Source organism: candidate division WOR-3 bacterium (assembly GCA_039804025.1).
In the GTDB taxonomy this organism is placed as follows: domain Bacteria; phylum Hydrothermota; class Hydrothermia; order Hydrothermales; family JAJRUZ01; genus JBCNVI01.
In genome coordinates this window covers 1-115343 of sequence record JBDRZP010000001.1, presented here as the reverse complement: position 1 = coordinate 115343, position 115343 = coordinate 1, and the positions used below count along the sequence as shown (strand labels likewise).

Sequence of the window (115343 nt, the reverse complement as noted above, 5' to 3'; positions counted from 1 at the left end):
AAACACCGAGTATTTCTTTTACCTCCTCCGGATCAGCAATTCTTACAGTAGAGTTTAAAATTGAAGATAACTTTCCAATATGCAATTCATAGTCACCTCTAACAGCAGCAAGTATTGGCTTTTCTTCTTTCATTACAAGAATACTTTTTATTATACCTTCAAGGGGAATTGAAAGGAATTCTGAAACTTCTTGAGCACTTTTTATCTTTGGTGTATAAACTTTTTCCTTTTTCTTATTACCTTTAAAACTTTTTATTTTAGGCTTTGATTTTGCCACTTCCTTATTTGCTTTATATCCGCATTTTGGACATATAACCAGTTTATCTTCTCCATAGAGACTTTCCACCATAAATTCACCTGATTCTTTTCCACCCATAATTCCAGAAGAAGCCTGAACAAAATGAAATTTTAAACCGCATTTTAAAAAAATTTTTTCATAGGCTTTTTTATGTTTTTCATAAGATTCGTCTAAACCTTCCCATGTAGCATCAAAAGAGTAAGAATCTTTCATTGAAAATTCTCTGCATCTTAAAAGGCCACCCCTTGGTCTTGGCTCATCTCTAAATTTTGTTTGAATCTGATACCATATCTGTGGCAAATCCCTGAAGGATTTTATTTCATTTTTCGCAAGATATGTAACTATTTCTTCATGGGTTGGAGAGAGGGCAAATTCTGAACCTTTTCTATCTCTTAATCTGAACATATCATCACCAAAAGATTCCCATCTGCCTGATTCTTCCCATATAGATTTAGGGGATAAAGCAGGCATTAGCATTTCCTGGGCCCCGATACTATTCATTTCTTCCCTTACAATATTCTCTATTTTTTTTATACTTTTAAAACCTAAAGGCAAAAAAACAAAAACTCCAGCAGCAAGTTTTCTTACATAGCCAGCCCTCAATAAAAGGGCATAAGCTGGATTATCCGCTTCTCTTGGTACTTCCCTGAGAGTAGGAATAAAAGACCTTTCAAATTTCATACTATAATTATAAGAAATTAGCTTTTAAAAAGTGAAACATAAAAATTTCCTATTTTTTCCCAGTCATAATTCTGTGCTAAGTTTATTCCTTCCTTTATAAATTTTTCTCTTAATTTTTCATTTTCAATTATGGTTATAATAGCTTTTTTAAGAGATTCAACATCTCCTGGTGGTACAATTAACCCATTTACGCTATTTTCTATTACATCTCTTATTCCACCTACATCACTTGCTATAACAGGAACACCTGCACCCATTGCTTCTAATATAACTGTTGGAAGTCCTTCTGTATCACCTTCCTCTGTAATAATTGAAGGAACTACAAGAAGATCAGATTCACTTAAAATTTCAGGGATTCTCTCTCTTTCAACCCATCCTAAAAAATTTACATAATTTTCTAAATTTAGTTCTTTTACTAAATTTTTTAACTCTATTTCTAAAGGACCGGTCCCTCCGAGATTTAGGGTTACATTTTTATGAACATTGATTACTTTTTGTAATGCATAAAGGAGATATTTAATTCCTTTTTTTTCAACAAATCTTCCTAAAAATAAAATGTTAAATTTTTCCTTTTTAATTTTTTTATCTTTAACAAATGGAATTTTCATTCCCATAGGCTTTACAAAAATTTTTTCTTTTTCTGAAGCCCCCTTTTTATTTAAAATTTTTAAAATTTTTTCTCTTAATATGTTACTTACACAAATTATGTAATCAGAGTTATTGTAAATAAATTCTGCTAAAATTTTTCTAAAAGGAAGTTTTTCTATTGTATAAACATCAATAGCATGTGCAGTTGTTATATGTTTTACTTTAAGAAACTTTTTGAAAAAAGAACCTATTAAACCACTCGGAATTATCCAATGGGAATGAATGATATTTATTTTTAATTTTTTTATTAATCTGTAGGTAAAATAAAAGTAAGAGATAAAAAAAAGGGGAACCTGTAATTTTGCAAGAAAGCTTTTTCTGATATTTCTCATAATTCCACCATCATAACATAGCTTCTGTAAATTTAATGGAAAAAAATAAGGAAATCTATAAACTTTTACACCATCTAATTCTTCAAAAAACTTTGAATTTTTATGATGGGGGGCTAAAACTATAACTTCAAAGCCTTTATTTTTTATTTCTTTTGATAATTCAAATACAAAGGAAGGTGTAGTATCATTTTTATACCTTGGAAAAGTTGTTGTTAAAACAAGAACTTTCATTAATTTAATTATTAAATTTCTTCTGTTTCCTCCTTTTTTTCTCTATCAAAATAATAAATTTTTTCTTTATTTAAAGAAGATCCCCTCCTTCTAAGGATTGCAGGTTCTTCATCATTTCCGTTTTCATCAAATTTTGTGAAATTCAAGTCCTTAAAAGGATGAAAATTAGGTTCTCTTTTTTCCGAAGTATCTGAAATTCCCGAAGCAATTAATGTAATTTCTATCTTACCCTCCATTTCCTCACTGTAATCAAGACCTGTTATAATTTCCGTGTTCTCTGAATCTACTTCATTCATTACAAAGTCCATAACTTCGTTAATCTCTCTGATTGTTAAATCGTTTCCTCCAACTATATTTAAAAGAACTCCCTTTGCGTGTTTAATTCCCTCTGTATCAATGAGAGGAGAAAAAATTGCCTCTCTTGTAGCATTTTTGGCTCTGTTTTCTCCTTCAGCAATACCAATTCCCATGACTGCTTTACCTCCATATTTTAAAACAGTTCTTATATCAGCAAAGTCAACATTTACATACTGTGGCTTCTGAATAACATTGACTATTCCTTTAACAGCTTGAAAAAGGACTTCGTCAACCTTTTTAAAGGCTTCTTTCAAAGGCAGGTTTTCGTTTCCATTTTTTAATAATCTCTCATTTGGGATTACAATATAGGAATTAACATAATTTTTAAGTTCATTTAAAGCTTGTAGAGCCTTTCTTTGTCTCAGTGGACCTTCCATTAAAAAGGGTAGAGTAACAACTGCTGAGGTGAGAACATTAAGTTCTTCTTTACAGAGTTTTGCTATTACAGGGATTCCTCCGCTACCTGTTCCTCCTCCAAGACCTGCTGCAAGGAATATCATATCTGCATCCTTAAGTATGTTTCTGATTTCTTCAATGGATTCTTCTGCTGCTTTTTTTCCTATCTCAGGATCACCACCAGCTCCTTGTCCTTTGGTTATATTTTTCCCCAGCTGAATTTTTATATTTACAGGTACTCTATTTAAAGCCTGAACATCTGTATTGGCAACTATAAGTTCCACATTTTCAACTCCTTTTTCAGACATATATCTCACAGCATTGGATCCACCGCCACCTATACCTAAAACTTTTATTCTTATTGGCTTTATTGAGCTTTCATTTAATTTTATCATTCCTTGCTCCTTATTTTTAAAAGGGATTAGAACCCTTATCAAAAGTTTTCAAAAAAGTACTTTATATTCCTGAAAATTTGCGAAATTGAAAATCCTTTTTTTATTTTCCTGGAAAGCGAACTATAACCAGATGTCCTTAACATGTAGCCCACTTTCAAGGCACCTAAAGCTGCTGTATATGAAGGATCCGATATTATATCAGTTGAAAGTCCTTTAAAATTTTTTGGTTTACCTACTATGCAGGGAACGTTGAAAAAATTCTCTGCAACTTCAGTTATCCCTTTTAATTTTGCAATTCCACCTACAAGCACAATTCCTGCTGGTAATTTTTCTATTTCAATTACTTTTTCAACATACCATTTTACCCTTTCAAATATTTCTTCAAGCCTTGCAAAAATTGTTTCTTTAACAAATGCAGCTTTAATTTTCTTAGAAGGTCTTTCCCCAATCCCCTCAACTTCTATTTCCATGTTATTATCATTTTCCTCATAGGTGGTACTGAAAAGTTCAAGTAATTCTTTTGCCTTTTTACTTGTTATTCGTAAAATTTTTATAAGGTCATTGATAATGTATTTACCACCTATTGGAAAAGAGTCAGCATAAATTAAAGAACCCTTATTCCATACTGCAATATCCACAGTCCCCATTCCAATATCCATCAAAAGAACACCTTGATTTATTTCCTCTTCTTCAAGAACTGCATAGGAAGAAGCAATTGGTGAAAAAACAAAATTTTCTATTTCAAAATTTGACTTCCATGCCACCTTTCTTAATGTATCAAGTATATTTTTCTTTGCTTTTAAAATAAATGTTTCTACCTCAAGTTTTGTTCCCATCATTCCTACTGGTTCTTTTATTCCTTTTTGGTCATCAATAGTATATTCATTAGGATGAACATAAATAATTGATTTTTCTGAAGTATTTGATCTTTGAACTGCTGTATTTATTACCCTTATTCTATCATTTTCGTCAATTTCACCATCAGGATCTTTGACAGGGACAAATCCCTTTACAATTTCACTTTCAATATAGCTTCCGTTTATAGTTAAAATTATTTTTGTTCTCTTCTTTGGAACATCACCTTTTAATCTAAAAGCCTGTTCAACTGCTTCTTTTAATGAGTTAGAAACTTTTTCAATATTCTGAATCACGCCTGATTCAATTCCCCGAGAATCTATTTTGGGTGAATAACCCTCTATTTTTATACTTCCATTTTCAGGGCTTCCAAATACAGAGATAACCTTTGAAGTCCCTAAATCGACACTAACAATTCTCTTTCCCTCCATTTATTTGCCTCCTTCTAAAAAAGATAAAATTTCAAGGTTTAAGGAATCTTTAAATTCCTTTAAATTTTTTAAATAGTTGATTTTTTTAGCAAATCTTCCAAGACCGAATCGAATAATTTTTTTATCTTTGGTATAAATTGTAAGGCTCATAGGATCTACATACTCTATCTTTCTATAAAATTGAGGATTCATCTCTTTTATTTTTTTTAAAAGTTCTGAAGAAGGATAAAGAAAAGAGTTAAATTTAAGACTATCTGGTTCTATTTTTATATTTAAATTTAAAATTTGTGGTAATGAATCTACAATTTCTTTATCCTTTATCTTTAAAAGAAATCCAGTAGATGTTAAAAAGCTTTCTCTTCCATACTTTGCAATTATTTCTCCATAATAGTTTGAATTAACTTTATTTGCCTTTTTAAATCCAAATAAAAATAAAAGGAGAATGAAAAATTTCCTTTTACCTCTCATTTAAAATTTCCTCTGCATATATAAGTTCTCTTTTTAGTTTTATTCCAAATTTTTCGTAAACTTTTTCTTGCACAATTTTTATAATTTCCTTTATATCGGAAGATTTAGCATTGTTTACATTTATGATAAAGTTAGCATGTTTTCTTGAAACTTCAGCGCCTCCAATTCTTAAACCCTTTAAACCTGCAAGCTCAATCAATTTTCCAGCAGGTTGTTCCTTTGATGGATTCTTGAAAACACATCCTGCTGAAGGATATTCAAGAGGTTGAGTTTCCCTCTTTCTATTTAAAATTGATATAATTTCTTCTTTTATTACTTTTTTATCTTTTTTTTCCAGTTTGAAATAAGCACTTATTATAATTCCCTTTGTATAACCTTTCCTGTAAGAAAATTCAATTTCTTCTCTTTTTAATTTTTTTAAAAATCCATTTTCATAAACAAATATTTCTTTTAAATATTGTGATATTTCCTTTCCCATGCTTCCTAAGTTCATATAAATTGCTCCTCCGACAGTAGCAGGTATTCCTGCTGTAAATTCAAGTCCACCTAATCCTTTTTCCGATAGACTTTTGATTAGTTCTGAAAACTTAACCCCTGCATCAGCAATTACTCCATCATCAGTATATATAAATTCTTTTAAACTGGAAGTGGAAATAACGAGGACATCGAACACACCGTCAGGTAGTAGAATATTTGAGCCTCCTCCAATAAAGAGAGTTTTTAATCCTCTTTTTTCAGCAAATTCAAGAGCATCAAAAATTTCATCTACATTCCGTGGTTCAGCATAAAAAGATGCTGTTGAGCTAATCCTTAAAGTATTTTTGTTTTTTAAATTTATATTTCTTTTTATAAAGTTTTTATTAGTTAATACTATCATATATCTCCTCCACGATTTTGTAAACATTGCCTGCACCAACAGAACATATAAGATCACCTTCTTTTACTATATTTAAAATTTTTTCTTTTAGATTTTTTTCTCCATCATAAACAGAATTTGAATATTTTTTAAGTTCCCTAAGTATGAGTTTATGAGTTACTCCTTTTATTTTCTTTTCACCTGCGGGATAAATGGGTAAAACTATTACAATATCTGAAAGACTTAAACTTTCTGCAATTCCCTTCCATAATATTTTTGTTCTTGTGTATCTATGGGGCTGAAAGACTACCAGAATTCTTCCATTTTTCCAGAAGTTTTTTGCTGTTTTTAAAAATTCTTTTATTTCTGTTGGATGATGTGCATAATCGTCTATAAGTCCAATTCCCTTTTTTATACCTTTAAATTCAAATCTCCTTTTTACGCCTTTAAATTCCATTAGAGTTTTTTTTGTTATATAAAAAGGAATTTTAAGTAAGTAGGAAACACCAATTGCTGCAAGAGAGTTTAAAATGTTGTGCATTCCAGGTATATTAAGCTCAAATTTTCCAATATTTTCTCCTTTTACCTTTACTTCAAATTCACTTTTCGTTTCCTTTAAATTTATGTTGTAAGCATAGATATCATTAAATTTGTTAAAACCATAACTTATTTTTTTTCTTTCTACTTCCTCTGCAATTTTTCTTAAGTTTTTGTCATCACCACAATAAACTACACCACCATAAAAGGGGACTTTTAACATAAATTCTTTAAAGGCTTCCTTTAAAGCTTTCATTGTTTTATAGGTATCAAGATGTTCCTTATCAATATTTGTTATCACACCTATACTGGGAAAGAGATGAAGAAATGACCTGTCAGATTCATCTGCTTCTGTTACAAGAAATTGTCCCCATCCAAATATTCCACCCGTATCCATACCTCTTATTATTCCTCCAACTATTGTTGTTGGTTCAAGACCTGCATTTTTAAGTAGATTAGAGATCATTGTTGTTGTAGTTGATTTTCCATGTGCTCCTGTTATACATATTGAGAATTTGATTTTTGTAAGTTCAGCAAGCATCTCCGCTCTTCTTATTACAGGAATTCCTCTTTTTTTAGCTTCCTTAATTTCAATATTATCCATAGAAATTGCACTGGAATAAACAACGAGATCCTGATCCTTTATATTTTCCTTACTGTGTTTGTAAAATACTTTTATTCCGAGAACTTCAAGTCTCTTTGTAGTTTCACTTTTTCTTATATCACTTCCTGTTATTTCAAAACCCATATGTTTTAAAATTTCAGCCATCCCTGACATCCCTGAGCCACCTATTCCAACGAAATGTATCTTTTTTATTCCTGTATGCACGAATAACATGACTTTATCTCCCTTTTTAAAATTTTTCTCCAGTCAGGTAATTCTTTAAAGTTTTCTTTTTCTTTAAAAATTTCATCTATTTCCTTTTTTAAAATAAAAGGATCCACTTTTTCTTCAATAAGGATTTTAAATGTTCCGTATCTTTTAGCAAAAAGGGCGTTATAATGCTGGTGATTATCTGCAGCATATGGGAATGGAATAAAAATTGCTTTTTTCTTTATTTTTAAAATTTCAAAAACTGCTCCGGCTCCTGATCTTGATACTACAACATCACAGGCAGAATAAAAGTTTTCCATATCATTTCTAAAAGGAAAAAGATAAAAATTTTCTCTTTTTAATTTTTCTTTATATTCTTCATAAAATTTACCAGCAAGAGTGAGTATAGTATCGTCTGTGATTTCAGAATATTTGTGAGATAATTCAATAAGTTTTTTAGCACCTTGACTCCCTCCTAAAAAGAGTATGGTTCTTTTATCAAGGGGAATATTAAGTATCCTCCTTGCTTCTTCCCTTGGTATTAATTTTAAATTTCTAACAGGATTAGAAAGTAAAATACATTTTTTTCTTAAGAATTTTTCTGTTTCCTTAAAACTCACAAAAATTTTATTGGAAAATTTACTGAAAATTTTTGTAACAACTCCAGGTATTGAATTCTGTTCAAAAACAAATATTTTTTTTCTCATTAGAAGTGAAGGAATAAAAAAAGGAAAGGAAGCATAACTTCCGAAAATAAATATCATATGAGGGTTAATTTTTAAAATAAACAAAAAGCTCTGAAAAGTTCCCTTTAAAATCTTAAAAATGTTTAAAAAGATTTTTTTAAAGTTTTGACCTTTAAAAGGTGCTGAATCAAATTTAAAGTCAAAATTTATATTAAAATCTGTATCATCTTTCAAGGAAGCTAATAAATAAGTTTTAAAATTCAAACTTTCAAGGAATTTTTTTACTTCCAGTGCAGGAAAAATGTGACCACCGGTTCCACCTGTTATTATGAATATCTTGACCATAATAATTCTATTTTCTCCTCTCTTAAAATTTCCCTATTTGCAATGATATTATAGCAGGAGCCAAATAAAAAAGAATAAGTTATTCCCGAGGAACCCCCATAGGAAATAAGAGGTAGTGGTACACCTGTAACAGGAAGAATTCCCAGATTTACAGAAATATGAACAAAAACATTAAAAAATGTAAAAATAGCAGTCCCGAGCACATAAGTTTTAAAAAATTCATCTTCTATTAAAAGAGCACTATCAATTAAACTTTTAATTAAAATCAAATAAATAAAAATTAAAATAGAGATACCAACAAGTCCTGTTTCTTCTGCAATCAGAGAAAATATAAAGTCCTTTGATAGATCTGGTAAAAATTTATATTTAATTTTTCCTTTACCGATACCTACCCCGAAAATTCCCCCTCTTGATATTGCTATTTTTGCTTGTTTTACTTGGTATACTACTTCCCCACTCCTATAACTTTTTATTCTACTCATTACATAACTTTTTTTTATAAATATAAGGGAAAGAAGTAAAAGAGGTAATATAATAAATGCTATTAGAAAGTATTTGAATTTTATACCTTTAAGGAAAATAAGAGTTCCTGTTACAAATATTATAGAAACTATCATTGAAAAGTGAGGTATAAGGTAAAGAAAGATAAGGGCAAGTAAAAGATAAGTTAAAAAACCTAATACTCTCAGAGGATTTTGAGGCTCACTTAAAAAATTGGAAATCTGAAGTAAAAATCCAATTTTAAATATTTCTGAAGGTTGTATTGTGAAATCATAAAATGTAATCCATCTGTAGGTGTTTTTTATTGAGATATCTAAAATAATGGGAACTAAAAGGAAAAATAAAAGTGACCAACTTATTAAAAATCTTGTACTTTTAAGAAAAGATAATGGAATAATAATTCCCATAAAGAAGGAAACCACATTTAAGATATTTCTTGAAAGAATTTTTAAAAGCGTATCAAGAAAAACTTCCTCACCTTTAAATATCCAGGAGTAAAAATTAGAGGAGAAAAGAAAGATAAAGGATAAAAGAGATAGTATAAAAACCGATAAAATTAAATTTCTTTCACCCATCTTTTAAAATCCTCACCACGTTCTGCATAATTTTTATACTGATCAAAACTTGCAAGTCCTGGGGAGAAAAGAACAATGTCTCCCTTATCAGAACTTCTTTTTGCTTCATAAACAGCATCTTTTACGGTTTTAACTCTTTTTATCTCTTTTAAGCCACTTAAATTATTTTCAAGAAATTCACCAGCTTCTCCATAAAGAATTATTTTTTTAACCTTCTTTTTAACTTCTTCTTTTATTGAATCAAAGGAAATATTTTTGTTTTTCCCGCCGAGTATAAGAATTATATTTTTGCTATTAAAAGATTTTAAAGCATAAAGGACGGAATGAGGGTTTGTGGATTTTGAATCATTAATCCATAAAATATCCTTTTCCTTTTTAACAATTTCAAGGCGATGAGGTAGTGGTTTTAATTTTTTTAAAATTAGAACAATTTTTTCCTTATTTATACCCATAAGATAACTTACTAAAATGGAAAAAGCTAAATTATACTTATTTCCAGGACCTATAAAATTTTCAAACTCATCTTCTATTATTTCTCTTTTATCAAAAAGATTAATTATAAATTTTCCCTGTGAGTAATAAATTCCATTTACTTTTTCTCTTAAAGATACATAAAGGATATTGATATTATTATTTTTTATATTCTTTAAATTTTCATCCTCATAATTCAAAATTAGATAATCACCTTTTCCCATATTTTTGAAAATCTTTAATTTTGACTCTCTATATTCTTCAAAGGAATTATGGGAATCAAGATGATCTTCTGAAATATTTAAAATACAGGCGATATCAGGTTTAAATCTTTTTATAAATTGAAGCTGAAAACTTGAAACTTCAAGAACAAAAATACCTTCTCTGTAGTAAAGGTCAGTAAGTGGTTTTCCTATATTACCTCCAAGAAAAACCCTTTTATTTTTTAGATTTTCTTTTAAGATATTATAAATAAGGTGTGTTGTTGTGGTTTTACCATTTGTTCCTGTTATTGCAATTATTTTTCCATTTATTAAATTAAAACCAAATTCGAGTTCTGGTATTATGGTTTTACTGTTCTTTATCAAGTTTCTGAATTGATGATGATTTAAAGCTATTCCCGGTGATAATATAATTCTATCAAATAAAGGTAAAAGATGCTCATTCTGAAATTTTTTATCTATTACAAAAGGTTTTAATCCTTCTTTTAACATAAAGGAAAAAACAGATTTTCCAGAAGAACCGAATCCCCAGATTGCATTCTTCATCTGATTTTTAAAGTGCTTACTGCTATAAGAGAAAAAATTAAGGATGTTATCCAGAATCTTACCACAATTTTTGGTTCAGAAAATCCTTTTTTTTCAAAATGGTGATGGAGAGGTGCAATTAGAAATACTCTTTTCCCGAATCTTCTATAAGAAAATACCTGTATCATAACACTTAAAGCTTCTATAACAAAAACAAATCCAGCAATTGGGAGAAGGAGCTCATGTTTAATAAGAGCAGCCATTGATGCAATTCCTCCTCCAATTGCGTGAGAGCCTGTATCCCCCATAAAAATTTCAGCAGGGTATGAATTGAACCATAAAAAACCAATTGTTGAACCGAGAAGAGCAGAGCCGAATACAGATATTTCCCAGGATTTTGGTATAAAGAGAACATTTAAATAGTTTGCTATTTTGAAGTGCCCACCCACATAAGCAAAAACTGTGAAAGCAAAAATAACAGGAGCTGCAACACCAGCTGCAAGACCGTCAAGTCCGTCGGTTAAGTTAACTGAGTTTATTGTACCAAGATACATGAAAAATATTAAAAAGGGGTAAAGAAAATCAAGGGAGAGAAGTATATTTTTGAAAAAGAGCATCTGTGTTTTAAACCTGATTTCAGGGCTGTAAATAAAGAAATAAAAGGAAATAAAAATTAAGGTAACAATAACTTGTAATAAAAATTTAGGAACCTGGTTAAGTCCCTTTCTGTTTTTAGTTTTTCTTATATCATCAAGAAATCCTACAAAAGAAAAACCCAAGAAGGGAAGAAGGGCAGCATAAATAAAGGGATTTTTAAGATCAGCCCAAAGCAAAAGGGAAATTATTACACTTATAACAATTATTAATCCTCCTGATGTGGGTGTCCCCTCCTTTTTTTTATGATGTTCAGGAACATCTTCCTTTATTTTTTCTCTTAAGTTGAATTTTTTGGAAAGCTTTAAATAGTAGGGCATTATAATAATAGTCAGTAAGAAGGAAGTAACAGCAGCATAGAGAGCTCTGAATGTGACATATCCAAATAAATTAAAGGGAGTCCATAAACTTTTAAGAGGATATAAAAATTCAAGGAACATTTATTACACCCTCCAAAATTTTTTCCATTTCCATTTTTCTTGAACCTTTTATTACAATTAGAACGTTTCTCTCTAAGATCTCTTTTAATTTTTCTTTCATTTTATTTTTGTCAGTATAATGTGAAGAAAAAAGACCCAGTTTTTCACTTTCTTCTGAAGTAAATCTTGAATATTCTCCTAAGGTAAAAACAGCATTATAATTTTTTGCTTTTAAAATTCTTGCTATTTCCCTGTGATAAAACTCTGAATATTCACCAAGTTCTAACATATCTCCCATAAAAAGGAATTTTTCCTTTTTATTGAAAAAGGTTCCAGTTTTTATTGCATCTTCCATGGAAAGAGGATTTGCATTATAGGCATCAAGAATTATTATTGCATCCTTGTAATTTATTAACTGCATTCTGAGTTCAGGGAATTTAAAATCATCAAATATATCTTCACTTATGTTGAGTTTAAGTAGAAAAGATGTCTTTAAAGCCGAGAGTGCATTTTCTACCATACCAAAACTTGGAACATTTATTCTGAAATTGAAATCATTTTTATAGATGAAATATTTACCATCCCATTTTAAATTTTTTTCTTTAACCTCATAATATACTATGTTTGCTTTTGTTTTTATTAGATGAATGTAAGGTGAATTTTTATTAACAACTAAAAAACCATCAGGTGGTAATTTTTCAAAAAGTTTTGATTTTTCTTCTACAACTTTTTCAATACTTTTAAGTCCTTCAAGATGTCCTGGCCCTATTTTTGTTAAAATTCCTAAATCGGGTTTTATAATTTCACGAAGTTCCTCCATTTCACCTTCTTTATTTATCCCTGCTTCCATTATTATATAATCAGTTTCAGGAGGTGCATTTAAAAGTGTTAAGGAAGCACCGATAAAGTTGTTATAGCTTTTTGGAGATGGAAAATTTTTCTTATTATTTTTATTCATTATGTGTGATAACATGAACTTTAAAGTGGTTTTTCCAACAGTTCCTGTAATTGCAATAATTTTCCCCTTTAAATTTTTCCTTCTTTCTTTTGCAAGTTCAATTAAAAATTTGAGGGTATCTTCAACAAAAATTATTTTCTCATTTTTGAATTTGTTTTCAAATTCTTTTGGTAAAATTGCAAGTTTAGCTCCCCTTTTTAGTGCATCCTCTACAAAATAAGCACCATGAGTTTTCTCTCCTCTCAAAGCAAAAAATATATCACCTTCTTTAATTTCCCGAGAGTCAATTTTTACAGATTTTAAATCTTTTAAAATTTTTTCAACTAATTCTTTCATGATTTCCCTCAAGTATTTCCATAACAACATCCTTGTCTTTAAAGGGAATTTTTTCTCCCTTTATTTCCATGTAGTCCTCATGACCTTTACCTGCAATTAAAATAATATCACCTTTTTCAGCAAGTTCTACCCCCTTTTTTATTGCTTTTCTTCTATCCGGTTCAATTATTACTTTATCAAGTTCACCCTCAGGAATTCCTGATTTAATATCCTCTATGATTTTGATCGGATCTTCAAATCTTGGATTATCATTGGTAAGAATCAGTATATCAGCATACTCTGAAGCAATTCTTCCCATCATAGGTCTTTTTTCCTTGTCTCTGTTGCCTCCTGCTCCAAAAATAGTGATAAGTTTTTTAGGATGTAAACTTTTTAATGTTTCAAGAGATGCATTTAAAGCATCAGGGGTATGGGCATAATCTATGTATATATAGAATCCCTTTTTAGAAGAAATTTTTTCAAGCCTTCCTTCAATTCCTTCAAATTCAGTTAAGGGTTTTAAAAAATCTTCTTCTTTAAATCCGAGTTCTTTAAGCATTGCAAAAACAGCACATATGTTATAGGCATTAAATTTACCTATAAGTTTTGTTTCAAAATCTATTTCTCTTTTATTATACTCAATTTTCAATCCCATACCTTGAGAAGATATGTATTTGATAAAAATCCTGTAATCTAATTCTTCAAGATAAAATCCATAACTTTTTTTATTTTTATTATCAATTTCTTCAAAGATTCTTTTTCCGTATGGATTTTCAACATTGATAAGAGATGGTGCATTTTTACTTAAAAGATAAAAAGCCTTTTTCTTTGCTTGGTAATAATTTTCCATTGTTTTATGGAAATCAAGATGGTCTCTTGTTATTCCAGTATATATAAGTCCCTCTAAGGTAATGTCATAAATTCTCTTTTGCTCAAGACCATGGGATGTAACTTCCATAAAAAGGTAATCTATTTTTTCTTTCTCCATCTCCTTAAAAATTCTGTAAAGATAAGTTGCAGGAGGTGTTGTGTAACCTTTGAAAATTATTTTATCTTTTACTCTTGAACTTAATGTTCCTATTACCCCATTTTTAATTCCGAGTTTATCAAAAACAAAAGAAAGGTAATTGGTTATTGTTGATTTTCCATTTGTTCCTGTAACACCTATGATTTTAAATTTAGGCTTTGAATAAAACCTTTGCAGAATCTTATGCATTGTCCCATAAACATCTTCTGTAATGAACTGAGGCACTTTAATTTCATTTATTTTTTCATCTGTTACAATACAAATTGCCCCCCTTTCTATTGCTTCTTTTATAAAATTTTTTCCGCTTGTTTTTGTTCCCTTTAAAGTAATAAACACATAATTTTTTTCTACTTCTTTTGAATTTTCTGATATACCTTTTACTTCTTCATTTTTGAAATTTATAAACTCCCCCTTTAAATTTTTGAATAAATCTTTAAGGTTCATATAGAGCTATTTCTTTTATAAGTAAAATTTCTTCAACAATTTTTTTGAACATTTCTGGTATAATTTCAGAGGAAAACCTTACATTCTGTGGTTCATCAAGACCGAGATATATTAAATATTCTGGATTTTCTTCCGGAAAAAAACCAACAAAACTCATTACAGAAAGTTCGTTTGAATATTTTCCATTGATTACCTTCTGTGAAGTTCCGGTCTTGCCGCAAATACTTAAACCTTCAATTTTTGCTTTTTTACCGCTACCTTCTTCAACAACTTTTCTTAAAAAATTTTTTATTATCAAACATTCCTCTTTATCAAAGATTTTTCTTGTTATGATTTTGCTATTAAATTCTCTAAAGTTTTTTTCATCCTTGATTCCCTTAACAAGCACAGGGTGAAGCAAATACCCGTTATTTGCTATTGCAGAATAAAAGAGAGCAATCTGGATTGGACTTACAAGTAATCCCTGGCCAAAGGAAAAAGTTAATAAATCGACCTTTGTTAATTTTTTCTTTTTTTCAATCAACCCACTACTTTCTCCTGGGAATAAAATACCTGTTGGGTTCCCAAAACCGCATCTATATGCAAAATTTATAAGTTCCTCCATTTTTAATCTTTCTGCTACTTTTGAAATCCCTATATTTGAAGAATTAACAATTATTTCCTCAAGGGTGAAGTAATTTTTTTTCTTCTTTTCAATTTCTGGGTCATTGATAATAACATCTTTTATTATTATTGGTTTGGAAACGTCAAATAACTCATTTAGTTTTACTTTTGAATTTTTTATTGCATATATAGCTGTAAGTGGTTTAAAGACTGACCCCGGTTCAAAGAGGTACTGGATATTATTATTTCGGAAGCTTTCCTCCTTAAATTTATAATAATTTTCTGGGTCGAAAAAAGGATAAGAGGATAAGGCAAGAATTTCACCATTTGATGGATTTATAACGCAAGCCCAACCTTTTTTAGCATTGTACTTTTCGGCGTAATCTTTAAGAATTTTTGAGCAGATTTTTTGTATTCTTATGTCAATTGTTAAAATAATATCCTTTCCATTTTCAGGTAAGATTATTTTGCTTTCAGGAAGTTTGCTATATTTACCGTCTGCTGTTCTAAAAAGTTCAATCATTCCGTCTTTTCCTTTAAGGATGTTATCAAATTCAAATTCAATACCTTCTAACCCTCTATCTTCTGAATTAACAAATCCAATTAAGTTAGATGTAATAAAGCCAAAGGGATATTTTCTTGTCCATTCATCATCCTTTATTATTGAAATGGCAAGTGGTATAAGATTTCTATCATAAATATCACCTCTTTTTGCTTTGATTTTTTTAATTCTTATAAATTCCTTTTCTCCTTCTTCTTCATAAATTCTTCCCTGGGGTAAGAGCTGAAAGTTTATAGCCTTATAAAAAATTAAAAAGAATGAGATTAAAATTATATTTTTAAAAATTTTAATCCTGAAAGTTTCTTTATTTTTCAACATAGTATTTTTCCTTTTCTGAATCAAAGAATAAGGCTTTTAAAAATTCCATTTTGTTATTAATTGCTCTATATTCAAGCTCAAGAAGTTCTTTTTCCCTTTTATATACTTCCTTAGATTTTTCTATAACTTTACCTCTTATGAAAAGTAAAAGGAAAAGGTAAAGGAATAATATTAAAATTAATGCTTTTCTTTTAATCTTTTTTTTCATATTCTTTCTCCTGCCCTTAGTTTGCATGAATTGCAATTTGGTTTTTCTTTTATTTCTTTTTCTGAAGGTGTAATTGGTTTTTTAGTAATAACTTTAAAAGAATTAGTTTTTAAAAAGTTTTTTATTATTCTATCTTCAAGAGAGTGATATGTAAGAAATACAGCTATTCCACCTGATTCCATTATTTGAGGTAAAAAGGAAAGAGTTTTTTTAATGTTTTCAATTTCTTTATTTATCCATATTCTAAAAGCCTGGTATACTTTTTGCAATATTTTTTCTTTATTGTATTTTATATTTTTTAAAATTATTTCATTAAATTCATCAGTGTATTTTATTTCTTTTTCCTTTATTCCTTTATAAATGTTAAGGGAAGTTTTTTTATAATTTTTTAATTCACCGTATTCTTTAAGGATAAATTCAATTTCTTTAAGAGTGAGTTTTTTCAATTTTTTATAAAGTTCTTCATTTTCGTATGGATTATATCTCATATCAAGGATTTCCTTTCTTTTGAAGGTAAATCCCCTGTTTGAGGAAGATATATGGTAGAAGGATAGACCAAAATCAAATATTATTCCATCAATTTTATTGATTCCCTCTTTTCCTAAAACTTCCGGTATTTCTGTGAAGCTGTTATTAAAGATTTTGAAATTTTTGAAATTTTCAAAAGTTTTTTTTCCCTTTTCATAGAGGAAGGGGTCTTTTTCAAAGGCGAAGAGTTTTCCTTTTGTTTTTTTAAGTATATGAATAGAATGTCCTCCTGTTCCAAAGGTGGCATCAACAATAATTTTTTTATTTTCTGGTTTTAAAATTTCAATAACTTCCTTTATCATACAGGAAGGGTGTATTTTTATTTCAGAATTTGAAATTACCGAAGTATTGATCATAGTCTATTTCCTCCTTTACTTTTTCAATGGTTTCTTCATATCTTGCAGGATCCCATATTTCAATCCATGCGAACATTCTTACAAATCTGCATTCCCTTTTTATTCCAGCGTATTCAGCAAGATGCCCTGGTATAAGGATTCTTCCATGGTTATCAAATTCTGTTTCAACTGCATCACCAAGTAAAAGCCTCATAAGGCTTCTGTTTTTAAAATCTCCTACACCTTTTTCCCTGAAGGCATTTTCAAAATTTTTCCATTCCCTTTCCGAAAAGACCCATATACATTTCTCAGGTCCTCTTGTTAAAATTATTTTTCCATTTCCATCAGGGGAGAGCACCTTACGCAAATCATGTGGGAAGGAAACTCTCCCTTTTTCATCAACCGGATTAATTCGGTTATTTCTTCCCACTTTTTCCCACTTTTTGACACCAAAGATTATAAGATAATGTTATGAAATTGTCAAGGATTTGTGGAAAATTATGTGGAAAACTTAAAAGTTTGAATGCTTTTTTGTAAAAAATTGCTCTCTTAGAATTTGTTTTTAAAATAAGAACTTTTTTGATTTTTTTTTCGTCTAATTAATATGAGAAAAAACAAAATTTTTCTTTTGATTTTTTTTATTTCAGAATTTATTTATGCAGAGGAAAAAGTTCAAAAATTCTTCCCGGTTTTTAAGGGAAATGCTAAAATAAAAGGTTTTGTTATTGATGGAAGGACTAAAGAATCTCTTCCCTATGCTACCTGTACTCTTCATAGAGAGGGAGAAGATAAAGTTTTAAAGGGGACTCTTGCTGATGATAAAGGATTTTTCCTTTTAAAGGAAATTCCCCCTGGAAAATATTCTTTAAAAGTAGATTTTGTTGGATATAAACTAAAAGTTTTATCAAGTATAAATATAAAACCAGGGGATACTCTTATAGAACTTGGTAAAATTGAACTTGAACCTGCTTTTTTTGAAACTGAAGCTGTTGAAGTGACAAAAAGTCCCCTTCCAGTTAAATTTGAAATTGATAAAAAAGTTATTAATTTAAGTGAAGAACCTGTTTATAAATCAGGAACTGCACTTGAAGTCTTAAAAAACATACCATCAATAAATGTCGATATAAGCGGAAATGTGAGTTTAAGAGGAAGTGAAAATTTCCAGGTTTTTATAGACGGCAAAAAAACAGGAATTGACCCAAATATAATTTTAAGTCAAATCCCTGCTTCCTCCATAGATAAGATTGAAATTATAACAAACCCTTCTGCTAAATATGACCCTGAAGGAACAAGTGGAATATTAAACATAATATTAAAAAAGGGTGAGGAAAAAGGATTAAGTCTAATTTCAAACTTAAATATTGGAATGTATGATAATTACGGTGGAGACGGAATTTTTGCATTCAAAAAAAATAATTTAAAAGCATTAATAGGTTTTAATTATAACAAAAGGAGATTTCCCAATTTGGTAGAACTTTCAAGGAATATAGAAGGAAATTCTTTATTCTCAAAAGGTGAATATACAAGGGGTTCAACACCTTACGGTTTAAGATCAGAAATTGAATATAATTTCAAGGAAAAAAACACACTTTTCTTTTCGGCAAATTTAGGAGAATGGAGCATGCTTTTTGATTCAAGGACAGAGTATTTAGACCAAAATAAAACTTCTCTTCTTTTTTTGACAGAGAGTCACTTTAATAGAAAAAGTCCTTACATTGATCTAAATTTCAGTGAAAAAACAGAATTTGATAGAGATCATGAGTTTTCCTTTGATTTTATTTACAGCATAAGAAGAGGAGATGAGTATAACCTTACTTATACAAAAGATCCGAGAGATAGTATTCTTTCTGGTTCTAAAAGTGAAGAAAAGGGACCATCAAAAAGGATAAATTCAAGAATAAATTATATCTATCCACTTTTCAAAAACTTTAGGTTTGAGGTAGGAGGTGAGGGAGAGTTTTCAAGAAGTGAAGATGAAGTTTTTTATTATGAATATGATTCAATTAAAAAGGATTTTATATTAAATGAGAATTTTAACAAGGAAATTCTTTATAAGGATGACCGCTATGCACCTTATTTACTTTTAAAGGGAAATGTATCTAAATTCAGTATTCAATCAGGTTTGAGGATGGAATTAACAGATAGAAAAATAAGCTTCAGAGACACAAATTTTGATTACATATTAAGGAGATGGGACTATTTTCCTTCTCTTCATTTCTCTTTAACTTTAAAAGAAGGTACTGAGATTAAATCAAGTTATACAAGAAGGATAAAAAGACCAAGACCTTTTATGCTTGAACCTTTTGTTACCTATATGGATGCATATAATGTTAGAAAAGGTAATCCTGATTTAAAGCCTGAATATATGGATAGCTATGAGTTTTCTTTGATTTTCCCTTTTTTAAAGGGAACTCTTATATTAGAGACTTATTTAAGGGAAGTTTACAATGCTATTGAAATGGTGAGAGTGCCTTATAATGATTCTGTTTTAATGATGACAAATGAAAATGTAGGAACATCTTATACTGGAGGTTTAGAGATAACTTATAATTTTTCACCTTTTAAATTTATGTCACTGAATTTTTTGGGTGATTTCTACTATTACAGGTTAAAGGGTAATTTATTGAACGAAAGTTTTGAAAAAGAAAATTCAAGTTATAATTTAAGGTTGAACATTAATTCTTTTCTACCCAAATCACTAAGAATACAGACAATTTTAAATTATGAAGGAGAAAGAGAGACCTCCCAGGGTAAAAGGGGAAAAGTTTATTATGTGGATTTTTCGCTTCAGAAATTTTTTCTTGGTAGAAATTTAGTTTTAAATCTTCAGGTAAGGGATATTTTTGGAACTTCAGGACACTTATATGAAGGTAAAGGTGTTAACTACTATTTTGTCCAGAGTTTTAATCCTAAAACCCCTCTTTTAGTTTTTACAGCTACTTACAATTTTAATAATTTTAAATATGAAAAGGGAAAAAAGAGAGAAGGTGAAGAAAGGGAGCCTGTAGAGGAAATGGAGTTTTAAAAAGAAATTTATCCTTTAATTTTTTTATAATTAATCTATGGTAATTATTCTTTTTACTTTACTTTTTCCTGAAAGAATAATATCACCTGAGGCTATTATGGGTTCTCATATTTCAAGTTTTAACTCACCCTTATCTATCTTTTATCAACCTGCACTTATCCCTGATAGATTTTCCCTTGCCTTTTCCTACACAAAACCCTATGAAGGTTTACCTATTAATTCCTTTGAATCCGCCTTTTCATTCCCCCTTTTTAAATTTCAAGGAGCTCTTGGATTTTCCTATTTTGGTGAGGATATATATAAGGAAAACTCTTTGCTTTTAGCTATAAATTACAAAAATTCTCTTTTCTCTATTGGAACGAGTTTTAAATTACTTTCCCTTAATATTCCTGAAGTTATAACTTTCAATGAACCTACTTTTGATTTAGGAACTGTTTTTTATTTTCCCTTTGATATAAAAATTGGTGCTTTTACAAGAAATGTTTATAGGAGTAAAAAATATAAAGAGGATATACCATCTCTATTTGCTCTTTCCTTCGGTGTAACCCATGAAGCACTCTCCTTTTTCTTTGACCTTATTTCAGAGGAAAATCATCCCTTTACTTACAGTATAGGTTTTAAAATACCTTTAATATCTTCTTTTTACTTAAGAGGTGGATTAAGAAGCGGAGAGAAGACCTTTGGTGCAGGATTTGGTGTAAGTTTAAAGTTTTTAAACTTAGAGGGAATTTATAGGGTTCACCCATTTTTAGGTTATTCCTTTGCCCTATCCCTTTCCCTTTATAAAGGATAAATTTGAAAAAAGTTTTAGATTTTACTAATTTTTTAGAAAATTCAATTTTTAAAAATACCTTTGAATATTTTTTAAAAAAAGAAATAGACTTTTATATAGTCGGTGGAGCCATAAGAGATTTCCTTTTAGGTAAAAAGGAAATTAAAGATCTTGATATACTGATTTCATTCAATCCTGCTGATATTATAAACGAGCTTTCAAGAAAAATTGAAGGTTTTCCTTTTTTACTTGATAAAGAAAGAAAGGAATGGAGAATTGTAATTAAAAATAACTTTACCCTTGATATAGGTGAAATTGAAGAAAATATTGAAACTGACCTATCAAACAGGGATTTTACAATAAATTCTATAGCGATTAAATACCCAGAGATAGTTTTAATAGATAAATTCAAAGGTATTTTTGATATAAAAAAGAAAATAGTAAGAGCCATTAAAAAAGAAAATTTAATAAAAGACCCATTAAGAATGCTAAGAGCTTTCAGGTTTATGGCAACGTTTAAATTTGAAATAGAGGAAGATACTTTAAACTTTATAAGTGAAAACAAAGAAAAAATTCTTGAATCAGCAAGAGAAAGAATAATGAAAGAACTTTATATAATTTTTTCTGAGGGTGAGAAAATTTACGAAACTATTTTAAAAATGAAGGAATCCGGTTTACTTTTTGTTTTAGTGCCGGAACTAAAAAATATGGAAGGCTGTTTACAGGTTTATAAAGATAAATCTCTTGATGTGCTTTTTCATACATTAAACTGTGTTTATTATCTTGAAAGATTTTATAAAAATTATAAGAGAACTTTCTTTAAAAAATATGAAAAAGAGTTAAAGGAAATTTTTGAACCTGAAAACAGGGTTTTACTTTTTCTTTCTATAATTTTTCATGATATAGGAAAACCTTTAACAAGAACCTTTGAAGATAATAGAACAAGATTCATAGGTCATGATAAAGTTGGAGCAAATATTGCTTACAGATGGGCTAAACATTTTAGATTTTCTGAAAAATTTTCTAAAAAATTAAAAAGTATGGTTTATTTTCATATGTATCCCCATTTACTGGGAAAGGAAGAAGAAATAACGAAAAGGGCAATTTTCAGATATTTAAAAAAGACAGGGGATTTATGGTTTTTTCTTTTTGTTCACGCTTATGCTGATTTTAGAGCAACCCCACCAGGAAAAAATCCAGGATATTTAAAAAATTTATTGAAGAAAGTTTATGATTTTAAATTAGAGAGTGAAAAAGAAAGACCTTTACCCCTTATTAATGGTTACGATTTAATAAATCTTGGACTTACGCCTGGTCCAATTTTTAGAAGGATATTAAATGAAGTTGAAGAATTAAGGGCAGAAGGAGTTTTAAAAACAAAAGAAGAAGCACTTATTTATATTAGAAAAAACTATCTTGGAGAAAAAGAAATTACCTAAAAAAAGATTTTATAATTAAATTTAAGGTTCAATCCCTTTTAAAATTCTTTTAAAAAATGGAATACAAATTTTTGAAAATTGAGGATAAAGTTAAATATGTAGTAGTATTTCTTTCAAGACCTCCTGTTAATGCTTTATCACCTGAACTTCTCTCTGAACTTGAGGATGCTGTTTTAAAAATTTCAAAGGATAAAAATAAAAGGGCAATAATTATAGCAGGTGAGGGAAAATCCTTCTGTGCAGGTGCTGATATAAAAGTTATGAAGGATTTTAATTCAATTGAAGCAAGAGAATTTGCAAAAAGAGGACAGAAAGTTTTGCAAAATATTGAAAATTCAGAATTGCCAATTATTGCAGCAATACATGGTTATGCTCTTGGAGGAGGTTGTGAGCTTGCTCTTGCCTGTGATTTGAGAGTTGTTACAAAATCAGCTCAGATAGGGCAACCAGAAGTAAAACTGGGTCTTATTCCAGGTTTTGCAGGTACCCAGAGGTTATCGCGTTTAATAGGTATTGGAAGAGCAAAATGGATGATTTATTCAGGAGAACCAATTTCAGGTGAAAAGGCTTATGAATGGGGGTTTGCTGAAGTTCTCGCAGAGGAAGGGAAACATCTTGAGGAAGCTGAAAACCTTGTTAAAAAAATTCTTGAAATGGGTCCTTCTGCAATAAGATTTGTAAAAACAGTTATAAACAGGGGAATTGATTCAACCTTTACCACTGCTACAAGTTATGAAGCAGAAAGTTTTGGTCTTGTTTTTTCAACAGGAGAACCAAAGGAAGGTATAGAAGCATTTCTTGAAAAGAGGAAAGCAAAATGGCAAGAAGAAGGTTAATTTTAATTACAGTTTTAGGAATTATTTTTCTTGTTTTACTTTTTTATTATATAAAGCCTGGAACCGCTCCACATATTATAAAAGAAGAAGAAATTGAAAAGATACCAACAGAAGAGGTTTTATTTGGAGAAAAAGTAGAAGAGTTATGGATGGGTGTTTATGTTGGGGATAAAAAGGTAGGCTATGCTTATACAAAACTAAATAGAAAAGATAAAAAAAGAGAAATATACCAGAAAATGTATTTAAAAGTTATTCAACTTGGACAGGTTCAGGAATTGTTTGCCACCACAATTGTTAATGCCGATGAAAATTATGTTCCAAGGGATTTTGACTTTATTCTTGAATCACTGCAACAGAAGATGAAGGTAAAGGGGGTCTTTAAAGGTGATAAGCTATTTCTAAAAGTTGAAACTCCTGAATTTAAAAGAGATTTATCCTTAGAAATTCAGGGTCTTTCCCAGCTTCCCCTTACCCTTGAAAAACTTATTGAGGAAAATAAAGTAGAAAAGAAAATGGAGTTCAGTTATTTTGACCCGACAACTTTTAAAATGGAAAAGGGTTATGTGGAAAATCTTGGTGAAGTTCAGGTTGATTATAAGGGTAAAACTGTTAAAGCAAGACAGTATAGGATAGTGGCAGGAGGTTTAAATACTTTTGTATGGGTTGATGATAAGGGAATTTTAAAGGAAGAAACCCAGCCTGAAATGGTTTTTTTAAGAGAAACTCCTGAAGAAGCAATGAAGTTAGAGGGTAAACCTTTAAATATTTTATTAAAATTTGCGGTTAAACCTGAAGGAAAAGAAATTGATGAATTAAAAAGGGAAAATTACAAAAGGGTAGTTTATCGTCTTTCTAACATTGATTTATCACTTCTTGATCTTGAATTTGGAACTCAAAAAATTTTAGATAAGGGAGAGAATTATGCTGTTATAGAGGTTTTAAAATCAAGTGTTAATGAGGTAAAAAAAATTGATACAACAAGTCTATCAAGATATTTAAAACCTTCTGCATTTATACAATCAGATGACCCCCTTATTATAGATTTTGCAAAAAGGGGTGCAGGAAATTTTGATGATTTATCAAAAGTTGCAAAAAGTTTAACACTTTATGTTTACAATTACCTTGAAAAATCTGCTGTTGTTTCCTTTCCCTCAGCCCTTGATGTTTTAAAGATGAAAAAAGGTGATTGTAATGAGCATTCAGTTCTTTTTGCTGCAGCAGCGAGAGCTTTAAAAATTCCCTCTGAAATTGCTGTAGGTCTTGTTTTTACTGATGGTTATTTTTATTATCATGCCTGGAATGCTATTTATCTTAACAAATGGGTTTTTGTTGATCCTACATTCGGTCAATTTCCTGCTGATCCGCTTCATATTATGCTTAAACTTGGGGGGGTTGAAAAACAGGCTGATGTTATGGCAGTTGTGGGAAAAATAAAGATAGAGGTTCTTGATATTGAATAGAAAGCTTCTTTTAAAACTTAAAAAAATTGTTAAAAAGTTTGAAAGTTTTACTCTTGGTCCCCTTGATTTAGAACTCAAGGAAGGAGAAATTTATGGTCTTATAGGTCCGAATGGTTCTGGAAAAACTACAACATTAAAAATCATAACAGGTCTTTTAATCCCGGATGAAGGCGAAATTTATTTTAAAAATAAAAAGATAACTGATAGGTTTGATAGTTTTAAAAGGTATATAGGTTATATTCCTGATAATCCCTTTGTTTATCCCTATCTTTCAGGTTATGAGCATCTTCTTTATACAGGTAAACTTTATAAATTAGGTGATAAATTTATAAAAGAGAGAATAGATTTTTATTCAAAACTTTTTGAAATGGGAGATTATATAGATACACAATCAAGATTTTACTCTCACGGTATGAGACAGAAAATTTCAATAACTTCTGCACTTATTCATAATCCTGATCTAATTATAATAGATGAACCTCTTGTTGCCCTTGATCCTGTTTCAGCTTTCAGATTTAAAAAACATTTAAAAGAATTAAGGGGAAAAGGAAAATCAATTTTAGTTGCCACTCATTCTTTATTTTTTGCCGAGGAAATGTGTGACAGAGTAGGAATTATTTTTAAGGGTAAAATTTTTAAAGAGGATACACCCTCAAATATTAAAAAGGAAACAGAATCAGAAAATCTTGAAGAAGCCTTTATAAAAATAGTAGGTTAAAATATCAGGGGGAGAAACTATTGCCCCCCTTAACTTTAATTTATTTTCAGTATGATACGGGTGTTCCGTTATATGAGACAGTATAACTATCGCAATTGAATGTTACTTCTAAATAATTTGTTCCATCAGTTATTTTCACTGTTCCACTGTCAGGATATTCACAACCAGAAGTTTCATTATAATGGACATTTTGAGCTATAATCTGGAATGAGTAATTTACACCACCATACTTTACAGAATAATTCCCATTGAAGTTAATTGTGCCACCTTCCCAGGGTTTATTTTGGTCATCAGGAATGTATGAAAAATCAAAAGATGTTGACCATATAATGTTGTCCATATAATTAAAGGAAAAATCAATATGACCACCCCACTGATCCCCGGTATGATTTATATCGTAAGTAGCATTTAATTTCCAGGATGTTGTTTGTCCCTGGGTAGTGAGTGTGTAAACGATGTCAGTAAACTTTAAATAAAAACCTGATGTGGGGTCATTATCATCTTTATCCCTTATTTCTGCTGTTCCTGTAAGTGAAAAAGAATAAGTAGGGTCCTGATAATGACAATCAAATGTAGCGGTTGCATTTTTAAGGTATCCATCCTGGTCAAAATCACTTGTATCACCAGCGACTTTAACACATGGACTTTGTTTTATTCCAAGTTTTCCGAAAGCTATTGGTGAGGTTCCTTCAGGATCAAACATCCCAAGAACCATAATCTGGATTCCTGTGGCTACTGAAGGTGCAATTCCTTGAGCAGTTTGTCTATCAAGATTTTGCTGTGGCTTAGGCTCAGTTGTCTTTTTCTTACAGGAGGTTATGATTAGGAGGGAGAATATAATTACCACCAGTTTTATAAAATTTCTCATAATTCTTTTAATTTTTAATCCGACTTGAACGGTAATTCTTATTATAAATTTTTTTTTAAAAAAAATCAAGAAAAAGTTTAAATATTATTTTTAGAGATTAATTTTAAAAAAGAAATTAAAAGGATACCTGAAATAAAATAAAGAAAGGAATTTATAGATTTTTTTAAATTTGTCTCATTATGAAGTTCTGGAATTAAATCAGAGGCTGAAATATAAAAGAAGTTTCCAGCAACAAAAGGTAATATATAAAGAATTAGATTTTCACTTCTTAAGAAAAAATAACCTGCTATACCCCCGATAAAACTTGTTAATCCTGTTATAAAATTAAAGATTAGTGCCTTTATTTTACCCATTCCTCCATAAATAAGTATTGCATAATCTGAAAGTTCCTGAGGAAGTTCGTGTGCCAGAACAATTAAAGTTGTTATTATTCCAAAATGAAAATTAATGAGAAAACTTGAAGCAATAACTACTCCATCAATAAAATTATGAATACTATCCCCTATTAAACTTAAGTAGGTTACAGGATGGATAGGACAATCAAATTCATGACAGTGCCTCCATCTTAAAATTCTTTCCAATAAAAAAAAACTCACAAACCCTAAAATAAAAATCCAGAAAGAAGAAAGAGGTTCAATTTTTTCAAGAGAGTGAGGCATAAGATGTAAAAGAGAACCACCTATAAGAGCTCCGGCTGCAAGAGAAATTAAAAAGAACAATAGTTTTTCAAATATATCCTTAGAGATAATTAAAAAAATTATTCCGATAAGGGAGATAAGACTCACTATAATTGTGGAAATAATTATGTTTAATAATATCATTTTTATATTATAATATAAAGTTTATGAAAAAACCAGCAATTTTAGGTTCAGAACCTGCTTTTAAATTTCAAGTACCTATATATAAACCTTTTTGCCCGGATATTAAAGATATTAAAAATGAATTAAAAGAAATTTTTTCAACAGGTCAGATTACAAATAGTAAATATGTAAGGGAATTTGAGGAAAAAATTTCTGAATATTTAAATGTTCCTTATGCTATTTGTGTATCAAGTTGTACCCTTGGACTTGTTTTAACTATAAAATCTCTTGAAATTGAAAAGGGTAATTTCATTTTACCCTCTTTTACTTTTCCAGCTACTTCTTGTGCCCTTTTGTGGAACAATATTGAATTAAAATTTGTTGATATTGAACCTGAAACTTTAAATATCTCAACTGAGGAAATTGAAAAAAATATAGATGAAAATACAAAAGGAATTCTTGCCGTTCATGTATATGGAACCCCCTGTGATGTCCAAAAAATTGAGGAAATTGCAAAAAAACATAATCTTTATTTGATATTTGATGCAGCCCATGCCTTTGGTGCTAAATTTAAAGATAAATTTATAGGAAATTTTGGAGATGCTGAAGTTTTTAGTTTAAGTCCAACAAAAACTCTTGTAGCAGGTGAAGGTGGAGTCATAACAACAAATAATAAGGAACTGGCTGAAAAATTGAAAATTTTGAGAAATTACGGTGACCCTGGAACAAATGATTTTGAATATATAGGTTTAAACTCAAGGATGAGTGAATTACATGCAATTCTTGGATTATTTTCATTAAAAAGAGTGGAGGAGGAAATAAAAAGAAGAAATGAAATTGCAGAAATTTATATTGAAAATTTAAAGGATTTACCTGGTATTTCTTTTCAAAAGGTAAATGAGGATTTAAGATCAACTTTTAAAGATTTTTCCATTATAATAGATGAGGAAAAATTCGGTCTTGAAAGAGATTTAATAAAGCTTTCACTTGAAAAAGAAAATATACAGGTAAAGAGATACTTTTATCCACCATGTCATCTCCAGAAAATGTTTAAAGGGAAATATAGTAATTTGAATCTAAAAATTACTGAGAAAATTTCAAAAAGAGTTATAAGTTTACCCATTTATTCACTTCTAAAAGACAAAGATATTAAAAAAATATGTGAATGTATTAAGAGAATTTATGATTTCAGAAAGGAAATAAAAAATTATTTTTCCTTTAGAGAATGAAAGTTGCTATAAATTTTGTCATAAAAATTTTTTATTTCCCCTCTATTGAAGGCTTCTTTTATCTCTTTTACTGCATAATTTATATCATATTTGGTATCAAAGTTTAAAATTTCTTTGATTTTTTTAAAGGAAACATTATAGTTTCTATTGTCTTCTTTTTCTTTTAAAAATACTATCTCAGCTTCAGGAATACTTTCTTTTATTTCTTTTGCAACTTCAAGAATACTTTTATTCATTTTATCTGAACCTACATTTAAAATTTGGCCACTTAATTTTTCTTCTGCTTCTATTACCTTTATTATTGCTCTTGAAATATCTTTTATATGAATAAAAGGTCTTATCTGTTTTCCGTCTCCGTATACTGTGATCCTTTTTTCCTTAATAGCCTTTGCTATGAGTAAATTTACAACAAGATCAAAACGCATTCTCGGTGAATATCCAAAGGCTGTTGCAAATCTTAAAATAATTGGTGAAAATCCATTATCTTTTAATTCAAGAAGTGCTTTTTCGGAAAGTAATTTTGTTTCAGCATATAAGGATAAAGGGTTAGGTTCTGTTTCTTCATTACAGATTGTTTTTTTATAACCGTATACACTGCATGATGAGGCAAAAATAAATTTTCTTACTCCAAGATATTTAGCAATTTCACCGATAGTTTTTGTTGAAAAATAATTTATTTCAAGTGTTTCTCTTGGTTTTATTTTACTTGCAGGGTCTCCTACAATTGCTCCGAGATGAATAATGGTATCTATGTCTTTAATTGCTTCCACTATATCACTTATATTTGTTATATCACCTTTTAAAAATTGAAAATTTTTACTTTTTATTCCTCTTAAACCAATGTCACCATACAACAGATTATCAAAAACTTTTACAAAATATCCCTTTTTTAATAACATTCTTGTAAGAACCGAACCTATATAACCAGCTCCTCCTATAACAAGAATTTTTTTTGTTTTTTTATATCTTTTTTTGATTAAATCAAAAGAAAATTTCTTTTCAGGTTCTATTCCTATAACTTTTTTGATTTTGCCTTCTTTTGATATAACAGGAATTAGTAATGTTTTTAATTTTGGAATTTTGTTTTCTTTCTTTAATTTTTCAATACTTTCAATTATTTTTTTTCTATCCCAGTAATCGTAAAATTTAATTGGATTTTTATTCATAACTTTTTCAATCCTATCATTTATACTTAGTCCATTTAAAAGAGCTCTCCTTATATCACCATCACTAATAACACCTTTTAGTCTTTTCTTATCATCAACTACAAATGCAAATCCAAAACCACTTTCATTTATTTGATTTATTGCTTCTCGTAAAGTTATAGATTGATTTATCAAAGGAATATCTTTCATTCTTCAACTTTAACCTCACCCATTGGTGATAATTCTTTTATTTTTAAACCTTCAAAAATATAAACTTCTGTTTCCTTTTTTTTCCAGTCATTAGGATTAATACCTGCTTTTAAACAGGTTTCAGATAGAAATCTTTCCTCATCAAATCCGTATTCCACTGCAACTTGTGGAAGAAGTAATCCCTTCCATAAACCCTTTCTTACCATTAACCCTGTTTTTCCAATTTTTATATGTTTTTTATATTCCTCTGGGGGGACTTTCAAAAGTTCTGGTTCTGTTAAAATTGTTATTTCGACTATTAATTTTGAAAGTTCTCCTTCATCTTTAAGAGGTAAAAATCGCGGATCCTCAAAAGCTGCTTCTATTGAACTTATAACTACATTTTCCCAGATAGGATTTGTTGGATAAGGGTTACCTATACATCCTCTTAAAAATTTTTCTGGATAGGTGTATAGAGTAGTAAAAACTCCCATTTTTTCTGAAAACTTTTCTTTTAATTCTTCCTCCACTTTTAATTCTTCACCTTTTAGATGACTTTTAATAGCATTTCTTGCAAGGTCTATGAGTTTTTTAGCATCTTCTTTACTTATTTTCAGATCTTTCAAGGTTTTCATAATACTTTAAAATAACTTCCTTGTAAGGTGATACTAAATTTTTATTCTTTAATATTTCTTTTTTCCCCTCAAGAATTTTTAAATATTCACTTATATCAATTTTTTTTGGACTTAATACTTCATAAGGTTTAGGTCTCTCAGCATACCTTCTTTTAATAAATTCCCTTTTTCTTATACTTCTCTGTGCTTGAAGTAATCTTGACATTATTCTTTCCTGAATATCTTTTAATCTTTCAGTTAACTCCTCTTTTCTTAATTTTTCCTCTGATTCCTTCATATCTTTTTCTGCTCCTTCTAAAGCTCCTTTAATTCCTGATTTTTCACCTTTTTCTTCCAGTTCTTTAATAAGTTTTGAAATTTCCTCTGCCAATTCGCCTTGTTCCCTTGCAAGTTGAGCTAAGAGTTCTTTTTCTTCTGGCGAAAGTTGTGAGGGCTGTGGAAGGGGTAAGAGAGATAAAGTAGCACTGTTAATATCACCTTGTTTCTTTATCATTTCTGAAATTTTTTGCATCATATTTTCAAACAATTCACTTTCACTACCTCCTGAACTTGAAATTTTGTCAGAGAACTGAAGGAGAAAATATGCTGCTTTTGATAGAGAACTCCTTAAATCTTTTAAATTCTTTTGTGCCTGATTTAATTCATTATTTTCTTTTTTATTTATATATTCATCCATTAAAAATTCTGAAATCTTAATTTCCCTTAAAGCCTCTCTCGGAAAGAGTAGAGTATTTCTTGCATTTAAAATTATGTCACTAACAAAGTTTTTATAGGCTATTAAAAAATCCCTATCAAGGCTTTCACTTTCTTTTATAAATCCCATAACTCCCCAGAAGGCTTTTTCAAGTAATTTCATTGAAAACTCTAAATTACTTTTCATAAATTCTTCCATTGCTTTTTCAAGATTTTCCCTCATTTCACTCGTATTTTTAAAGCTGCCTTTTAAATTATTTTCCTTTAATTCCTTTAGAGCCATTTCCCCTTTTTTCTCAGCACTTTCAATCTTTGACTTTATATTTTCCTCATAATTTTCTTTTATTTTCTCCATTTCCCTAATAATATCTTCAAGCTTTTTTTGACTTTCTTCCATATTCTTTCCTTCTTTATTTTTCATAATTTCAAAAAATTCTTTTTCAATATCCTTTGCCTTTTCTACAAGTTTCTTTAAATCATATTCCTTTTTGATCTTTTCAAGAAGAGAAATGGTTCTTTCAAGATTTTCTTTCCATATTTCCTTTTCCTTCATTAATTCCTTTAATCTTTTTTCTATTTCCTCTTTATTTCCCTTTTCTACTGCCTCTTCAAGTTTTTTATAAAGTTCTCTCAATTCTTCACTAAAAAGTTCCTTAACAAGTTCAGTTAGCCTTGAAAGTTTTTCATTTATTTCAGGATCTATCGAAACAATATTTTCTTCAAGATTTTTCATTTTTCTTTCTACTTCTTCAAGTTTTTTTGTTAATTCTTCAGAAATTTTCTGAATTTCCTCTGTTTCCTTTTTTAATTCTTTTTTGGTTAAACTTTCCCTTATTTTTTCTTTAACTTCCTTTATTTTTTCTATTAAATCTTTTGCTTCACTCCTTATAGGTTTTAATTCCTCTTCAAATTTTTCACTTCCTCTTTTAACTTCTTCATACAATTCTTCAAAAGTTGGCATATGAACCAAAATTTTTCTTGAATTAGAAAATTTTTTTACTTCATCTTTATCATAAACACGGAAAAAAACATAAAAGTTATCACCGGGTTTTGGATTCAAGGGATCAAAATCTAAATCAAAGGTAAAAGTATCATTTTTTGTATTAACATATTTTTTGATTATCTTTTCAAGAATAGTTTTACCATCTTTTTCAACATAAACCTTGACTCTATCAAGCCCAACATCATCACTCACATATAAAGTAAAGGGAATTTTCATCTCATCAGGAATATTAACATCAAAGTCAGGGAATAGAATCTGGATAATGGGTTTTAATTCCCTGATTATACTTACTAAAACTGTCTGCGGATCCTGAAAACTATCATTATTTACAAAATGAATGAATTTAATTTTTGAATTATTTTTAAAAATATTTGAGAAGTTGTAATCTTTTACATTTTTTAAAACTATTTTTCTTTCTACCAAAATTATCTTTTCTGAATCCACAGGATCTGATAAATTTATAAAGAAATCAAGTTTTTTATTTTCTTTTATTTTGACCATGGGGAGGTTAAGTAATTTATTGTCCTCAAATACCTCAATTTTTATAATTCTTGGTGGCTCTATAAATTTTGTTTTTAAAAAAGGTGTTTCATCATTTTTTGTTTTGAATTTAAACTCAAATAAACCTGGTTCAGGTTTAAAGGTAAAAACAATTGAATTTTTGTAAACATTTATTTTTTCTTTTTTAATTTTTCCTTTAAATTTATATATTACATAGGCATCTTTAATATCCTTTCCTAAAATTTTAACAGTATATACAAAGGGTTGTGTAATGTAATGAAGCTCAGGTGGATTTTTATAAATAATCTTTTCTTTTATTTCAGGTATGTTAAAGAAAAATTTTACAAATTTATCTGGAAAGAGAAGATAAGAAAAGATTAAAATAAAAAAGGAGAGTATAAAAATTTTTATTTCTCTTTTATAGTTTCTATTTAAAACTTTATCTATTTCGATTTGGTTTAGTTTATCAAAGATATATTCTGAATAACTTCTTTCAAACTTATTTTCACTTTTTGAATACAAAAGGGCAGAAATTATTTTTCCTTCGAACCCTTCTATTAATTTTTCAAGTTTTAAAGCATAAAAGGCATCTTTTCTTGTAATGATTTTTAAGGGAAAATAAAGTGCTAAAAGTGGTAATATAATTAAAAATTTTAAACCTGATAAAAAAAGAAGAGATATTAAAAAAAACAAGATTGAAATAAAAATTATAAAAAATTTTGTTAACTCATACAGAATAAACTTTTTTTTAAATTCTTTAAATTTTTTCATTCAACAAGTCTTACATCAGAATGGTCCCCAAGAATAAATCTATGTATTCTTGGTCTTGAATGGTCCTGAAAAATTTTTACTTCTTTTCCAATGATACTCATTTCAATTCTACCTTTCACATCTTTTATTTCACTTTTTTCCATTATTATTGAATCTTCAATTTCTGTATTTTCAATATAACAATTTTCCTGTATTGATGTAAATGGACCTATATAACTTTTAATAATCTTTGTTCCCCTTTTTATAACAACAGGTCCTCTAATTGTGCTTTCAATTACTTTTGTTTCCTCTTCTAATTTGATCCTTCCGATTATCTTTGAGTCAATTATTTCTCCTTTTATATCAGGTTCAATATCCTCAAGAACAAATCTATTTGCTTCAATTAAATCTTCAGGTTTTCCCGTATCCTTCCACCATCCCTTTATTAAAAGAGCATCCACCTTTAATTTGTGATCAATAAGCCATTGAATGGCATCTGTTATTTCCAGTTCATTTCTCCATGAGGGTTTTATTTCCTCACAGGCCTTAAAAATGTTTTTATCAAAGAAATAAACTCCAACAAGGGCAAGGTCAGAAGGTGGTTTTTTGGGTTTTTCAACAAGTTTTATAAGTTTTCCATCCCTGAGCTCTGCAACTCCAAAATCCTGGGGATTTGGCACTTTAGAGAGAAGAATAAGTGAATTAATGCTATTGCTTTCAAAATATTCACGAAATTTCTTTAAATCATCCTTTATAAGGTTATCACCAAGAAACATTATAAATTTTTCATCACCCAGAAAATCCCTTGAAATTTTTACAGCGTGTGCTAAACCAAGTGGTTCTGGTTGAAAAATGTAAGTAATCTTTACGCCAAATTTACTTCCGTCTCCCACTGCATTTTTAATCTCTTCACCAGTTTCTCCTATAACAATTCCTATATCCTCTATACCAGCTTTTTTAATCGCTTCAATACCATAGAAAAGTATGGGTTTACCACCAACAGGTATAAGTTGTTTTGCCGATGTATGGGTAAGAGGCCTTAATCTTGTTCCCCTTCCGCCACTTAAAATTAAAGCCTTCATTTTATTTCCCTTTCAAGAGTTTTTAAATTTTCTTTATCAATAATTTTTTCCTTTAAAATGTTGAATACTTTTATTTTATCTTCCTTAAAATGAAATTCATTTAAAATTTTTTTTGCTTGATTTACAGTAAGATTTCTATTTTTTGTTTTTTTCTCAAGTATTTTTAATGCATCTTCAACAACAGGGTTTTTATTTATTTCTTCTATTATATTAGAAAGTTCATTTTCTGTCAGTTCTCCTTTTAATTCTTCAGGGTAAAGAATATTTTTTATTTCCTGAATAAGGATATTTATTGAATCCTTTTTTGGAGAGGGAAGAGAATAGGCAATTTTTTCAATTTTTTCCAGTTTTTTTATAATCTCTTTTTTATCTATTTCCTGAATATTTAAAAGCAAAAAGAGAATAATAACTTTCATACCTATATTATAATAAATTTCATTTAAAAGTTGAAATTTGATACTTATTTTATTTATATAAATAGTATGACAATAAAACACTTATACCATTCTTATCCAGTAATTCCTTGTATAATAATTGTAAAGTATAATGAGAGGATAAATGGTATGTCTGTAGCCTGGCACTCACCTCTTTCTTTTAATCCTCCTCTTTATGGAGTTCTTGTATCACCGAAAAGATTTACTTATGAACTACTTGTAAAAGCGAAAGATTTTACTCTAAATTTTGTTGATTTTGAAAATGCTAAAATATACGCAATAATGGGTAGAATTAGTGGAAGATCAAGGGATAAAATTAAGGAGTTTAATATTGAACTTAATGAGTCTTCAAAAATTTCTTCCCCATTTTTGAAAAAAGCCTATGCTTCCTATGAATGTATTAAAACAAGACAGGTAATTACAGGAGATCATATTCTCTTCATAGGAGAAATTGTTGAAGTCCATGAAAAAGAGGGAACTTTTGATGAAAATGGTCTTCCTGATTTAAAAAACCTTAAACCTGCTTTTTACCTTGGAAGAGACGCATATTTTACTTTTAAAGAAATTGAAGAGCCAAAAGTAATTTTACCTGAATAGAATTTTTGAAATTTTTACTCAATTTTAATTTTCAATATTTTGTCATCACCTTCTTTTATTTTTCCTCTACCATCCCTGTTACTTGTTAAAACATATAAATATCCATTGTGATAAACCACATCTCTTAATCTGCCGTATTTACCATTAAAGTAATCTTCTGCAAATAATCTTTCAATATTTATTACTTTGAAACTATCCTCAATTTTTTTAATTTCTATTTTTATAAGGGCTTCACTTCTGAGTGTGGCAATAAAAAGGAAATTTTTATAAAAACACATACCAGCTGGTGGAGTTGTCCTTTTCCATAAAATTAAAGGATCGATATACCCCTTTTTACTTAACTTTCCAACAAATAAAGGCCACCCATAATTTCCTCCTTTGTAAATTATATTTACTTCATCATGAGCGTAAACTCCATCTTCACCTGAAGGACCATGTTCTGAAGCAAATAATTCTCCTGATTCAGGATAAAAGGCAAGACCTTGTGGATTTCTGTGCCCGTAGGAATAAATTGGAGAATTTTTAAAAGGATTATCTGGAGGAATTTCTCCTTCAGGTGTTAATCTCAATATTTTACCACCTAAATTTTTTAAATCTTGTGCAATCTCTCTTTTAAAGGTTTCACCTGTTGTTATGTATAGCATTTTATCAGGCCCAAATTTTAATCTTCCGCCATTGTGAAATTTTCCACCCGGAATTTCATCTATTATAACCTTGTCAAAATTTAATGAATCCTTATAAAAAATAAATCTCACAACTTTATTCTTAATCTCACCCTTTTCTCTGTAAGTATACATTGCATAGATATAAGGTTTCTCTGTAAAATCTGGATGTTTTTCAAGACCCATTAAACCTCCTTCACCTGAATGATGAACCTCTTTAATTACTTTAATGGGTTTATCTTTTAAAATTCCCTTTTCAATCAATCTTATTCTGCCAGGTCTTTCGCTAACAAGTGCCTTTTCATCCTCAAGAAAAATAAGTGACCATGGAATTTCGAGGTTTTTTACCCATATTTCTACTTTTAAATTAGGCTCAGGAATAAATTTATCCTGAACATTCTGTGGGACTTCACCGATTTCAATTTTTAAAAAAATTAAAATATTTAAAATTAAGTTCATTTTCTAAAATAGTAAAATTCTCTTTCCTTTATTCTTTCTACTTTTAAATTACCCTTTTTAATTTCAGAATAAAGTTTATTTTTGAGCTCTTCATCCTCTAAACCAGTTAATTTTTTAATCTCATTAAATTCATAGGGTCTTCTCTTTATGGATTCTAAAATATCTTCAAAACTCATCAATTTTTCCTTTTTTCTTTCAGGTGGAAGATATATTACCTCAGCTTTTGAACTTATTTTTTTAGCAAATTCTAAAGCCTTTTCATAGGCCGGTAATTTTACCCATTTCTCAGCTGGTGGTCTTACAGGGGTATTAATATAAATTTTATCAGGGTTTAATTTTTTAACAAATTCATTTAGTCCTTTTATATCCTCTTCTGTATCGTTTAAATTTTCAATATACATAATTTCAAGTTCAAATCTTCCTTTAAAAACTTCTCTCATTTTTAAAAGACCTTCTTTTATATCCTCAAATTTAATTTCAGGGTGGGGTCTTGCTATTTTTAAAAAAGTTTTTTCAGTTCCAGCGTCAAGAGAGGGACAAAAAATGTCAATATTTAAAATTTCTTCCCTTACATTTTTATTATTTAAAAAAGGTGAATGAGTTAAAAGTGCCAATTTTATTCCAGGAAAAAGCACTTTTAATTTATCAATCATTTCACCTATTCTTGAATATAAAAGAGGTTCCCCTGAACCTGAAAAGGTTAAAACTTCTGGAGAAAATTTTTTAACACCTTCTTTTATTTCTTCTATAACTTCATCAAAGGGAACATATTCTTTTCTTTCGTTAACAAGTTTTTCAGTTTTGCCAAGCTGACAGAAAACACAGTTAAAATTACATGTTTTTAAAGGTAAAAGGTCTATACCGAGGGATTTTCCCAATCTCCTTGAATTAACAGGACCATAAATGTATTTAAATTTCATATTAAAAATTTTTTGGATATCCCACAGGGATTATATAAAGGGGATCAAAATCTATTTCAAGTAGTTTTTTTATTTTTTCGTCATCAAAGGCTCCTACAGGACATGCACCGAGACCTAAATATGTGGCACATAAAAGTAAATTCTGTGCAGCATGACCCAAATCTATATACACATACCTTTCCCCCCTTTTTCCATATCTTGAAGTTGTTCTTTTAAAATCAGCAGCTATAACAAAAACTGTTGGCGCATCCTTTATAAAATCTTGCTCATAAGCATAATGAGATAATTTTTCCCGTATATCAATATCCTTTACTTTTAAAATTGAATTTTCCTCAGGAATATATCTAAAAACACCTTCCTTATTACAGAAAAATATCTCAAGCGGGTACCTTGCTCCTGCTGAGGGTGCAGTTTTAAGCCCGTAATTTTTATCTGTTATACCATAAGTAGCCCATAAGAGCGTCGATATTTCTTTTAAAGTGATTTCTTTATCTGGGTCAAACTCTCTTACAGTTCTTCTTTTTTCAAGAACTTTTATAAAATCTATTTGATTAATAATCCTCTCTTGTAATTTTAATTTTTTCATTATATTAATATAAAATTTAAGATGATAAAATTTCTAATTTTTCTCTTTTTTGACCTAAAAGGGTTTTCTTCAGGTTATGCCTTAACAGGGTATTCCTATCCATTTTCCCTTCTCTTTGAAGGAGAAATGTATAGACCTTACTTTTCCTTTAATTTTCACCAGTTTAAAAAGGGCACAATTTTTAAGGATAGTTATTACTCCTTTGCCTTTGGTTATAATGTTGATTCTCTTTATTCCCTCCGTTCTACTCTCTCTTCTGAATTTTCAAAAGGAAAAAATTATTTAAATGACTTTTCACTTTTAACAGGCAAAAAGTTTTCTTCTTCCCTTTCTGGCTTTTTAGGTTTTTATGGGATAATTGAAGAGGACTTGAAAATCATATCAGGATTTAAACTTTTTCTTTTAAATCCTTTTAATCCAGGATTTTTTGAAACATCTATTATAGGTCCTGGAATAAAAAAGTTTGATTTTAAATTTTTAACAAGAGTAGTTTTAAATAATATTGAGACTTTTAAAAAGGTAAATGTTAAAAATTTAGGTTTTTCCTTTGGAAAATTTGAAGATTATTTTGGTGGATTTGCTCTTGAATTTATTTTGTTTGAAAGATTATTTCCCGGAATTGGTGTATTTTGGAAAGAAGGTATGGCACCTTACCCTTCTTTATTTGTATCTTATTATACGAGCTTTGTAGAAAAAACAGATTATCTTTTACAGTTTTCCATTCATTTTCTTCCTGAAAATGATACAAGATACTCTTTATCTTTTAATATTCTTACAGGTGACGATAAATGGAAAGAAAAAGAGAGAGAAAGAAAAAGGAAAGAAAGAGAAAATTTAGCAAGATTACTTTCAGAATCAGAAAGAAAATATAAGGAAGCAGAAAAGCTCTATGCTGAGGTTAATAAATTAAATGAAGAAATTGAGAAAAAAAGAAGGGAAGTAGATTCTTTAAGAAACATTGTTGAAAAGGAAAAAGAAGAAGTTAGAAAGATGAGAGAAGAAGCTTTTGAAGCTCTTAAAAAAATTGAAGGTATAAAGATTCAAGAAGAAAAAGAGTTTATTAAAATTACCGCTACTGAGAAGGCTGTTCACTTTGAAATCGGTGGAACAGGTTTACAAGTAGAAAGTATTTTGACCCTTAAAAATATAGCTAATTTTTTGAGAACTTATCCAAGATATAAGGTAAAGGTATATGGTCATACTGATAATATACCTATTGGTCCTTTATTAAAATCAAAGTATAAGGATAACTTTGAGCTTTCAAAAGCAAGAGCAAAAGCAGTTGTTGATTATTTTATAAAAGTTGAAAATCTCTCAAATTTAGAATTTGAATATGAGGGTTTTGGAGATAGAGAGCCCATTGCTTCCAATGACACAGAGGAAGGTAGAGCTCAAAATAGAAGAGTTGAAATAATAATAGAAAAGAAATGAAATCACTATTTAAACTTTTTTTAAAGTGGAAAAAAAAATTTTTTTGGGGTATTTTAGCTTTATTAATTGTTGATGCAGCACAACTTATTTTACCACTTGTTATAAGGGAAGTCATCTCAGCAATAGAGAAAGAAAAAGAATTTTTAGCTTTTTTAAAGTATTCTTTATTCATTCTCCTTTTATCCCTTTTTGTTCTTATTTTTAGATTTTTCTGGAGGTATTTTATACTGGGAGCAGGTAGAGAAATAGAGGCTTTTTTAAGAAAAAAGCTTTACGATCATCTTTTAACTCTACATCCTTTCTATTTTTATAAAACCGGTACAGGAAATTTAATGGCACATATAACAAATGACCTTGAAGCTATAAGAATGGCTTCAGGGATTGGAATAGTTGCTTTTTTTGATTTTCTTATAATGGTGACATTTTCCTTTGTTATTATGTTTTCAATATCCTTTAAATTGACTCTTTATGTTTTAATTCCTTTTCCTTTGCTTTCAGTTTCAATGATTTTTTTAGGTCCCAAAATTCATAACTTTTTTAGAAGAGTTCAGGAAAGGTTTTCTGATTTAACTGAAAGTTCCAAGGAAATCATAAGTTCAATAAAAATAATAAAATCCTTTGTTCAGGAAGAAGGAAAATTTAAAGAATTTTATAAGGAAAATGAAAAATATTTAAGGGAGAATATAAATCTTGCTTATGTATATGGTATTTTCCAATCAATGATAATTCTGATTTCAGGTTTTTCAGTCCTTTTTTTAATAATTTTTGGAGGAAAAAATGCTATTTTAGGAGAGCTTTCTCTTGGTGATTTTGTTGCTTTTATTTCCTATCTTGATTTACTTATATGGCCAGTTATGGCTCTTGGTTGGTCCCTAAATATCTTTCAAAGAGGTTCTGCTTCCCTGTTAAGAATAGAACTTATCTTAAAAGAAAAAAATGATATGAAGGATGGGAATGTTAGAATTGATGATAAATTTAAAGGGCACATTAAAGTAAGGAATCTAAATTATAGTTTCAATGGTCATTATAATGTATTAAAAAATATTAACTTAGAAATAAAACCAGGAAGGTTTATTGGATTTACAGGTAAACCAGGTTCAGGTAAATCAACCCTTTTATATTTAATTTCGAGAATTTATGACCCACCTGATGGAACAATTTTCATTGATGATATAGATATAAAACATTACAGGATAAGTGATTTAAGGGAAAATATAATTTTGCTTGAACAGGAACCATTTATATTTTCAGCCACCATAAAAGAAAATGTGCTTTTAGGTTCTAAAAATGGAGTAAGGGAAGATGAGATTGAAAAAGCACTAAATTTATCCCGTTTTATAAAAGATATTGATAATTTTAAAGAAGGGATTTTTACAATTGTTGGTGAAAGGGGTGTCACTCTTTCTGGAGGACAAAGAGAAAGGTTGAGTTTAGCGAGAATATTTTTGAGAAAACCAAAAATTCTTTTAATTGATGATGCCCTATCTTCTCTTGATTTTAAAACTGAAAAAGAAGTTTTTGAAAATATTTTCAGGGAATTTGAAAATATAACTCTTATTGTAGTTTCTACAAGAATACCTGTTTTAATGAGATGTGATGAAATTTATGTATTTGAAAAAGGTGAGATTGTTGAAATGGGAACTCATGAGGAACTTGTAAACAGAAAAGGGTTTTATAATAGTCTTTATGAGCTTCAGACTGCTCTTATAAAAGAGGAGATAAAGGGATAATGGAAGATATAAGACTTTTTAAATATATTTTGAAATTTTTAAGACCCTATATTTTAATTTTATTTTTGACTTTCTTGATGCTTTTGATAACAACAGCTTCAGACATGATTTCACCAATTGTTCTTAAAAATGCAATAGATAAAGGTATTGTTCCCTTTGTAAAGAAAGGTAATTTTAAAGTTCTCTATATGTATTCAATTTATTATCTTATTTTAATATTAATTTCAACTATTTCAACTTATCTTTTCATTTTACTTGTTACCTATGCTGGAAACAGGGCAATGATGGATATGAGAAATTCTTTAATGAAAAAAGTTCTTTCTTTGAAAATAAGTTATTTTGATAAAAATCCAGTGGGCAGAATTGTGACAAGATTAACCAATGATGTTCAGGCTTTAAATGAATTCTTTTCCTCTGTTCTAATTTATCTTTTAAAGGATATTTTTCTCCTTTTTGGAATTTTCTTTTTTATGTTTAAGATGAATAAAATGTTAACATTATCTATCTTGATACTTACACCTTCACTTTTTTTTATTTCTAATATTTTCAGAGAATCAGTTAGAAAGGCATACAGAGATATAAGAAAATATCTTGCTGAGATTAATGCTTTTGTTCAGGAAAGCTTATCTGGTATAAAGGTGATAAATATTTTTAAGAAAGAGAATTTTTTTAAAGAAAAGTTCAATATAATTAATGAAAATCTTTTTAAAAGTAATATTTCTCAGGTTAAAAGTTTTGCTATTTTCAGACCCCTTGTTGATTTTCACGAATTTCTTGCAATTGCTATAATTATTCTTATTTCTTCTCCTATGATTATAAAAGGAAATTTTACAATAGGTTCTCTTGTTGCTTTTATTTCCTATGTAAGGATGGCTTTTAGGCCTATAATGGATCTTTCAGAAAAATACAACATTTTTCAATCAGCTATGGCTGCTCTTGAAAGAATTGACAGTGTTTTTAAAGAAGAGTCAGAAATTAAAACTGGTATAATAAAGGATAAAATAGAAGGGAATATTGTTTTTGATAATGTTTATTTTTCCTATAATAATGAGGACTGGGTTTTAAAAGGGGTGAGCTTTGAAATTAAAAAAGGAGAAAAAGTTGCTCTTGTTGGTCCAACTGGTTCAGGTAAAACTTCAATAATTAACTTACTCCTCGGATTTTACCCATTTCAGAAAGGGAGGATTCTTATAGATGGAATTGACATAAGGGAATATAATTTAGAATTTTTAAGAAAAAATATCGGAATAGTTTTACAGGAAAATTTTATATTTGACGATACGATATTGAATAATATAAAACTTTTTGATAACATTCCTGAAGAAAGAGTAATGGAAGCTGTTAAAAGAAGCTTTCTGAGTGAACTTATAGATAAATTTAAAGACGGTATAATGACAAGGGTAAGTCCTGATTCTCTTTCTGTTGGTGAAAAACAACTTATAGCAATTGCAAGAATTTTTGCCTATGATAAAAAATTAGTTATTCTTGATGAAGCAACGAGCCATATTGATTCATATACAGAACATTTAATTCACAAAGCCCTTCTTGAACTTCTTAAAGATAGAACAAGTATAATAATTGCCCATAGACTTTCAACAATTAAAAATTGTGATAAAATAATTGTAATTTTTAAGGGAAAAATTATAGAAATGGGAACTCATTATGAACTTATTGAAAAAGATGGATTTTACAGCAAACTCTGGAAGGTTGGTAGAGTAGATGCACTTCTCTAATGGCTCTTTCTGATTTATTTTTTCTTTCTTTTTCTCTTATTTCTGCTTCTTTTATATCAATGATTCTTATTTATATGAATCTTTTTAATGAAAATTCCTTTTTCCCAATGACCTTTATTGGTTCTTTAATTTTTTTTAACTTAGGTTTAAAAGGAGTATTAGCACTTTTATTTTTTGTCTTTTCTTCTCTTTTCTGGGGCAGTTTTAGAAAGAATAAACACAAACCAAGAGATTTTAAACAGGTTCTTGCAAATGGTTTTGTACCTACACTTTTATCCTTTTTTGATTATCATCTTTTCCTTTCATCTCTATGTGCTGTTTTATCTGATACATGGTCAAGTGAAGCTGGAATTTCTTTTTCAAAAAGTGCTTATAGTCTTAAAGGTTTTAAAAAAGTATACCCTGGAACAAGTGGTGCTGTATCTGTGGTAGGAACTTTAATGGGTTTAATAGGTGCATTAATTTTTTCTTTTTTTTCTCTTAAAGTTAAATACATAATACCTGTTTTTATATCAGGTTTTATAGGAAATATAATAGATTCCTTTTTGGGTGCTTTTTTTGAAAATAAATTTAATTTTTTTACTTCTGATTTTATAAACTTTTTAATAACAATAGTTTCGCCCCTTATTTTTCTGTTATTTAGATTCTTACAAATCTAAAACATACTCATAACCATCTTCTTTATACCCATAGTATCCTTTTAATAGACGATTTCTCTTAAAACCAAATTTTTCATAAAATTTAATAGCCCTTTCATTTGATACCCTTACCTCAAGAAAAATAAATCTTTTATTTTCTTTTTTTGCCTTTTCTATTAAATTATTTAAAAGAAATTTCCCATAGCCTTTTCCCTGATATTCTTTTTTTATAGCTATATTTTTTAAATGATAACTTTCCTCATATTCACCGGCAATTATATAGCCTATAACTTCATTTTCAATTTCAATGACATAAAAATAATTATCTGGATTTTTTAATTCAAATAAAAAAGAATAAAAAGACCACGGATCAGGAAAAACCTCCTTTTCAATTTTTAAAATTTCAGGAATATCCTTTAATTTTGCCCTTCTCAATAAGGGATTTTTCATAGGGCAAAAAAGAATACAAAAGTTTTATTTTATCATAATCAATTGTTTCCTCAAGCTTTTCTTTATTTTCAATATAATATTCATACATCATTAAAGGATCAATCATTATAATATTATATTCGAAATCTATTTTGACTGGCTCAAAAGTAAAGAGGGGTAAATTATCCTTTATTTCTTTTACAACATAAATTTTATCATCACCTTTTTTTCTGTATAAAAAACCTTCGCCTCCCTTTTTCAAAAAAATTCCAAAATCAGAAAATTTTTTAGATAGTTTATTTTCAACAATATCAAAAGTGTTTAAAGGGATAATCTTTATTTTTCTTGGAATTGCTAAACCAAGAGCAAAGGAAAGACCAACCCTAAGTGATGTGAATCTTCCTGGTCCAATAGTAATTAATATCCTTTTAACTTCGTCAAGATTAAATTCTTTTATAACATCAAAGAAAAAAGTGGAATGGTTCCCTTCTTTTCCTGAGTAATAAATTTTAAAAATTTTATTTTTTTTTAATCCTATTGAAGGAAACCTGGTAGCACTTTCAATAATTATTTCTGACATAAGAGAATATATAAGCCATTCTGTGAAACAATATAAAAATACGGGTAATTTATGTAGCCTGATTCTATGTTTGAGAGATAGTAAATATTTGAATAAAGGTGGATTTCTGAAATATTAGGATATGTTATTAATGCTGAATTTTTTAAAAATATGCCAAAAAGTCTGTTTTCATTTTTTATAATTTTTATGTTTTCTGATAAAGATAGTTGATGAATAAAAATAGGAGCAAGAAGTGGATCACTTATGTAATATAAAAGTAAATAGTAGTTTGAGCCGATTAAAATGTATCTGTTTTTTATTTTTATATTATTTATACCTGAAAAACCTGTCTGAGTTCTGTATAAAAATGAGGGATTTTCAGGCGGATTTAAGGAATATGTTTCAATAAAGGATTCCCCCACTAAATATAGGTTATTAAAACCAATATCAGCATCAAGCACCTGAAAATTCGTTGTTCCTGAATTTAAAATTTCAAAGGAATCTGAATTAATTTTTAAAATCTTAAATCCGTTAAGCAAAATAACGAAAATATAGTTATCATAAAAAAGGACTTCATTAATTGATCCTGAATTCAGGGAAAATTCATCAAGTAAAATCAGATTTGAATTTTGTATTTTAAATAACCCCAGTTTTCTTGGCCCTATATTACCATACGTAACAAAAAGATAAGGTTTCCTGTAATATATTCTGTATGAAAAACTGGGTAGAGTAAAATTATTTATGAAAATTAAATTTCCTGAATTATTGTAATAAACTTCCAGTTGATTCGGAACTTTAATTAAAAATAAAGTGTCATAATAAACATCTATATCCTTATACCAGAACCCACTCATTGAATAAATTAGGTTTAAATTTTCTCTTTTAACATTAAATTTCCACAAATTAGAAATAGATGAATCACCCTTTTTATCGTAAGCGGTAACACGCCAGAAATACTTTACTCCTGAAATTAATGGATTAATAATGTTATAAAAAGTATCAGGTGTTAATATATTAATAATTGGCTTTGAAAAGATAAAGCTTGTATCCAGTTTTACCCTGAAATAAATTGAATCACCATCTGGGTCAAAAGAATGGTATTTTAAAACTGGAGTATGACTTACATCAGTAGCACCATCAGGAGGGTAAGGGTTTGAAGGTGGAAGGGGTTTCTGGTTTAAAGGTGGAGTTAAAAAGTAAAAGATTTTTGAAGTATCCTTAAGTCCAAGTAAATCTCTAACCACTACCTGCCAGTAATATTTTTTGTTATAAAGTAAATTTGATAATGTATATGTAGTATCTTTAAGGTCTTTTACAACAGGTTCTTTGAAGATTGGATAGGGAATTGTATCAAGATAAATTGAGTAAAAAAGGGTATCAAAGGCATCTTTATCCTTTCCCTTAAAAATAAAAGTAACTTGATTGGAGGCAAGAATTGAACCTGAGTCAGGAGAAATTAATTTTATTGAAGGTGGGTGATTACTTGAATATATAAAAAATTTAACATCCTTTGATCTTCCTATATTTCCTGCGAAATCAATTGCTTTTGCATAAACTGTATGCTGAGAAGAATCAGGTGCTGAAGTTCCATCCCATTTAAAGGTGGCAAAATTTCTCTGTGCTCTTCCAAGTAAAATTCCATCAACAAATACCTCTATGTAATCTATACCCTCGTTATCTTCTGCTTTTACTTTAATTTCAATTGTATCTGGGAAAAAGGATTCATTATCTAAGGGAGAAATTATTGATACTCTTGGTGGCTCTTCATCTTTTTTCTTGCAAAATATAATTAATGAAAGTAATATTAAGAAATAAAATCTTTTCATATATTTAATTTTAAATCAGGATAAAGAAGTTTGTAAACCATATAATCAGATAAAACATTTAAAAGATAATTTCTTGTTTCTCTGTAAGGTATATCAAAGAAAATTGAAATTTCATTTTTAGGTATAATTTTCATCCACTCTTTTACTGCATTTTCTCCTGCATTGTAAGCACAAATTCCATAATAAAGTCCAAAAGAGTCAATAAGACTTCTTAAATATTTTACTCCTATTTCTATATTATCTTTAGTTTTAAATAAATTGATATCATTTTTATAAATTTTTTTTGCAGTTTCCTCCATAATCTGCATTAATCCTTTTGCTCCTTTGGGTGAAATTGCTGAAGTATCAAAAAAAGATTCTCTTCTCATAACAGCATATATAAGGGCTGGTTCCAAATTATACTTCTTTGAAACTTCCATAACCTTTTCTCTGTAGGGTGTAGGGAATAAGATTTTTAAAAAGTCTTCATCAAAGCAGGTTTTGTCTTTTTCCCTTAAAAAATTGTAATACTTTCTTGCAAGATTTGTTGAAAAATAATAATTTTTGTTTTCCTTTAAAAATTTTGAAATCTTTAAAATAATTTTGCTATCTTTAATGTTTTTAATTCTTTCATTGATGTCATCTATTAAGTTTAAATCAAGTAAAAGTTTCAATGTGTCAAAAAATGAAGGAAAAATAGTATCGGAAAGTATTCTTTTTATCTCATCATCAGTAATGGTGCATAACCCATAATGAAGGAGAGAAAAATAGGAAAGGGGATTTTCCTTATGGATTTCTCTTATTATTGTGGAATCGTTTTTAATTATGTATTCAATATATTTTGCTCTTATATCTTTTTTATTTAATTTATCTAAACACTCAATTAATTTTTCATAATTTTTTGTATCGTAATAAAAATAAATTATTTCCTCATTGAGTTCATTTTCAATTTCTTTAAAGAGTTCCTCAATTTTCTCTTGGAATTTTTTATTTTTTAAATAAATTAATCTCATTTCCCTTAAAGCCGGTTCTAAAAATTTTGAACTTGAATATAAGTTTCTGTTAAAAGAATTAATAGCTCTTAAGGTATCACCCACATAAAGGTAACATAACCCTTTATAAAAGTTTACTTCATCTTCTTTTTTGTAACCACTTAAAATTGAGTATTTAAAAAATTCAAGAGCTTCTTTGTATTTTTTAAGTTTAAAATAAGCATAGCCTTTATAAAAGTATATCTCAGGATTTTTAGTTTCTATATTTTTAGTTTTTTCAATAATTTCATCCCATCTTTGGTGATTATATAGAACTTTTATTATGTCAAGAAGAGGTTTTTTTCTTTTCATTGCTATTTCAAGTGCTTCTTTACTTTTCCTATATTTTTTAATTATCGTTTTTTCAATCTGTTCTTTTTTATTTAAATCTCCTAATTTTTCATAAAATTTTGATTTTAAATATAAAATTTTTATTTCCCTTTTTAATAAAAATTTTTTATTCTTTTTCTCAAGGATTTTGAAAAATGAATCTGGTTTTTCTATTTTTTCAATTAATCTCATAAAGGCTTCCTCATATAGAGGAGAATTCGGAAATTCTGTTATAATCTTTTCATAATCTCCTTTTAAAAAAAATTCTTTCTCAGGAAAACTTAAAGAATTAAGAATAAAAATTATAAATACTATAATTTTTTTCCTTTCAGTTTATTTAAAAATTTTTCTGCTGAAACTTCGCCTCTTTCCTTTGTAAGATAATTTAAAGCAACAGCCTCCACAAGAACAGAAATGTGTTTCCCAGGATTTAAAGGTAATTCCACATATGGAATATTTATACCAAGGATATTTACCTTTTTTTCCTTAATACCAATTCTTTCAATATCAAGGGTTTCACTCCAGTCTATTAGTCTAATGATAATATCTATTTTAGTTCTTTCAAGACAGGAACTCGGTCCGAAAAGAGAAATTATATCAAGAATTCCTATACCTCTTATTTCAAGAAAAGTTCTCACCTCTCCTTTAAAAGCTTCTCCTATCAAAAAATTTTCAGGATGTTTTATAATTTTCACAAGGTCATCTCCAACAAGTTTATGTCCTCTTTCAACAAGCTCAAGTGAGCATTCCGATTTTCCTATACCACTTCTTCCTATAAATAAAATACCTACATTATAAACATTAACAATGTTTCCATGTAAAACTGTATAGGGAGATAAAAGAAGGGAAAGGATAAAAAAGATTTCTCTCATAAAAAGTGTAGTTGGCTCAGAAACAGAAAAAAGTGGAACTTTGTTTTTTTTAGCTTCTTCTAAAATATCCTCTGGTGGTTTAAATCCCTTTGTAACAAAAATAGCTGGAATTGGATATGAGAAAAATCTTTTTATAGCTTTTTCTCTTTCTTTTTTGTTTAAAGATTTCAAAACAAGGAGTTCAGTTTCACCTATTATTTGAATTCTATCATATAGAAAGATCTCTTCAAAACCTTTAAAAAGAAGTGCAGGTCTATTTAAATCAGCCTGCTGAATGATTGTATTAAAGTTTAATTCCGGTGTATGATTGAGAATATTAAACCTTTCTTTAAGGATTTTTATTAAATTTTTTAATCTTACTTCATTGAAATATACTTTTAAATTTTCAAATTCTTTCACTTTCCCTTTAGCTTTTGCTCGTATTTTTTTAGCTGATTAATTATTTTGTCTTTCAGTTCATCAACAACTGTAAAAAAATCTGAATTAATTGCCTTTGCTTTTAATATTCCCTTTTTTGTAACCTCAATTATGATCTCACCTGAATACTGGCCTCTCTGCTCTTCAAAGATCAAATTTGATTTTATTATGTGGTTTGAAAATCTCTCTATTTTTGATAATCTTTTTTCAATATAATTTTTCATATCTTCCCTTAATTCAAAATTCCTTGCGGTAATGTTTAAATTTATCATGATTAAATTTTTAATTTAAAGGGAATTGAACCCTATTAATTTTAATATAAGATAAGACTTTATTCAATAAAATATAATTTTGCTTCCCTGTGATCAAGTTTTTTAAAATCTTCCACTCCTCCTATAAATCTTACTTTTTTATCATAAAGCCATATAATTTTTGTTGCAACACTCCTTGTAAAATTAAAATCGTGGGTAACAGCAAGCGAGGTTATCTTTTTTTCTTCCCATAGTTTTTTAGTTAATTTTGTTATTTTATCAGCTGTTTCAGGGTCAAGCCCTGTAGTTGGTTCATCATAGAAAATATATTGAGGCTGGTGGACAATGGCTCTTGCAATTGCCCCTCTTTTTTTCATACCCCCTGATAACTCTGAGGGGTAAAGATTTTCATATCCTCTTAGATCGACTGATTCGAGAGCTTCAAGTACTTTAAACTCAATTTCCTTTTTTGTTAACTTATAATGTTCTCTCAAAGGTAGGGCAACATTATCAAAAAGGGTCATTGAATCAAATAAAGCACTTCCTTGAAAAACAAATCCTATTTTTTTTCTCAATTCTGTTAAACCATTTTCATTTATTTTTGTAATTTCTAAATCGTCATAAAATACTGACCCCCTTTCAGGTTTTAAAAGACCAACCATAATTTTAAAGAGAACCGATTTACCAGCTCCACTTTTCCCAAGTATTATTACAAATTCATTATTTTCAACTTCAAAAGTTATATCCTCTAAAACCCAATCAGAGAATTTTTTATAAACATTCTTTACTCTTATCATCCGAATATTAAAATACCAAGTATATAGTCAAGAACAAGAATTAATATTGAGGATAGGACAACAGCTTTTGTTGTTGCTTTTCCAACACCTTCTGCTCCTTTTTCAGAGGAAAGTCCAGCAATTGCACCTGATAGAGTTAAAGCATACCCAAAAAACATTGATTTTAAAAGACCCCCAAATAAATCCTTTGGGAGAAAAAACATCTTTGCTCCTCTTGAAAATTCAAAATAATTTGCAACACCAGTTACATTTGCTATAAACATACCTGAAAAGATGGCAATTGCAACCGATATTGAAGTTAAAAGTGGTAATGAGATTATACCACCTACAATTCTTGGCATTACAAGAAATCTATAAGGATTTATACCCATTACATTTAAGGCATCAATCTGTTCTGTTACAACCATTGTTCCAAGTTCAGCAGCAATCCCCGAACTTATTCTTCCTGCCACTACAAGACCTGTTATTACAGGTCCAAGTTCTATCATAACAGCTTTTGCAACTCCTGAACCTATGTAAATAACAGGAACATAATCTTTAATTTGGTAGGCTGTTTGTATTGTTGCAACCATTCCGACAAAACTGGATGTAAAGATAACAAGCATCAATGAATTATGTCCTATCTCATAAATTTCATAAACAATTTCTCTAAAATATTTTTTAACATATTTAAGTGAAGAAAAAAAGTATAAAGTGGTATAGGATATTTCACTTAATATTTCTAAAAAAGAAAGAATAAATCCTTTAAAAGGGAATACCACTTTCACTTTCTTCAATAGATATAAATTCTCTTCCAGGATTTTCAAATTTCATAAATTCCTTTGTAAAAGTAAGAACAAATCCTCCTACGGGTCCATTTCTATTTTTGGCAACATGGAAGTTAATTAAATTTTCTGAATAGGGTTCAGATGGTTCAAAAACTTCATATTCTTCCCTTTTTTTATATAGGAATAAAACCATATCTGCATCCTGCTCAAGAGCACCTGATTCCCTTAGGTCAGAGAGTTTTGGTGGAGTATCCTCTTCTTTTCTTTCTTCTACTTTTCTTGATAATTGTGAAAGAGCAACCACGGGTATATTTAATTCCCTTGCAAGTTTTTTCAGAGAGTCGGAAATGTAAGCAAGTTCTCTCTGTCTTGTCTCAAATCTGGGACCATGGACAAGCTGAATGTAGTCAATAAATATAATTTTCACTTTGTGTTCCAAAACAGCTCTTCTTGCTTTTGCTCTTAGTTCCTGTATTGAAATGGATGGGGTATCATCAATAAAAATGGGTAAATTTTCTATTCTGCTTGCAGCATCGAGTAATCTTCTTATTTCACTATCCGTTAAGGAATTTAAATTTCTGAATTTCATACTATCTATTTCCGATTCAAGAATTAAAAATCTCATTGCAATTTGTAATTTAGACATTTCAACACTGAAAAGAGCAGAGGGAATATTAAAATTTTTGGCAAGCCTATGCATTATGTTAATAATAAAACTTGTTTTCCCAACAGAAGGTCTTGATGCAACAACTATAAATTCCCCTGGATGAAAACCGCCTGTAATTTCATCAAATTTTGTATATCCTGTTAAAATACCCCTTACACCTTCACCTTCCCTACCTTTTATTTCTGAAATGAAATCTTTAAGTATATCACTTATAGGCAAAAGTCCTTCTCTTATTTTGATCTGTGCAATATCAAAAATTTTTTTGTCAAGATCGTATAATATTTCCTCTGCTTGCTCTTCACCTTTTTCACATCTTTTTATTGTTTCATAAGAGAGTTCTATTGTTTTTCTAAGTATGTATTTTTCAGTCAAAGATTTTATGTAATCATCTATATAAGCAGGATTGATTGCATAATCTTCAAGTTCTGTTAGATACTCAATTCCTCCTATCTTGTCAAGAACATTTTCTTTATCAAGAATCTCAGCTACATTTATTGGATTAATTTTTTTTCTTGAATCAACTACTTTTAAAATTGCACGATAAATGTCTTTATGAGATGGTTCATAGAACATATCCTCTTTTACCTGTTCAAAAGCTTTGTGAGCAGCTTCTTCAGAAATAAAAATTGCTCCAAGAACAGCTTTTTCTATTTCTATATCAAAAGGAATTCTAATTTTTTCCTCTTTCATTAAAAAATTTTACTGTTTCCTTAAGACCTTCTTCAAGAGTCCATTCAGGTTTAAAATTCAATACTTTTTTAGCCTTTTCAATATCAAGAGCAATCCTTTTTATTTCACCTTCTCTTAAAGGTTTATATATAGGGTCTTTTTTATAGTAGGTTAATTCCTTCAATTTTTTAAATATTTCATTTATATTAGTTTCTATTCCTGTTCCAATATTAAATATTCCTGATTTTCCCTTTAAAACATATTCAGTTGCTAAGTAATTTGATTTTATTACATCACTTATATAAATAAAATCTCTTGTTTGAAATCCATCTCCGTAAATATAAACTTCTCTGTTGCTTAACATTCTTTCTGTAAATATTGCAATCACACCTGCCTCACCAAAAGGATCCTGTCTTGGGCCGAAAACATTGCTATATCTCAATGAAACAAAAGGTAATTTTTTTGAATAAAACATTCCATACATTTCACATGTTTTCTTTGAAATTCCATAAGGACTTAAAGGAAAGGAGGAATATTCTTCTTTTACTGGTAATATTTCTGGTTCACCGTAAACTGTTCCACCTGAGCTTGCAAATATAAATCCTTTTACATTATATTCTACTGATTTTTTAAGGAGTATAAGTGTTCCTTTTATATTTACTTCCATATCCTTTAATGGATTTTTTACTGATTCAATAACAGAAGACTGAGCTGCGTGGTGATTTACAATTTCAGGTTCAAATTTCTTAAAAATTTTTTCAATTCTTTCTTCATCCTCTATTGAAACATTTTCAAAATCTGCTTTTTCGGGAATATTTTCCTTTTTTCCTGTGGAGAGATTATCAATAATCAAAACTTTATAACCCATATTAAGGTAGAGTTCAGAAATGTAAGAACCTATAAAACCTGCTCCACCGGTTACAATTACACGCATTTTATTTTAATTTAATTAGTTTAAACTTGTGATATTTTTTATTTTTATCCTTGACTAAAATGAAAATATTGCCTCTTTTTAAATTTAAAATGTTTATTCTATTCTCTTCTTTTAAAATATCAAAATCTATTTTTCTACCTGTTATGTCAAAAATTTTAATTTCCTCTATTTTTTCAGAAGGTGAAAGGATTAATTTATTTTTACTGATGAAGGCTCTTATTTCGTCTGTAATAGAGGTTAAATTTTTTTCTTTTATTTTTGTAAATGATCCACCTATTAACTTCCATCCTGAGAGAGGATTGTTATAAAAATCAAATATAAAATTATCAAGAAAATAAACTGTGTCTCCGGGTCTTACAGATGGTTTACCTCCTTCTTGTGAAAAGAAAACAAAAATATATTTATCATAAACTAAAATATTTCCTATCTCTCCAAAACCTGAAAGCCAGGAATGATTTTTAGATAGTTTGAAAACACTGTTAATGTTAAATTTATTTATTTGATGGAGTGTAAAAATGTTCTCTGAAAAGTAAAAGGCAATAAAATCATCATAATCAATTGAGGTATCTGGATAGGAATTATCATAGGCAAGGATACTATCACATACAGGATTTTTTAAGTCAAAACTTCCTTCAATTTTAGCTTTCCCGTAGGCAATATTACCTTTTATATCAAAAATTCTATACCCTTTTACAAATATAGTATCATAGGTATAGATCTTTGAATCAGAACCTGTAAAAACAAACACAAGGGTTTCAGGAGTTAACCAACTTGTATAAAAATAATTACCAAAGTTTCCGTTGATTTTAAAACCAAAGAAAGAATCGACATTTGAAAAATTGATATTAGGTCTATTTGTAGGTTCATTAAAAATTAAAATTAAAGAATCTCCATTTTCTATTCCATCACCAAGAACATTTCCTTCTTTTGCAATGGCTTTAATAAGTTTTGGTCCCTTTACATCATCAAAACTTCCTGTTATTACTACTTTTGATTTTTTCCAGAAACCAAATCTATCCTCCATTTTTGTAAGAACAGTGTCTCCAATAGATACAGTAGGATAATTATTTCCTGAATAGGCAAGGTAAATTCTGAGAGTTTCTCCATTTAAAGACCATAAAGCCCCTCCAAAATCTCCATAGGAATTTAACCAGGAGTGATTATTGGATAATTTAAAGAGTGTATCTACATTATACTTATTTACCTCTAACTTTGATGTTGGTTCATTGAATATGAAAATTACATGGTCATCAGGGTCTTTTCCATCCTGCTGAAAGGTTCCGTCATTTGCTTCTGCTTTTAAAACTTTTGGACCTACTGTGTCTTCTTCATAATAAATTTTTATATAATCTATGTAAGGTGAAAATTCTGGATTTGATGTAAATAGTTCTAATTTATATTGAATGAAAGTATCAAGGGGATTTATGTAAATATAATTTGAAAGTGAGGATGTATCTGAAAATAGTGGTGGTATTGCTGAAAAAGGAACTGTATCATTAACATTATTGAAACTTCTGAATCTAACACTGAAACTTCCCACTGGATTACCTTTTATTTTATATCCCTTAATATGAACCGGTCCATTTCTTCCCTTTATTTTTATAAAATTTGAAGTTAAAGTGCCTTTTCTCTGATATTTTGATTTAAATAACCTTGGTTTATAAGATGTTCCGATAAGGATTTCATTTTTTTTATATCCAATCCCTGTATTTGGAATTAGACTTCCAAGATTTGAGTAATGGTCAAGGGTTTCAATAAGATTCCATTTTACTCCATCATAGGAGGCATAGATTCTTCTCTTAGGATTTGTATTTTCACCATAAGTTAAAAGATAGATAATTCCACTTTTTGATTTAAATATATCAAAAATTGTTAAATCTGAATTCTGGAATGTAACATAATAATTATTATTTTTTATCAAATAACAGGCAGTAGGAAGATTACAGGCAAGGATAAGATTATTATTTTTCTCTGATAAGACTCCGCCTATTACACTTTTGGATGGTAAAAGTGGTGATATTGGATAAAAATTCACATCATCCAGAGTTTCATATACAACTGTTCCTGTTCCATCACCTTTAATAACAGCAATTCCAAGACCATTTTTTGTTTTAAATAGAGTTCTGGCATCAGGTTCCTGACCCGGAACTGAAGGGAACTGATATACACTCTCCCATACATTCTGGGCTTTTATATACCTGAAAATCCTTCCTCTATTAGTGGAGCAATACATTTTAAAAGGTGAAAATATTAAAAAATCAGAGAAGTCGTGTCCTGCAACATAGGGTGTGTTACTTGTCCAGGAAAAATTTTGGGGTGGTAGATTTTTTAATTCATTAGAATAAAGAATCCATCCTGCACTTGATTTTGAACCAACCCATAGATTGTTGCCATAGTCTTTTGTAAAGTAAAATCTTCTAATTAAATTAAAATTAGTATAAGGTGAATAAAAAATCCTCCCTGATGAAAAACTGAGGGAGTCAAGGGTATAAAAAACTTTTAAATTTGCCTGAGTGGATGCATAATCAAAAATACCCACAAAAACTGTATCTTCTGATTTTATTCCGATTCCCTTTACTTCATCTCCTCCAATATCAAAAATTGTAGAACTATTTATAAGAATTAATGAATCTTTTGAAATAAAAAGAGAATCTCCTGATACAAAAGGATCTATCTGAAAGCCGTTTAAAAAAGTTTTTAAAGTATCATTATTGATTATTGAGGTATCTCTTCCGCCTTCCCATGTATCCTGAATAATAAAAGATAGGGAAATTAAAATATTTATTATCAACTTTTTATTTTCTTAATTTCTTCGGTTAAGGCTGGAACTATTTCAAATAGGTCTCCTATAATTCCATAATCAGCAATTTGAAAAATAGGTGCATTTGGATCTTTATTAATAGCCACTATAACTTTACTTGTTCTCATTCCTGCGAGATGCTGAAGTGCTCCTGAAATTCCACAGGCAATATACAAATTAGGTGAAACTGTCTTACCTGTTTGACCTACCTGATGGGAATGATCTATCCATCCAGCATCAACAGCAGCTCTTGAAGCACCTACTGCTGCTCCAAGAACTTTAGCAAGCTCTTTTAATGGTTTAAAACCTTCTGGACCTCCAACCCCTCTTCCTCCTGAAACAATTATTTCAGCCTCTGCAACATCTATCTCTTCTTCCTGTTTTTCTTTGATTTCAACTATTTTAATTTTTTCTTCTGCATTTGTTATTACCTTTTCAAATCTCCCAGTTTTTGGATTTTCTGAAATCTGAGCTACATTAGGTCTTACTGAAATTACAAATTTTTCTCCTATAACCTTTTCCCAGACAAAAGCTTTTCCAGCTAAAACTGGTCTTTTAAAAATTAAATTTCCGTTTTCTTTTTTAACTTCAACAATATCCTGAATAAGAGGTAAATCTAAAAGAGCAGATATACCTGCAGCAATTATTCTCCCGGTATTTGAAGCTGGAAAAATAAGCACTTTAAAATCTTTATCTTTTAAAAATTCATAGAGAGAATTTATTATACCTTCTTCTGATTCAATTTTATTTTTATTTGATATCAGATAAAGAAAATCAACTCCATATTTGAAAGCTTCCTCTTTTTCCACATTATCACCTATTGTAAAGGCAATTATTTCTCCTTCAAAATTTTTCACTCCAAAGTTTATAAGTTCAAGGGAATGTTTTTTTATTTTTCCCTCCTTATTTTCAAGATAAATTCCTATCATTTTAAAACCTCCTTTTATAAAATTTTTGCTTCTTCTTTTAAAAGTCTAACAAGTTCCTTAACATTATCTGGGAAAGGTAAATTTATAATTTTACCAGTTTTTTTAGTTGGAGGAGCTTCATATCCGAGTGTTTCTATTTTTTTATCAGTTAAATTTTGAGGGAATATTTCCTCTATATTTTTTTTCTTTGCCATCATAATACCTCTTAAAGAAGGATACCTTGGTTCAAACTGACACTTATCAAATATAATAAATGAAGAAAGGGGAAGTTCAAAAATTGCAAGACCCTTTTCTGTTTCCTTTGTAACTTTTAAATTACCATTTGAGAGTTCTATGTTTACTGCCCCATATATATAAGGTTTTTGGAGTTTTGTTGCAATATAAATATGGACATAGTTTCTTTCATCATCAACTGCTTTTTTTCCGCAAAAAATTGTATCAGGATTTTCTTTTTTTATTTCTTCAATCAATAAATTTGCAATCTGAATTGGGTCAAGTTCTGAAGGATCATTAACCTTTATAAGTTTTGCTCTATCAGCTCCCATTGCAAGACCATGCCTCAATGTTTCTTTATATTCTTCATTACCCAGAGATAAAAGAACAACTTCCCCCTCCCCTTTTTTCTCTTTAATTCTTAAAGCAGCTTCTAAAGCATATTCATCGTAAGGATTCATAACAAAGGGAATATTTGAAAGTTCAAGCCCACTTCCATCTGATTTAACTTTTATTGGGACTCCTGTGTCAGGGACTCTTTTTGTTAAAACTAAAATTTTCATAATCCCTCCTTAATTAATAAGGGAATGTAACCCTTCATATTACAATTTTAGAAAGATTTCCATATTTTTTAAAAACTTCCCATACTCTTTTTAGTAGATTGAGCCTATTTTCTCTTATTTCTTTATTATCAGTCATAACAAATACATTGTCAAAAAATTTATCAATTGGATCTCTTAATTTTAAAAGTTCTCGAAAGGCATCTTCAAAATTTTCTCTTTCAAGATTTTTTATAAAAAGAGGTTCTATTTCCCTTAAAGTATTATAGAGTACTTTTTCTTCTTCCTTTTCAAATAGATTTTCTTTTACTCTTCCATTTGTTTTTTCATTCTTTATAATGTTAAATACCCTTTTTTGTCCTATTATTACCTTTTCAAAAGTTTCCCATTCCTTTTCAAGGAATTCCTTCAGTACAGAGGCTTTTTTATAAATTATATAAAGATCCTTTGTATCACTCTCTATTATTGCGTCAACTATATCGTATCTTATACCTTTAAACTCTTCAAGGAAATTTTCAAATCTTTTTAGAATTTCTAAAGTTATTTCTTCTTTATTTGATTTTATTCTAATTTTTTGATTTTCAAAAAGGTTTAATGAAAACTCAACTATTTTTTCAAGGTCAAACTTGATTTGCTTTTCTGTAATAAGATAAAAAATAGAATAAAGATTTCTTTTTAAACCCATTGGATCTTTTGACCCCTTTATTTTATAACCACTTACAAATAAAGCACAAGCTGTATCAATCTTATCTGAGAGAGAAATCAAAATCCCCTCATTTGTTTCTGGTAATTCATCCTTGTAAAATCTTGGTAATCTATATTCTCTAAGAATTTTTATAGTTTTTTCATCCTTTTTCTGGATTCTTGCATATTCTGATGCTATAATACCTTCAAGTTCTGTAAATTCTTTTCCATCCCTTACCATTTCAGTAGTAAGGTCAGTTCTTAAAAGTTCTATAATTTTTTCAAGGAATTCTTTATTCTCAGAAATTTTAATATTTGAATTATTGATAAAATAATTAAAAAGTGATTTTACCCTTAAATTTTTATCATAAATACTTCCCAATCCCTTAATCCAAACTATTTCTTTAAGCAAATTTATCCTTTCTTCAAGGAGAATTTCGTTATCTCTTTCTATATAAAACTTAGCATCTTCCAGTCTTGCAATAAGAACATCTATTAATCCCTTTTTAATTATATTTTCTTTTTCTTCCTTATTATTTATAACAGCTATAAAGTAAGGTAAGATTCTTTTATCTTTTGATGTAAGGGGAATATATCTTTGATGGGATTTCATAGCAGTAAAGATTACTTCTTTTGGAATTTCTAAATATTTTTCAGGAAATTCACATAATATTACACCAGGATATTCCACAAGACCTGTAAGTTCTTCTAAGTGATTATCATCAATTACGGGTTCTGCATTTAATTTTTCGCATATTTTATTTATTTTCTCAAGAATTATTTTTTTTCTTTCCTCAAAAGAAGGCACTACTCCCTCTTTTTTTAAAGCTTCCTCATATTCATCTATATAATTTATTTCAATAATTTTATTACCATATAATCTGTTTCCCCTTGTTTTATTAGAGGTTTTAACAGGGAGAGAAAGTTCAAGAATTTCCTTATTCCATAAAGATAATATCCATCTTATCGGTCTTGCAAAGGTAAGGTTTTCACTATTCCATTTCATCTTTTTAGGAAAGGGAATTTTCTTTATAATCTCAACTATGTTCTCTTTTATTATATCCCTTGTATCTCTTCCTCCCCTTTTTACTTTAATAAATACATATTTTTTTCCTTCTATTTCTTTTATAAAAATTGATTTTTCATCACTTTTATTACTTTTGAGAAATTTTTTTAATACTTCACTTTTTTCTCCTTTTTCATTAAAGGCAATATTTATTGGTGGACCTTTTATTTCTTCTTCGTATTCTTTCTGTTTTTCTGATATTTTTTCAATGAGTATAGCAAGCCTCCTCGGTGAGCCAAAAACTTTTATATTTTTAAATTCAATTTTTTCTTCTTTAAATAAATTTTCAAATTCTTCTTTAATTTTTAAAACAGCAGGTTTTATTGAAAAAGGTGGTAATTCTTCTGTTCCGATTTCAAGAAGATAATCAGCCATTTTTTTCTATATACTTTTTGGCTACAGTGTTAGCAAGTCTTCTTATTCTTTGAATCATCATCTGTCTTTCAGCAGGTGATATAACACCTCTTGCATCCAGGATATTGAAAGCATGGGAAATTTTAATAACTCCATCATAAGCAGGCATAATGAGGTCCTTTTCAATTAATTTTTCAGTTTCCCTGTACATTTCTTCAAAAAAGTTTTTCCATAAATCTGGATTTGCTATATGATAATAATATTCAGAGAATTCCCTTTCATTTTGGAGGTAAATATCTCCCCATTTAATATTCTCATTCCAATCTATATCAAAAATAGACTTTTTGTTCTGTAAAAACATTGCAATTCTCTCAAGTCCGTAAGTAATTTCACAGGTAATAGGGTCAAGGTCTATTCCTCCTATTTGCTGGAAGTAAGTAAATTGTGTGATTTCGAGTCCATCAAGCCATACTTCCCATCCAATTCCCCAAGCTCCGAGAGTTTCTGATTCCCAGTCATCCTCAACAAATCTTACATCATGTTCTTCAATTTTAATTCCCAGTGTCCTTAAAGAATTAAGATAAATTTCCTGAACATCTTCTGGAGGGGGTTTTAGAACTACTTGGTACTGGAAATACTGCAAAACTCTATTGGGGTTATCTCCGTATCTACCGTCCTTTGGTCTTCTTGTTGGTTCAAAGTAAGCACATTTCCAGGGTTTTTTACCCAAACATCTTAAAAAAGTGGCTGGATTAAAGGTTCCAGCCCCCACTTCAGAATTATAGGGTGTAAAAATAATACAGCCTTCTTTTTTCCAGAATTTATTCAGATTTTCAATTATTTCCTGAAAATACATGATTTAAATTTTATAATAAGTATTGATTTTCTATCAAAGAGGGGGTATAATTAATTCCAAGAGAAAGTAAAAGGGTTCAAATCCCTTGTTCAATTTTAAGGAGAACTAAAATGTTTGAAAAGGTTTCTGAAAAGGATGTCTCAAAGGCTATTACTATTTCTTTTTTAAAAATGTTTGAGGGAGTTATTGAAAGTGATGTTATAGTAGTTGGAGCAGGACCCGCAGGTTTAACTGCAGCGCGAGAATTAGCAAAAGAAGGTTTAAATACCCTTGTAATAGAAAGAAATAATTATCTTGGTGGAGGTTTCTGGCTTGGTGGATTTTTTATGAATAAGGTCACCTTCAGGGCTCCTTCTCAGGAATATTTGAAGGAAATAGGTATAAAATTTGAGGAGATAAGTCCTGGTCTTTATGTTACTGATGGAGCTCAAGCTTGTTCAAAATTAATTGCAGCTGCAAGTGATGCAGGTGTTAAATTTTTACAACTCACAAAATTTGATGATGTTGTTATCAGAGAAGATAATGGGACTCCAAGAGTTTCTGGTGTAGTTGTAAACTGGTCACCTGTGGAGGGTTTACCAAGACAAATCACCTGTGTAGACCCTATTGGTCTTGAATCAAAGTTTGTTATAGATGCATCAGGACATGATGCTTTTGTGGTAAAATCCCTTGAGCAGAGAGGTTATATAAAGTTAAAAGGTTTAGGTGCAATGTGGGTTGAGGCTTCAGAGGATGCTGTTGTTGAACACACAGGAGAAGTTTTTCCAGGTCTTATAGTAGCAGGAATGGCAGTTGCTGAAACTTTTGGTCTCCCAAGGATGGGTCCAACTTTTGGAGCAATGTTACTTTCAGGTAAAAGGGCTGCTGAAATAATTATAGAAAAGATTAAAACAGGAGTAAGGGTTTAGCAATTGCAGAAAAGGGAAACCCTAAGCACTTTTATCAAAAGGCTTATATAATTTTCCTTGAATTAGATGATAAAAAAATTAAACCTGGTAGACTTCCTTTATCTAATTTTAATGGGAAATATATTTACATAGGTTCTGCAAATGGAAAGTCTGGTTTTAAAAGAGTAGAAAGGCATATAGAACTTTCTGAGGGTAAAAGGAAAAATAAAAAATGGCATATTGATTATTTGCTTACTGAAGGGAAAATAAAATTTATTATTTTGATTGAAAAAGAAGAAAAGGAAAAACTTGAATGTAAACTGGCAAAAATTTTTTCTAAAGAATTTGAAATTCCACTTAAAAAATTCGGTTCAACAGATTGTAAATGTAAATCTCATTTATTCAAAATATCATAAAATTCTTTTACCATTAGGAACTTTTCTATCAGGTTGTATTAAAACTACCTCGTTATTGTCAAGGATAACACCAAGAATTAAACATTCAGATATAAAATTTGCTATTTTTTTAGGAGGTAGGTTATAAACTGCTATCACCTGTTTATTTAACAGGTCTTCTTTTTTGTAAAGTTTTGTTATCTGTGCGCTTGACTTTTTGATTCCCAATTCACCGAAATCAATCCATATTTTATAGGCAGGTTTTTTAGCTTCAGGGAAATCTTCTACCTTAACTATTGTTCCAACTCTTATTTCAATTTTTTCAAAGTCTCTGTATGTTACTTCTTCCATTTTTATTTTTTTAAATCTTCAATTCTTCTAAAAAATCTTTTAAAACTATAGCATTATTCATTTTTTCATTTCTTGCTGAATAAAGTAGTGTGATAATTCCAAATTTTCTTTCATATTCCTTTATTTCCTTTAATAACTCTATTTTATTTTTCAGTTCTTCTTTATAAAGTTTTTTAAATTCATCCCATTTTTCGAGTTTATGTCCAAAACTTTTTCTGAGTTTATCAGAAGGAGCGATATCCTTTAACCACAGATCAATTTTTGATTTTTCTTTTGAAACTCCTCTTGGCCAGAGTCTATCAACTAAAATTCTAAATCCGTCATTCTTTTTAATTTTATCATAAATCCTTTTTAATTTTATCATTATTTTATTATACTATAAATCGATGAGAAAAATTTATCTATATAAAGTGAATTATGAAGGTATAAATTTTTTGGAAATTAAGGAATTTTTTGAAAGGGAAGGTTTTGAAGTTTTCCTGGAAGAAGACCCTTTTTTAAAACTTGAGGGTGAAGAATTAAATAAAAAGGCAGAATATTTAGCAAAAATAAGGGTTCTTGATCCTTTGAAAAAAACTTTAAACGAAAATCCTTTTCCAGTTGAAGTCGATTATGAAAAAAGAAATTTAAAGAGTTTGAAAAGGAAAAAAGGGATTGTTTATGATGGTTTAAAATTTTTGAAAATATACAGTGAATTTATTAAGCCGTCGCAAAGAAATCTTGAAACTTCTTTTACATTTTTCTTTACTGATCAACTTTTAGCCACTTATTCAGACAGATGGCATTTGAGGGTTATAATATTTTCCTTTCCTGTTGTGATTTCAATTCCAGGGGTAATTTATGCACCAGCAAAGGATAGGGATTATTATATTGCAGAAAGTTTAAAGTCTTTGCCCACATATAAGGATTACTATTTAAGAGAAGGTGATGAAAGATTGACAAGGATTTTAATAAGTTATGTTATTCAGGGCATATTTTTTTATAACTCAGTTTTGAAGAAAAAAGAGTTCAGGTTCTGTGATAATGTAAATTGTATTTTGTATAACAGTCATTTTCAGAGAGAAGTTATAAATGCTCAGTATAATTTAAGTTTCTGTGAATTACATAAAAAAGATTGGGATAAAATAATTAAATATTAATCTTTTATCATTTTGGGTGGATACTACCATTCCCAGCACCTTCATTACTTCTCCATCATATGTTATTAACGATAATTTAAGAAATTACTTCAAATTCTAATTTTTCCTTATTACCTTTTATTTTTATTTTATTTTTTTCATTGATTTTTCCTTCTATAATCATCTTTGCTATTTCATTTTCCACATATTTTGAGATTATCCTTTTTAAAGGTCTTGCCCCAAATAAGGGATCATACCCTATAGAAATTAAAAATTCCTTTGCAGATTCTTCAAAAATTATCTCTATTCCTTTTTCCTTTAAAGAATCCTTTAAGGGTTCTATTTCAAGCTCGAGTATTTTCTTTAAATCTTCCTTTGAAAGTGGTTTGAAGACTATGATTTCATCAATTCTGTTTATAAATTCAGGAGGCAAAGTTCTTTTTAAAAGATTTATAACTCTTAATTTTTTACTCTCAAAATCTATTTCATCTTCAAGAAGAATATCAGAACCTAAGTTACTTGTCATTATAAAAATAGTATTCTTAAAATCAACAGTTCTTCCATGAGAATCTGTTAGCCTTCCTGCATCAAAAACCTGTAATAATATGTTTAAAACTTCAAGATCTGCTTTTTCTATCTCGTCAAGAAGTATAACTTGATAAGGTCTTCTCCTTACTGACTCAGTTAAAAGTCCTCCTTTTTCATAACCTATGTATCCTGGAGGAGCACCGATAAGTTTTGATACTGAATGTTTTTCCATATACTCCGACATATCAATCCTTAAAAGTGCATCAGGGTCTTTAAATAAAAATCTTGCTAACTCCCTTGCAAGATGTGTTTTACCAACACCTGTTGGACCTAAAAATAAAAATACTCCTATAGGTTTTGACTTGTTTGAAAGTAAAGCTCTATTTCTTTTAATAGCCTCGGAAACTGCTTTAATAGCTTCATATTGACCTATTACTCTGTTTGAAAGCTCTTCTTCAATCTTCAAGAGTTTTTTTATCTCCTCCTCAACAAGTTCTGAAGCAGGGATTCCAGTTATTTTTTCTACAATTTTGGCTATATCATTTTTGTCAACTTTATCATCAAACTTTGTTTGTTTTTCCCATTCTTTTTTCTTTTCTTCATAAATTTTTTGATATTTTTCCAGTTTTTCCTTGATTATTTTAGCCTTTTCATAATCCCCATACCTTGCTAAAGTTTCTCCTTCTTCCTCAAGTTTTTCAATTTCCTCTTTCAAGGATTTTAAATCTTCGGGCATTTCAGAGAGTTTCATTCTTACATAAGCACAGGCTTCATCAAGTAAATCTATTGCCTTATCAGGTAATTTTCTTCCCTGAATGTATCTTGCAGATAACTTAGCAGATGCTTCTAAGGCTTCATCAAGAATTTTCACCTTGTGATGTTCCTCGAACCTATTTTTTAGACCTTTAAGTATCTCTATAGTTTCTTCTATGCTGGGTTCATCTACATAAATAGGTTGAAATCTTCTTTCAAGGGCTCCATCCCTTTCAATGTGTTCTCTATATTCATCAAGGGTTGTTGCTCCTATCACTCTTAACTCTCCTGAAGCAAGAGATGGTTTTAAAAGATTAGCTGCATCTATTGCACCTTCAGCAGCACCTGCTCCAACGATTGTGTGTATTTCATCAATAAATAAAATTATTTCTCCTTTTCTCTTTTTGACCTCGTCTATCACAGCTTTAAGTCTTTCTTCAAACTCACCTCTAAATTTTGTTCCAGCAAGAAGTGCTCCCATATCAAGTAGAAGTATTCTTTTTTCCTTTAAGGGATCAGGAACCTCTTTTTTCACAATTCTGTGTGCAAGTCCATTAACTATTGCAGTTTTTCCGACTCCTGGTTCTCCTATTAAAACAGGATTATTTTTTGATTTTCTCAAAAGAACCATTATAACCTTTTCAATTTCCTCGTCTCTACCTATTACAGGGTCAAGTTTACCGGATTTTGCAAGATTTGTAAGGTCTATTGTAAATCGCTCAAGTGCCTTGTATTTGGTTTCTGCCTGAGGGTCTAAAACCCTTTGAGAACCTCTTATTTCATAAATTGCCTTATAAACTTTTTCTTTATCAATGTGATAATCTCTTAAAATTTTTCCTGCTTCTCCATCTTTCTTTTCAACAATTCCAAGGAAAAGGTGTTCTGAGGCAATATATTCATCTCCCATTCTTTTTGCTTCTTCTTCAGCAATTTTGAAAACATCATTGAGTCTCGGAGTTATATAAATTTGATTAACAGGATAAGGACCGAATTCTATCTGAGGCATTTTTTCAAGGCTTCTTTTAAGTCTTTCCCTGACGATCTGTGGTGATACTCCAAATTTACTTAAAATTTCAGAAACAGGTGAGTTATCTGTATCTAAAAGACCTAAAAATAGATGTTCTACATCCAGTTGAGTGTGTTTTAAGTCAATTAGAATATTCTGTGCTTTATAAATGGCTTCTTTTGCGTTATCAGTAAATTTTTCAATTCTCATTTCCTTATCCTCCTTTATTTCTAAAATAAATAACTTTAAAATCTTTAATTTGCAAGGTAAATTGCATATAAAGTAAAATCTATTATGATTTTATATTTAATCTTTTTAATTTTTGAAATACCCCTTAAAGAGAATTATTATTTAAAAGGTGATTTACTATCAACTCCTCATTCTTTTGATATACTTTCCTATGATCTTTCCTTATGGGTTGATGTTTATGCTGAGACTATAGGAGGAAAAAATATTGTTAAATTTATGAGTAAAAAAAATGGACTTGATAGTATTTTTTTGCACCTTCATCCTCAACTTAAAGTGGATAGCATTTCAAATTCATCCTATTTTTCCCATCTAAATACAGGAATATTGAGCATAAAACTTTTAAATCCTCTCGATTCTGGGTTTATAGATTCTGTTTCCATATTTTATCACGGTTATCCTTCCAGACAGGGAGGAGTTGGTTTTATTTTTATTCCTTCAATTCATCAGGCTTATAGTTTTACTGAACCAGATGGAGCAAGGAACTGGTTCCCCTGTTTTGATGAACCTTCTGAAAAGGCTAAAGTTTCTTTTCATATTCAAGTTCTTGATACTTTTGTTGTGGCTTCAAATGGTCTTCTTGATTCAGTAAAACAGATTGGTAATACAAAAATATATCACTGGAAAACAAATTATGATATTTCCACATACCTAATGGCTGTTGCAATTTACCCTTATAAAATATTGAATGATACATGGAATTCTATGCCTATAATGAACTTTGTTTATCCCTCTGATTCTGCGCCAGGAAGGTTATCTTTTCAAAAAGTGCCGGAAATGTTAACTTTCCTCTCTAATAAATTTGGTGAGTATCCCTTTAAAAATGAAAAATACGGAAATGCTGAAGTAAATGCTTATTATTTTGGTGCAATGGAACACAATACTATTGTTTTTGTTGATGATTATTATGTAAGATACCCCGGTTATTTTTCTGAAATGGTTCATCTTCACGAAATGTCCCATCACTGGTTTGGAAATTCTGTTACATTGAAGGAATGGGCTGATATATGGTTAAATGAAGGTTTTGCCTCTTACTGTGAAGCCTTATGGAATGAATATAATTATGGATATTCCTCTTATCTAAGTTATATTCATTACTTTCAACAAAATGTTATAAACAGTTCTCTTGAATGGATTTCTCCTATATATAACCCTCTTTACCTTTTTTCTGTTATTACTTATGATAAGGGAGCCTGTGTTTTACATATGTTGAGATTTCTTATAAATGATGATACATTATTTTTTAATGCTTTAAGGGATTATTATTTAAATTTTAAATATAAAAATGCATCAACAGAAGATTTAAGACTTTTTCTTGAAGCAAGGACTGGATTTAATCTTTATAAGTTTTTTGACCAATGGGTTTATAAAGTAGGTCATCCTAAAATAAAATGGAGTTATAATGTAGTATCTGATACATATTTTATAAATATTAAGCAGACCCAGGATACACAGAATTATAATACAAGTATTTTTAATTTTCCTTTTGAAATTGGTTTTGTTAGGAGTATAGGTGATACATTTTTTGTTAGAGTTAAAGATTCCCTTCAGAATCAGATTTTTAAAATTTATTTAGGATTTACTCCAGCTTCTATTCTAATTGATCCAAGGAGACATATTCTTATGGAAAAAACCTATGTTGGAATTGGAGAAGATTATGTAAAAAATGAAAGTGAGGACAGAATAAAGATTTACTTTAATAAAGAATATTATACTTTGCCCTTGAAAAGTGATTATGATATAAAAGTTTTTTCTTCTGAGGGGAGAGAAGTTCTGAGAAAAGATTTAAATAATGTTTTTAGCTTTAGGTTAAATAAATCTGGTAATTACTTTGTTCTTATTAATAAAGGGAAAAGAGTTTATAAGTTTAAATTATGGAATTTAAAATAAAAAGGTCAATTATTGTTTACAACCCTAAAAAAGAAAATGTTAATTCTATCATAAAAAAAATTGAAAATTTTTTTAAGGAAAAAAAAATAGAATTAGAACTTACTTCTGAACCTGAAAAATTAAAAAAAAGAGATTTTGATATTGTCATAACTCTTGGTGGTGATGGAACACTTTTAAAAGCAGTTCACTATTTTCCTGATTCTATTTTTCTTGGTGTTCATATGGGAAAAGTTGGTTTTTTATGTGATGTAAATAAAGATAAGATTGAAAGTTATCTTGAAAAAATTATAAAAAATGAGTTCTCTATTCTTGAGAGGGAAACAATTTTTATAGAATGGGATAACAAAAAATGTTTTGCACTCAATGACCTTTTAATCAGAAACGAGCCATCAGGAAGAATTATGGAATTTGATCTTTTAATTGAAAATGTTAAGTTCTTCTATTCTGCTGACGGGGTTTTAATATGCACTCCAACAGGTTCAACTGCTTATAATCTTGCTTTAAATGGTCCAATTCTTTACTATGATCTTAAGGGTTTCTGTATAAATGTTATTGCCCCTTTTAATGTAAACGCAAGACCAATTGTTGTTCCTTCTGGTAAGAAGGTTTATATTATTCCAAAGGGAAAAACTAACATACCCAAATTATGGGTTGATGGTCAAATGGAATTTGAATTGCCTCTTAACAAAAAAATTTTAATCTCAAGTGGTGAAATAAAAATAAAGTTTATAAGTTTTAAAGATAAGGGAAAGAGTATATATAAAAGATTAAAGGAAAAGTTTAATTTTTAAATATGCTATTATACCTTCATCTTAAAAATTACATATTAATAAAGGAAATAGAACTTTCCTTCAAGGAAGGATTTATATGTTTCACAGGAGAAACAGGTGCTGGAAAATCAATGATTCTTGAATCCCTTTTGCTCTTAAAGGGTGAAAGAGTTGACTGGAGTATATTTGAAGGTTTGAAGGAAGTTTATGTTGAGGGTATTTTTAAATTTGAACCTGATAAAGAAATTTTTGATAAATATGAAATTCCTGTTGAAGAAGAAATATCTGTTCAAAGAATACTTTATCCTGAAGAGAAAGTTTCTAAAATAAGAGTTAATGGAGTCCCTGTATCTTTATCTATACTGAAGGAGATATTTGATAAGATAATTGAAATTCATGGACAGAGTTCTCAGTTTTACTTTCTTAATAAAAGAAATTACCTTGATATAATTGATAGATATTCTTTTATAACAGAAGAAAGTGAAAAATTTGAAAAACTTTTTAATTCTTACAAAAAAAGTTTAAAAGAATACAATGAACTTCAAAAGGATTTTGAGAGAATATTAACAATGAAAGATTTTATGGAACATTCAATAAAAGAAATGAAAGAAATAGATATTGAGAATATTAATGTAAGTGAAATTTTTGACGAATACAGAAAATTGAATGAAAGGAAAGAGCTTAATGAAAAAATAAATGAAATTTTGAACGAATTAGGTGAAGGAGAGGACTCGGTTATAAAGAAGATTGGAAGAATATTAAAAAATGAAAATCTTTTTAAAGAATTAGGTAAAAGGGGATTTGAACTTTTAAAGGAAATAGATAACCTCCTTGGTGAAGCAATTGATGAATTTGTAAAGATAAGATTTGAAGAGGAAGAAGAAGAAAAAAGACTTTTGGAACTTGAGAATTTGCTTCAGAAAATTGAGGATTTAAAAAGAAAACACAGAACAGATGAAGAAGGCCTTTTATTTTTATATAAAAAATGGAAGAAAGAACTTGAGAATTTTGAAATTTTAAAAAATAAGATAAAAGAAATGGAGAAAAATTTGAAGGATATGGAAAAAAATCTTGAAGAAAGGGCTAATATGTTATCAAAGGAAAGAAAAAGGAAAGCAAAAGAATTTGAAAAAGAAGTCGAAAAGATCCTTTTAAATCTTGGTTTCCCATATGTAAAATTTGAGGTAAAATTTTATGAAAGAGATTTATACGAAAGAGGAAAGGATGAGGTGGAATTTTTAATTTCAACTTCAAAGGATAAAAGTCCTTTTCCTTTATCAAGGGTTGCCTCAGGTGGTGAACTTTCAAGAATAATGCTTGCTATAAAAACTTTAATTTCTGAAAAGGAAAGTAGCAAAATACTTCTTTTTGATGAGGTTGATACAGGAATAGGAGGTGAAGTTGCAAGAATTGTTGGAAAAAATTTAAAAACTTTGGCGAAGGGAAAACAAGTTTTTTGTATAACTCACTTACCACAAATTGCTTCTTTTTCTGATTGTCATTTTTATGTTTATAAGGATGTTAAAAACGGAAAGACTATAATTAAAGTAAAGGAACTTAAAAGTATAGAAGAAAGAAAAAGAGAAATTGCAAGGATGATCGCAGGTAAGGAAATTGATGAAACTTCTTTAAATGCTGCTGAAAAATTGCTTAGTGAAGGTATAAAATGAATGAGCTTTTTAAAATTCAGAATATTCTCTCTTTAACAAGATTACCAATCCTTTTTTTTGTTATATATTTTATCAAGGAAAATAAATCAAAAATAGTTTTATTTTTGCTTTCTCTTGCTGTTATCACAGATATTCTGGATGGTTATATAGCAAGAAAAAGAAAAGAAAGTTCTGAACTTGGTAAGATTCTTGACCATGTGATTGATAAGATTTTTTTTAATTCAGTTTCTGTTTCTCTTTATTTTTTTAAAGGTTTACCTTTATTTTTTGTTATTATACTTTTTTTAAGAGATTTTGTAAGTTTATTTTTCGGTTATTTATTGTGGAAGAAAGGAAAAGTTATTGGTTCAAATATTTCTGGTAAACTGGCAGGTTTTTTTCTCTCTTTACTTTTTATTTTTTATTTACTTAACTTCCCTTTAAAAGAGTATCTTGTATTTTTATCCCTTTTTTTTATACTTCTGGCTTCCACCTCTTATTTTATAACTTTTTTAATCTTGTGGAGGGAAAGTTACAAAGTAAAAAAAGTTGGGTAAATTAAGGTATTATAAGCATTGCGTCACCAAAGCTATAAAATCTGTAATTTCTTTTAAGGGCCTCTTTATAACTTTCCCTTAATAAATTTTCATCCTTTACAAAGGCAAGGGTTAAAAGGATAGGGGAGAGATTTTCAAGGTGAAAGTTTGTAAGTAAAATGTCAGTAACTTTAAATTCAAAACCAGGTTTTATTATCAAATCAGTATATCCTTTCCTTTTTCCCGTAAGTCCCCATGTTTCTAAAGCTCTTGTTACAGTTGTTCCCACTGAAATAATCCTTCCACCATTCTTTTTGGTTTTTTCTATTTCCTTTAAGGTTTCTTTAGGAATTTCATAAAATTCCTTTATAATTTCTTCATCATCAATATTACTAAGAAATGTAAAGGGACCAATATGAAGTGTAAGTTCTTTTATCTCGATTTTTTCTTTTTTTAATTTTTTAATTACTCTTTTTGTAAAGTGTAGTGAAGCAGTAGGAGCAGCTATTGAGCCTTCTTTTTTTGCAAATATTGAGTTGTAATAGAATTCATCTTTTTTTACAGGTTCCCTTTTAATATATGGGGGAAGGGGCATTTTGCCATATTTTTTTAAAAGTTTGTCAATATTTCCATTTTCTATTTCAATAATATAAAATTTGTTTTTATCAAGAACATTTAATTTGAATTCTCCCACATAAAAATTTTTAACATTTTTTCCTTTTAAAAGGGAATAAAATCTTTTTTCATCAATTTTTTTAACAAAAAGTGCCTCTACCTTACCGCCTGTATCTTTTCTGCCGAAAATTCTCGCAGGTATCACTTTAGTGTTGTTTACTATGATAAGATCTCCTTTTTTTAAAAATTTATGAAGATTATAAAATTTTGAGTGTATAATTTTTTTTTCTTTCAGATTTAAAACCATCAAATTGCAGGAATCTCTGGGTTTTGAAGGAAAAAGAGCAATATTTTTTCCATCTATTTTTATCATAAGAGTTATCTATTATAGTTTTAATTTTTATTTATTTCAAATTCCTGAAATTTAAAAAGTTAATTTCTAAATCAAAAACATTGATAAGAAAAAAATATTCAAGAGAAAAAATTCAATATGAACTTCATAAATCTTTAAACAAAACTTATGCAAAAGTCTAAAAAGTTATGGTATTCTACACACACTTAACTTTTTTTATTCTATAACTATATAATTAAACTATCATTGTGGAAGTGATTTGGAATATAATTTAAAAAAGGGGTAAAATGAATGGAATTTTTTTTGATTAATTTTTTTCCTTATGATAAAATTGGGATGTGAGATAGGTAATGGAATTCATTCTGTACACACATCTTCTTATAATCTCACTTTTGGCATTTTTTGGAAAAAGAAATGCTAAATTTTTACGCATTTTCATTTAAATATTCAAGATGGTATTATAATTTAAATAAACATAAGGGAAATTTTCACTCCCTAAATATTAGTTTTTCAAAAAAGTTTCCTTTCGGGAAAGGAAATTTGAGTTTAGGATTAGAGATGGGTATGAGCAAGAGCACAAATTATTGATGAAGCTCCTTATTTAAATATAGGAAGCTTTTTATATTACAGAGATTTTTATAAAGTAAGGGATAAATTGTCTTTCTTAATAGGTATTGAATTAGAAAAATGCTGGACACCTTTAAGAGTTTTAGATGCCCCAAATCTCCCTATATGGATAAGTAGATATGATATAATTTTATGTTTATTGGTAGTGAGCAAGGTAGACGCAAATTTCATCAGCAAAATTAACCCATAATAAATTTTCTTATATTTCTTATATTGGCAAAAATTCAATATTAAATGAAAAATTTTAAAGAGATATTAGATAATGGGAAAAGGTAAAAATTCGCAGGCCTAAAGCCCGCGCCTACCATTTTTATAAAATCTTTAGATGGAAAGCTACACCTTTTAAGGTATAAATTAACAAGTTTTTTAGAATATTGTTTCTATTATCCCTCATATTATCTTCACCCTTAATTTTCCAAAAAAACAAAGATTTTATAATTTTATGGTATTCGCACCCTTTAGGGTTCGCAAAAATTCTTTAAGAGTGCCTTTTTCTTTTATCCCCATAATTTCATTTAATTATATTTAATCATATGGCATCCACAATTTTACGGTAGCCGCACCCTTTAGGGTGCGCAAAAATTCACTTTGTAAAAGGCACTTCTTGTAATCTTATTGAGCCAGAAAATTTCAATATTTTTATGGTATTCTACAAACTCTTGACTTTTTTTTCAATTCTGTATAATTAAATACATGATGATAATAATTTTCAATTTTTACATAAAGGCTTTTTTATCTCCTGATTCAACAAAAGTAAAAATAGATTATTATTTAGAGAAAGGGGTTTTAAAGATAATGATTGTTTATGAATATAAAGGTAAAAATTATATTGTTGCAGTTCATAAAAATCAGTATCCTTATAAAGAATTAAAAGATGAATTTATATGGTTTACAAAAAATAAATGGAGAAAAGAGGGCAATTTAAAGTTTCTTTTATTTTTTGATGATAAATATGAGGAATATTTTATTTCTGGTAAGAATTTAGAGATTAAAGATTTTTCAAAGGAGAAAGAAAATGAGGAAGAAGGGTTAATAAAGATAGATGAAGGTTATTTTATAAATCCTTCACTTATAAAAAGTTATAAAGGACCTGATAGATTCGCCTGGAGAACATGGAAGTATAATGTTCAACATACAAATTATTATCCATTCCCTTTATATAAGCCGTTTGAATTTAAATGGTCACATAAATGGGGAGGAGAGGGGTCTTGGACAACCGAGATTACTCCCTGCGTTTCTCATGGAATTTTTTTTACAGGTAAAGGTGCCCCTGAATGGAATAAGATAATGGCAAAGGATATTGAAACAGGAAAGATTATCTGGGAGAAATATTTAACAAGTAATGTATGGAATTGTGCATTAGACCCAAATGATTCAATTCTATTTGCAGGAACTTCTATTGGTATTCCACCAGAGAGTTTACCAACATTTTTTGCTCTTGATCCTTTTACAGGAAATGAAAAATGGTCAAAACCGATAACGACTGTGGGAGCTCAACCCATTGTTGTTGATACAATTGTATATGCTCCTGCCCGTGGGTGGGTTGAGCCGATTGGTTATGAAGCAACATTTGCTTATACTTTAAAAGGAAAACTTTTATGGGGCAAAAAACTTGTAGGTTCTGAGGTGCCTTCTTATTTTGATGGGAAAATTTATGGGATAATGGAAAAAAGGGTTCATGACCCTGATACTGTTCAAACAAAAGCACTCTGTCGTGATGCATTAACAGGGGATTTGATATGGAAATACATTTTACCCAATAAATCATCAGAGCGCACATCAATATATGATAATAGATTATGGTCATTTTTTGGATTCAAACTCCTTGGATTTAATATATTTACAGGTTCTCTTGAGATAGATAAATATATGGGGTATTCTTATAATACGCCAATATCAGGATATAATAATGAGATATGGTCTGGTTGTGGCAAATGGTCAGGTGATACAATAATTACAGTGGTTTTTTCTTTTGATTCAAAGACAGCTCAAAAAAGGCTTGAGTTTTATTTAGCACCAAAAGATACAAATGGTGGTGGAGCAGTAGGTCCTGTTTTTACTATTAAAAATACAGGTTGGGTAGCAAATTGTGATTACATATATGGTTTTAAAACTTTAAATGGAGAGGTATTTGATACAGTTTTGCTTCCTGATGCAAGGTCTCCATATCCAGCCGGGGGATATCCTGTTATTTATAAAAATTATTTTTTGCTGCCCATCATGGATATATTTATTGTTATAAAGCAGATACGATTTTACCTGAAACAACATATATTTATAAATTTTATCCATATTATAAAGAAGGGAACATTTATGCTTATCTTTCTTTGCCTGAGAGACAAAACATCTATTTAAAAATTTTTGATATAACAGGGAGGAAAGTATTAGATCTATATAAAGGTTATTTAGAAAAGGGTGAGCATTTTTTACCATTAAATATTTCTTCAGATGGTGTTTATTTTATTTTTTTAAAAGGTAAAAATAAGGAAGTTAAAAAATTTTTTAAAATAAGGAGGTGAAATATGAAAGGAAAAATTGGGTGTATAGTGAAGTGGTTCATTGTCGTATATCTTTCTTTTCCCTTATACGGGAAAAGGGCACCTGACCGTCCACCATGGCTTGTGGAGGAATTAAGGCAGCGTTAAATTAATTCTCTGGTTATATTCTTTTTTTAATTTTTTCAACATTTATTCCCATATTCTATAATTTTATTGTAGCAAAAATTCACTTTGTAGAAGGCACTCCTTTTAATCTTATTGAGACAGAAAATTTCAATATTTTTATGGTATTCTACAAACTCTTGACTTTTTTTTTTTTTTTAATCTTGTATAATTAAATATATGATAGGTAATTTATCAATTTTATATTTTTTTTCTATAACAATTTCTCCTCCTTTTAAAATTACTCCTGATACAGCTTATGGGGCACACAGCGGGATTTGTATTGATTCAATTGGTAAAGTATGGGTATTTTGGGAATGTTGGGGAACACAAGGAAATGAGTATATTTTTTGTAACTATTTTGAAAACGAAAAATGGTCAGAACCAATAAATTTCTTCCCCGAATATACGGAAGTATATGACTGGGATGGTCCTATTGTTGATAAGTATAATAAGATATGGTTTTGGGGTGGTGATGCAAGAGATATTTTTGGCAGATATATTGATGAAAATGGTTTAAGTGAGCTTATTTATGTTCCTGATTTTCCATCCTGCGATTTTTGGCATAAGGTTGCACCTGATTTAAAAGGGAATATATGGGTTGCCTGGACAACAGATTGGTATGGAAGTTATCCAATATTTACAGCTTATTATGATGGAGAAAAGTGGTCAACTCCTCTTCTTGTTACCCGTTTAATGAAAGAAATAGCTTGTGGAACACATGCTTTGTTCTGTGACAAAGAAGGTCGAATGTGGATATTATATGAAAATATACTTTATGCAAGGGAGAGAGATTACGATACTTGTGCACTTTCATTGAGAAGATTTGAAAATGATAGATGGGGAGATGCTTATGTTTTTGCGCGAGATGTTTTTATACCTCCTGAGACACTATATCTTGGAATTTCAAATATTATTCAAACAAAAACTGAATATGTAATTTCTTATTATGATGGAATAAAGGATTTATCATATCCCGTTAGACATCCCAAAAAATTGCGAATATATACATTAAATTTTTTAAATTTAACAAATCTCTATTTAACAAAAATATGGGAAGAAGATAGTTCTTCATCGACTATACCTCCTTATCTTTTCACTGATAAAGAAAACAGGATATGGGTAGTTTATTCTCCGTACAAAAAGGAAAAAAGAAACAATAATATTTATCTCCAATTTTTTGATAATAAATGGAATGGACCATATAAATTTGAAATTGGAAATTGTTTTTTATCGATGGCGGGCAATCAATTTGTTTATGACCATTTTAGAGAAAGAGTATGGTTTACTTATATTGTTAAGGATACAATAACTAAAAAAAGACAGGTATATGTTAGATTCATTGAGTTGAATGATATACCTTTAAAATCGAAGTTAGAATTTTATATTTTTCCATCTATTATCACAAATAAAAATGTTAACATGTTGTCATTAGCAGGAGTTAAAGAAGAAATTTTTGACATCTCTATTTTTGATATAAGTGGAAGGAAGGTGAGAAATTTGTATAAGAATTTGAAAGGTTTTTCAAATTATTATAGACTATACTGGATACCGGATCGTTTTCCTGCCGGAAATTATTATATTTATTTAAAAACAAAAAACAAAGATAAAATTTTTAAAAAAATAATTTTAATAAAATAAAAAGGAGGAGGTATTATGAGAAAAATTTTTAAAAATATAAAATTGATATTCTTTTTATCTTTTTGGTGTTTCTACCTTCACTCTGAATATTTTCCTTTAAATGGGAATCTCACACCAGAATCTTTGAAGATAAATATATTATCTTCAAATCTTAGTGAACTTATTTTAGAAGTAGAGATACCTGGAATTTTCATAAAAGATACTTTTGTTAATAATGAGGTATATCAATTGATTAGGGTTTTAAAGGAGGATGGGTATACAGATGAGGTAGGTAAACCACTTTTACCTTTAATAAATAGAACTATTGCTATTCCTCCTCAATCAGGAATTTATACAGAATTTGAAGTAATAAAAGATACATTTTTAAATAACCTTTTGATTTTCCCTTCACAAATTGGAATAGTAGGTGATTCCATTTTCCCTTTTATAAAGGATGAAATTTATACAAAAAATGTATTTTATCCTCAAGAAAGAATAAGAGTTGGGAATCCTGGTATTTTAAAAGATTTCAGAATAGTGAATATTTCAATTAGTCCTTTTTCTTATAATCCTGTTAATAAAGAATTAATCATTTATAAAAAATTTAGGGTCAATATCCAGTTTTCTGGAATAGATACGCGAAATTCGTTACCTTCTTTACCTTCAAAAGTTAATTATGAAGATGTTCCTTTTTATAAAAGTTTAATTTTAAATTATGAGGCTTTTTCACCTTTACAAACAGTTGAGCCACCAGGTTATCTTATAATAACTGCAGATGAGTATTATTTCACTCTTTCAGATTTTGTTTTATGGAAGAAAAAATTAGGATATAATGTCATTTTAACTAAACTTTCCGAAATAACAAATCCACAAAACCCAGATACGCATGATATAAAAGAATATATCAAATATGTTTATAATACCTTAGGTAATTTATCATATGTTCTTTTAATTGGAGATGGGGCTAAAAATAACCCTGAGCTACCAATTTTTAAATATCCTGATATTTATGGGAATCCAGATGTATATTCAGATTATTATTATTGTTTGCTTTCAGGTAATGATAATTTTCCAGATGTGTATTTAGGTAGATTTAATGTGTCCAATATAAATCAATTAAGTATAATGATAAATAAACATTTTATATATGAAAGATATACCCCTTTAAATTGGAATGCAAAGAAAGTGTTTCTTGTCGCAGGAATTGAAGGTAAACCACAAATGGATAGCTTATATACGAAAAAGAAAATAAATATATGTAAAGACTATCTCCGACCCCATAATATTCCCTATACTACCGCTTACGGAGTGGATCCAACTTTTGACATAATTAATAAAATAAAAACAGAAATAAATTCAGGTGTGGGATTGGTTAATTATAGAGGACATGGAAGCGAAGATAAATGGGCAAAATTGCAATATATCAATTCTAGTGGTTTTTGTGAATTTACTACAAACGATGTGAAAAGCTTTTCCAATTATAATTTTCTTTCTATTGTTTTAAATGTTACCTGTTTAAATGGTTCAATCCAAGAACCGTTAGAGTGCATGGTTGAAGCATGGACACTTTATCAAGGTGGAGGAAGTGTAGCAGCATTAGGTGCAACAAGAGAGACAAATACGGAAGTTAATAAAGCATTTGATAGAAAAATTTTCGAAACAATCTATAATTTTAATAATAAGATAATAGGGTCTGCTATAAATAGTGCTAAATTTTATATAATTTCTAATTATGATGAACAAGGTCTTAGAAACGGTTTTATGCATGCAGCTGCGTATGTCTTTCTCGGCGATCCATCATTAAGAGTGTGGACTAATAATCCTCAATTTTTTCAAGTTTTGCATCCTCAAAGTATTCTGCCTGGACAAACTTTTACAGTGAATGTAAGAAGTAATAATAATCCTGTTAAAGAGGCAAAAGTTTGTATTTATAAAGAAAACGAGTTTCAGATAGTTAATTTAACAGATATAAATGGAGATGCAATTTTTTCTATCTCCACTTCTGCTTCTCCAGGAAAATTTTATATCACTGTAAGTAAAGATAATTTTAAACCCTACGAAGGACAAATAACGCTTCTACTTTTCCCCCCAACTAATCTTACAGCCCAGATTGTATACACTGATACCTGTGTAGTAAAAATAATCCTTTCCTGGAATGATAATTCACAATATGAAGATAATTATATTCTCGAATATAAGATTGATAACAGTAACTGGCAATCTATTTTACTTCCTCCAAATAGAGAAAGAGATACAATAATCGGTGGATATCATGATTATCAATTCAGGGTGAGATGTAAAAAAGGAGATATTTATTCTGATTATTCAAATACAGTAAGTGTTTCTCCAAGAATTCCTGACCCTTCAAATTTAACACTTGAAACTTCTTATCCATGGAACAATGTAAAGGTAAGTTTTATGGATAATTCTAAATGTGAGGATAAATTTTTAATAAAAAGAAAAGAGATTATTAGTGGGACTGAATATACATTTTAAATTCCCGGTGATTTAGATATTAATGAAAATGAAGTATTTTTTGATAATGTTTTTCCTTTTAAAGATTATGAATATAAGGTTTATGGGGTTTATGGATCAAAAAATACTTCTATTCTCTGTGATACAGTAACAACTTCTCCTGTATTTAGTGGAACAACAGGTGATTATTACAGTCATAACATACAGAGGGCAAATGATGGGACACTTCATATTGCATATAAGTATAATAAAGGGGATTCACTTTTTGTTATTCATGGTTTTAGTAATGATGAAGGGCTTTTATGGACTATTAAGAAAGTTTTTAAAAGAGATAGAACCCATAATCGTGAAATTAAAGATGTATCAATAGTTTTATCCTCAGATGGAAAACCTATTATAGTTTTTGTTGAAGATAAAGACACTTCTGGTAATAAGTCGCACTTATGGTATTTTTGTAAGAGTGGAAATTCATGGTATTCAAGTAAATTGCTCACAGTCAGTTCTACAAAATATGCAACAATTATGGAACCATTTATTTTTATGAAAAAGGACACTTTACATATTGTATATGGGAGAATAATAAGTTCTGGTGGAGCTCCAATTGATTCCTTATATTATTCAAAATTTTATTATTTAAATCCTTCTTCATTTTCTTCTGCAAAGGAATTTATAGATACATTTAAAAACGATTATATTTCAAACAGGGGTTCTTTTGTTTTTTATAAGGATACATTACATCTTGTGGTTCAAACAAGCACAGGTCCTTATGGAGCATTAGTAAGGCATTACAAAAGAATAAATAGAGGAACATGGATTCCTGTATATAGTGATGTACCACAGGAAAATGATCCTGCTTTAAGTGTGTTAGGGGATAATTTATTACTTTTTACAAATAATAGTATTGGGATTAGAGTGTATTTACTGAATCAATACGGAGATTGGGGAGATGTTACTTATATACCTCAGAAGAAGATGGATTATGTTTATTCAGGAGGATAAATACTTATATTTTCTGTGAGGATTTTAATGGGAAAGGTTACCTATTAAGATTTTTTAAAGGGGCATCAGGAATTGGATATGGAGTAAGGGTTATTTCTGCTTATGGAAATGAGGAAGGATTTCATGGTGTTATTTGGAGGGGAGGGTTAATTGGAAAGGTGAATATTGGATTTATTAATACAAGAAATAAAAGTAAGGTTGTTTATAAGAAATTTTCTACCTATTTTTATGATGTTGATATGAGGGAAGTTTCTCAAAAAATAGACCTTAAAAATATTCCACCAAATAATGCAAGGAGAATTTTAAAGGATGGGTTTGGTAATATTCATTTTCTTTATTCTAAGAATGATTCTGTATACGATTATATTTTGAATAAAAATCAGAAATTATTCATAGGGATAGGTAAAAATCCTGCAATTTCAGAGGATGAGTTTAAGAATGTTTACTGTGTTTTTTCTTATAATGATACAACATTTCTTGAGGAATTGAGATTTTCTAAATTTAATGGCAATAGGTGGGAAAATCCTATTACAGTTTTCTCAAATGAGGGAACATATTATTGGGGTATTGGTTCTCCTTGTTTTGAGATTTTTAATAACACAGGGTATGTAACATGGGAGACAAAATGGGGAGTTACTCATCATCCTCCTCCTGGGTATCATTTAACTGATATAAGAATATGGGGAGGGAATCTTTTAATGCTTGGAAAATTTGATTTAAGGAATCTCCATAGTTTTAATATATTTTTCACCCATTTTGTAAATACGATAAAAAGAGTGCCGATAGATACAACCTGGCCTCCGAGGGAGACTCTCAGGGTTCATCCTAAAACATTTTATGATTCAATTATTCCTCTTTTAATATCGCCATCTTTAACTGTTGATTATTTAAATAGAATTCATCTTTTATGGGAGGGAGCAAATGATACATTGAGGTATTATTGTCTTTCACCAGATACGAATGAACATCTTATTACATTGAAGGAACCAGGTGCACCTATTTATTTTGATCCATACATTACAAAATCAAATTCATTTATTAATCTTGTTTATGTTAAAAACAGGGAAGGGGAATGTTCGAAGGTTTTATCAAGGTATACATTTCAGGGATTTAGTGTTCTTTCAAATCCAAAGGAAGTTTATTCATTAGAAGCTTTTAATGTATTTCAACCCTTTATAGATAAAAATTATGTAACATTTGTAAAGAATGAGGGTTCATTAAATTATCTCTTATATGGTGAAAATGGAGCTCCTTTTGAAGAAAATATTTTATTTTCTCATTATTCTATTTTATCACCTCAGTTATTATGTGATGGTAAAGATTTGCATTTTGTTTTTTATGCTGGAGATTCTATTTATAAGATTTATTATGTAAAAGTCAGGCTTGAAGAAGAGCCTCCAATTATTATTCTTAATTTTGGAAACGAGGAGCCCGATATAACGAATGTTTATAGGGAGGGTTATATTTCTTTTGGTTCTGAGTATTATAAAAATGTTGATTATGGGGATTCGCTTATATATGAAATTCCGCTTATTCCTCAAAGTAAGTTTAAGATAAGGTTTGAAGGTTATTCTAGTAGGGAAATAGATGAAAAAATTTATGTTAATAATATACCTCTTGGAGTCTGGCATATTGAGGCAAATGAGTATTCTGTTTTTGAGAAAAGAATTCCTGAGAGTGCTGTTACTGATTTATTGAGAATAAGGGTTAAAGGACAGGGGCGTGATGGGAAAGCAGTTCTTGGTGCCTTGAAAGTTTATGTATGGAAGGAAGGGGAGGGAGGACCACAGGATATTGATGTAGAGAATAAAATGCAGTTTGATGTTAAGTTTCCAACATTACTGAAAGAAAAATCAATCTTACTTATTGTTCCAGAAAAAGGATTTGTTAAAATATGTATCTATGATATAAGTGGTAGAAAAAGGTTTTATTTAAAAGAGGTTTTTGAGAAAGGATTTCACAGTGTTTTTATTCCTGAACTTTTAAAAGGTATTTATTTTATAAAGGCTGAATACAATAATGAAAAGAAAATAAAAAAGATTTTGAGGATAAAATAGTTATTTAATTTTTTAAAAAGGTTTTGAGAAGTTGTGGAAAGCACTTCTTGAAATCTTATTGGACCAGAGAAATTCAATATAAATCTTGAAATTGATAATTTTTTCCTTTAAATTATTTAATGCCTGCAAATTTAACTCCTGAATATCTTGCTGCTGAAAAAAAATATAGGGAAGCAAAAACCCTTGAAGAAAAACTTTTGGCTTTGAAAGAAATGTGGGCAACTTTGCCAAAGCACAAAGGAACTGATAAACTGCAGGCTGATATCAAAAGAAGAATATCCCAGATTAAGAAAGAAATAGAAGAGGAAAAACAGAGAAGAAAAAGAGGTGCGCCCTCTTTTCTTTTCCCTGAAAAAGAAGGAGCAGGTCAGGTTGTTTTATTTGGGAAACCAAATTCTGGAAAATCCTCAATTCTTAAGTTTTTAACAAATGCAAATCCAGAAATTGCTCCATACCCTTTTACAACAGTTTTACCTGTAGTTGGAATGATGCCCTATGAGGATATTCAAATACAGATAGTAGATTTACCACCCTTTTTGACATCAAAGTATAATTGGTGGCAGAGAGAAATTGTAAGAAATGCTGATTCTATTATGGCTATTCTTGATGGTTCACAGGATGACCTTATTGATGATTTTTTAGAGTTAAAAGAAATTTTAAATGAGATTAAAATTGAATTTTCAGAGAAAGATGAATATTCTTTTGAAGGAATTATTAAAAAAAGAGGTTTTTTTGTGGTAAATAAAATTGATGCAGGAGGAGCAGAGGAGAGATTTAAAATTTTGAAAGAAAGTTTTCCAAAGGAAAAAATTCTCCCCTTTTCATCTTTGACAGGTTTTGGTTTAGAGGATTTAAAAAGGGAGATTTTTAAATCATTGAAAATAATAAGAATTTACACAAAGGAACCAGGAAAAGAACCTGATATGAAAGATCCTATGATACTTGAGGAAGGTAGTTCAGTAATAGATGCTGCAGAAGAATTACATAAGGATTTTGCCAAAAATTTGAAATATGCGAGGGTATGGGGTTCTTCAAAATTTCCTGGTCAGAGGGTTGAAAGAAATTATATACTTAAAGATAAGGATATTGTTGAATTTCACATTTAATGATTATTGTTCTTAAATTTTCCGAGCTTTTTACTAAAACTAAAAGAATAAGAAAAAGATTTATTGATATTTTGAGGAAAAATATAGAGGATGCTTTTAAAAAAGAAAATTTTGAAGGTAAAATTTTTTTAAAATGGGATAAAATAGTTATAGAAGCTGAAGGGTATAGAAATTTTTTTGAAAGAATTTTCGGTATAAAAAAGATAGTTTTAGCAGAAAAAATAAAATTTAAGGATTTAAAAGATTTAAAGAAAAAAGTTAAGAAAATTTTTGCCAAAAAAGTCAAAAATAAAACCTTTGGAGTAAGGGTTAAGAGAAAAGGTATCCATAATTTTAATTCCCTTGAAGCAGAAAGAGAAATAGGAAAAGAGCTTGTAGAGAAAAAAGGTAAGGTAAATCTTGATAATCCAGATATATGGGTTAAATTGGAAATTGAAAATAACGATGCTTTTATTATTGAGAAAGAAATTGAAGGAGCAGGGGGGCTTCCACTTGGAACCCAAGGAAAAGTTCTGTGTCTTATTTCAGGTGGATTTGACTCTATTGTTGCAGCTTATTTAATGGCAAAAAGAGGTGCAGATTTATCCTTTTTATTTTTTAATCTTGGTGGTTTTTCACATTTAAAAGAGGTAACAAGACTTATAAATTATTTCTGGAAAAATTTTCTTTTTGGAATAAATCCAGAGCTTTTTATATGCGATTTGAGACCTGTTGTGGAGAATATAAGAGAAGTTATTCCATCTTCTTACTGGGGAATAATACTGAAAAGAAAAATGTTTGAAATTGCTGAAAAAGTAGCAAAAGAAAAGGGGATTAAAGCAATAGTAACAGGGGAATCTTTAGGACAGGTTTCTTCACAAACTCTTGATTCGCTTTATGTTATTGATAGTATTTTAAAAGAAGTTGTGTGTCTAAGACCTCTTATAGGTTTTAACAAGGAAGAAATAATAAATATTTCAAAGAAAATTGGAACTTATGAAATTTCCGAAAAGGTAAAGGAATATTGTGCCATTGTTCCAGATAAGCCTGTTACAAAACCTGAATTACAAAAGGTAATAGATTTAGAGCTTTTTCTTGAACCTAAATTAATAGATGTTGTAGTAAAAAGTAAAATAACTCTTAGGGAACCATTTATTATAGAGGAAGAAGATATAGAAACAGATAGAGTTTTAGAGGGTTCTATTAAGGTTGATATAAGGGACAATTCAGGAAAAATTGGAATTCCTTTTGAGGCAGATTTAAACATTCCTTTAAACAAAATAGATAATTATGAATTTGAAAGGGATAAAATTTATATTTTCTTTTGTAATCATGGTTTATTTTCTCAGGAGGTTGCCCTGAGACTTAGAAAAAAAGGGGTAAAAGCTTATGCTTTTAGAGGTGGGATATTAAAATATAATCGACTTTATATGTCTAATATGTAAACTCTTTTAAACTTATTTTTCTTCCAGTTCTCCGTGTCCGAGTAGATAAAAGAGAATTGCCATTCTAACAGCAACACCATTTGTTACCTGTTCCAGTATTACACATCTTTTATCTTTAAGGACTTCATAATCCATTTCTACTCCCCAGTTTACAGGTCCAGGATGCATTATTATTGAATCTTCTTTTAAAAGTTTTAACCTATCACTTGTTATTCCGTATGACCTTCTATAGTCTTCAAAAGAGGGCAAATAATTTGCTCCACCTCTTTCCTTCTGAACCCTCAAACCCATTATTACATCCATTTCTCCAAGATGTTTATCAATATTTTTTATAATTTTTGCTCCTAAAATTTCAAATTCATCCGGAACAAGAGGTTTTGGACCTGCAAGATAAATTTCAGCACCAAGTTTTAGAAGTCCAAAAATATTTGACCTTGCTACTCTTGAATGAAGTATATCACCAATTATAAGAACCTTTTTGCCTTTCAAGTCGCCTTTATGTTTTCTCATTGTAAAAATATCAAGTAGTCCTTGTGTAGGGTGCTCGTGAGTTCCGTCACCTGCATTGATAACACTTGCAGTTGTATTTCTTGCAAGGAAATAAGGCGCACCACTTGAAGAATGTCTCACAATGAACATATCAACTTTCATAGCAAGAATGTTTTTTAGAGTATCAAGAGTGGATTCACCTTTTAAGAGCGCAGAAGTACTGGCTGAAAAATTTATTACATCAGCAGAAAGTCTTTTTGCTGCTATTTCAAATGAAAGTCTTGTTCTGGTGGATGGTTCAAAAAATAAAGTTACTATTGTTTTTCCTCTTAATGTTGGAACCTTGGGTATAGGTCTTTTTAAAATTTCAAGAAATTTTTCTCCTAAATCTAAAATTGTTTCAATCTCTTTTTTATCAAGGTCTTTAAGACTTAAAAGGTCTTTTCTCTTCACTTCAAAATTCCAATTTTCGAGTTCAGGGTAATTATAAGCGGAGCAAAAACAAGTGATACAATTGCCATAAGTTTTAAAAGAATGTTTAAGGAAGGTCCTGCTGTATCCTTAAATGGATCTCCTACTGTATCACCTTCAACAGATGCTTTATGAGCTTTTGAACCTTTTCCACCAAAGTTACCTGCCTCTATGTATTTTTTTGAATTATCCCAAGCCCCTCCTGCATTAGCCATAAAAAGCGCAAGAGGAACACCTGTTACAAGGGAACCAGCTAAAAGTCCTCCAAGAGCTTCTTTACCAAAGAAAATTCCTAAAATGAGAGGTGATATAAAAGCAACAAAACCAGGAATTATCATACTTTTTAATGCTCCCTGTGTTGTTATATCAACACATCTTGCATATTCTGGCTTTGCTTTTCCTTCCATTAAACCTGGTATTTCTTTAAACTGTCTTCTAACCTCTTCAACAACAAGTCCCGCAGTTCTTCCAACAGCCTTTATAGCAGAAGCTGAAAAGAAAAATGGGATAACACCACCTATAAAAAGTCCAGCAACAACTCTTGCGTCAAGAATATTTAAGTCTAAAAGTTCTCCTGTTATTGTCCTTACTGTCTGTGAGTAAGCAGCAAATAATGCAAGAGCTGTGAGAGCTGCTGAACCTATTGCAAATCCCTTACCTATTGCTGCAGTTGTATTACCGGCAGCATCAAGGGAATCTGTAATTTTTCTTATATTTTCACCAAGATGAGCCATTTCTGCAATCCCCCCAGCATTATCAGCTATTGGTCCATAAGCATCAACTGAAACAGTCATACCTGCAATTGAAAGCATTCCAATTCCTGCAAGAGCTATCCCAAAAAATCCGGCTGATAAATAAGATACAACAATTGCAAGTCCAATGAGTATTACAGGAACGACTGTACTCATCATTCCTGTTGCAATTCCTGTAAGAATGTTGGTTGCTACTCCCCTTGTAGATGCTTCGGCTATTTCCTTTAAGATACTTTCTTTTATTGTGTAATATTCAGTTAAATATCCAATAGCAACACCTACAATAAGACCTGATAAAATTGCGTAGTATATTTTGATATTTCCGTAATAGAAGATTGTTACTAAAAGTGAAAAAATTGCAAATAAGATTGCTGATACAAAAGTTGCTTTAAGTAAAGCACGAGAGGCATTTTCTTTTGCTCCTCTTATAGCAAAAACACCTAAAATAGAAGCTATTATGCCAAGGGCTGCAAGAAATGAAGAAAGAAAGATACCTTTTAAATCGTAATTTACTGCTGCTATAACCATACCTGAAAGAATTGCGCCAACAAAGGATTCATAAAGATCAGCACCCATTCCAGCACAGTCACCAACATTATCACCAACATTATCTGCAATAACTGCAGCATTTCTCGGGTCATCTTCAGGAATTCCCGCTTCAACTTTTCCAACAAGGTCAGCTCCTACATCAGCAGCTTTTGTGTATATTCCTCCTCCCACCCTTGCAAACAGAGCTACAGAAGAGGCTCCCATTGAAAATCCTGTTAGAAGGGAAACCACATATTTTATATTTTCTGGAACATTTTTAAAAATATTTGTGTATATAAAAAATAAACTCGTAAGTCCCAGAATACCAAGACCCACAACAGTCATTCCCATAACAGAACCACCGAAAAATGCTATTTTTAAGGCTTCATTGAAACTCTTCTTAGCACCTTCTGCAGTCCTTGTATTTGCTCTTGTAGAAATATTCATGCCAAAATAAGCAGAAAGGAGTGATAGGGTTGCTCCTAAAACATAAGCAAAAGCAGTAGCAATTGAATAGTTAATTCCATTATAGGAAAGACCGATTATAATCAATAAAACTACAAATAGAATAAACCAAAAAATTGTTTTAAATTCTCTTTTTAAGAAAGCCATTGCCCCTTCATGAACTGCATCTGAGATTTTTACCATTTCTTCTGTACCTGGCGAATGGGAAAGAACATATCTTGCCATTAAAAGAGAATATATAACTGCAATTATACCTATGAGAATAGATAAAAGTATAAGGTTCATTTTTCTTTTTCATTTTTATAGGGGATTTGAACCCTTTCTCTCCATGGGTAATTGTTTATATAATTTTCAAAATTATTAATATCACCATCTTTTAAAAATTTATAAATCCCCTCTTCTATATAGGGAAAAACCTTATTAACTAAAATATTAATTTCTTCCTCCTTAAAATCTTCTAAAACATATTTTTCTGCTTCAATATTATAATTAAAACCTATACCTATTCTCAACCTTTTTATTTCCTCGGTTTCTGCATAATATATACAGGATTTTAATCCCTTATGCCCACCATCCGAACCCTTGACTCTGAATCTGATAGCTCCAAAGGGTAAGTTTAAATCATCAAGAAATAAAATTAAATTAAAAAGATTAATATTGAAAATTTCCTTTAATTCTAAAATAATTTTGCCATTTTCATTCATGTAAAGAGATGGTAAAATACCAATAAAAGGTGGATTTTCCGCATAAAAAAAATTTCCTTTACCAGGCTTAAAATTTTTGTCTCTAAAAAAATAACTTATAAACCTGTATCCAACGTTATGTCTTGTATTTATATATTTTTTACCAGGATTCCCAAGTCCGAATAAAAAAAATTTTGTCACTCCTCTTTCTTCTTTTCTTCAACTTTTTTCTCACTTTCTTTTTCTTCGCTTATCTCAGGGAGAATTGGTTCTTGAACTGTAATTTCTATTCCCTTTGGATGGGCTATTGTACAGATTGTATCTTCAGGGTGTTCTAAAATTTTTATTCCTTTCTCAAGTTTTATATCCTTAACATGAATACTGTCACCCATGTTTAAATCAGATATATCAATTTCAATATGTCCTGGAATTTTGGATGGAACTGTTTTCACATGCAACTGATGAATAAAGTGTTCAAGTATTCCACCAAGTTTGACTCCTTTTGCTTCTCCTTTTAGAATAACAGGAACAGGAACAGTAATTTCTTCTTTTTCATGTAATACCTGAAAATCAATATGAATTGGATAACCATAAAGGACATCTCTCTGTATTTCCTTTATAACAGAATTCACTTTTTTATTGTCAAATTCAATTTCAAAAATTACAGTTTCTCCATGAATTTCATGCCAGATTTTCTCAAAGTTTTTTCTTTCTATTACAAGATGAACATTTTCCTCTTTCGCACCATACAGTTCGATAGTTACAAATCCTTTTTTTCTTAACCTTCTTGATTCTCTTGTTCCTGTTTTTTCTCTTAATTGTGCCTTTAATTTAATTTTTTTCATTTTTCCTCCTTTTTTATACGAAAAGTTCACTTATTGAAACTTCTTCATGAATTCTTTTAATAGCCTCTGCAAGTAAATTTGAAATATCAAGTACTTCAAGTTTTTTAAATCTTTTATGAGGTGGTATTGGTATTGTGTTTGTTACAATCACTTTTTCAATAGGGGATGAATCAAGAACTTCTTTACAATTCCCTGAAAAGAGTCCATGAGTTGCACAAACCCATATACTCTTTGCACCTTTTTCCTTTAAAATGAGAGCTCCATTTGCAACAGTTCTTCCTGTATCTATAAGGTCATCCACTATAAGCAAATTTTTATCTTTTACTTCTCCAATTATGTTTATAACTTCTGCTAAATTTGGTGCTGGTCTTCTTTTGTCAACAAGAGCAAGTGGTAAATTTCCAAGTCTTTTGGCAAAAGCCCTTGCCCTGTTTGTTCCGCCTACATCAGGTGATATAACCATGAATTTATCACTGGGTAAAATTCCTAAAAAATCCCTGAAAACCGGGAAAGCATAAAGATTATCCACTGGAATGTCAAAAAATCCCTGAATCTGATCAGAATGTAAATCACATGTTAAAACCCTGTTTGCTCCTGCAGTTTGAATTAAATTTGCTACAAGCTTTGCAGAAATAGGAACTCTCGGTGCATCTTTCCTATCCTGTCTTGCATATCCAAAGTAAGGAATAACTGCTGTAATTCTTTTTGCTGATGCTCGGACTGCTGCATCAATTAAAAGAAGAAGCTCCATCAGGTTATCAGAAGGGGGATGTGTAGACTGGACTATAAACACATCGCATCCCCTTATATTTTCTTTAATTTGAATTCTTATCTCACCATCAGAGAATCTGGAAACTTCAACATCAGCTCTTTCAATACCCAAGTTCTTACAGATTTTTTCACTTAATTCAGATGAAGCATTACCACTTAGAATTTTTAATTTATCCATTATCTATAAATTTTCTCTAATCTTTTTTTCAAAAAAACTTTCATCTCTGTAACCCACTATTTTTTCAATTATTTCTCCTTTTTTATTAACTATAAAAGTAGTGGGTATTGCAACGATACCTCCAAATTTTTTCTCAACTTCCTCTGTTCCCATCATTAAAGGATAATTTATTCCGAATTCTCTTGCAAAATTTTTTACAAGTTCTTCTGCATTTCCACCCCTATCAAGAGATATTCCAACTATTAGAACTCCTTTTTCTCTGTACTTACTATATAATCTTACAAATCCAGGAATTTCTGCCCTGCAGGGAGGACACCATGTTGCCCAGAAATCAATTATGATAACTTTTTTCCCAATATGTTCATCAATATTGAAAGTCTCTCCATCAATAGTTCTTAAAGTAAAAGATGGAACTTTATTTTTAGATGTTCCAGAACAGGAGAAGAAAAAGAGTAAAAATATAAGGCTAATTTTTTTCATTTTGTTTACCTCCATCTAAATTTTCTTCAATCAAAAGAGAAACCTTTTTTAAAAAAAATTCATCTTCTTCTTTAAAACCATCTTTTGAGCTTGTTCTTATCACTAACTTGCCTAATTCTTGGCTGTTTTTATAAAGAGGAAATTGAATTTCAGAATGAATACTTGGATTTTTTCTGTCTCTTCTATCCTTTTTGTTCTTTTTATTAACCGAATATAATAGTTTGTCTTTTTTGTAAATACCTATAAAGGAATACTCTTCAAAAGTTTCCCCTAAAAGGTTCAAAATTTTTTCAATTTTATCTTTTTCATTTTCAGAGATTAAATTCTTTACCATTTTTAAAAAACTCTCCTGTTTGAGTTTCTTTCTATAATGCGTGAGTTCCTCTTCCCATGTAATTATTGAATGAAAAAAAATTCTGTCTCCCTCTTCAAGTCCTCTTGTTATTTCACTTATATGAACATTTTCTGCTTTAAATTCCTGAAGAGCAAAGTTAACAGCTTCCTCAGGGTTTGAATGTTCACCACAGGTATATATATCAAGAGCAACATAACCATATTCAGGCCATGTATGAACAGAAATGTGGGACTCTGAAATTACAATAACACCAGATACACCCTGAGGAGGGAACCTGTGAAAAGATACAGCCCATATTTTGACATTTGCTTTATGGGCTGCATTAACTAAAATTTCCTGCATTTTTTCCACATTCCCGATTATCTGTGGGTCACAACCTGAAGCTTCTACTATGTAGTGTTCTCCGACAGGTTTCATTTTTTTAATAAATTATTTGGATTTGAACCATTTTAAAGTATATTAATAATAAGTAAAAAAAAATTAAATTTCAAATTTAAATATCGCTCTTTATTTTTTTATAATAAAAGATGGATAAAGGAGAATTATTCGTTGTGGCAACACCCATTGGAAATCTTGAAGATATTACCTTTAGGGCTATAAAGGTGTTAAAGGATTCAGATTTAATTGTATGTGAAGATACACGGAAAACACTTATCTTACTTAACAAATACGATATTAAGAAAAAACTTTTTGCATTATTTAAAGGTCAGGAAAAAAAAAGGACTGAATTTATTATAAATATATTAAAAGAAGGAAAAAAAATTTCCCTTGTTTCAGAAAATGGAACACCAGGTATATGTGATCCAGGCACATATCTTGTAAGAAGATGTCATGAAGAAAATATAAAAGTTACACCTATTCCTGGACCATCAGCCTTAACCTCCTCTTTGTCAGTTTCAGGTATGGATGGTGATAATTTTTTGTTTCTTGGATTTCCACCAAAAAAGGAATCTAAAAGAAAAAAATTATTTTCTTCTCTAAAAGAGGAGAAAAGAACAATTGTTTTTTATTTATCACCTCACAATATAGAGAAAATTCTTGGAGAATTAAAAGAAATTTTAGGAGTTAGTAAGAAAGTTTTTTTAATAAGGGAAATGACAAAAAAATTTGAGGAGTATATTTATGGACCAATTGAGAAAGCGATTGAATGGGTTAAAAATAAAAAAGGGGAGTTTACCCTTGTAATAGAAGGGGAAAAAGAATGAAAAAATTAAAAATTATATTTGAAAAATCAATAATTCCTTTGCTTTATTTAATGAATAAATTGGGAATAAAACCAATTCATTTAACTTTTTCAGGGTTAGTTTTTTCTCTAATACCTGCTTTTTTTTATATAAAAGGTAATTTCCTTTTGGCAGGTATTTTATTAATAATATTTTCTCTATTTGATACATTAGATGGAGCTCTTGCACGATATAGGAATTCTACTACTAAATTTGGTGCTTTTATTGATTCAGTGACAGATAGAATTCATGAAGGTATAATTTTTTCTTCTCTTATATACTTTTACAGAGAAGAAATAATGAAAGTGCTTATTCTTTTTTTTTCCTTTTTATTTTCTTTTTTAATTTCTTATACAAGAGCAAGGGCTGAAGGTCTTTCTCACTCAATAAGAGTAGGTCCGATGGAAAGGGAGGAAAGAATTGTTTTTATTGCATTTTCTTCTTTAACAGGAAAAAAAGTATTTTTTTATCTTTTAATATTATTTTTAATTTTGGTTGTATTAACTTTTTTAAGAAGGATTTTATATGCTTATAAAATTATGGAAAAAAATTGAGGGTTCAACCCCCTTCATTAATTAAAAGGAGTTAATTATGGGTAAAGTAAGGGTTGCTATAATAGGAGTTGGAAACTGTGCTTCATCCTTTGTTCAAGGTGTTTATTATTATAAAAATTCAAAGGAAGATGATTTTATACCCGGTATTATGCATGTGGTTCTCGGTGGATATCATATAGGGGATATTGAATTTACCCTTGGCATTGATATTGATAAAAACAAAGTTGGAAAAGATTTAGCAGAAGCAATTTATACATATCCCAATAATACATATAAATTCTGTGATGTTCCTAAATTAAATGTACCAGTTGTTAGAGGAATGACTCACGATGGACTGGGAAAATATCTTTCACAAATTATTGAGAAAGCACCAGGAGAAACTGCTGATATTGTTAGATTATTGAGAGAAACTAAAACTGATGTGGTTGTTAATTTTCTTCCAGTTGGAAGTGAAGAAGCAACAAAATGGTATGTTGAACAGGTATTGAAAGCAGGATGTGCTTTTGTAAATGGAATTCCTGTTTTCATAGCAAGGGAACCTTACTGGCAGAGAAGATTTGAAGAGGCAGGTCTTCCTGTAATAGGTGATGATGTAAAATCTCAAGTTGGTGCAACTATTGTTCACAGGACACTTGTTCAACTTTTTATAGATAGAGGAGTTAAACTTGAAAGAACAAGTCAGTTAAATGTAGGTGGTAATACTGATTTTCTTAACATGCTTGAAAGGGAAAGACTTGAATCAAAAAAGAAATCAAAAACAGGTGCTGTCACTTCCCTTTTACCTTATGATATCGGTGAAGAGAATGTGTATATTGGGCCTTCTGATTATGTTGCCTGGTTAAAGGATAGAAAATGGGCTTATATGAGGCTTGAAGGAAGAACCTTTGGTGATGTTCCTTTAAATATAGAATTAAAACTTGAAGTCTGGGATTCTCCTAATTCAGCAGGAGTAATTGTTGATGCTGTGAGATGTGCAAAGCTTGGACTTGATAATGGTCTTAAAGGTGCTCTTATTGAGCCTTCTGCTTACTTTATGAAGTCTCCACCAAAACAGATTCCTGATTTTCAGGCTAAAAAGAAACTGGAGGAGTGGATAAAAAAATACACGAAAAAGAAGAAAAGTAAATAAGTGGGTAAGTGGGGATTTTTTATTACAGTGGAGGGGATTGAGGGTAGTGGAAAGACAACACTTGCTAAAGGACTTTTTGAAGAATTAAAAAATAAAGGTTTTCCGGTTTTGCTCACATGGGAGCCGGGTGGAACAGAGGTAGGTGAAAAAATAAGGGAAATTCTTTTACATTCTGAGGAAATATCTCCGTGGACAGAACTTTTTCTTTTTCTGGCATCAAGGAAGGAACATGTTGAAAAAAAAATAATACCTGCATTAAGGGAGGGTAAAATTGTAATTAGTGATAGATTTGATGATTCTACAATTGCCTATCAGGGTTATGGAAGATCGCTTAATATAAGACTTATAAAAAGATTCAATAAAATTGCAACTTCAGGTTTAAAACCTAATGTTACTTTTTTGATAGATATAGATCCTGAAATTAGCTTAAAGAGACTTAAAGGTAAAGATAGAATTGAAAGAGAAAGTATGGAATTTCATAAAAGGGTAAGAAAAGGATACCTTGATATTGCAAAAAGAGCGAAAAAGAGAGTAATTATTTTAGACGGAAATGAAAAGGAGGATGAAATAATTAAAAAGGCTTTTTTAAAAGTAATAGAAAGATTAAAGGATAAAGGAAAGTTTATTTCACTTATTAAGAGTTTATAGCTTAAAATTGAAATTGAAAAGGAGGAAAAAATGAAAAAAATAATAGGTCCTTTAATTTTAATAACCTTACCTTTATTTGTTCTGAAAGGAACTCGAGGAGAGGTAGAAAGAAAACCATCTTTAACCACTGAGCTTCGAAATTTTTCTAAAATTATATCTCTAATCCAGGAAAGATATTTTGATGAGAAATATCAAGTTGATGAGAATCTTGCTCCTCTTCTTGAAAAATCCATGGATTATCTACTCCATCAACTGGATCCATACTCTGATTTAATGACACCTGAGGAGTGGGAGGAAATGAATATACATTCAACAGGAAGATTCGGAGGAATCGGAATTCAGATTGGAATAAAAGATGGAATTTTAACTGTTATTTCACCACTTGAGGGAACACCAGCTTCAAGAGCTGGAATTCAAGCAGGAGATCAGATAGTAGAGGTAGATGGTAAGTCAACCAAGGGATGGTCTTTACAGAAGGCTGTAAGATATTTAAGAGGGGAGCCAGGAACAAAGGTTAAGATAAAAATAAAAAGACCTTTTATTGAGGAAGCTTTTGATTTTGAACTTGTAAGAGAGATAATAAAAATAAATGCTGTTCCTTATTACTCTAAAATTGATAACGAGATAGGATATATAAAATTAAATGAGTTTTCAAATACTTCAAGAGAAGAAATTAGTAAAGCTATTGATGATCTTAAAAAACAGGGCTTAAAAAAATTAATTCTTGATTTAAGAGGAAATCCAGGTGGTCTTCTTGATGCTGCGGTTGAAGTTGCAGATCTTTTTTTACCAAAAGGAAGTGAAATTGTATCCACAAAGGGTAGGAATAAGAGCCTTGAACAGGTGTTTAAAGCTATAAATGAAGATCCTTTTACAGAGGAAATTCCACTTATTGTTTTTGTTGATAGAGGTTCTGCTTCTGCTTCTGAAATAGTTTCCGGTGCTCTTCAAGACTGGGATAGAGCACTTGTTATAGGAGATACAACTTTTGGAAAGGGTTCTGTGCAGAGGATATTTCCTCTTGATGAAGGTTATCGTGTAAAGTTAACAACAAGTCTTTATTATTTACCTTCTGGAAGATCAATACATAGATTTGATATAAGAGACACAACTGGTGAGGAAATTAGAGAGATGAAGAAAAATGGAGGGGAAACTTTTTACACGTTAAAAATGAAAAGAAAAATAGTTGGAGGTTATGGTGTTATACCTGATATTGTTATAAAACCGCAGAAAATTTCAAAAGAGATTACAAAACTTTTACAGAAAAGGAGATTTTTTGATTATGCTTTAAATCTTAAAAATAAAGGTATAAGAGAAATTGGTAAAGAAGAAGTTGAAAAATTTTTAAATTTTGTTAAGGAAAAAGATAAAGATATAAATTTGGGTGAACTTGAAAAAGATAAGGAAACAATTTATTACTATCTTGATACTAATCTCGGAGAAGTATGGGGTGGTGAAAAGGGTAGATATGAGAGAATTTTGAAGAATGATGAATGGGTTAATAAAGCTTTGAATATTTTTAAAAAGGTAAATAAAAAAGAAGATGTTTTTAAATATGTGGAAAAGTAAAAATATATGTGAAAAATGTGGAAAAATTATAGAAGAAGGTGGAGATTTTTATGAAATTGAAATAATATGTAAAGCTGGTTTTGATGGAGTTATTAAAGAAACAGAGGAGAGTATGGAAGAGATTTTAAAGGATACTGAACCATACACTGAAGATGAACTTTTAGAGAGTATTTATGAAAAAAAGAAATTTATATTATGTGTTAGATGTAAGGAAATCTGGATGGCAAACCCCTTGCAAAAACCCATTTAAATTTTTATAAATTTTTATAAAGGAGGCAACCATGTTTGTGGTATCACCTGAAGAAATGAAAAAAATTGATAATAGAACTATAGAAGAATTTGGGCTGGAGGGTAAAATTTTAATGGAGAATGCTGGAAGATCTGTTTTTGATTTGATAATAAATAAAATTCCAAGTTGTGACAAAATTACTGTTCTATGTGGTAAGGGTAATAATGGGGGCGATGGTTTTGTAATTGCGAGGTATTTTTTGAACAGAGGAAAAGATGTAAGTATTTATCTTTTAGGTAAGCCAGAGGAATTAAAAGGAGATTCTTTATACCATTTTCGTCTTCTTGAACTCCTAAAAGCAAGGATTAAAGTTATAAATCTGAATGACCCTGAACTCAAATTTGATCTTTTATCAGCGGATGTTGTGGTAGATGCCTTATTTGGTACAGGTTTTAAAGGAGAATTGCCCAAAGAGATTAAATTGCTTTTTGGACTTTTAAAAGAAAGAAGAGGAAAATTTGTGTCAGTTGATATACCATCAGGTGTGGATGGTGAAACAGGTGATGCAGAGCATGTAGTTCCAGAAGCTGATTTTACAGTTACCTTTGCTTTTCCAAAACTTGGTCATTTTCTTTATCCTGGTAGAGAAAAAACAGGAATGCTTTATCTTGCAGATATAGGTATTCCAAAATTTTTCTCTGAAGAAATAAGAAGAAGGGTTATATATCCTGAAGATGTTTATCCTTTTCTCCCTAAGAGAGAAAAAAATGTTCATAAGGGTAAATGCGGAAGAGTTTTAATTTTAGGTGGTTCTAAAGGGTATGGGGGAGCAGTTTATCTTGCTTCAAAAGCAGCTTATTATGCGGGTGCGGGTCTTGTTTTCACTGCTTTTCCTGAAGATATATATCCTTCAATTGAGTCAAATTTAATTGAAGCAGTTAAAATTCCTTTACCATCAAAAAATGGAAGACTTTTTACAAAGTCTTTAAATCCAATTCTTGATTATCTTGAAAAAATTGATGTTGTTGCCTTTGGTCCAGGAATTTTAAGAAGTGAAGATACGAAAAATTTTGTAATTGAATTCCTTGAAAAAATAAAAGATAAAAAAGTTTTAATTGATGCAGATGGTATTGTTTTATTAAAAGATAATAAGGAAATTTTAAAGGAAAGAAAAGAAGCAACAATCATAACTCCACATCCAGGAGAAATGAGTTTATTTATTGGAAATAAAAGTTCAGAGGAAGTGGATAAAAAAAGAATAGAGGTGGCTGAAAATGTTTCAATTCTATATGATATAGTTGTGGTTTTGAAAGGGGCTCCCACTATAATTTCTTCAACTTACGGAACCTTTATCTGTCCACTTGGAAATCCTGGAATGGCAACAGGTGGTTCAGGTGATGTTTTGACAGGTTTAATAGCTGGATTATGGGCACAAGGTTTGCCTCCAGAAAGAGCTGCAAGATTGGGTGTATTTTTACATTCCCTTGCAGGTGATATTGCTGCCTTAAAAAAAGGCATTTATTCTCTTTTAGCTGGTGATATACTGGAAGAAATTCCTTCTGCCTTTAATTTCAAATTTGATGAAGAAAAAATAGGTTTAACAAGAAAAATATTGCCACTTATTTGATAATTTTATTATTTTACTTACTTTATAAAATAAATGAAATTCCTTCCCTTTTAAACCCAATTTTTGTTGCAAGTGATGACAGGTTTATATATGTAACTTCCAAAGAGGGGATAGGAATTTTTGATAAATATAGCTTTAAGTTTAAAAAGGGAATAATTCTTGAAAAATCCCCTCGTTTTGTATTCCCAGATCCTTTTACAGGAGAAATCTATGTTCTTTTTAATGATGGAGAATTTATTTCTTTTTATAATGGATCGCCTCAATATTACATAAAAAAGGGTTTTTTCCCCAATGCAACCTCTTTTTCTCTAACACCATCAACTATAAAAATAGAATTCAATAATACTATCAAAAGATTTGATAAATATTCAATGATAGAAACAGATAAAGATGAAAATTCAATTTTCTGGTGGGGATTAAGAAGTGTAAAGAATTTTAATTCAAATGAAATTTCATTTCTTGCTCCTTTTTATATTTTTACTGAAGATGGAGAAAAAGTTAATTTTGAAATTATATGTGAGGATAATGAGTATTATTATGCATGCACAAAAGGAGAAGGGGTTTATGTTTATGATAAAGATTTCTGGAGAAATGTTTCTAAACTGGTTGCTGGAACGAGCTTTAGAGAGGTAAGAGTTATAGAAATATTAGAAAATAATGGAATTATATTTGCTGGAACCGGGGAGTTTTATGATAGAAAGGGAATTATTTTGAGGAAAGGATCTGAATGGAAAAGATTCTCAAGATTTCACTTTGGTTTGAATGTGGAGACTTTTTATAGTGGAGTTTCTTTTAAGGATATTATAATTCTTGCTTCTGATGGAAAAATTGTAATTTACAAGGATAATGAATTTAAAACAAAAAATGTTTATACAGGTATTCCTATTTACAAAATTTTAGTTGAGGGTCCCTCTTTAATTATCGCTACGGAAAGGGGTCTTTTTATAACAGATATTGAAGGAGTAAGTTTTAGTAATGTTTTAAAAAATGAAAAAATATTTACACTTGAAATAACAAAAAATTTTTTATATATTGGGACTTTGAATGGACTTTTTGCTATAAAAAAAGATAAGGATGAAAGTTTTAGAGTTCTTGACAAAAAATTACTTCTTGATGGTAAAATTATAGATATAAAAAAAGATAAAGAAGGAAACATATGGGTGATGAGTGAAAAAGGATTTTTAAAATTTTTAGAATCAGAAGATTCTTTTAAATTTTTTTATCCTCCTCCTGTTCCTTTTAATCCTTCTAACTATTATGTTCAAAATTCAATTTTTATTTTTAAGAAATTAATTTTTTTAGGCACTTATAAAAATGGTTTTTGGACATATGATATTGAAAAAAATAGATGGGACCACTTTTTTGATGAAAGTTCAATTACAAAAAGAACTGTTTTCACATTTAATAGCAAAAAGGATACTCTTTTTGTTGGTACAGATATGGGTATTTATGTTTATAGATTAAAAGATTATGGAGAAAATTGAGAGAATTATTGCTTTTTTCCTAATTATTATTCTTTTGCCGATTTTTGTAATCATTTCTTTGATAATTATGTTTGAAAGTAAAGGTAAACCTATTTTTGTTCAGGAAAGAATAGGAAAAAATAAGAAAAAATTTAATATTTATAAATTCAGGACAATGTATATTGATGGAGAAAAAAGACTTAAAGAATTTTTTGAGAAAAATCCAGAAGCTATAAGGGAATGGGAAATGTATAGAAAACTTAAAAATGATGATCCAAGAATAACAAAATTCGGAAAATACCTTAGAAAATTTAGTCTTGATGAACTTCCGCAACTTTTTAACATACTTAAAGGTGAAATGAGTTTTGTTGGACCAAGACCTTACTTGGCTGAAGAAGTTGAAAATTTTGAATCTGAGGATGAAATAATATTTAACTTAAAACCTGGTTTAACAGGTCCTTGGCAAGTTGGTGGTAGGAATAAATTAACTTTTAAAGAGAGAGTTGAGATAGATAAGAATTATATAAAGCAAAAAACTTTAAAAGGTGATTTAATAATACTCTTAAAAACCTTTGGTGCAATAATTAGTAAAGATGGTGCTTATTAATGAAAATTGGGAAATATGAAATTGTATCAGAGTTAAAAAAAGATAATTTTACAGAAGTTTATAAAGTATTTAACAAATCTTTAAATAGATATTGTCTTATAAAGTTAATCTCAAAAGATTTTCCTGAAGATTTAGTTTTAAGATTTAATGAAGAAGCAAAAACATGTGCCTCAATTGATCATCCTTGTGCTGTTAAAATTTATGAAATTTTTGAAAAGGAAAATAAAATAATAGTAGTATATGAATGGGTTGATGGTTATGATCTTTCAAAGTTAATAGAAATAAGCGAAAAAATTGACCCTGAGGTTGCCTTAATTATAACTTACAAGGTTCTTGAAGTTCTTGATTACATTCATAAAAAAGGCATAATTCATAGGGATATAAAACCCTCTAATATATTGATTTCAAAAGAAGGTTTTGTTAAATTAACAGATTTTGGAATAGCTAAGGCAAAGGATTCTCCTGAAATTACTCAACCAGGTGTTGTAATTGGGACACCCTTTTATATGTCCCCTGAGCAGGTAAAGGGAGAGAAATTATCTCCTTCATCAGATATATTTTCTCTTGGATGTACTCTTTATGAGATGATTACAGGAAAAAAAGCTTTTACAGGAAAAGATACCACGCAGATTTTAATTAAAATAGAAAGAGAAAATCCAGATTTTTCAAGAAAAATTTTTAAAGGGGTTAAAAATAATATTAAAAAAATTTTAAAAAAGAGTCTTTCTAAAAATCCTGAAAAGAGATATAAAAATGCCTCAGAATTTAAAAAGGATATTTTGAAAATAGTTGGTGAAAGAAAAATTTTAGAGGGAGATGAAATTATAAGGGATTACATAGAAGAAAAAATAAAAATTTTTGAAACAAAAACACTTAAAGGATTAAAGGAAAAAAAAGTGGAGAAAAAGGAAAAAGGACTCACGAAAATTTTGATACCCTTATTTATGTGTTTATTTTTGATTTTTTTAATTTTTTCTTTTTATTTTTATAAAAAATTCTTTTACCCTTCTCTTGAAATAAAATCTTCCTTTGATGTAAAAGTATGTAAAATTAATAATGAATTGGTTTTACTTCCCTTTAAGGGAAGTATTCCACCCGGAAGAGTGGAAATAAAAGTTTTAGCTCCCTTTTATCTTTACAGGGGAATTTTTTATTTAAAATTGAGAGAAAAAAAAGTAATTGAAATTCCCTTTAAAGAAGGAGATAGCACAAGTTTTCACTTCAGGGGAAAAGGGAGGGTATTTATAAATAAAAACTTAATAGGTTCTGATTCTATTGATTATAAAATAAAACCCGGTATCCCTTACCTTTTTGAAATTAAAGGTAAAAAAGATACAGTTAAAGAGTATTTATCCAGTATAAAAAAGGATGTTATCTGGATATATATGCCTTAAAAAAAATTTTATTTTATTGAATAAAAACCGCTTCCCTCATTTCTTATAATTCCCTTTATTTCAAGATTAATTAAAATGGAAATCAGCTCTCCAGTTTCAATTTTGATTTTTTCCCTTATCTCGTCTATACTTTTTCTTCCATTCTCTTTAAGGAATTCAAAAATTTCCTTTTCTTTACCTTCAAGTTTTATTTCTTCTTTTTCTGCTTTTTCTTCAATTCCGAGATATTCAAGAATTTCTGAAGGATCTGTTACAAGGATTGCGCCTTGTTTTATGAGGAAATTTGGTCCTCTACTTTTGGGAGAGTAAATTTCTCCAGGTATTGCAAAAATTTCCTTACCCATATCAAGTGCCCATTTTACTGTTATAAATGTTCCTGATTTTTCTCCAGCTTCAACAATAAGTAATGCTTCAGATAAAGCAGCTATTATTCTATTACGCATAGGAAAATTATAGGCAAAGGGTTTTGTATCAGGAGGATATTCAGAAATTAAACTTCCATTTTCCTCTATTTTCTTGAATATTTTTATATTTTCAGGTGGATAGAAAACATTAAGACCTGAACCAAAGATACATATTGTTTCTCCTCCTGCTTCAATTGCTCCGAGATGGGCTATTGTATCAATTCCCCTTGCTCCTCCACTTACAATCACAACTCCTTTTTCAGATAATTTTTTAGAAAACTCAAGAGCAACCTCTCTACCATATTTTGTGGGTTTTCTTGTTCCTATTATTCCTATTTTTCTTTTTTTAAGAGTGCTAATTTTCCCTTTCATATAAATAACAAGAGGAGGAATAGGACATCTCTTTAATTCTTCTGGGTATTGATTATCAAATATTGTTAATATTTTTATACCCAACCTCTCACAATCTTTTATTATTTCCTTTGCTTTTTTTAAAAATTCTTTTTCAATTTTAAAATCTTCTTTTAAAAACTTTTCAAGAGTAATATTTTTTTCCTTTAAGGAAATTGCTATAATTTTTTCTTTTTCCATTAATTAAAAAATTCTTTAAAAGTTTTCTTTAAATCTTCTGCATATTCTGTTTTTTGAAGAGAGATGAAGATTTGGTAAAGTCTTTTTAGTATATTTGGGTCAAAATTCTGGGGAAGAGTAGGTAATTTTTTAAGCATTTTATAAAGCGAAAGGGCTGCTTTTTCCATTATGTAACTGTTTTTATCATCTAGAAAGTTTATAATTATATTTATATCATTTTCATTTGCCCATTCCCCAAGTATAATTAAAGAGGCTCCTTTTTCAAACCAGTATCCCTTTAAAAGAATGTGGAGCACTTTTTCTCTTAAGTGTCTGCCTGTTCTTGCAATTGCCATAGCAGCTCTTTCCCTCACAAGAAAACTTGGATAGGATAGGTATTCAAAAATTTTTTCTGGTTCCCTTCTTTCTTCCAGTTTATTAATTTCTTCTAAAATTTTAAAAATTTCATTCATTTAAAAACTCCTCCAGTTTTTCTTTTAATTTTTGAACTCCCTCACCGGTTAAAGCAGAAATTTCAAGTGCATCTTCCTTAAAAGGGTTTTTAAAACTCTCTATGTCCTTTTTATTTATAACAAGTATTCTCTTTTTTTCAAGAAGTAAAGGGTTATAGTTTTTAAGCTCCTTTAAAAGAATATTGTAATCTTTTTTTGGATTTTCAGTTGTTCCATCAATTAGGAAAACAAGTATTTTTGATCTTTCAATATGCCTTAAAAATTTTAAACCAAGTCCCTTACCTTTACTCGCTCCTTCAATTATTCCGGGAACATCACAGATTGTATATCTCCTGAATTTATTGTCTCTCTGGACACCAATATTGGGAGTTAAAGTTGTAAATGGATAGGGAGCGGTCTTTGCATCTGTTCCTGTTAATCTGTTTAAAAGAGTTGTTTTCCCACTGTTAGGAAGTCCTATTATTGATACATCCGATAAGGTTTTAAGTTCTAAAATTATTTCCTTTTCCTCTCCTTTTTTTCCTTTTTCACATATTCTTGGAGTTCTGTTTGTTGGAGAAGCAAAATGTGCATTTCCTCTACCTCCTTTTCCTCCTTTTGCTACAAGAATTCTTTCTTTGTCTTTAATTATTTCACCTATTACTTTATTTTTCTTTGCATCTATAATAATTGTTCCGAGTGGAACTTTAAGAATTATATCCTCACCATTTTTACCATGCATTTTTTTACCTTTTCCATTTTCACCGTCTTCTGCTTTGTAAAACCTTTTATATTTGTAATCAAGTAAAGTCATTAAATTTTCATCACCTTCAATATAAACATTACCACCTCTGCCTCCGTCTCCACCATCTGGTCCTCCTTTTGGAACATATTTTTCTCTTCTGAAACTTATACATCCATCTCCCCCATTGCCCCCTTTTACTTTTATTTTTACATAATCAACAAAGTGCTCTTTTTTCATTTATAAAATTTTTTCTTTATGTAATCTTCAACAACCTTTGGAACAAGACCTTTTAGTTCACCTTTTAAAAGTGCAATTTCTCTTACCATCGTTGATGATAAATAGGCATATTTTTCAGATGGCATCATAAAGATAATTTCAATATCAGGATTTAATTTTCTATTCATCCAGGCCATCTGAAATTCATATTCAAAGTCCGATACTGCTCTTAACCCCCTTATTATAACTTTAGCCTTCTTTTTTCTTGCAAAATCAACTAAAAGTCCTTCAAGTTTTTCAACACAAACTCTTTTTTCCTTATTAAAGACTTTTTTTATAAGTTCAATCCTCTCCTCAGAATCAAGAAGCAATTTTTTGTATGAAGGTGTTCCAACTGCTATTATTAATTTATCAAAAATATATAAAGCTCTTTTTATAAGATCCACATGTCCTAAGGTAAGTGGATCAAAACTACCTGGATAAATTGCCAAAGAAGAGAATTTTTGTTTCACCATAATTAACCTCCCTTTTGATTAAATCATTTATCTCATTTAATTTGTTTCTTTTACTTATTTCAAATATTAATACTCCCTGGTTTAGAATGTTGAGAATATTAATTATGAATTCTCTTTTTATTTTATAGTTATAAGGCGGGTCGGCAAAAATTACATCAAATTTTTCTTCACTTTTTTTAACAAATCTTTCAGCATCAATTTTTATTATTTTAGTTTTATCTTCTATTTTTAATTCCTTTATGTTTTTTTTAATAACTTCAATACATTTTTGAGATTTTTCAACAAAATAACAGAATTTCGCACCTCTTGAAATTGCTTCAATACCTATATTTCCAGAGCCTGCAAAAAGGTCAAGAAAAATAGAGTTAATAACTTTATTTCCCAGTATGTCAAATATACCCTTTTTAACTTTATCCTGAGTGGTTCTTATGAAATCCGGGACATATATATTTTTGCCTTTTAAGAATCCGGCTTTAATTTTTATTTTTGACATTATTTGTCTAATTCAATTTTATATTTCTTAATTTTTTCATAGATCATCTGTCTTGAAAGTCCTGATATTTCTGCAGCTTTTTGGATATTGTACCCTGTATTTTTCAGTAAATTTAAAAGATAATTTTTTTCAAAAATTTCCTTTGCTTTTTTGTATTCAAGATTTGTATCATAATTGAGAGTGATTTCAGTTTTTATCGGTAAATGTTGTGCTTCAATTTTATCCTTTTCACATATTATATAGGCATGTTCAATTATGTTTTTTAATTCTCTTATATTACCTGGGAATGAATAATTTAATAAAATATCTATAGCTTCTTTTGAAAACCCCCTTATTTTCTTTTTGTATTTTTTTTCAAGTTCTTCTAAAAAGAAACTTGCAAGGGGTAAAATATCTTCTTTTCTCTCTCTCAAAGGTGGGATTTCTATTACAAATACCTTGAGTCTATAAAAAAGGTCTTCTCTTAATTTTCCTTCTTTTAAGGCTTTTTCAGGGTTAATAACAGAAGCAGCGATTATTCTTATGTCTGTTTTTTTATATGTGGATGAACCAAGAGGTAAAAATTCTTTTGTTTCTAAAACCCTCAGCAATTTTGCCTGTACATTAAGTGGCATATTTGTTAATTCATCAAAAAATACTGTTCCACCATCTGCCATTTCTAAAATTCCCTTTTTAAGGACAGTGGCGCCTGTGAATGCTCCTTTTACATGACCAAAAAGTTCATTTTCAAAAAGAGTTTCAGGAATTGAACCACAATCAATGGCAAAGAATGGACCATTTTTTCTATTTGAATTTTCATGAATAAATCTTGCTAAAACTTCTTTACCAGTACCACTTTCTCCGGTAATGTATATTGGTGAGTCAGATTTAGCAGCCTTTTTTAAAATTCTTAAAATATTTTTCATTTTAATTGATCTTAAATTTAGACTTTCAAGCTCTCTTAATTCTCTTATTCTTTCCTTTAAATTTTCTATTTCGATTTTATTTTTGTACTCTATAATAGCTTTTTCTATATTGACAATTAATTCCTCACTTTTTAAAGGTTTTTTAAGATAAGAGGTTGCTCCCATTCGCATAGCCTTGACAGCATCCTCAACTTCTGCGTAAGCAGTTATAACCAAAACACTTGATTTTATTCCCATTTTCTTTATTTCTTCAAGGAGTTCAAGACCTGAGATTTCTGGCATTTTTACATCTGTAATTATAACTGGAAATTCTTCTTCACAATTTTTTAAATAATCTAATGCTTTTAAAGGATCACTAAAACATACAGGTTCATAGTCGTAATTTTTCAGTAAATTCTCAAGATAAAAAAGAACATTTTCATCATCTTCAATACATAAAATTTTTTTCATTCAGATTTTAAATATATATGTACTTTTGTCCCGAGCCCCTTTTTACTTTCAACTTTTATATTCCCCTCCATTCTTTCAATTAACCATTTTGATAAAGTTAAACCCAGTCCTGTTCCACCTGTTTCTCTTTTAGTTGTAAAGAATGGATTGAATATCTTGTCAATTATTTCTTCATCTATTCCTATCCCATTGTCAATAACTGAAATCCTCACATAATCTTTTTCTCTTTCAGTTTCCACAATTATTTCTCCTCCAAATTCAAGAGCATCTATGGAATTGAGGATTATGTGGATGAGTGATATTTCAAGAGCCGCTGGATTTGCTTTTACGGTTAAATTTTCTTCTCCCTTTCTTCTAAAACCTATATTTTTCGCTTTTATTCTTTCATTCAGGGTCATATAAGAAAGACCAATAATTTCATCAATATTTACTTTTTTAATTTCAAATTTTGAAAATTCAAGGGTATGGTCTATTAATTTAAAATGTTCTTTTAATTCAAAAACATTTTTCTCTAAATCATCTATTAAATAATATAAAGGCAAATCTTTTACCCTTTCTTTGATGATTTGAATTTTACTTTCAATATTTTTTATAGGATTTTTAATGGCGTTAAATAGTTCATAACCAACCTCTATCATTAAACTACTTGAACCAGTTTTAATTACATGAAGATGAAGATTATGCAGTTTTTCAAGAGCTTCATTTAATTTATAGGAGAGAAAATTTTTTGTAATCAGAATGGAAACATTATTGCACAGAAATTCAAACTTCTTTAAAATTTCTTCCTTTTTTAATTTTTCCTTTATTTCTGCAGCAATAATAAAGAAAAGGTCTTTTTCAGGTATAAAATATTTTGCCATTAGCTCGGTATCCTTTATCTTTAAAATTTTTGTTAAGCCTTCGTTTTTAATTTGAGTATTAGTATCAAGAAGTTCTTTTAAAATTTTGAGGTCATATTCAGAATCTACAGGAAACTGGTATATTTCTTCAAAGGGTTTTAATATTATTAAAAAAATTTTTAGTTTTTCTTCAAAAGCATCAAAAATTGTTCTGGGTATTTCCTCAAGGAGATTTTTAAAGTCGTGAATATTTATTAATTTACTCCATACGAGGTAAAGGGTCTCATATTCTTTTAATTTTATGTTTTTTTCTTCCAGCTCTTTTCTCTTTATTGATCTTTCTATGGAGAATCTTAATGCTTCTCTTGTAACAGGTTTTTCAAGGAAGTCATAGGCACCAAATTTAAGAGCTTCAATTGCTGCATTCATATCCCCATAGGCAGTGAGTATTATGGGGATAATATCAATATTTTTCTCTCTAATTCTTTTGAGTAGTTCAATTCCATCCATCTCAGGCATTCTTATGTCAATAAAAACAAGCTCAAATATTCCTGAGGAAAGTTTTTCAAGAGCTTCTTTTCCAGAATCCACTGTTTCTACAAAGTGACCTAAAGAATTAATAAGAGCCCTAACTGTATAAAGGACATTTTTATCATCATCAACAACTAATATTTTCATATAAAAATTTTACTTGACAATTTTCTTTTATTTCCATAAAATATTATTATGGGAAAATTTAAATTTATTTTATTTATTCTGCTTTTAATTACAGGAATTCCATTTTTTATTTACCAAAATTTTTATAAAGGTGAAAGTAAATTTAATACAAAGAATCTTGAATTTTTCCTTGAAAAGAATTATGGTGAAATTCTTTCAGTTTTTGCAAAAAACCTTGTTGATCCTGTTTTACTTGAAGAAAAGGAAACAATTGGTAGGATTGTTTCAGAATTAAAGAAAGTTTCTGGAATTGAATATGTAGCTGTAACCGATCTTAATGGGAATTTCCTTGTATCTTCAAAACCGGGGGAAGAGGGTAAAAAAATAAAGGATATTTTAGGTCAGGAGGTTAATATTGGAAAGAATGTAAGTCTTAATATTAATCAAAATTCAAATTTGATATATTTAAGAATTCCTATAAAACTTGAAGCAGCAAACACAGAAAAAACTGTAGGTAACTTAGTTATAGGTTTAAGTTATGTTATTATAAAAGATATATTTCAAGTTCAGGAAAGTAAAGATTCTCCGTTAGTTTTATTTGGAATATTTTTTATCTCAGCTTTAGTTATCTTTCTGCTTTCACAGATTTTAATATTTTCTCCAATTGATAAAAAAATAAAAAACTATGAGGCAAGGGAAAGAAAATATTTAACTTTTGAGAACCTAAAAAGGACAGAAGAGGAAACAAAAATATCAATAGCAAAACTTGAGGAAAGAAAAAAAGAGCTTGAGGTGGAAATAAGTGACCTGGAAAAGAGATTAACAGAGAAGAAGAAAGAACTTGAGGAAACAGATGTGGGTAAAATTGTTATGGAACTTGAAGAGAAAAAGAAATTTCTTGAGGAAGAGATTGAAAAATTGAAGAAGGAAGAGGAAGAGGTAAGAGCAAAACTTATAAGAGAAAAGACAGAACAGGAAGAACTTAAAAAGAGGCTTGATATTATAAGGCAGAAAATGAAACAGATAATGGGTCCTTAAAGTTCTTTTAGTATCTTGGATAAATTTTTTAAAAAATCCTCTCCAATATAAAATTGGTAAAAACTATCTATTATATTCAAAATCAATTCCTCATTAAGAGATTTTAAATTTTTACATTTTTCTGTATTTTCCTTCAGTAAAAATTTTAAATAGGCTAAATTTTTTTTATCAATATAGATTTTTTCCTCAAATTCTTTTGCACAATTAAAACAAAACATCCCTCCTTCACTTGTAATAAAAAAGCCCTCTTCTAACTTCCTTTTACATTTTATGCAATTTTGTAGTTCTGGTCCGATACCTGATACACTTAGAAACTTCATAAGTAAAGATAAAAGAACATTTTTATTAACCTCCCCCAAGGAATTTAGTTCTTTTAAAAAAGAGAAGGTAAAATCGTATATTGAGGAAAATTTTGTATTTTCTCCTATATACTTTTCAATTTTTTCAAGTAAAAAGTAAGAGATTAGAAATTTTTTGTAATCATTAAAAATTTTTTCCGGTTTCCATAAAAGCTTTACTTCTCTCATTTTACCAAACTCTGAAGTTTCCTTTTTATGATAGATAACTTCAATTAGATTTCCTGCTGATATTATTCCCTTATAAGGGTTAGTAGTCCTTTTTACACCAAAGGCTATTATCTTAACTCCTCCAGATTTTTCAGAAAAAAATTTAAAAATTAAAGAACTTTCTTTAAAATTTATAGTTCTTAGAACTAACCCTTTTTCTTTTTTTATAAAAAGGACTTCTTTAATAGCTCTTTAAAGTAATAATAAAAATTACCCTTCTATCAGGTAATACTCTATCTGAAATATTTTCACTGTACTTCGCTAACATATATAGCATTTCTGATTTAATCCTTAATCCTAAATATAATCTACTTCCATTTCCGTATAGCGGTTCTAAATAAAAGGAAGATGGTGGTTCTGCTTCATACACATATATCCTTTTATTGTAATCATTAATGTTAAAACTGTAAATTCCGGTGAAAAATATGCCCTTTTGAAATTCAATTCCGCCGAGTATACCCGGTGATGTAAGAATGTAATTATCCCATTCAAAGTAAAGTTTATAACTTATTTCAAACTCTTTTGTTTTATGACTTAATTCATTTTTAAATCGGAGTCTATGAATACTTGTTTTTCTATCTTTTATTTCAAAAAAGTAGGAAAAAGGTTTAGTTAGTTTTAGTGATCCTCTTATATAACTTTCATAGCCCCCAGCCTTTTCAGAATTTAAAAAAATTCTTTCTTCAAATCTTAAAAGAATTCTTTTGAATTTTCCTTCCCACCTTACTCCTACTCCATATTCATCTCTACCTTCTCTTTTCCAGTCAAATTTTGTATTAAAATAGTTTATATGGTTCTTGGGAAGAGAATAAATAAATACAAACAGTCTTGAAAAATCATATATTTTTCTTATTCCTGAATAAAAAAATACTTTTTTATTAATGAATCCAATTTCATAAAAAAGGTATAAAGAGCCAAATATTGAGCCTGTTAAAGAAAAAAAGGGTAAATTTTTGTTTTCTTTTAAGTCTTTCAGAAAACCGACAAGAGGGAAAATCTGTAATCTTTCAAAAGGAAAGGATATAAAAAAGGTATAGAAGGTATCTTTTTCATAACCAAAACCTGTATCAAAATTTTTATAGGAAAAAGCTACTCCCCTTATTCCTATATCTTTTGAATATGAAATAACGGGCTTAAGCCTTTTTAAATTTGATGGCAAGTAAAATAATTCAGGGGAAAAAGCATAATATTTTCCAAACAGGAGTCCTTTACCGAATTCAAAAAGATAATCCCCTAATATGATGCTTAATCCCTTATATTTTATTTCACCATAAAATTTATCAATATCACTGAAATTATAATGAGTAAACCCGAAATCAAAAATAGAGTAAAGCCCTTTTATTTTTCCCTTTACGTTTCTATAGAATCTATTTTCTCCGTATTTATCATAATATGAACCCTTTGTTTCCTGATAAAAGTTAAAAATAAAAATATTAAAGTCAAAATAATTCTCAAGGTAATCATACTCTGGGGATAAATTTAATCTGTGTTTAAAGTCGTTAAAATCAATAAAAAAACCATTTTTTCTTTCTTCTATAATTTTTTTTGCTAAATCCTTTGTTATCCCTGGTATGTCTAAAATTTCATTGTATTCAGCCTTATTTATGTTTAGTTTTATAAATTCTTTTTGATATATTTCTTCAATAAGGGGTTCAGATAACTCTTCTTCTTCAATATCCTGTGCAAAAATTGAGGTAAAAATGATTAAAATTATTAAAAGGTTCTTTTTATTATAAAATCGCATAAATTTTTTAAAAAACTTGTATCATAGGGTAAATTATCAAGAATAAATTTTGCCCTATCAATATGAGATTTTGCAATTTCAATAGATTTTTCAAGCCCGAAAACCTTCACATAGGTCATTTTATTTATATCCTTTTTAACCCTTTTACCTACTTTTTCTTTATCTCCTGTTAAATCAAGAATATCATCTTGTATCTGAAAAGCCATTCCCATTTCTAAGCCTATTTCTTTAAATTTTTCTACTTCTTCTTTTTTAGCATTTGCTAAAATTGCTCCTATTTCAAGACATGATGAAAAAAATTTTGCTGTTTTTTCTAAATGAATTTTTTTGAGATAATTTTCATCTGGTTCCATTTTTTCTCCTTTTATGTCAAGAACTTCTCCTTCAATTACTCCCTTTGGTCCAAGTGCTTTTACAAAAGAATCTAAAGCTCTTAACAATTTAAGAGGTTCTGATTTTGATTTCAAAAAAACTTCTATTCCGTAGATAAAAAGGGCATCACCTGCTAAAACTGCAATGTCCTCTCCATAGGCTTTATGGACAGTTGGGACCCCTCTTCTTAAATCGTCATTATCAATACAGGGTAAATCATCGTGTATTAAGGTAAATGTATGAACAATTTCAATTGCACATGCAGGAGGTATTATTTCATGGTCTTCTTTTCCACCGCATATTCTATAAGTTTCGTAGGTTAATATAGGTCTTATTCTTTTTCCACCTGCAAGGATAAGGTGTTGCATTGCCTCTTTCAAAGGTGAAGTAACATTTTCTAAGGAAAGGAATTTTAAAAGATTTTCTTCAATCTTTTTCTTCCTTATTTCATACTCTCTTAAAAAATTTTCCATTAAATTTTAATTTTAATTCCAAAGTTAAAGGCAAAAGTTTTTAATGGATTTACAAATCTTTTCCCTTGTCCACCTATTTTCTGTATACCTGAAAGCACTCCTAAGAAAGGTGTTGTTCTTGCACCAAGGTATAGTGAGAAGAAGGGGAGATTCAAGTTACTGCCTAAACCAAATGTAACATTTGGAGGTGTAAATAGGTAGAAATCCTCATATTTTAAATATCTCCATGAAAAAACACTTCCGTAATTTATGTGAAAGAAACCTGCTCCAAAGCCTGAAGATACCATAAAGTAGGCTTTACCAAAGGCATATCTTCCCTGAGGTAAATCTATTCCACCTGCAAGGTTTAAATTTATAATTAAAAGGTTTATATTTGCTCCTGCATTAAGCCCTAAAAGTCCTGGAAATTTAAGTGATTTCCTTAAAATTTCATGTTCAAGGTTATTATAAAAAAACTCTACCGAATCAATATTTACTTGTCCTGTTATTGTTCTGTTTATAGTATCAACAGTTATGTTATTTGTATCAATCAGATATTTGCTTATTCCATCAATGTAAGAATAGAGTCCTTGAATTCCACCAGAAAGGGTGAAGGGAAAGTTATAATTAAAGGAGAATCCTGCTGTTATTAAAGGAACCTGAACTTTTGCACCGAGAACAACTCCAAATTGTGTTCCTGAAAAATCACCAGTTATTTTATCATTGAAAATTTTGTCCTTAAAGGGTCCATTTATACTTATATTTACATTCCAGGGTCTTCCCAGATTATCCTTGAAGGTTGAATCAATTCTTAAAGTTATACTTTGAAAATTTCCCTTTATATCATAGTTAAGATCAGCTTTTCCTGAGTATCTTTTAATATTGATTCCTGCTCCCAAACCAATAATTCCAAATCCAATGGATGCACCTATATTAAAAGGGGAAAGTTGACTTTTTAAAGTACCATTTCCATTAAAAATAAGGTTTCCATCGCCCTCTAATTTTATTTTTACAGGTATTGTTACATTTTTTGGTATATCAGGATGGTCTTCTTTTGATAAAAAATCTTTTATTTTTAAATCTAAGGAAATGTTATTTAGATAATTTAAATCAAGGTTCGCTCCATATATCTCTTCATTATAGTAGGAAATTCCTAGATCTATTAAACCAACTTTTGTTTTTGCTCCTAAAAAATCAAATCCTCCTTTATCTTCTGCTGTAAGTTTTAAAGGTATTTCATATTTTGGGATTTCAGTTCCTCCTATGGAGTCAATTCCAATAGGAATATTAAAGTCTATTTCTGTTTTAAAACCATTGCTTCCAAATATAACAAGTTCATTTTTTGCTCCAAAGTGTAAAGAAGCAGGATTCAGGTTTTCTCCTATAATACCTTCTCCTTGAGATACATCTAAAAATCCCCTATGTAGAAAATAAAGGGAATTTAAAGGTGTTCTGTAATAAAAATTTAAAGAAGTTTGAATAAAAATGAAAATGTGTAAAAAATTCATTTAAAAAAATAACGGAGAGGGCGGGATTTGAACCCGCGAGACCCCTTTTGGGGGTCTGCACGATTTCCAGTCGTGCCCCTTCGACCAGGCTCGGGCACCTCTCCTTTTTAATAAAAATACTATAAATTTGAATTTCTTTTCAAATATAAAGGGTATTCCTTTTTTCTTTTGCCTTGTATAATTTAATGTCAAGTTTTTTTAATATGTTTTCAATATCTTTTATTTCTTCCCAGTTAAACCTTTCTCCACCGATACTTAAAGTAGTTTTTACTTTTTTACCCTCTATAGAAAATTCTTTATTTTCAAAATATTTTCTTAAGTTTTCCATTACTTCTTTTGCTTTTTCAAAGGGTTCATCAAAAATGATAACAAATTCATCACCTCCGTATCTGAAAATAATATTTTTTGTATCTCTTAGTAAATTTCTAATTTCATTTGAAAATTCTCTTAAATAATGGTCTCCCTGAATATGTCCAAAATTATCATTTATTTTTTTAAAATAATCTATATCAATCATAAAAACTGGTATATCGTCCCCTCTAAAAGTGCTTAAGATATCTTTAAGATGTTCTTCAAGATATAGAAGGTTATAAAATTTTGTGAGTGGGTCTCTGAAAGCTGCTTCTCTTAATTCATAATTTTTTAGAGAAATTTCATCGTATAACATTATTAATAGTTCTTCAATTCCTTCAAAAATTCCTTTTATTCTTTTTATTTTTGGGGGAAGCTTTTTGTTATTAATTATATAAACAATGAACTCGTAAATGTATTTCTTGTAATAAAAATCAATAAGAAATGTATAGATTAAAAAAAGGGTAAAAAGAGACAGAATAAGATAAAATAAATTAGAATTTTTAGAAAAAAATAAAAAAACCGGGAATAAAATTATAATAAGGAATTTTATGTAAATTGGCATAAAAAATTTCCTTTTTTTAAAATAATAAAAATAAGATTGACTGATTTTCAAAATTTTAAAGATATTTTTCTGATTTTATTTTAGGGAAGATAGATTTTCTTGATTAACATTTAGGAATTTATTTTTCTCTTACAAATAACCTTTTCCCTTTATACTTTATAATTTCCTCCTTCCAGAAGATCCGCATCTTTTTAGAAAAAAGAATAGGAGAAAAGAATGATATTATTGCAAGAATTAAAACGCCTAAGTGAAATATTATACCCTTAGAAGGGTAAGTTGAAAAGAGAAAAAGATAAATATATGCGAAGGTCAGAATAAAGAGGGTTCCCCCTATTTGAAAGTCGAAAAAGTAAAAAAGTTCAGTTGATTTATTTTTTAAAAATGGAGATTCTTTTGCACGGTTATACAAAGTATAAATGATTATTGGTAGCAATAATACCAATAAAGAAAGGAAGGCACTTTTTAAAATCGAAGGGAAAAGAAGATATTTAGAATAAGTATTAAAAAAAACTGTTAGAAATAAAATTATTACCAGAACGAGGTGTATAAAGTAGTACATAATTTTTTTCATTGTTGACCTCCCCTTATAAGACAGGAGAAAGCTCTTATTGTAGCATACACATAGCAGGGATTTATGCAATCTCTTACACAAATCCAATAATCATAATCCATACTTGGTTGACATGTAAATATATAACACAATGCTATACATCTTAAATACTCACTTAAACAAGCTGCTTTATTATATAAAGGTAAAGATTCTTCTCCCTTCTCAATAACTTGGGGATGATATTGAGGTGGTATTACCTCTTCCCAGTAATCTACAAAAATTTGGATTGGATCTGTTGAAACTATTATACCTGAAGAAGCAAAAGCATTAACAATATAACCATCACTAACAACCACAATATCTGATACACGAGGAGAATCTGTTTGGGTAACCCAGACTATTGCAATACCAGAATATTCTCCCATTATAGTGGGTGGATAGAATTCATTTGGAAGAAGTGCAACAACTTGTGGGTCTCTCATTCCTAATGTATCTACATATCCCTTCTCTTCCAATTTTCTGAATGATTCTTTAACTGCTGCATTTTTACTGAATTCATTCACTAAACTTTCTTTATTTTCCCCCTCTAATGTTATTGTTGGAGGATAAGTAACTTCTAATTTTTCTACATAATTCCCTGTAATTATCTCAACCCGATCAGGGAAAATTATTTTAATGGGTGCATTAATTTGAATCATGTAAGAATTATCAGATAGAGATAAGATAGTATTTATTGGTTCATATACAAACTTTTCATAAGGATTTGTAAGTCCAATTACACAGGCTTCCAGTGCCCTTATAACTCCATATCTTCCATCCCCTCTCACCCACTCCTTTGCATGAGGAAGAACATCATCTATTATTTTTTCTTTTGCTTCATCAATCTCATTTTCATTTATCTTATTCATTGCTGCATTTATTTTATTTAAAAATGCATTTTTTCTCTCTGAAAGAACAAAGAAAACTTCATTATTCATAATAGAAAATTTTATAGCATTTAAAAGATTTAAAGCAAATTCAATACCATTTGACACTGTATAGGGATTACTTCCAACCCTTATTGTATCTCCTGACCAATTTCTTATGAGAATATACCCAAAATTATAAC

104 protein-coding genes and 1 tRNA gene (1 of these 105 running past the window's edge) are annotated in these 115343 nt (G+C 29.3%); 37 read left to right on the top strand and 68 right to left on the bottom strand.

Features of this window, described 5'->3' with window-relative positions:
- The 17 genes in view from ABIN73_00525 to ABIN73_00445 are tightly spaced (at most 38 nt apart) and all read right to left on the bottom strand, a layout consistent with a single transcriptional unit that may run on beyond the window.
- A protein-coding gene (locus ABIN73_00525; protein ID MEO0268212.1) for a proline--tRNA ligase crosses the window boundary here: on the bottom strand, nt 1-979 show its 5' portion. 725 nt of this gene lie to the left of the window's left edge; the window shows 979 of its 1704 coding nt (coding positions 1-979); the start codon lies at nt 977-979; the stop codon falls past the left edge of the window.
- 17 nt (nt 980-996) lie between these two features.
- A complete protein-coding gene (locus ABIN73_00520) occupies nt 997-2190 on the bottom strand; it encodes a glycosyltransferase family 4 protein (protein ID MEO0268211.1) in 1194 nt (397 codons plus the stop codon).
- Between the two features lie 11 nt (nt 2191-2201).
- On the bottom strand, nt 2202-3338 hold the full coding sequence (gene ftsZ / locus ABIN73_00515) for a cell division protein FtsZ (protein ID MEO0268210.1): 1137 nt from the start codon (nt 3336-3338) through the stop codon (nt 2202-2204).
- Nucleotides 3339-3376: 38 nt separating this feature from the next.
- The gene (gene ftsA / locus ABIN73_00510) at nt 3377-4624 is read right to left on the bottom strand and encodes a cell division protein FtsA (protein ID MEO0268209.1); all 1248 of its coding nucleotides are present in this window, start codon (nt 4622-4624) and stop codon (nt 3377-3379) included.
- Nucleotides 4625-5092, bottom strand: coding sequence for a hypothetical protein (locus ABIN73_00505; GenBank protein MEO0268208.1), 468 nt, complete (start codon nt 5090-5092; stop codon nt 4625-4627).
- Nucleotides 5082-5969, bottom strand: coding sequence for a UDP-N-acetylmuramate dehydrogenase (gene murB, locus ABIN73_00500; GenBank protein ID MEO0268207.1), 888 nt, complete (start codon nt 5967-5969; stop codon nt 5082-5084). Before murB ends, ABIN73_00505 begins: the two co-directional genes overlap by 11 nt.
- Nucleotides 5953-7323, bottom strand: a complete 1371-nt coding sequence (murC, locus tag ABIN73_00495; protein ID MEO0268206.1) for a UDP-N-acetylmuramate--L-alanine ligase — start codon at nt 7321-7323, stop codon at nt 5953-5955. Before murC ends, murB begins: the two co-directional genes overlap by 17 nt.
- Complete coding sequence (locus tag ABIN73_00490) at nt 7299-8330, bottom strand: UDP-N-acetylglucosamine--N-acetylmuramyl-(pentapeptide) pyrophosphoryl-undecaprenol N-acetylglucosamine transferase (protein MEO0268205.1); 1032 nt, start codon at nt 8328-8330, stop codon at nt 7299-7301. The genes murC and ABIN73_00490 overlap by 25 nt, the downstream gene beginning before the upstream one ends.
- Nucleotides 8312-9406: an FtsW/RodA/SpoVE family cell cycle protein gene (locus tag ABIN73_00485; protein MEO0268204.1), complete on the bottom strand. Its 1095-nt coding sequence runs from the start codon at nt 9404-9406 to the stop codon at nt 8312-8314. The genes ABIN73_00490 and ABIN73_00485 overlap by 19 nt, the downstream gene beginning before the upstream one ends.
- On the bottom strand, nt 9388-10644 hold the full coding sequence (gene murD / locus ABIN73_00480) for a UDP-N-acetylmuramoyl-L-alanine--D-glutamate ligase (protein MEO0268203.1): 1257 nt from the start codon (nt 10642-10644) through the stop codon (nt 9388-9390). Before murD ends, ABIN73_00485 begins: the two co-directional genes overlap by 19 nt.
- Nucleotides 10641-11717 carry a phospho-N-acetylmuramoyl-pentapeptide-transferase gene (mraY, locus tag ABIN73_00475; protein MEO0268202.1) on the bottom strand — a complete coding sequence of 359 codons (1077 nt, stop codon included), beginning with the start codon at nt 11715-11717 and terminating at the stop codon, nt 10641-10643. Before mraY ends, murD begins: the two co-directional genes overlap by 4 nt.
- Entirely contained in the window at nt 11707-12990 is a 1284-nt protein-coding gene (murF, locus tag ABIN73_00470) for a UDP-N-acetylmuramoyl-tripeptide--D-alanyl-D-alanine ligase (GenBank protein ID MEO0268201.1), read from the bottom strand. Before murF ends, mraY begins: the two co-directional genes overlap by 11 nt.
- A complete protein-coding gene (locus tag ABIN73_00465) occupies nt 12974-14440 on the bottom strand; it encodes a UDP-N-acetylmuramoyl-L-alanyl-D-glutamate--2,6-diaminopimelate ligase (protein MEO0268200.1) in 1467 nt (488 codons plus the stop codon). Before ABIN73_00465 ends, murF begins: the two co-directional genes overlap by 17 nt.
- Nucleotides 14430-15923, bottom strand: a complete 1494-nt coding sequence (locus ABIN73_00460) for a penicillin-binding protein 2 (GenBank protein ID MEO0268199.1) — start codon at nt 15921-15923, stop codon at nt 14430-14432. The genes ABIN73_00465 and ABIN73_00460 overlap by 11 nt, the downstream gene beginning before the upstream one ends.
- Complete coding sequence (locus ABIN73_00455) at nt 15910-16131, bottom strand: hypothetical protein (GenBank protein MEO0268198.1); 222 nt, start codon at nt 16129-16131, stop codon at nt 15910-15912. The genes ABIN73_00460 and ABIN73_00455 overlap by 14 nt, the downstream gene beginning before the upstream one ends.
- Nucleotides 16128-17015: a 16S rRNA (cytosine(1402)-N(4))-methyltransferase RsmH gene (gene rsmH, locus ABIN73_00450; protein MEO0268197.1), complete on the bottom strand. Its 888-nt coding sequence runs from the start codon at nt 17013-17015 to the stop codon at nt 16128-16130. The genes ABIN73_00455 and rsmH overlap by 4 nt, the downstream gene beginning before the upstream one ends.
- The gene (locus ABIN73_00445) at nt 16984-17424 is read right to left on the bottom strand and encodes a division/cell wall cluster transcriptional repressor MraZ (protein ID MEO0268196.1); all 441 of its coding nucleotides are present in this window, start codon (nt 17422-17424) and stop codon (nt 16984-16986) included. Before ABIN73_00445 ends, rsmH begins: the two co-directional genes overlap by 32 nt.
- A 198-nt stretch (nt 17425-17622) precedes the next feature.
- On the opposite strand from ABIN73_00445, the gene ABIN73_00440 reads away from it, so the two are divergent.
- Genes ABIN73_00440 through ABIN73_00415 form a run of 6 tightly spaced genes read left to right on the top strand, consistent with a single transcriptional unit; the run spans nt 17623 to nt 25244 of the window.
- Nucleotides 17623-20019, top strand: coding sequence for a TonB-dependent receptor family protein (locus ABIN73_00440; protein ID MEO0268195.1), 2397 nt, complete (start codon nt 17623-17625; stop codon nt 20017-20019).
- A gap of 37 nt (nt 20020-20056) precedes the next feature.
- Nucleotides 20057-20812: a hypothetical protein gene (locus ABIN73_00435; protein MEO0268194.1), complete on the top strand. Its 756-nt coding sequence runs from the start codon at nt 20057-20059 to the stop codon at nt 20810-20812.
- A gap of 2 nt (nt 20813-20814) precedes the next feature.
- On the top strand, nt 20815-22230 hold the full coding sequence (locus ABIN73_00430; GenBank protein ID MEO0268193.1) for an HD domain-containing protein: 1416 nt from the start codon (nt 20815-20817) through the stop codon (nt 22228-22230).
- 56 nt (nt 22231-22286) lie between these two features.
- The gene (locus tag ABIN73_00425; GenBank protein MEO0268192.1) at nt 22287-23066 is read left to right on the top strand and encodes an enoyl-CoA hydratase-related protein; all 780 of its coding nucleotides are present in this window, start codon (nt 22287-22289) and stop codon (nt 23064-23066) included.
- Entirely contained in the window at nt 23048-24526 is a 1479-nt protein-coding gene (locus ABIN73_00420) for a transglutaminase-like domain-containing protein (protein ID MEO0268191.1), read from the top strand. The genes ABIN73_00425 and ABIN73_00420 overlap by 19 nt, the downstream gene beginning before the upstream one ends.
- Nucleotides 24519-25244 (top strand): ABC transporter ATP-binding protein, encoded by a 726-nt coding sequence (locus ABIN73_00415; protein MEO0268190.1) that lies wholly within the window; start codon nt 24519-24521, stop codon nt 25242-25244. The genes ABIN73_00420 and ABIN73_00415 overlap by 8 nt, the downstream gene beginning before the upstream one ends.
- 46 nt (nt 25245-25290) lie before the next feature.
- On the opposite strand, the gene ABIN73_00410 is transcribed toward ABIN73_00415, so the two are convergent.
- Together ABIN73_00410 and ABIN73_00405 are read right to left on the bottom strand one after the other, a co-directional pair.
- Nucleotides 25291-26112, bottom strand: coding sequence for a hypothetical protein (locus ABIN73_00410; GenBank protein MEO0268189.1), 822 nt, complete (start codon nt 26110-26112; stop codon nt 25291-25293).
- Nucleotides 26113-26189: 77 nt separating this feature from the next.
- A complete protein-coding gene (locus ABIN73_00405; GenBank protein MEO0268188.1) occupies nt 26190-26933 on the bottom strand; it encodes a ZIP family metal transporter in 744 nt (247 codons plus the stop codon).
- Nucleotides 26934-26956: 23 nt separating this feature from the next.
- On the opposite strand from ABIN73_00405, the gene ABIN73_00400 reads away from it, so the two are divergent.
- Nucleotides 26957-28141 carry a DegT/DnrJ/EryC1/StrS family aminotransferase gene (locus ABIN73_00400; protein MEO0268187.1) on the top strand — a complete coding sequence of 395 codons (1185 nt, stop codon included), beginning with the start codon at nt 26957-26959 and terminating at the stop codon, nt 28139-28141.
- On the opposite strand, the gene ABIN73_00395 is transcribed toward ABIN73_00400, so the two are convergent.
- From ABIN73_00395 to ABIN73_00375, 5 genes are all read right to left on the bottom strand, one after another.
- A complete protein-coding gene (locus ABIN73_00395) occupies nt 28120-29496 on the bottom strand; it encodes an NAD-dependent epimerase/dehydratase family protein (GenBank protein MEO0268186.1) in 1377 nt (458 codons plus the stop codon). The two genes, ABIN73_00400 and ABIN73_00395, sit on opposite strands and share 22 nt — an antisense overlap.
- Nucleotides 29493-30110, bottom strand: coding sequence for a TIGR00296 family protein (locus ABIN73_00390; GenBank protein MEO0268185.1), 618 nt, complete (start codon nt 30108-30110; stop codon nt 29493-29495). The genes ABIN73_00395 and ABIN73_00390 overlap by 4 nt, the downstream gene beginning before the upstream one ends.
- Complete coding sequence (locus tag ABIN73_00385; GenBank protein MEO0268184.1) at nt 30079-33000, bottom strand: hypothetical protein; 2922 nt, start codon at nt 32998-33000, stop codon at nt 30079-30081. The genes ABIN73_00390 and ABIN73_00385 overlap by 32 nt, the downstream gene beginning before the upstream one ends.
- A 74-nt stretch (nt 33001-33074) precedes the next feature.
- Complete coding sequence (locus ABIN73_00380) at nt 33075-34139, bottom strand: glucose-1-phosphate thymidylyltransferase (GenBank protein ID MEO0268183.1); 1065 nt, start codon at nt 34137-34139, stop codon at nt 33075-33077.
- On the bottom strand, nt 34136-34555 hold the full coding sequence (locus ABIN73_00375; GenBank protein ID MEO0268182.1) for a DUF4476 domain-containing protein: 420 nt from the start codon (nt 34553-34555) through the stop codon (nt 34136-34138). The genes ABIN73_00380 and ABIN73_00375 overlap by 4 nt, the downstream gene beginning before the upstream one ends.
- Before the next feature lie 66 nt (nt 34556-34621).
- On the opposite strand from ABIN73_00375, the gene ABIN73_00370 reads away from it, so the two are divergent.
- Nucleotides 34622-35170: a flavin reductase family protein gene (locus ABIN73_00370; protein ID MEO0268181.1), complete on the top strand. Its 549-nt coding sequence runs from the start codon at nt 34622-34624 to the stop codon at nt 35168-35170.
- Nucleotides 35171-35184: 14 nt separating this feature from the next.
- Here ABIN73_00370 and ABIN73_00365 read toward each other — a convergent pair whose 3' ends face one another.
- The 3 genes from ABIN73_00365 to ABIN73_00355 are packed head-to-tail and all read right to left on the bottom strand — an operon-like array spanning nt 35185 to nt 37797.
- Nucleotides 35185-36291, bottom strand: coding sequence for a PQQ-dependent sugar dehydrogenase (locus ABIN73_00365; protein ID MEO0268180.1), 1107 nt, complete (start codon nt 36289-36291; stop codon nt 35185-35187).
- The gene (locus tag ABIN73_00360) at nt 36288-37211 is read right to left on the bottom strand and encodes a radical SAM protein (GenBank protein ID MEO0268179.1); all 924 of its coding nucleotides are present in this window, start codon (nt 37209-37211) and stop codon (nt 36288-36290) included. The genes ABIN73_00365 and ABIN73_00360 overlap by 4 nt, the downstream gene beginning before the upstream one ends.
- Nucleotide 37212: 1 nt before the next feature.
- Nucleotides 37213-37797 (bottom strand): SagB/ThcOx family dehydrogenase, encoded by a 585-nt coding sequence (locus ABIN73_00355; protein ID MEO0268178.1) that lies wholly within the window; start codon nt 37795-37797, stop codon nt 37213-37215.
- Nucleotides 37798-37818: 21 nt separating this feature from the next.
- Here ABIN73_00355 and ABIN73_00350 point away from each other — a divergent pair, with 21 nt between their 5' ends.
- From ABIN73_00350 to ABIN73_00335, 4 genes are read left to right on the top strand one after another with little or no spacing between them, the layout of a single operon-like run.
- Entirely contained in the window at nt 37819-39228 is a 1410-nt protein-coding gene (locus ABIN73_00350; protein ID MEO0268177.1) for an OmpA family protein, read from the top strand.
- Nucleotides 39225-40958, top strand: coding sequence for an ABC transporter ATP-binding protein (locus ABIN73_00345; protein ID MEO0268176.1), 1734 nt, complete (start codon nt 39225-39227; stop codon nt 40956-40958). The genes ABIN73_00350 and ABIN73_00345 overlap by 4 nt, the downstream gene beginning before the upstream one ends.
- The gene (locus ABIN73_00340; GenBank protein ID MEO0268175.1) at nt 40958-42691 is read left to right on the top strand and encodes an ABC transporter ATP-binding protein; all 1734 of its coding nucleotides are present in this window, start codon (nt 40958-40960) and stop codon (nt 42689-42691) included. The genes ABIN73_00345 and ABIN73_00340 overlap by 1 nt, the downstream gene beginning before the upstream one ends.
- Nucleotides 42691-43350 (top strand): DUF92 domain-containing protein, encoded by a 660-nt coding sequence (locus tag ABIN73_00335; GenBank protein MEO0268174.1) that lies wholly within the window; start codon nt 42691-42693, stop codon nt 43348-43350. Before ABIN73_00340 ends, ABIN73_00335 begins: the two co-directional genes overlap by 1 nt.
- Here ABIN73_00335 and rimI read toward each other — a convergent pair.
- The 15 genes from rimI to ABIN73_00260 form a co-directional block, all read right to left on the bottom strand.
- Nucleotides 43339-43764, bottom strand: coding sequence for a ribosomal protein S18-alanine N-acetyltransferase (gene rimI / locus ABIN73_00330; GenBank protein ID MEO0268173.1), 426 nt, complete (start codon nt 43762-43764; stop codon nt 43339-43341). The two genes, ABIN73_00335 and rimI, sit on opposite strands and share 12 nt — an antisense overlap.
- Nucleotides 43733-44338 (bottom strand): hypothetical protein, encoded by a 606-nt coding sequence (locus tag ABIN73_00325; GenBank protein ID MEO0268172.1) that lies wholly within the window; start codon nt 44336-44338, stop codon nt 43733-43735. The genes rimI and ABIN73_00325 overlap by 32 nt, the downstream gene beginning before the upstream one ends.
- Complete coding sequence (locus ABIN73_00320; GenBank protein MEO0268171.1) at nt 44326-46143, bottom strand: Ig-like domain-containing protein; 1818 nt, start codon at nt 46141-46143, stop codon at nt 44326-44328. The genes ABIN73_00325 and ABIN73_00320 overlap by 13 nt, the downstream gene beginning before the upstream one ends.
- Nucleotides 46140-47675: a transglycosylase SLT domain-containing protein gene (locus ABIN73_00315; GenBank protein ID MEO0268170.1), complete on the bottom strand. Its 1536-nt coding sequence runs from the start codon at nt 47673-47675 to the stop codon at nt 46140-46142. Before ABIN73_00315 ends, ABIN73_00320 begins: the two co-directional genes overlap by 4 nt.
- A 119-nt stretch (nt 47676-47794) precedes the next feature.
- On the bottom strand, nt 47795-48754 hold the full coding sequence (gene hprK / locus ABIN73_00310; GenBank protein ID MEO0268169.1) for an HPr(Ser) kinase/phosphatase: 960 nt from the start codon (nt 48752-48754) through the stop codon (nt 47795-47797).
- Nucleotides 48751-49044 (bottom strand): ribosome-associated translation inhibitor RaiA, encoded by a 294-nt coding sequence (gene raiA / locus ABIN73_00305; protein MEO0268168.1) that lies wholly within the window; start codon nt 49042-49044, stop codon nt 48751-48753. Before raiA ends, hprK begins: the two co-directional genes overlap by 4 nt.
- Before the next feature lie 59 nt (nt 49045-49103).
- Complete coding sequence (locus ABIN73_00300; GenBank protein MEO0268167.1) at nt 49104-49820, bottom strand: ATP-binding cassette domain-containing protein; 717 nt, start codon at nt 49818-49820, stop codon at nt 49104-49106.
- Nucleotides 49817-50587, bottom strand: coding sequence for an ABC transporter permease (locus ABIN73_00295; protein MEO0268166.1), 771 nt, complete (start codon nt 50585-50587; stop codon nt 49817-49819). Before ABIN73_00295 ends, ABIN73_00300 begins: the two co-directional genes overlap by 4 nt.
- Complete coding sequence (gene dnaB, locus ABIN73_00290; protein MEO0268165.1) at nt 50565-51944, bottom strand: replicative DNA helicase; 1380 nt, start codon at nt 51942-51944, stop codon at nt 50565-50567. Before dnaB ends, ABIN73_00295 begins: the two co-directional genes overlap by 23 nt.
- On the bottom strand, nt 51925-52857 hold the full coding sequence (locus tag ABIN73_00285; protein ID MEO0268164.1) for an NAD-dependent epimerase/dehydratase family protein: 933 nt from the start codon (nt 52855-52857) through the stop codon (nt 51925-51927). The genes dnaB and ABIN73_00285 overlap by 20 nt, the downstream gene beginning before the upstream one ends.
- A 1-nt stretch (nt 52858) precedes the next feature.
- A complete protein-coding gene (locus tag ABIN73_00280; GenBank protein ID MEO0268163.1) occupies nt 52859-55648 on the bottom strand; it encodes a T9SS type A sorting domain-containing protein in 2790 nt (929 codons plus the stop codon).
- Nucleotides 55645-56586, bottom strand: a complete 942-nt coding sequence (locus tag ABIN73_00275) for an electron transfer flavoprotein subunit alpha/FixB family protein (GenBank protein ID MEO0268162.1) — start codon at nt 56584-56586, stop codon at nt 55645-55647. Before ABIN73_00275 ends, ABIN73_00280 begins: the two co-directional genes overlap by 4 nt.
- A 14-nt stretch (nt 56587-56600) precedes the next feature.
- Nucleotides 56601-57362, bottom strand: coding sequence for an electron transfer flavoprotein subunit beta/FixA family protein (locus tag ABIN73_00270; GenBank protein MEO0268161.1), 762 nt, complete (start codon nt 57360-57362; stop codon nt 56601-56603).
- Nucleotides 57363-57396: 34 nt separating this feature from the next.
- Nucleotides 57397-59484 (bottom strand): glycine--tRNA ligase subunit beta, encoded by a 2088-nt coding sequence (glyS, locus tag ABIN73_00265; GenBank protein MEO0268160.1) that lies wholly within the window; start codon nt 59482-59484, stop codon nt 57397-57399.
- A complete protein-coding gene (locus ABIN73_00260; GenBank protein ID MEO0268159.1) occupies nt 59477-60319 on the bottom strand; it encodes a glycine--tRNA ligase subunit alpha in 843 nt (280 codons plus the stop codon). Before ABIN73_00260 ends, glyS begins: the two co-directional genes overlap by 8 nt.
- A 110-nt stretch (nt 60320-60429) precedes the next feature.
- On the opposite strand from ABIN73_00260, the gene ABIN73_00255 reads away from it, so the two are divergent.
- Nucleotides 60430-61227 (top strand): sulfide-dependent adenosine diphosphate thiazole synthase, encoded by a 798-nt coding sequence (locus tag ABIN73_00255; protein ID MEO0268158.1) that lies wholly within the window; start codon nt 60430-60432, stop codon nt 61225-61227.
- A 2-nt stretch (nt 61228-61229) separates the two neighbouring features.
- Nucleotides 61230-61622 (top strand): GIY-YIG nuclease family protein, encoded by a 393-nt coding sequence (locus ABIN73_00250; protein MEO0268157.1) that lies wholly within the window; start codon nt 61230-61232, stop codon nt 61620-61622.
- Here the strand turns inward: ABIN73_00250 and ABIN73_00245 are convergent.
- Nucleotides 61617-61952, bottom strand: coding sequence for a tRNA-binding protein (locus ABIN73_00245; GenBank protein MEO0268156.1), 336 nt, complete (start codon nt 61950-61952; stop codon nt 61617-61619). The genes ABIN73_00250 and ABIN73_00245 overlap by 6 nt on opposite strands.
- Before the next feature lie 10 nt (nt 61953-61962).
- The gene (locus ABIN73_00240) at nt 61963-62316 is read right to left on the bottom strand and encodes a DUF488 family protein (protein MEO0268155.1); all 354 of its coding nucleotides are present in this window, start codon (nt 62314-62316) and stop codon (nt 61963-61965) included.
- Between the two features lie 22 nt (nt 62317-62338).
- Between ABIN73_00240 and ABIN73_00235 the strand changes: the two genes are divergently transcribed.
- The gene (locus ABIN73_00235) at nt 62339-63091 is read left to right on the top strand and encodes a DUF6775 family putative metallopeptidase (protein MEO0268154.1); all 753 of its coding nucleotides are present in this window, start codon (nt 62339-62341) and stop codon (nt 63089-63091) included.
- Between the two features lie 76 nt (nt 63092-63167).
- Here ABIN73_00235 and ABIN73_00230 read toward each other — a convergent pair whose 3' ends face one another.
- On the bottom strand, nt 63168-65567 hold the full coding sequence (locus tag ABIN73_00230; GenBank protein MEO0268153.1) for an AAA family ATPase: 2400 nt from the start codon (nt 65565-65567) through the stop codon (nt 63168-63170).
- A gap of 84 nt (nt 65568-65651) precedes the next feature.
- Here ABIN73_00230 and ABIN73_00225 point away from each other — a divergent pair, with 84 nt between their 5' ends.
- The 4 genes from ABIN73_00225 to ABIN73_00210 are packed head-to-tail and all read left to right on the top strand — an operon-like array spanning nt 65652 to nt 70469.
- Entirely contained in the window at nt 65652-67493 is a 1842-nt protein-coding gene (locus ABIN73_00225; protein MEO0268152.1) for a M1 family metallopeptidase, read from the top strand.
- Complete coding sequence (locus ABIN73_00220) at nt 67478-68284, top strand: NAD(+)/NADH kinase (protein ID MEO0268151.1); 807 nt, start codon at nt 67478-67480, stop codon at nt 68282-68284. The genes ABIN73_00225 and ABIN73_00220 overlap by 16 nt, the downstream gene beginning before the upstream one ends.
- A 2-nt stretch (nt 68285-68286) precedes the next feature.
- Nucleotides 68287-69933 carry an AAA family ATPase gene (locus ABIN73_00215; GenBank protein MEO0268150.1) on the top strand — a complete coding sequence of 549 codons (1647 nt, stop codon included), beginning with the start codon at nt 68287-68289 and terminating at the stop codon, nt 69931-69933.
- Nucleotides 69930-70469, top strand: coding sequence for a CDP-alcohol phosphatidyltransferase family protein (locus ABIN73_00210; protein MEO0268149.1), 540 nt, complete (start codon nt 69930-69932; stop codon nt 70467-70469). Before ABIN73_00215 ends, ABIN73_00210 begins: the two co-directional genes overlap by 4 nt.
- Nucleotide 70470: 1 nt before the next feature.
- Here ABIN73_00210 and queA read toward each other — a convergent pair whose 3' ends face one another.
- Entirely contained in the window at nt 70471-71436 is a 966-nt protein-coding gene (gene queA / locus ABIN73_00205; GenBank protein MEO0268148.1) for a tRNA preQ1(34) S-adenosylmethionine ribosyltransferase-isomerase QueA, read from the bottom strand.
- A 1299-nt stretch (nt 71437-72735) separates the two neighbouring features.
- On the opposite strand from queA, the gene ABIN73_00200 reads away from it, so the two are divergent.
- From ABIN73_00200 to ABIN73_00190, 3 genes are all read left to right on the top strand, one after another.
- On the top strand, nt 72736-74397 hold the full coding sequence (locus tag ABIN73_00200; GenBank protein MEO0268147.1) for a hypothetical protein: 1662 nt from the start codon (nt 72736-72738) through the stop codon (nt 74395-74397).
- Between the two features lie 485 nt (nt 74398-74882).
- Complete coding sequence (locus ABIN73_00195) at nt 74883-76343, top strand: hypothetical protein (GenBank protein MEO0268146.1); 1461 nt, start codon at nt 74883-74885, stop codon at nt 76341-76343.
- 15 nt (nt 76344-76358) lie between these two features.
- On the top strand, nt 76359-78818 hold the full coding sequence (locus ABIN73_00190) for a C25 family cysteine peptidase (GenBank protein MEO0268145.1): 2460 nt from the start codon (nt 76359-76361) through the stop codon (nt 78816-78818).
- Between the two features lie 251 nt (nt 78819-79069).
- Here the strand turns inward: ABIN73_00190 and ABIN73_00185 are convergent, their stop codons facing one another.
- On the bottom strand, nt 79070-79351 hold the full coding sequence (locus ABIN73_00185) for a hypothetical protein (GenBank protein ID MEO0268144.1): 282 nt from the start codon (nt 79349-79351) through the stop codon (nt 79070-79072).
- On the opposite strand from ABIN73_00185, the gene ABIN73_00180 reads away from it, so the two are divergent.
- The 4 genes from ABIN73_00180 (at nt 79338) to thiI (ending at nt 84383) form a co-directional block, all read left to right on the top strand.
- Nucleotides 79338-79796: a hypothetical protein gene (locus ABIN73_00180; GenBank protein ID MEO0268143.1), complete on the top strand. Its 459-nt coding sequence runs from the start codon at nt 79338-79340 to the stop codon at nt 79794-79796. The two genes, ABIN73_00185 and ABIN73_00180, sit on opposite strands and share 14 nt — an antisense overlap.
- Nucleotides 79736-81853: a T9SS type A sorting domain-containing protein gene (locus ABIN73_00175; GenBank protein ID MEO0268142.1), complete on the top strand. Its 2118-nt coding sequence runs from the start codon at nt 79736-79738 to the stop codon at nt 81851-81853. The genes ABIN73_00180 and ABIN73_00175 overlap by 61 nt, the downstream gene beginning before the upstream one ends.
- Before the next feature lie 119 nt (nt 81854-81972).
- On the top strand, nt 81973-82959 hold the full coding sequence (locus ABIN73_00170; protein ID MEO0268141.1) for a GTPase: 987 nt from the start codon (nt 81973-81975) through the stop codon (nt 82957-82959).
- Entirely contained in the window at nt 82959-84383 is a 1425-nt protein-coding gene (gene thiI / locus ABIN73_00165; protein MEO0268140.1) for a tRNA uracil 4-sulfurtransferase ThiI, read from the top strand. The genes ABIN73_00170 and thiI overlap by 1 nt, the downstream gene beginning before the upstream one ends.
- 12 nt (nt 84384-84395) lie before the next feature.
- Here the strand turns inward: thiI and ABIN73_00160 are convergent, their stop codons facing one another.
- From ABIN73_00160 to speD, 7 genes are read right to left on the bottom strand one after another with little or no spacing between them, the layout of a single operon-like run.
- Nucleotides 84396-85325 carry an aspartate carbamoyltransferase catalytic subunit gene (locus ABIN73_00160; protein MEO0268139.1) on the bottom strand — a complete coding sequence of 310 codons (930 nt, stop codon included), beginning with the start codon at nt 85323-85325 and terminating at the stop codon, nt 84396-84398.
- The gene (locus ABIN73_00155) at nt 85322-87373 is read right to left on the bottom strand and encodes a sodium-translocating pyrophosphatase (protein ID MEO0268138.1); all 2052 of its coding nucleotides are present in this window, start codon (nt 87371-87373) and stop codon (nt 85322-85324) included. The genes ABIN73_00160 and ABIN73_00155 overlap by 4 nt, the downstream gene beginning before the upstream one ends.
- A complete protein-coding gene (gene pth, locus ABIN73_00150) occupies nt 87370-87972 on the bottom strand; it encodes an aminoacyl-tRNA hydrolase (protein MEO0268137.1) in 603 nt (200 codons plus the stop codon). The genes ABIN73_00155 and pth overlap by 4 nt, the downstream gene beginning before the upstream one ends.
- Entirely contained in the window at nt 87969-88616 is a 648-nt protein-coding gene (locus tag ABIN73_00145; protein ID MEO0268136.1) for a 50S ribosomal protein L25, read from the bottom strand. Before ABIN73_00145 ends, pth begins: the two co-directional genes overlap by 4 nt.
- 13 nt (nt 88617-88629) lie before the next feature.
- Nucleotides 88630-89565 (bottom strand): ribose-phosphate pyrophosphokinase, encoded by a 936-nt coding sequence (locus tag ABIN73_00140; GenBank protein MEO0268135.1) that lies wholly within the window; start codon nt 89563-89565, stop codon nt 88630-88632.
- A 3-nt stretch (nt 89566-89568) separates the two neighbouring features.
- A complete protein-coding gene (locus ABIN73_00135) occupies nt 89569-90045 on the bottom strand; it encodes a TlpA disulfide reductase family protein (protein ID MEO0268134.1) in 477 nt (158 codons plus the stop codon).
- Nucleotides 90032-90817, bottom strand: coding sequence for an adenosylmethionine decarboxylase (speD, locus tag ABIN73_00130; protein MEO0268133.1), 786 nt, complete (start codon nt 90815-90817; stop codon nt 90032-90034). The genes ABIN73_00135 and speD overlap by 14 nt, the downstream gene beginning before the upstream one ends.
- A 110-nt stretch (nt 90818-90927) precedes the next feature.
- On the opposite strand from speD, the gene rsmI reads away from it, so the two are divergent.
- Genes rsmI through ABIN73_00080 form a run of 10 tightly spaced genes read left to right on the top strand, consistent with a single transcriptional unit; the run spans nt 90928 to nt 100843 of the window.
- The gene (rsmI, locus tag ABIN73_00125) at nt 90928-91605 is read left to right on the top strand and encodes a 16S rRNA (cytidine(1402)-2'-O)-methyltransferase (protein MEO0268132.1); all 678 of its coding nucleotides are present in this window, start codon (nt 90928-90930) and stop codon (nt 91603-91605) included.
- Nucleotides 91602-92177 (top strand): CDP-alcohol phosphatidyltransferase family protein, encoded by a 576-nt coding sequence (locus tag ABIN73_00120; GenBank protein MEO0268131.1) that lies wholly within the window; start codon nt 91602-91604, stop codon nt 92175-92177. The genes rsmI and ABIN73_00120 overlap by 4 nt, the downstream gene beginning before the upstream one ends.
- Before the next feature lie 37 nt (nt 92178-92214).
- Nucleotides 92215-93306 carry an inositol-3-phosphate synthase gene (locus tag ABIN73_00115; protein ID MEO0268130.1) on the top strand — a complete coding sequence of 364 codons (1092 nt, stop codon included), beginning with the start codon at nt 92215-92217 and terminating at the stop codon, nt 93304-93306.
- Nucleotides 93307-93954, top strand: coding sequence for a dTMP kinase (gene tmk / locus ABIN73_00110; protein MEO0268129.1), 648 nt, complete (start codon nt 93307-93309; stop codon nt 93952-93954).
- Between the two features lie 30 nt (nt 93955-93984).
- A complete protein-coding gene (locus ABIN73_00105; GenBank protein MEO0268128.1) occupies nt 93985-95523 on the top strand; it encodes a S41 family peptidase in 1539 nt (512 codons plus the stop codon).
- Nucleotides 95510-95773, top strand: coding sequence for a hypothetical protein (locus ABIN73_00100; protein MEO0268127.1), 264 nt, complete (start codon nt 95510-95512; stop codon nt 95771-95773). Before ABIN73_00105 ends, ABIN73_00100 begins: the two co-directional genes overlap by 14 nt.
- A gap of 31 nt (nt 95774-95804) precedes the next feature.
- The gene (locus ABIN73_00095) at nt 95805-97379 is read left to right on the top strand and encodes an NAD(P)H-hydrate dehydratase (protein ID MEO0268126.1); all 1575 of its coding nucleotides are present in this window, start codon (nt 95805-95807) and stop codon (nt 97377-97379) included.
- Nucleotides 97376-98863: a hypothetical protein gene (locus tag ABIN73_00090; GenBank protein ID MEO0268125.1), complete on the top strand. Its 1488-nt coding sequence runs from the start codon at nt 97376-97378 to the stop codon at nt 98861-98863. The genes ABIN73_00095 and ABIN73_00090 overlap by 4 nt, the downstream gene beginning before the upstream one ends.
- Complete coding sequence (locus ABIN73_00085; GenBank protein ID MEO0268124.1) at nt 98850-99449, top strand: sugar transferase; 600 nt, start codon at nt 98850-98852, stop codon at nt 99447-99449. The genes ABIN73_00090 and ABIN73_00085 overlap by 14 nt, the downstream gene beginning before the upstream one ends.
- A complete protein-coding gene (locus ABIN73_00080) occupies nt 99449-100843 on the top strand; it encodes a serine/threonine-protein kinase (GenBank protein ID MEO0268123.1) in 1395 nt (464 codons plus the stop codon). Before ABIN73_00085 ends, ABIN73_00080 begins: the two co-directional genes overlap by 1 nt.
- Nucleotides 100844-100851: 8 nt before the next feature.
- Here ABIN73_00080 and dprA read toward each other — a convergent pair whose 3' ends face one another.
- The 7 genes from dprA to ABIN73_00045 are packed head-to-tail and all read right to left on the bottom strand — an operon-like array spanning nt 100852 to nt 107110.
- The gene (dprA, locus tag ABIN73_00075) at nt 100852-101838 is read right to left on the bottom strand and encodes a DNA-processing protein DprA (protein MEO0268122.1); all 987 of its coding nucleotides are present in this window, start codon (nt 101836-101838) and stop codon (nt 100852-100854) included.
- A complete protein-coding gene (locus tag ABIN73_00070; GenBank protein ID MEO0268121.1) occupies nt 101838-102290 on the bottom strand; it encodes a hypothetical protein in 453 nt (150 codons plus the stop codon). Before ABIN73_00070 ends, dprA begins: the two co-directional genes overlap by 1 nt.
- A complete protein-coding gene (gene obgE, locus ABIN73_00065; protein MEO0268120.1) occupies nt 102283-103251 on the bottom strand; it encodes a GTPase ObgE in 969 nt (322 codons plus the stop codon). Before obgE ends, ABIN73_00070 begins: the two co-directional genes overlap by 8 nt.
- Nucleotides 103248-103745 (bottom strand): pantetheine-phosphate adenylyltransferase, encoded by a 498-nt coding sequence (coaD, locus tag ABIN73_00060; protein ID MEO0268119.1) that lies wholly within the window; start codon nt 103743-103745, stop codon nt 103248-103250. The genes obgE and coaD overlap by 4 nt, the downstream gene beginning before the upstream one ends.
- Entirely contained in the window at nt 103702-104238 is a 537-nt protein-coding gene (gene rsmD, locus ABIN73_00055) for a 16S rRNA (guanine(966)-N(2))-methyltransferase RsmD (GenBank protein MEO0268118.1), read from the bottom strand. The genes coaD and rsmD overlap by 44 nt, the downstream gene beginning before the upstream one ends.
- On the bottom strand, nt 104238-105593 hold the full coding sequence (locus ABIN73_00050) for a sigma-54 dependent transcriptional regulator (protein ID MEO0268117.1): 1356 nt from the start codon (nt 105591-105593) through the stop codon (nt 104238-104240). Before ABIN73_00050 ends, rsmD begins: the two co-directional genes overlap by 1 nt.
- Nucleotides 105590-107110: a response regulator gene (locus tag ABIN73_00045; GenBank protein ID MEO0268116.1), complete on the bottom strand. Its 1521-nt coding sequence runs from the start codon at nt 107108-107110 to the stop codon at nt 105590-105592. The genes ABIN73_00050 and ABIN73_00045 overlap by 4 nt, the downstream gene beginning before the upstream one ends.
- Before the next feature lie 48 nt (nt 107111-107158).
- On the opposite strand from ABIN73_00045, the gene ABIN73_00040 reads away from it, so the two are divergent.
- Nucleotides 107159-108127: a hypothetical protein gene (locus ABIN73_00040; GenBank protein ID MEO0268115.1), complete on the top strand. Its 969-nt coding sequence runs from the start codon at nt 107159-107161 to the stop codon at nt 108125-108127.
- Here ABIN73_00040 and recO read toward each other — a convergent pair.
- The 7 genes from recO to ABIN73_00005 form a co-directional block, all read right to left on the bottom strand.
- Nucleotides 108124-108861: a DNA repair protein RecO gene (gene recO / locus ABIN73_00035; GenBank protein MEO0268114.1), complete on the bottom strand. Its 738-nt coding sequence runs from the start codon at nt 108859-108861 to the stop codon at nt 108124-108126. The two genes, ABIN73_00040 and recO, sit on opposite strands and share 4 nt — an antisense overlap.
- A 13-nt stretch (nt 108862-108874) precedes the next feature.
- On the bottom strand, nt 108875-110437 hold the full coding sequence (locus tag ABIN73_00030) for a helix-hairpin-helix domain-containing protein (GenBank protein ID MEO0268113.1): 1563 nt from the start codon (nt 110435-110437) through the stop codon (nt 108875-108877).
- Entirely contained in the window at nt 110407-111282 is an 876-nt protein-coding gene (locus ABIN73_00025; protein MEO0268112.1) for a polyprenyl synthetase family protein, read from the bottom strand. The genes ABIN73_00030 and ABIN73_00025 overlap by 31 nt, the downstream gene beginning before the upstream one ends.
- On the bottom strand, nt 111282-112769 hold the full coding sequence (locus ABIN73_00020; protein ID MEO0268111.1) for a hypothetical protein: 1488 nt from the start codon (nt 112767-112769) through the stop codon (nt 111282-111284). The genes ABIN73_00025 and ABIN73_00020 overlap by 1 nt, the downstream gene beginning before the upstream one ends.
- Nucleotides 112770-112781: 12 nt before the next feature.
- Nucleotides 112782-112873 (bottom strand) — tRNA-Ser (locus ABIN73_00015).
- 35 nt (nt 112874-112908) lie between these two features.
- The gene (locus ABIN73_00010; protein ID MEO0268110.1) at nt 112909-113685 is read right to left on the bottom strand and encodes a GGDEF domain-containing protein; all 777 of its coding nucleotides are present in this window, start codon (nt 113683-113685) and stop codon (nt 112909-112911) included.
- Nucleotides 113686-114252: 567 nt separating this feature from the next.
- Nucleotides 114253-115343 (bottom strand): hypothetical protein (locus ABIN73_00005; protein ID MEO0268109.1); only part of this gene is annotated, 1091 nt, incomplete at its 5' end.

Excerpts from the sequence above, each read along its gene's own strand:
- ABIN73_00520 (MEO0268211.1), bottom strand. The coding sequence starts at position 2,190 with ATGAAAGTTCTTGTTTTAACAACAACTTTTCCAAGGTATAAAAATGAT.
- ftsZ (MEO0268210.1), bottom strand. The coding sequence starts at position 3,338 with ATGATAAAATTAAATGAAAGCTCAATAAAGCCAATAAGAATAAAAGTT.
- ftsA (MEO0268209.1), bottom strand. The coding sequence starts at position 4,624 with ATGGAGGGAAAGAGAATTGTTAGTGTCGATTTAGGGACTTCAAAGGTT.
- ABIN73_00505 (MEO0268208.1), bottom strand. The coding sequence starts at position 5,092 with ATGAGAGGTAAAAGGAAATTTTTCATTCTCCTTTTATTTTTATTTGGA.
- murB (MEO0268207.1), bottom strand. The coding sequence starts at position 5,969 with ATGATAGTATTAACTAATAAAAACTTTATAAAAAGAAATATAAATTTA.
- murC (MEO0268206.1), bottom strand. The coding sequence starts at position 7,323 with ATGTTATTCGTGCATACAGGAATAAAAAAGATACATTTCGTTGGAATA.
- ABIN73_00490 (MEO0268205.1), bottom strand. The coding sequence starts at position 8,330 with ATGGTCAAGATATTCATAATAACAGGTGGAACCGGTGGTCACATTTTT.
- ABIN73_00485 (MEO0268204.1), bottom strand. The coding sequence starts at position 9,406 with ATGGGTGAAAGAAATTTAATTTTATCGGTTTTTATACTATCTCTTTTA.
- murD (MEO0268203.1), bottom strand. The coding sequence starts at position 10,644 with ATGAAGAATGCAATCTGGGGATTCGGTTCTTCTGGAAAATCTGTTTTT.
- mraY (MEO0268202.1), bottom strand. The coding sequence starts at position 11,717 with ATGTTCCTTGAATTTTTATATCCTCTTAAAAGTTTATGGACTCCCTTT.
- murF (MEO0268201.1), bottom strand. The coding sequence starts at position 12,990 with ATGAAAGAATTAGTTGAAAAAATTTTAAAAGATTTAAAATCTGTAAAA.
- ABIN73_00465 (MEO0268200.1), bottom strand. The coding sequence starts at position 14,440 with ATGAACCTTAAAGATTTATTCAAAAATTTAAAGGGGGAGTTTATAAAT.
- ABIN73_00460 (MEO0268199.1), bottom strand. The coding sequence starts at position 15,923 with ATGTTGAAAAATAAAGAAACTTTCAGGATTAAAATTTTTAAAAATATA.
- ABIN73_00455 (MEO0268198.1), bottom strand. The coding sequence starts at position 16,131 with ATGAAAAAAAAGATTAAAAGAAAAGCATTAATTTTAATATTATTCCTT.
- rsmH (MEO0268197.1), bottom strand. The coding sequence starts at position 17,015 with ATGATCAATACTTCGGTAATTTCAAATTCTGAAATAAAAATACACCCT.
- ABIN73_00435 (MEO0268194.1), top strand. The coding sequence starts at position 20,057 with ATGGTAATTATTCTTTTTACTTTACTTTTTCCTGAAAGAATAATATCA.
- ABIN73_00425 (MEO0268192.1), top strand. The coding sequence starts at position 22,287 with ATGGAATACAAATTTTTGAAAATTGAGGATAAAGTTAAATATGTAGTA.
- ABIN73_00420 (MEO0268191.1), top strand. The coding sequence starts at position 23,048 with ATGGCAAGAAGAAGGTTAATTTTAATTACAGTTTTAGGAATTATTTTT.
- ABIN73_00410 (MEO0268189.1), bottom strand. The coding sequence starts at position 26,112 with ATGAGAAATTTTATAAAACTGGTGGTAATTATATTCTCCCTCCTAATC.
- ABIN73_00405 (MEO0268188.1), bottom strand. The coding sequence starts at position 26,933 with ATGATATTATTAAACATAATTATTTCCACAATTATAGTGAGTCTTATC.
- ABIN73_00400 (MEO0268187.1), top strand. The coding sequence starts at position 26,957 with ATGAAAAAACCAGCAATTTTAGGTTCAGAACCTGCTTTTAAATTTCAA.
- ABIN73_00395 (MEO0268186.1), bottom strand. The coding sequence starts at position 29,496 with ATGAAAGATATTCCTTTGATAAATCAATCTATAACTTTACGAGAAGCA.
- ABIN73_00390 (MEO0268185.1), bottom strand. The coding sequence starts at position 30,110 with ATGAAAACCTTGAAAGATCTGAAAATAAGTAAAGAAGATGCTAAAAAA.
- ABIN73_00380 (MEO0268183.1), bottom strand. The coding sequence starts at position 34,139 with ATGAAGGCTTTAATTTTAAGTGGCGGAAGGGGAACAAGATTAAGGCCT.
- ABIN73_00375 (MEO0268182.1), bottom strand. The coding sequence starts at position 34,555 with ATGAAAGTTATTATTCTCTTTTTGCTTTTAAATATTCAGGAAATAGAT.
- ABIN73_00370 (MEO0268181.1), top strand. The coding sequence starts at position 34,622 with ATGACAATAAAACACTTATACCATTCTTATCCAGTAATTCCTTGTATA.
- ABIN73_00365 (MEO0268180.1), bottom strand. The coding sequence starts at position 36,291 with ATGAACTTAATTTTAAATATTTTAATTTTTTTAAAAATTGAAATCGGT.
- ABIN73_00360 (MEO0268179.1), bottom strand. The coding sequence starts at position 37,211 with ATGAAATTTAAATACATTTATGGTCCTGTTAATTCAAGGAGATTGGGA.
- ABIN73_00355 (MEO0268178.1), bottom strand. The coding sequence starts at position 37,797 with ATGAAAAAATTAAAATTACAAGAGAGGATTATTAATCAAATAGATTTT.
- ABIN73_00350 (MEO0268177.1), top strand. The coding sequence starts at position 37,819 with ATGATAAAATTTCTAATTTTTCTCTTTTTTGACCTAAAAGGGTTTTCT.
- ABIN73_00345 (MEO0268176.1), top strand. The coding sequence starts at position 39,225 with ATGAAATCACTATTTAAACTTTTTTTAAAGTGGAAAAAAAAATTTTTT.
- ABIN73_00340 (MEO0268175.1), top strand. The coding sequence starts at position 40,958 with ATGGAAGATATAAGACTTTTTAAATATATTTTGAAATTTTTAAGACCC.
- ABIN73_00335 (MEO0268174.1), top strand. The coding sequence starts at position 42,691 with ATGGCTCTTTCTGATTTATTTTTTCTTTCTTTTTCTCTTATTTCTGCT.
- ABIN73_00325 (MEO0268172.1), bottom strand. The coding sequence starts at position 44,338 with ATGTCAGAAATAATTATTGAAAGTGCTACCAGGTTTCCTTCAATAGGA.
- ABIN73_00320 (MEO0268171.1), bottom strand. The coding sequence starts at position 46,143 with ATGAAAAGATTTTATTTCTTAATATTACTTTCATTAATTATATTTTGC.
- ABIN73_00315 (MEO0268170.1), bottom strand. The coding sequence starts at position 47,675 with ATGAGATTAATTGAAAAAATAGAAAAACCAGATTCATTTTTCAAAATC.
- raiA (MEO0268168.1), bottom strand. The coding sequence starts at position 49,044 with ATGATAAATTTAAACATTACCGCAAGGAATTTTGAATTAAGGGAAGAT.
- ABIN73_00300 (MEO0268167.1), bottom strand. The coding sequence starts at position 49,820 with ATGATAAGAGTAAAGAATGTTTATAAAAAATTCTCTGATTGGGTTTTA.
- dnaB (MEO0268165.1), bottom strand. The coding sequence starts at position 51,944 with ATGAAAGAGGAAAAAATTAGAATTCCTTTTGATATAGAAATAGAAAAA.
- ABIN73_00285 (MEO0268164.1), bottom strand. The coding sequence starts at position 52,857 with ATGCGTGTAATTGTAACCGGTGGAGCAGGTTTTATAGGTTCTTACATT.
- ABIN73_00275 (MEO0268162.1), bottom strand. The coding sequence starts at position 56,586 with ATGATAGGAATTTATCTTGAAAATAAGGAGGGAAAAATAAAAAAACAT.
- ABIN73_00270 (MEO0268161.1), bottom strand. The coding sequence starts at position 57,362 with ATGAAAATTTTAGTTTTAACAAAAAGAGTCCCTGACACAGGAGTCCCA.
- glyS (MEO0268160.1), bottom strand. The coding sequence starts at position 59,484 with ATGGCTGATTATCTTCTTGAAATCGGAACAGAAGAATTACCACCTTTT.
- ABIN73_00260 (MEO0268159.1), bottom strand. The coding sequence starts at position 60,319 with ATGTATTTTCAGGAAATAATTGAAAATCTGAATAAATTCTGGAAAAAA.
- ABIN73_00255 (MEO0268158.1), top strand. The coding sequence starts at position 60,430 with ATGTTTGAAAAGGTTTCTGAAAAGGATGTCTCAAAGGCTATTACTATT.
- ABIN73_00245 (MEO0268156.1), bottom strand. The coding sequence starts at position 61,952 with ATGGAAGAAGTAACATACAGAGACTTTGAAAAAATTGAAATAAGAGTT.
- ABIN73_00240 (MEO0268155.1), bottom strand. The coding sequence starts at position 62,316 with ATGATAAAATTAAAAAGGATTTATGATAAAATTAAAAAGAATGACGGA.
- ABIN73_00235 (MEO0268154.1), top strand. The coding sequence starts at position 62,339 with ATGAGAAAAATTTATCTATATAAAGTGAATTATGAAGGTATAAATTTT.
- ABIN73_00230 (MEO0268153.1), bottom strand. The coding sequence starts at position 65,567 with ATGAGAATTGAAAAATTTACTGATAACGCAAAAGAAGCCATTTATAAA.
- ABIN73_00225 (MEO0268152.1), top strand. The coding sequence starts at position 65,652 with ATGATTTTATATTTAATCTTTTTAATTTTTGAAATACCCCTTAAAGAG.
- ABIN73_00220 (MEO0268151.1), top strand. The coding sequence starts at position 67,478 with ATGGAATTTAAAATAAAAAGGTCAATTATTGTTTACAACCCTAAAAAA.
- ABIN73_00215 (MEO0268150.1), top strand. The coding sequence starts at position 68,287 with ATGCTATTATACCTTCATCTTAAAAATTACATATTAATAAAGGAAATA.
- ABIN73_00210 (MEO0268149.1), top strand. The coding sequence starts at position 69,930 with ATGAATGAGCTTTTTAAAATTCAGAATATTCTCTCTTTAACAAGATTA.
- queA (MEO0268148.1), bottom strand. The coding sequence starts at position 71,436 with ATGATAAAAATAGATGGAAAAAATATTGCTCTTTTTCCTTCAAAACCC.
- ABIN73_00200 (MEO0268147.1), top strand. The coding sequence starts at position 72,736 with ATGATGATAATAATTTTCAATTTTTACATAAAGGCTTTTTTATCTCCT.
- ABIN73_00195 (MEO0268146.1), top strand. The coding sequence starts at position 74,883 with ATGATAGGTAATTTATCAATTTTATATTTTTTTTCTATAACAATTTCT.
- ABIN73_00190 (MEO0268145.1), top strand. The coding sequence starts at position 76,359 with ATGAGAAAAATTTTTAAAAATATAAAATTGATATTCTTTTTATCTTTT.
- ABIN73_00180 (MEO0268143.1), top strand. The coding sequence starts at position 79,338 with ATGAAAAAGGACACTTTACATATTGTATATGGGAGAATAATAAGTTCT.
- ABIN73_00170 (MEO0268141.1), top strand. The coding sequence starts at position 81,973 with ATGCCTGCAAATTTAACTCCTGAATATCTTGCTGCTGAAAAAAAATAT.
- thiI (MEO0268140.1), top strand. The coding sequence starts at position 82,959 with ATGATTATTGTTCTTAAATTTTCCGAGCTTTTTACTAAAACTAAAAGA.
- ABIN73_00155 (MEO0268138.1), bottom strand. The coding sequence starts at position 87,373 with ATGAACCTTATACTTTTATCTATTCTCATAGGTATAATTGCAGTTATA.
- ABIN73_00145 (MEO0268136.1), bottom strand. The coding sequence starts at position 88,616 with ATGAAAAAAATTAAATTAAAGGCACAATTAAGAGAAAAAACAGGAACA.
- ABIN73_00140 (MEO0268135.1), bottom strand. The coding sequence starts at position 89,565 with ATGGATAAATTAAAAATTCTAAGTGGTAATGCTTCATCTGAATTAAGT.
- ABIN73_00135 (MEO0268134.1), bottom strand. The coding sequence starts at position 90,045 with ATGAAAAAAATTAGCCTTATATTTTTACTCTTTTTCTTCTCCTGTTCT.
- speD (MEO0268133.1), bottom strand. The coding sequence starts at position 90,817 with ATGAAACCTGTCGGAGAACACTACATAGTAGAAGCTTCAGGTTGTGAC.
- rsmI (MEO0268132.1), top strand. The coding sequence starts at position 90,928 with ATGGATAAAGGAGAATTATTCGTTGTGGCAACACCCATTGGAAATCTT.
- ABIN73_00120 (MEO0268131.1), top strand. The coding sequence starts at position 91,602 with ATGAAAAAATTAAAAATTATATTTGAAAAATCAATAATTCCTTTGCTT.
- ABIN73_00115 (MEO0268130.1), top strand. The coding sequence starts at position 92,215 with ATGGGTAAAGTAAGGGTTGCTATAATAGGAGTTGGAAACTGTGCTTCA.
- ABIN73_00105 (MEO0268128.1), top strand. The coding sequence starts at position 93,985 with ATGAAAAAAATAATAGGTCCTTTAATTTTAATAACCTTACCTTTATTT.
- ABIN73_00100 (MEO0268127.1), top strand. The coding sequence starts at position 95,510 with ATGTGGAAAAGTAAAAATATATGTGAAAAATGTGGAAAAATTATAGAA.
- ABIN73_00095 (MEO0268126.1), top strand. The coding sequence starts at position 95,805 with ATGTTTGTGGTATCACCTGAAGAAATGAAAAAAATTGATAATAGAACT.
- ABIN73_00085 (MEO0268124.1), top strand. The coding sequence starts at position 98,850 with ATGGAGAAAATTGAGAGAATTATTGCTTTTTTCCTAATTATTATTCTT.
- ABIN73_00080 (MEO0268123.1), top strand. The coding sequence starts at position 99,449 with ATGAAAATTGGGAAATATGAAATTGTATCAGAGTTAAAAAAAGATAAT.
- dprA (MEO0268122.1), bottom strand. The coding sequence starts at position 101,838 with ATGGAAAAAGAAAAAATTATAGCAATTTCCTTAAAGGAAAAAAATATT.
- ABIN73_00070 (MEO0268121.1), bottom strand. The coding sequence starts at position 102,290 with ATGAATGAAATTTTTAAAATTTTAGAAGAAATTAATAAACTGGAAGAA.
- obgE (MEO0268120.1), bottom strand. The coding sequence starts at position 103,251 with ATGAAAAAAGAGCACTTTGTTGATTATGTAAAAATAAAAGTAAAAGGG.
- coaD (MEO0268119.1), bottom strand. The coding sequence starts at position 103,745 with ATGGTGAAACAAAAATTCTCTTCTTTGGCAATTTATCCAGGTAGTTTT.
- rsmD (MEO0268118.1), bottom strand. The coding sequence starts at position 104,238 with ATGTCAAAAATAAAAATTAAAGCCGGATTCTTAAAAGGCAAAAATATA.
- ABIN73_00050 (MEO0268117.1), bottom strand. The coding sequence starts at position 105,593 with ATGAAAAAAATTTTATGTATTGAAGATGATGAAAATGTTCTTTTTTAT.
- ABIN73_00045 (MEO0268116.1), bottom strand. The coding sequence starts at position 107,110 with ATGAAAATATTAGTTGTTGATGATGATAAAAATGTCCTTTATACAGTT.
- ABIN73_00040 (MEO0268115.1), top strand. The coding sequence starts at position 107,159 with ATGGGAAAATTTAAATTTATTTTATTTATTCTGCTTTTAATTACAGGA.
- ABIN73_00030 (MEO0268113.1), bottom strand. The coding sequence starts at position 110,437 with ATGCGATTTTATAATAAAAAGAACCTTTTAATAATTTTAATCATTTTT.
- ABIN73_00025 (MEO0268112.1), bottom strand. The coding sequence starts at position 111,282 with ATGGAAAATTTTTTAAGAGAGTATGAAATAAGGAAGAAAAAGATTGAA.
- ABIN73_00020 (MEO0268111.1), bottom strand. The coding sequence starts at position 112,769 with ATGAATTTTTTACACATTTTCATTTTTATTCAAACTTCTTTAAATTTT.
- ABIN73_00010 (MEO0268110.1), bottom strand. The coding sequence starts at position 113,685 with ATGCCAATTTACATAAAATTCCTTATTATAATTTTATTCCCGGTTTTT.